The sequence below is a fragment of the Mesorhizobium sp. Arg314 genome (assembly GCF_053714275.1).
Genome location: NZ_JBSKBP010000002.1, coordinates 222766 through 334625, shown reverse-complemented (window position 1 = coordinate 334625; position 111860 = coordinate 222766). Strand labels below are relative to the sequence as shown.

The 111860-nt window shown below is 62.2% G+C and carries 112 protein-coding genes, 1 tRNA gene and 4 pseudogenes (1 of these 117 running past the window's edge); 41 read left to right on the top strand and 76 right to left on the bottom strand.

The genetic code is table 11. The annotated features are described in order from the left end of the window. Positions 1-162: 162 nt before the first annotated feature. From ACWGS9_RS03710 to ACWGS9_RS03685, 6 genes are all read left to right on the top strand, one after another. Positions 163-357, top strand: a complete 195-nt coding sequence (locus tag ACWGS9_RS03710; RefSeq protein WP_454503939.1) for a hypothetical protein — start codon at positions 163-165, stop codon at positions 355-357. Positions 358-836: 479 nt separating this feature from the next. Further along, a complete protein-coding gene (locus ACWGS9_RS03705) occupies positions 837-1280 on the top strand; it encodes a hypothetical protein (RefSeq protein WP_454503938.1) in 444 nt (147 codons plus the stop codon). Between the two features lie 35 nt (positions 1281-1315). Beyond that, positions 1316-1789 carry an HlyD family efflux transporter periplasmic adaptor subunit gene (locus ACWGS9_RS03700; RefSeq protein ID WP_454503937.1) on the top strand — a complete coding sequence of 158 codons (474 nt, stop codon included), beginning with the start codon at positions 1316-1318 and terminating at the stop codon, positions 1787-1789. A 477-nt stretch (positions 1790-2266) separates the two neighbouring features. After that, positions 2267-2584, top strand: coding sequence for a co-chaperone GroES (locus tag ACWGS9_RS03695; protein ID WP_454503936.1), 318 nt, complete (start codon positions 2267-2269; stop codon positions 2582-2584). Positions 2585-2639: 55 nt separating this feature from the next. Further along, positions 2640-4271 carry a chaperonin GroEL gene (gene groL, locus ACWGS9_RS03690; protein WP_454503935.1) on the top strand — a complete coding sequence of 544 codons (1632 nt, stop codon included), beginning with the start codon at positions 2640-2642 and terminating at the stop codon, positions 4269-4271. Beyond that, positions 4225-4431, top strand: coding sequence for a MucR family transcriptional regulator (locus ACWGS9_RS03685; RefSeq protein ID WP_454503934.1), 207 nt, complete (start codon positions 4225-4227; stop codon positions 4429-4431). Before groL ends, ACWGS9_RS03685 begins: the two co-directional genes overlap by 47 nt. A 570-nt stretch (positions 4432-5001) precedes the next feature. Here the strand turns inward: ACWGS9_RS03685 and ACWGS9_RS03680 are convergent. From ACWGS9_RS03680 to ACWGS9_RS03655, 6 genes are all read right to left on the bottom strand, one after another. Further along, complete coding sequence (locus ACWGS9_RS03680) at positions 5002-5904, bottom strand: GGDEF domain-containing protein (protein ID WP_454503933.1); 903 nt, start codon at positions 5902-5904, stop codon at positions 5002-5004. A 6-nt stretch (positions 5905-5910) separates the two neighbouring features. Next, a complete protein-coding gene (locus ACWGS9_RS03675) occupies positions 5911-6357 on the bottom strand; it encodes a response regulator (protein WP_454503932.1) in 447 nt (148 codons plus the stop codon). Then, positions 6354-8330: a sensor histidine kinase gene (locus ACWGS9_RS03670; RefSeq protein ID WP_454503931.1), complete on the bottom strand. Its 1977-nt coding sequence runs from the start codon at positions 8328-8330 to the stop codon at positions 6354-6356. Before ACWGS9_RS03670 ends, ACWGS9_RS03675 begins: the two co-directional genes overlap by 4 nt. Then, complete coding sequence (locus ACWGS9_RS03665) at positions 8327-9250, bottom strand: porin PorA family protein (RefSeq protein WP_454503930.1); 924 nt, start codon at positions 9248-9250, stop codon at positions 8327-8329. Before ACWGS9_RS03665 ends, ACWGS9_RS03670 begins: the two co-directional genes overlap by 4 nt. Positions 9251-9533: 283 nt before the next feature. After that, positions 9534-10163, bottom strand: a complete 630-nt coding sequence (locus ACWGS9_RS03660) for an ATP-dependent DNA ligase (protein ID WP_454503929.1) — start codon at positions 10161-10163, stop codon at positions 9534-9536. 235 nt (positions 10164-10398) lie between these two features. Continuing rightward, positions 10399-11541 (bottom strand): helix-turn-helix domain-containing protein, encoded by a 1143-nt coding sequence (locus ACWGS9_RS03655; protein WP_454503971.1) that lies wholly within the window; start codon positions 11539-11541, stop codon positions 10399-10401. 220 nt (positions 11542-11761) lie between these two features. Here ACWGS9_RS03655 and ACWGS9_RS03650 point away from each other — a divergent pair, with 220 nt between their 5' ends. Beyond that, the gene (locus ACWGS9_RS03650) at positions 11762-12064 is read left to right on the top strand and encodes a hypothetical protein (protein ID WP_454503928.1); all 303 of its coding nucleotides are present in this window, start codon (positions 11762-11764) and stop codon (positions 12062-12064) included. A 284-nt stretch (positions 12065-12348) separates the two neighbouring features. On the opposite strand, the gene ACWGS9_RS03645 is transcribed toward ACWGS9_RS03650, so the two are convergent. Next, positions 12349-12678 carry a hypothetical protein gene (locus tag ACWGS9_RS03645; protein ID WP_454503927.1) on the bottom strand — a complete coding sequence of 110 codons (330 nt, stop codon included), beginning with the start codon at positions 12676-12678 and terminating at the stop codon, positions 12349-12351. A 316-nt stretch (positions 12679-12994) separates the two neighbouring features. On the opposite strand from ACWGS9_RS03645, the gene ACWGS9_RS03640 reads away from it, so the two are divergent. The 5 genes from ACWGS9_RS03640 to ACWGS9_RS03620 are packed head-to-tail and all read left to right on the top strand — an operon-like array spanning position 12995 to position 20992. After that, entirely contained in the window at positions 12995-13990 is a 996-nt protein-coding gene (locus ACWGS9_RS03640; protein WP_454503926.1) for a glycosyltransferase family 2 protein, read from the top strand. Between the two features lie 8 nt (positions 13991-13998). Then, a complete protein-coding gene (locus ACWGS9_RS03635; RefSeq protein ID WP_454503925.1) occupies positions 13999-15165 on the top strand; it encodes a glycosyltransferase family 2 protein in 1167 nt (388 codons plus the stop codon). Between the two features lie 6 nt (positions 15166-15171). Continuing rightward, positions 15172-18189, top strand: coding sequence for a glycosyltransferase (locus ACWGS9_RS03630; protein ID WP_454503924.1), 3018 nt, complete (start codon positions 15172-15174; stop codon positions 18187-18189). Then, positions 18186-19175, top strand: a complete 990-nt coding sequence (locus ACWGS9_RS03625) for a glycosyltransferase family 2 protein (protein ID WP_454503923.1) — start codon at positions 18186-18188, stop codon at positions 19173-19175. Before ACWGS9_RS03630 ends, ACWGS9_RS03625 begins: the two co-directional genes overlap by 4 nt. Then, positions 19172-20992, top strand: a complete 1821-nt coding sequence (locus ACWGS9_RS03620) for an ABC transporter ATP-binding protein (protein ID WP_454503922.1) — start codon at positions 19172-19174, stop codon at positions 20990-20992. The genes ACWGS9_RS03625 and ACWGS9_RS03620 overlap by 4 nt, the downstream gene beginning before the upstream one ends. A 57-nt stretch (positions 20993-21049) precedes the next feature. Here ACWGS9_RS03620 and galE read toward each other — a convergent pair whose 3' ends face one another. From galE to ACWGS9_RS03605, 3 genes are all read right to left on the bottom strand, one after another. Next, the gene (galE, locus tag ACWGS9_RS03615) at positions 21050-22024 is read right to left on the bottom strand and encodes a UDP-glucose 4-epimerase GalE (RefSeq protein ID WP_454503921.1); all 975 of its coding nucleotides are present in this window, start codon (positions 22022-22024) and stop codon (positions 21050-21052) included. Continuing rightward, positions 22021-22995 carry a UDP-glucuronic acid decarboxylase family protein gene (locus ACWGS9_RS03610; RefSeq protein WP_454503920.1) on the bottom strand — a complete coding sequence of 325 codons (975 nt, stop codon included), beginning with the start codon at positions 22993-22995 and terminating at the stop codon, positions 22021-22023. Before ACWGS9_RS03610 ends, galE begins: the two co-directional genes overlap by 4 nt. Before the next feature lie 571 nt (positions 22996-23566). Then, entirely contained in the window at positions 23567-23869 is a 303-nt protein-coding gene (locus ACWGS9_RS03605; protein WP_320215901.1) for a DUF982 domain-containing protein, read from the bottom strand. A 307-nt stretch (positions 23870-24176) separates the two neighbouring features. On the opposite strand from ACWGS9_RS03605, the pseudogene ACWGS9_RS03600 reads away from it, so the two are divergent. Beyond that, a pseudogene (locus tag ACWGS9_RS03600) lies at positions 24177-25633 on the top strand (NCS1 family nucleobase:cation symporter-1). A 79-nt stretch (positions 25634-25712) separates the two neighbouring features. Here ACWGS9_RS03600 and ACWGS9_RS03595 read toward each other — a convergent pair. From ACWGS9_RS03595 to tpiA, 5 genes are all read right to left on the bottom strand, one after another. Beyond that, entirely contained in the window at positions 25713-26255 is a 543-nt protein-coding gene (locus tag ACWGS9_RS03595; protein ID WP_454503919.1) for a DUF1697 domain-containing protein, read from the bottom strand. Positions 26256-26277: 22 nt separating this feature from the next. Beyond that, the gene (locus ACWGS9_RS03590; protein WP_454503918.1) at positions 26278-27915 is read right to left on the bottom strand and encodes a CTP synthase; all 1638 of its coding nucleotides are present in this window, start codon (positions 27913-27915) and stop codon (positions 26278-26280) included. Positions 27916-28145: 230 nt separating this feature from the next. Beyond that, positions 28146-29270 (bottom strand): L,D-transpeptidase, encoded by a 1125-nt coding sequence (locus ACWGS9_RS03585; RefSeq protein ID WP_454503917.1) that lies wholly within the window; start codon positions 29268-29270, stop codon positions 28146-28148. A 214-nt stretch (positions 29271-29484) separates the two neighbouring features. Then, a complete protein-coding gene (gene secG / locus ACWGS9_RS03580; RefSeq protein ID WP_454503916.1) occupies positions 29485-29982 on the bottom strand; it encodes a preprotein translocase subunit SecG in 498 nt (165 codons plus the stop codon). Between the two features lie 458 nt (positions 29983-30440). Beyond that, positions 30441-31208: a triose-phosphate isomerase gene (gene tpiA, locus ACWGS9_RS03575; RefSeq protein ID WP_454503915.1), complete on the bottom strand. Its 768-nt coding sequence runs from the start codon at positions 31206-31208 to the stop codon at positions 30441-30443. 143 nt (positions 31209-31351) lie between these two features. Between tpiA and ACWGS9_RS03570 the strand changes: the two genes are divergently transcribed. Genes ACWGS9_RS03570 through ACWGS9_RS03550 form a run of 5 tightly spaced genes read left to right on the top strand, consistent with a single transcriptional unit; the run spans position 31352 to position 36758 of the window. Continuing rightward, complete coding sequence (locus ACWGS9_RS03570) at positions 31352-33247, top strand: peptidylprolyl isomerase (RefSeq protein ID WP_454503914.1); 1896 nt, start codon at positions 31352-31354, stop codon at positions 33245-33247. Further along, positions 33244-34254, top strand: a complete 1011-nt coding sequence (gene trpD, locus ACWGS9_RS03565) for an anthranilate phosphoribosyltransferase (RefSeq protein ID WP_454503913.1) — start codon at positions 33244-33246, stop codon at positions 34252-34254. Before ACWGS9_RS03570 ends, trpD begins: the two co-directional genes overlap by 4 nt. A 4-nt stretch (positions 34255-34258) precedes the next feature. Beyond that, entirely contained in the window at positions 34259-35071 is an 813-nt protein-coding gene (gene trpC / locus ACWGS9_RS03560) for an indole-3-glycerol phosphate synthase TrpC (protein WP_454503912.1), read from the top strand. Positions 35072-35073: 2 nt separating this feature from the next. Then, positions 35074-35553: a cyclic pyranopterin monophosphate synthase MoaC gene (gene moaC, locus ACWGS9_RS03555; protein ID WP_454503970.1), complete on the top strand. Its 480-nt coding sequence runs from the start codon at positions 35074-35076 to the stop codon at positions 35551-35553. Then, the gene (locus ACWGS9_RS03550; protein ID WP_454503911.1) at positions 35553-36758 is read left to right on the top strand and encodes a molybdopterin molybdotransferase MoeA; all 1206 of its coding nucleotides are present in this window, start codon (positions 35553-35555) and stop codon (positions 36756-36758) included. Before moaC ends, ACWGS9_RS03550 begins: the two co-directional genes overlap by 1 nt. 77 nt (positions 36759-36835) lie before the next feature. Here the strand turns inward: ACWGS9_RS03550 and ACWGS9_RS03545 are convergent, their stop codons facing one another. Continuing rightward, on the bottom strand, positions 36836-37666 hold the full coding sequence (locus ACWGS9_RS03545; protein WP_454503910.1) for an alpha/beta hydrolase: 831 nt from the start codon (positions 37664-37666) through the stop codon (positions 36836-36838). Between the two features lie 252 nt (positions 37667-37918). Here ACWGS9_RS03545 and ACWGS9_RS03540 point away from each other — a divergent pair, with 252 nt between their 5' ends. Continuing rightward, on the top strand, positions 37919-39544 hold the full coding sequence (locus ACWGS9_RS03540; RefSeq protein WP_454503909.1) for an AMP-binding protein: 1626 nt from the start codon (positions 37919-37921) through the stop codon (positions 39542-39544). 15 nt (positions 39545-39559) lie between these two features. Here the strand turns inward: ACWGS9_RS03540 and kynU are convergent, their stop codons facing one another. After that, positions 39560-40807, bottom strand: coding sequence for a kynureninase (gene kynU / locus ACWGS9_RS03535; RefSeq protein ID WP_454503908.1), 1248 nt, complete (start codon positions 40805-40807; stop codon positions 39560-39562). A 461-nt stretch (positions 40808-41268) separates the two neighbouring features. Between kynU and lexA the strand changes: the two genes are divergently transcribed. Further along, positions 41269-42003 carry a transcriptional repressor LexA gene (gene lexA / locus ACWGS9_RS03530; protein WP_454503907.1) on the top strand — a complete coding sequence of 245 codons (735 nt, stop codon included), beginning with the start codon at positions 41269-41271 and terminating at the stop codon, positions 42001-42003. 53 nt (positions 42004-42056) lie between these two features. Here the strand turns inward: lexA and ACWGS9_RS03525 are convergent, their stop codons facing one another. Next, a complete protein-coding gene (locus ACWGS9_RS03525) occupies positions 42057-44531 on the bottom strand; it encodes a ComEC/Rec2 family competence protein (RefSeq protein ID WP_454503906.1) in 2475 nt (824 codons plus the stop codon). Positions 44532-44634: 103 nt separating this feature from the next. Here ACWGS9_RS03525 and gltX point away from each other — a divergent pair, with 103 nt between their 5' ends. After that, a complete protein-coding gene (gene gltX, locus ACWGS9_RS03520; RefSeq protein WP_454503905.1) occupies positions 44635-46059 on the top strand; it encodes a glutamate--tRNA ligase in 1425 nt (474 codons plus the stop codon). 181 nt (positions 46060-46240) lie between these two features. Beyond that, positions 46241-47569, top strand: coding sequence for a citrate synthase (gltA, locus tag ACWGS9_RS03515; RefSeq protein WP_454503904.1), 1329 nt, complete (start codon positions 46241-46243; stop codon positions 47567-47569). Positions 47570-47645: 76 nt separating this feature from the next. Here gltA and lpxB read toward each other — a convergent pair whose 3' ends face one another. From lpxB to ACWGS9_RS03455, 12 genes are all read right to left on the bottom strand, one after another. Further along, positions 47646-48833: a lipid-A-disaccharide synthase gene (gene lpxB, locus ACWGS9_RS03510; RefSeq protein ID WP_454503903.1), complete on the bottom strand. Its 1188-nt coding sequence runs from the start codon at positions 48831-48833 to the stop codon at positions 47646-47648. Next, positions 48823-49740 carry an LpxI family protein gene (locus tag ACWGS9_RS03505; RefSeq protein ID WP_454503902.1) on the bottom strand — a complete coding sequence of 306 codons (918 nt, stop codon included), beginning with the start codon at positions 49738-49740 and terminating at the stop codon, positions 48823-48825. The genes lpxB and ACWGS9_RS03505 overlap by 11 nt, the downstream gene beginning before the upstream one ends. Continuing rightward, positions 49727-50563 carry an acyl-ACP--UDP-N-acetylglucosamine O-acyltransferase gene (gene lpxA, locus ACWGS9_RS03500; RefSeq protein WP_454503901.1) on the bottom strand — a complete coding sequence of 279 codons (837 nt, stop codon included), beginning with the start codon at positions 50561-50563 and terminating at the stop codon, positions 49727-49729. The genes ACWGS9_RS03505 and lpxA overlap by 14 nt, the downstream gene beginning before the upstream one ends. 15 nt (positions 50564-50578) lie before the next feature. Then, a complete protein-coding gene (gene fabZ / locus ACWGS9_RS03495) occupies positions 50579-51040 on the bottom strand; it encodes a 3-hydroxyacyl-ACP dehydratase FabZ (RefSeq protein WP_454503900.1) in 462 nt (153 codons plus the stop codon). After that, positions 51033-52088 (bottom strand): UDP-3-O-(3-hydroxymyristoyl)glucosamine N-acyltransferase, encoded by a 1056-nt coding sequence (lpxD, locus tag ACWGS9_RS03490; protein WP_454503899.1) that lies wholly within the window; start codon positions 52086-52088, stop codon positions 51033-51035. Before lpxD ends, fabZ begins: the two co-directional genes overlap by 8 nt. A 78-nt stretch (positions 52089-52166) precedes the next feature. Then, entirely contained in the window at positions 52167-54539 is a 2373-nt protein-coding gene (gene bamA, locus ACWGS9_RS03485) for an outer membrane protein assembly factor BamA (protein ID WP_454503898.1), read from the bottom strand. Positions 54540-54757: 218 nt separating this feature from the next. Then, positions 54758-55900: an RIP metalloprotease RseP gene (rseP, locus tag ACWGS9_RS03480; RefSeq protein ID WP_454503897.1), complete on the bottom strand. Its 1143-nt coding sequence runs from the start codon at positions 55898-55900 to the stop codon at positions 54758-54760. Between the two features lie 98 nt (positions 55901-55998). Beyond that, positions 55999-56814 carry a phosphatidate cytidylyltransferase gene (locus tag ACWGS9_RS03475; RefSeq protein WP_454503896.1) on the bottom strand — a complete coding sequence of 272 codons (816 nt, stop codon included), beginning with the start codon at positions 56812-56814 and terminating at the stop codon, positions 55999-56001. Positions 56815-56825: 11 nt separating this feature from the next. Beyond that, the gene (locus ACWGS9_RS03470; protein ID WP_454503895.1) at positions 56826-57545 is read right to left on the bottom strand and encodes an isoprenyl transferase; all 720 of its coding nucleotides are present in this window, start codon (positions 57543-57545) and stop codon (positions 56826-56828) included. A gap of 30 nt (positions 57546-57575) precedes the next feature. After that, positions 57576-58130, bottom strand: coding sequence for a ribosome recycling factor (frr, locus tag ACWGS9_RS03465; protein WP_454503894.1), 555 nt, complete (start codon positions 58128-58130; stop codon positions 57576-57578). 90 nt (positions 58131-58220) lie between these two features. Then, positions 58221-58943 carry a UMP kinase gene (gene pyrH / locus ACWGS9_RS03460; RefSeq protein ID WP_095765617.1) on the bottom strand — a complete coding sequence of 241 codons (723 nt, stop codon included), beginning with the start codon at positions 58941-58943 and terminating at the stop codon, positions 58221-58223. Next, on the bottom strand, positions 58940-59206 hold the full coding sequence (locus tag ACWGS9_RS03455; protein ID WP_454503893.1) for a hypothetical protein: 267 nt from the start codon (positions 59204-59206) through the stop codon (positions 58940-58942). Before ACWGS9_RS03455 ends, pyrH begins: the two co-directional genes overlap by 4 nt. 41 nt (positions 59207-59247) lie before the next feature. Between ACWGS9_RS03455 and ACWGS9_RS03450 the strand changes: the two are divergent. Continuing rightward, a pseudogene (locus tag ACWGS9_RS03450) lies at positions 59248-59343 on the top strand (LysR family transcriptional regulator); the annotation flags it as partial. A gap of 54 nt (positions 59344-59397) precedes the next feature. Here the strand turns inward: ACWGS9_RS03450 and tsf are convergent. The 4 genes from tsf to ACWGS9_RS03430 form a co-directional block, all read right to left on the bottom strand. Then, positions 59398-60318 (bottom strand): translation elongation factor Ts, encoded by a 921-nt coding sequence (gene tsf / locus ACWGS9_RS03445; protein ID WP_454503892.1) that lies wholly within the window; start codon positions 60316-60318, stop codon positions 59398-59400. Between the two features lie 120 nt (positions 60319-60438). Beyond that, positions 60439-61218, bottom strand: coding sequence for a 30S ribosomal protein S2 (gene rpsB, locus ACWGS9_RS03440; RefSeq protein WP_320311641.1), 780 nt, complete (start codon positions 61216-61218; stop codon positions 60439-60441). A 259-nt stretch (positions 61219-61477) separates the two neighbouring features. Continuing rightward, on the bottom strand, positions 61478-61756 hold the full coding sequence (locus ACWGS9_RS03435; protein WP_454503891.1) for a DUF4031 domain-containing protein: 279 nt from the start codon (positions 61754-61756) through the stop codon (positions 61478-61480). Between the two features lie 83 nt (positions 61757-61839). Next, a complete protein-coding gene (locus tag ACWGS9_RS03430; RefSeq protein ID WP_454503890.1) occupies positions 61840-62670 on the bottom strand; it encodes a cell envelope integrity EipB family protein in 831 nt (276 codons plus the stop codon). Positions 62671-62809: 139 nt separating this feature from the next. On the opposite strand from ACWGS9_RS03430, the gene ACWGS9_RS03425 reads away from it, so the two are divergent. From ACWGS9_RS03425 to ACWGS9_RS03410, 4 genes are all read left to right on the top strand, one after another. Beyond that, the gene (locus ACWGS9_RS03425; protein WP_454503889.1) at positions 62810-63274 is read left to right on the top strand and encodes a RidA family protein; all 465 of its coding nucleotides are present in this window, start codon (positions 62810-62812) and stop codon (positions 63272-63274) included. An 8-nt stretch (positions 63275-63282) separates the two neighbouring features. Beyond that, on the top strand, positions 63283-64011 hold the full coding sequence (locus ACWGS9_RS03420; protein WP_454503888.1) for a glycerophosphodiester phosphodiesterase: 729 nt from the start codon (positions 63283-63285) through the stop codon (positions 64009-64011). Positions 64012-64181: 170 nt separating this feature from the next. Further along, positions 64182-65396 (top strand): GNAT family N-acetyltransferase, encoded by a 1215-nt coding sequence (locus tag ACWGS9_RS03415; protein ID WP_454503887.1) that lies wholly within the window; start codon positions 64182-64184, stop codon positions 65394-65396. 123 nt (positions 65397-65519) lie between these two features. Next, positions 65520-65948 (top strand): HIT family protein, encoded by a 429-nt coding sequence (locus ACWGS9_RS03410; RefSeq protein ID WP_454503886.1) that lies wholly within the window; start codon positions 65520-65522, stop codon positions 65946-65948. Positions 65949-66041: 93 nt separating this feature from the next. Here the strand turns inward: ACWGS9_RS03410 and clpA are convergent, their stop codons facing one another. The 3 genes from clpA to ACWGS9_RS03395 all read right to left on the bottom strand — a co-directional run bounded on the left by clpA (position 66042) and on the right by ACWGS9_RS03395 (position 69458). Continuing rightward, complete coding sequence (gene clpA / locus ACWGS9_RS03405) at positions 66042-68519, bottom strand: ATP-dependent Clp protease ATP-binding subunit ClpA (RefSeq protein ID WP_454503885.1); 2478 nt, start codon at positions 68517-68519, stop codon at positions 66042-66044. A gap of 6 nt (positions 68520-68525) precedes the next feature. Continuing rightward, on the bottom strand, positions 68526-68852 hold the full coding sequence (gene clpS, locus ACWGS9_RS03400) for an ATP-dependent Clp protease adapter ClpS (protein ID WP_165350036.1): 327 nt from the start codon (positions 68850-68852) through the stop codon (positions 68526-68528). Between the two features lie 276 nt (positions 68853-69128). Next, positions 69129-69458: a phasin family protein gene (locus ACWGS9_RS03395; RefSeq protein ID WP_320311650.1), complete on the bottom strand. Its 330-nt coding sequence runs from the start codon at positions 69456-69458 to the stop codon at positions 69129-69131. Positions 69459-69746: 288 nt separating this feature from the next. On the opposite strand from ACWGS9_RS03395, the gene ACWGS9_RS03390 reads away from it, so the two are divergent. Then, a complete protein-coding gene (locus ACWGS9_RS03390) occupies positions 69747-71171 on the top strand; it encodes a D-alanyl-D-alanine carboxypeptidase (protein WP_454503884.1) in 1425 nt (474 codons plus the stop codon). A gap of 43 nt (positions 71172-71214) precedes the next feature. Here the strand turns inward: ACWGS9_RS03390 and ACWGS9_RS03385 are convergent, their stop codons facing one another. From ACWGS9_RS03385 to ACWGS9_RS03365, 5 genes are all read right to left on the bottom strand, one after another. Continuing rightward, positions 71215-71913 carry a J domain-containing protein gene (locus tag ACWGS9_RS03385; RefSeq protein ID WP_454503883.1) on the bottom strand — a complete coding sequence of 233 codons (699 nt, stop codon included), beginning with the start codon at positions 71911-71913 and terminating at the stop codon, positions 71215-71217. A 123-nt stretch (positions 71914-72036) separates the two neighbouring features. Then, positions 72037-72471, bottom strand: coding sequence for a DUF1489 family protein (locus ACWGS9_RS03380; RefSeq protein ID WP_454503882.1), 435 nt, complete (start codon positions 72469-72471; stop codon positions 72037-72039). Between the two features lie 73 nt (positions 72472-72544). After that, entirely contained in the window at positions 72545-72883 is a 339-nt protein-coding gene (locus tag ACWGS9_RS03375; RefSeq protein WP_454503881.1) for a type II toxin-antitoxin system HicB family antitoxin, read from the bottom strand. Beyond that, entirely contained in the window at positions 72880-73050 is a 171-nt protein-coding gene (locus ACWGS9_RS03370; protein ID WP_454503880.1) for a type II toxin-antitoxin system HicA family toxin, read from the bottom strand. The genes ACWGS9_RS03375 and ACWGS9_RS03370 overlap by 4 nt, the downstream gene beginning before the upstream one ends. Positions 73051-73068: 18 nt before the next feature. After that, on the bottom strand, positions 73069-74472 hold the full coding sequence (locus ACWGS9_RS03365; protein WP_454503879.1) for an L-serine ammonia-lyase: 1404 nt from the start codon (positions 74470-74472) through the stop codon (positions 73069-73071). 179 nt (positions 74473-74651) lie between these two features. Here ACWGS9_RS03365 and ACWGS9_RS03360 point away from each other — a divergent pair, with 179 nt between their 5' ends. Further along, a complete protein-coding gene (locus tag ACWGS9_RS03360; protein WP_454503878.1) occupies positions 74652-75371 on the top strand; it encodes a DUF599 domain-containing protein in 720 nt (239 codons plus the stop codon). Here the strand turns inward: ACWGS9_RS03360 and ACWGS9_RS03355 are convergent. The 6 genes from ACWGS9_RS03355 to ACWGS9_RS03330 all read right to left on the bottom strand — a co-directional run bounded on the left by ACWGS9_RS03355 (position 75344) and on the right by ACWGS9_RS03330 (position 79577). Continuing rightward, entirely contained in the window at positions 75344-76141 is a 798-nt protein-coding gene (locus tag ACWGS9_RS03355; protein WP_454503877.1) for a YdcF family protein, read from the bottom strand. The genes ACWGS9_RS03360 and ACWGS9_RS03355 overlap by 28 nt on opposite strands. Before the next feature lie 124 nt (positions 76142-76265). Then, positions 76266-77831, bottom strand: a complete 1566-nt coding sequence (locus ACWGS9_RS03350) for an amidase (RefSeq protein ID WP_454503876.1) — start codon at positions 77829-77831, stop codon at positions 76266-76268. Beyond that, complete coding sequence (locus ACWGS9_RS03345; protein ID WP_454503875.1) at positions 77831-78289, bottom strand: GNAT family N-acetyltransferase; 459 nt, start codon at positions 78287-78289, stop codon at positions 77831-77833. The genes ACWGS9_RS03350 and ACWGS9_RS03345 overlap by 1 nt, the downstream gene beginning before the upstream one ends. 3 nt (positions 78290-78292) lie before the next feature. Beyond that, on the bottom strand, positions 78293-78580 hold the full coding sequence (gene gatC, locus ACWGS9_RS03340; RefSeq protein WP_027166257.1) for an Asp-tRNA(Asn)/Glu-tRNA(Gln) amidotransferase subunit GatC: 288 nt from the start codon (positions 78578-78580) through the stop codon (positions 78293-78295). A gap of 124 nt (positions 78581-78704) precedes the next feature. Further along, positions 78705-78839, bottom strand: a complete 135-nt coding sequence (locus tag ACWGS9_RS03335) for a hypothetical protein (protein WP_454503874.1) — start codon at positions 78837-78839, stop codon at positions 78705-78707. Positions 78840-78869: 30 nt separating this feature from the next. Then, on the bottom strand, positions 78870-79577 hold the full coding sequence (locus ACWGS9_RS03330; protein WP_454503873.1) for a metal-dependent hydrolase: 708 nt from the start codon (positions 79575-79577) through the stop codon (positions 78870-78872). A gap of 118 nt (positions 79578-79695) precedes the next feature. On the opposite strand from ACWGS9_RS03330, the gene ruvX reads away from it, so the two are divergent. Then, positions 79696-80178: a Holliday junction resolvase RuvX gene (ruvX, locus tag ACWGS9_RS03325; protein WP_454503872.1), complete on the top strand. Its 483-nt coding sequence runs from the start codon at positions 79696-79698 to the stop codon at positions 80176-80178. Here the strand turns inward: ruvX and ACWGS9_RS03320 are convergent. From ACWGS9_RS03320 to ACWGS9_RS03310, 3 genes are all read right to left on the bottom strand, one after another. Then, on the bottom strand, positions 80120-80461 hold the full coding sequence (locus ACWGS9_RS03320; RefSeq protein ID WP_454503871.1) for a DUF6105 family protein: 342 nt from the start codon (positions 80459-80461) through the stop codon (positions 80120-80122). The two genes, ruvX and ACWGS9_RS03320, sit on opposite strands and share 59 nt — an antisense overlap. Continuing rightward, positions 80461-81018: a hypothetical protein gene (locus ACWGS9_RS03315; protein WP_454503870.1), complete on the bottom strand. Its 558-nt coding sequence runs from the start codon at positions 81016-81018 to the stop codon at positions 80461-80463. Before ACWGS9_RS03315 ends, ACWGS9_RS03320 begins: the two co-directional genes overlap by 1 nt. A gap of 212 nt (positions 81019-81230) precedes the next feature. Then, positions 81231-82859, bottom strand: coding sequence for a DNA alkylation response protein (locus ACWGS9_RS03310; RefSeq protein ID WP_454503869.1), 1629 nt, complete (start codon positions 82857-82859; stop codon positions 81231-81233). Positions 82860-83059: 200 nt separating this feature from the next. On the opposite strand from ACWGS9_RS03310, the gene ACWGS9_RS03305 reads away from it, so the two are divergent. The 4 genes from ACWGS9_RS03305 to dprA all read left to right on the top strand — a co-directional run bounded on the left by ACWGS9_RS03305 (position 83060) and on the right by dprA (position 87212). After that, the gene (locus ACWGS9_RS03305; protein ID WP_454503868.1) at positions 83060-84040 is read left to right on the top strand and encodes an aspartate carbamoyltransferase catalytic subunit; all 981 of its coding nucleotides are present in this window, start codon (positions 83060-83062) and stop codon (positions 84038-84040) included. Then, complete coding sequence (locus ACWGS9_RS03300; protein WP_454503867.1) at positions 84037-85323, top strand: dihydroorotase; 1287 nt, start codon at positions 84037-84039, stop codon at positions 85321-85323. Before ACWGS9_RS03305 ends, ACWGS9_RS03300 begins: the two co-directional genes overlap by 4 nt. Before the next feature lie 183 nt (positions 85324-85506). Further along, a complete protein-coding gene (gene plsY, locus ACWGS9_RS03295; protein WP_454503866.1) occupies positions 85507-86088 on the top strand; it encodes a glycerol-3-phosphate 1-O-acyltransferase PlsY in 582 nt (193 codons plus the stop codon). Further along, positions 86085-87212 carry a DNA-processing protein DprA gene (gene dprA / locus ACWGS9_RS03290; protein ID WP_454503865.1) on the top strand — a complete coding sequence of 376 codons (1128 nt, stop codon included), beginning with the start codon at positions 86085-86087 and terminating at the stop codon, positions 87210-87212. Before plsY ends, dprA begins: the two co-directional genes overlap by 4 nt. Positions 87213-87243: 31 nt before the next feature. On the opposite strand, the gene ACWGS9_RS03285 is transcribed toward dprA, so the two are convergent. Further along, positions 87244-88389 (bottom strand): hypothetical protein, encoded by a 1146-nt coding sequence (locus ACWGS9_RS03285; RefSeq protein ID WP_454503864.1) that lies wholly within the window; start codon positions 88387-88389, stop codon positions 87244-87246. 112 nt (positions 88390-88501) lie between these two features. Beyond that, complete coding sequence (locus tag ACWGS9_RS03280; RefSeq protein WP_454503863.1) at positions 88502-88708, bottom strand: hypothetical protein; 207 nt, start codon at positions 88706-88708, stop codon at positions 88502-88504. A 1166-nt stretch (positions 88709-89874) separates the two neighbouring features. On the opposite strand from ACWGS9_RS03280, the gene ACWGS9_RS03275 reads away from it, so the two are divergent. Next, a complete protein-coding gene (locus tag ACWGS9_RS03275; protein ID WP_454503862.1) occupies positions 89875-90525 on the top strand; it encodes a hypothetical protein in 651 nt (216 codons plus the stop codon). A 55-nt stretch (positions 90526-90580) separates the two neighbouring features. Continuing rightward, the gene (locus tag ACWGS9_RS03270) at positions 90581-90892 is read left to right on the top strand and encodes a hypothetical protein (RefSeq protein ID WP_454503861.1); all 312 of its coding nucleotides are present in this window, start codon (positions 90581-90583) and stop codon (positions 90890-90892) included. Positions 90893-91241: 349 nt separating this feature from the next. Here ACWGS9_RS03270 and ACWGS9_RS03265 read toward each other — a convergent pair whose 3' ends face one another. The 4 genes from ACWGS9_RS03265 to ACWGS9_RS03250 all read right to left on the bottom strand — a co-directional run bounded on the left by ACWGS9_RS03265 (position 91242) and on the right by ACWGS9_RS03250 (position 93506). Then, positions 91242-91481, bottom strand: coding sequence for a Flp family type IVb pilin (locus ACWGS9_RS03265; protein ID WP_454503860.1), 240 nt, complete (start codon positions 91479-91481; stop codon positions 91242-91244). A gap of 450 nt (positions 91482-91931) precedes the next feature. After that, positions 91932-92159 (bottom strand): hypothetical protein, encoded by a 228-nt coding sequence (locus tag ACWGS9_RS03260; RefSeq protein WP_454503859.1) that lies wholly within the window; start codon positions 92157-92159, stop codon positions 91932-91934. Continuing rightward, positions 92159-92281: a hypothetical protein gene (locus ACWGS9_RS03255; protein ID WP_454503858.1), complete on the bottom strand. Its 123-nt coding sequence runs from the start codon at positions 92279-92281 to the stop codon at positions 92159-92161. Before ACWGS9_RS03255 ends, ACWGS9_RS03260 begins: the two co-directional genes overlap by 1 nt. A 1018-nt stretch (positions 92282-93299) precedes the next feature. Further along, positions 93300-93506: a helix-turn-helix domain-containing protein gene (locus ACWGS9_RS03250; protein ID WP_454503857.1), complete on the bottom strand. Its 207-nt coding sequence runs from the start codon at positions 93504-93506 to the stop codon at positions 93300-93302. A gap of 175 nt (positions 93507-93681) precedes the next feature. On the opposite strand from ACWGS9_RS03250, the gene ACWGS9_RS03245 reads away from it, so the two are divergent. Genes ACWGS9_RS03245 through ACWGS9_RS03235 form a run of 3 tightly spaced genes read left to right on the top strand, consistent with a single transcriptional unit; the run spans position 93682 to position 94548 of the window. Continuing rightward, positions 93682-93939 (top strand): hypothetical protein, encoded by a 258-nt coding sequence (locus ACWGS9_RS03245; RefSeq protein WP_454503856.1) that lies wholly within the window; start codon positions 93682-93684, stop codon positions 93937-93939. Further along, on the top strand, positions 93936-94325 hold the full coding sequence (locus ACWGS9_RS03240; RefSeq protein ID WP_454503855.1) for a hypothetical protein: 390 nt from the start codon (positions 93936-93938) through the stop codon (positions 94323-94325). Before ACWGS9_RS03245 ends, ACWGS9_RS03240 begins: the two co-directional genes overlap by 4 nt. Further along, a complete protein-coding gene (locus tag ACWGS9_RS03235; RefSeq protein WP_454503854.1) occupies positions 94315-94548 on the top strand; it encodes a hypothetical protein in 234 nt (77 codons plus the stop codon). The genes ACWGS9_RS03240 and ACWGS9_RS03235 overlap by 11 nt, the downstream gene beginning before the upstream one ends. 116 nt (positions 94549-94664) lie before the next feature. Here the strand turns inward: ACWGS9_RS03235 and ACWGS9_RS03230 are convergent, their stop codons facing one another. The 3 genes from ACWGS9_RS03230 to ACWGS9_RS03220 form a co-directional block, all read right to left on the bottom strand. Further along, positions 94665-94928: a DUF6953 family protein gene (locus ACWGS9_RS03230; protein WP_454503853.1), complete on the bottom strand. Its 264-nt coding sequence runs from the start codon at positions 94926-94928 to the stop codon at positions 94665-94667. After that, positions 94925-95104 carry a YodC family protein gene (locus ACWGS9_RS03225; protein WP_454503852.1) on the bottom strand — a complete coding sequence of 60 codons (180 nt, stop codon included), beginning with the start codon at positions 95102-95104 and terminating at the stop codon, positions 94925-94927. Before ACWGS9_RS03225 ends, ACWGS9_RS03230 begins: the two co-directional genes overlap by 4 nt. A 191-nt stretch (positions 95105-95295) precedes the next feature. Beyond that, positions 95296-95371: transfer RNA gene (locus ACWGS9_RS03220), tRNA-Lys, on the bottom strand. Between the two features lie 292 nt (positions 95372-95663). Between ACWGS9_RS03220 and ACWGS9_RS03215 the strand changes: the two genes are divergently transcribed. Further along, positions 95664-96125: a BA14K family protein gene (locus ACWGS9_RS03215; protein WP_454503851.1), complete on the top strand. Its 462-nt coding sequence runs from the start codon at positions 95664-95666 to the stop codon at positions 96123-96125. Positions 96126-96200: 75 nt separating this feature from the next. On the opposite strand, the gene glpK is transcribed toward ACWGS9_RS03215, so the two are convergent. The 12 genes and pseudogenes from glpK to ACWGS9_RS03155 all read right to left on the bottom strand — a co-directional run bounded on the left by glpK (position 96201) and on the right by ACWGS9_RS03155 (position 107708). Then, positions 96201-97694, bottom strand: coding sequence for a glycerol kinase GlpK (gene glpK / locus ACWGS9_RS03210; protein ID WP_454503850.1), 1494 nt, complete (start codon positions 97692-97694; stop codon positions 96201-96203). A gap of 87 nt (positions 97695-97781) precedes the next feature. After that, positions 97782-98477 (bottom strand): annotated as a pseudogene (locus ACWGS9_RS03205) (carbohydrate ABC transporter substrate-binding protein); the annotation flags it as partial. Further along, a pseudogene (locus tag ACWGS9_RS03200) lies at positions 98465-98581 on the bottom strand (ABC transporter ATP-binding protein); the annotation flags it as partial. The pseudogenes ACWGS9_RS03205 and ACWGS9_RS03200, both read right to left, overlap by 13 nt. 39 nt (positions 98582-98620) lie before the next feature. Beyond that, on the bottom strand, positions 98621-100147 hold the full coding sequence (glpD, locus tag ACWGS9_RS03195; protein WP_454503849.1) for a glycerol-3-phosphate dehydrogenase: 1527 nt from the start codon (positions 100145-100147) through the stop codon (positions 98621-98623). Between the two features lie 128 nt (positions 100148-100275). Beyond that, complete coding sequence (locus tag ACWGS9_RS03190) at positions 100276-101043, bottom strand: DeoR/GlpR family DNA-binding transcription regulator (RefSeq protein ID WP_454503848.1); 768 nt, start codon at positions 101041-101043, stop codon at positions 100276-100278. 121 nt (positions 101044-101164) lie between these two features. Then, positions 101165-101566, bottom strand: coding sequence for a hypothetical protein (locus ACWGS9_RS03185; RefSeq protein ID WP_454503847.1), 402 nt, complete (start codon positions 101564-101566; stop codon positions 101165-101167). Positions 101567-101599: 33 nt separating this feature from the next. After that, on the bottom strand, positions 101600-103015 hold the full coding sequence (locus ACWGS9_RS03180) for a pyridoxal phosphate-dependent decarboxylase family protein (RefSeq protein WP_454503846.1): 1416 nt from the start codon (positions 103013-103015) through the stop codon (positions 101600-101602). A gap of 109 nt (positions 103016-103124) precedes the next feature. Beyond that, positions 103125-103856 (bottom strand): peptidase, encoded by a 732-nt coding sequence (locus ACWGS9_RS03175; RefSeq protein WP_320213461.1) that lies wholly within the window; start codon positions 103854-103856, stop codon positions 103125-103127. A 134-nt stretch (positions 103857-103990) separates the two neighbouring features. Continuing rightward, on the bottom strand, positions 103991-104785 hold the full coding sequence (locus tag ACWGS9_RS03170; RefSeq protein WP_454503845.1) for a transglutaminase family protein: 795 nt from the start codon (positions 104783-104785) through the stop codon (positions 103991-103993). Between the two features lie 27 nt (positions 104786-104812). Further along, positions 104813-105754: an alpha-E domain-containing protein gene (locus tag ACWGS9_RS03165; protein ID WP_320213463.1), complete on the bottom strand. Its 942-nt coding sequence runs from the start codon at positions 105752-105754 to the stop codon at positions 104813-104815. 137 nt (positions 105755-105891) lie between these two features. After that, the gene (locus ACWGS9_RS03160) at positions 105892-107304 is read right to left on the bottom strand and encodes a circularly permuted type 2 ATP-grasp protein (protein ID WP_454503844.1); all 1413 of its coding nucleotides are present in this window, start codon (positions 107302-107304) and stop codon (positions 105892-105894) included. A 167-nt stretch (positions 107305-107471) separates the two neighbouring features. Further along, complete coding sequence (locus tag ACWGS9_RS03155; RefSeq protein WP_454503843.1) at positions 107472-107708, bottom strand: Lrp/AsnC ligand binding domain-containing protein; 237 nt, start codon at positions 107706-107708, stop codon at positions 107472-107474. 212 nt (positions 107709-107920) lie between these two features. Here ACWGS9_RS03155 and ACWGS9_RS03150 point away from each other — a divergent pair, with 212 nt between their 5' ends. Then, positions 107921-108340, top strand: coding sequence for a DUF4864 domain-containing protein (locus tag ACWGS9_RS03150; protein ID WP_454503842.1), 420 nt, complete (start codon positions 107921-107923; stop codon positions 108338-108340). Positions 108341-108382: 42 nt separating this feature from the next. Here ACWGS9_RS03150 and ACWGS9_RS03145 read toward each other — a convergent pair whose 3' ends face one another. From ACWGS9_RS03145 to queA, 4 genes are all read right to left on the bottom strand, one after another. After that, on the bottom strand, positions 108383-109753 hold the full coding sequence (locus ACWGS9_RS03145; RefSeq protein WP_454503841.1) for a hypothetical protein: 1371 nt from the start codon (positions 109751-109753) through the stop codon (positions 108383-108385). Between the two features lie 199 nt (positions 109754-109952). After that, the gene (gene tgt / locus ACWGS9_RS03140) at positions 109953-111083 is read right to left on the bottom strand and encodes a tRNA guanosine(34) transglycosylase Tgt (RefSeq protein ID WP_454503840.1); all 1131 of its coding nucleotides are present in this window, start codon (positions 111081-111083) and stop codon (positions 109953-109955) included. Further along, a complete protein-coding gene (locus ACWGS9_RS03135) occupies positions 111076-111345 on the bottom strand; it encodes a hypothetical protein (RefSeq protein WP_454503839.1) in 270 nt (89 codons plus the stop codon). The genes tgt and ACWGS9_RS03135 overlap by 8 nt, the downstream gene beginning before the upstream one ends. Next, positions 111335-111860, bottom strand: the final stretch of a protein-coding gene (gene queA, locus ACWGS9_RS03130; RefSeq protein ID WP_454503838.1) for a tRNA preQ1(34) S-adenosylmethionine ribosyltransferase-isomerase QueA. Its footprint extends 563 nt past the window's final position; the window shows 526 of its 1089 coding nt (coding positions 564-1089); the start codon falls outside the window, past its right edge — the gene reads right to left on this strand; its stop codon occupies positions 111335-111337. The genes ACWGS9_RS03135 and queA overlap by 11 nt, the downstream gene beginning before the upstream one ends.

The following is a 111860-nucleotide window of genomic DNA, read 5'->3' as shown; positions in this document are numbered from 1 at the left end:
GAACCTGTCGCGCTTGGCTGTCTTCATCACAACGAAGGACGACAAGCATAAGCCCACATGATCTGGTGAGCACAAGACGCCAATATGGAGACCAGTTTTCCCAGGGCGATTTGCGAGGTCGGATACATGCGCGGGCAGAGACAGGAAAAATTTGGCCAATCCATGCTGGCGATCCTCGAAGCTGAATGCGCCGAGCGCGCCGCCAAGGCAGCCCGGTTGAAATCGCTTCGCATGCAATTCTTGATGGTGGAAGCGGGTCTGCAGGTCGCCTTTGTCGAGGAGATCGATTGCACCGTGCTGGCCGCAGCATTGAGAGAAAGTGAGCGCGTTTCCCGGCCTCTCCATTTCGACCGCTGACGTCCACTGAGGAGCAGTTCTGGCTTTCCGCAGTTCTGGCTTTTCCATTGAGAGCAACCGACGCCACATCGCGTCGGTCATGGGCGGATTCCATCGGCCATCCGCGGCGGCGTAGAGAGCAAGAAATTCACGTGGGGTGTCCGCGGCCTGAGACTTGCGTCATTCGAATAAGGGTGCGCCCTACACTGCTCCGATCTATTCCGAATATTGCGTCAATACGGAAGTACTGCACTGCAGGAACTGACGCTTCTCGCCTCGGTCAGGTCGCAACGCCCCGTGTTCGCGCATAAGGCAACTTGCCGATCTCGCAAGGATCGGATCGACGCCCAGGATCATCATTGGACGGTGATCCAGCCTCACGGATCGGGGGTTCCGAATGACCAGCTTGTCTCAAATCTACACTCAATTCTCCGGCATTTCGGACACTTCGAGCCAATCCCCTTGATGATTTCATCGCGCCGGCGGATGCGAGTCAGGTCTTGATCGACACGCAGCGCCACTTCCTCACGACGCAAACGGCCGAGCAAGACGCGAAAGTCGCCGAGATCACGCGCCAGCTGGCCGAGAAAGAGGCGGAAGGCGAGACAATCGCCGCCACCATCGACAAGCTGCAGGCTGTTCTTCCGCCGCTGCAAGAGCGAGTGACGATGGACAAGAGCCTCTACGACAAGGGTCTCGCCTCCAAGATCACCTATCTTACCGACTTGCAGGACCTGATCAGCCAGCAGCACGATCTCCCGGTCCTGGAGAGCCGCGAGAGCGAGGTCAAAGCGGCTGTCTCGGTCTTGAAGGAGACCCGCGCGAGAGCCGAAGCCGAATACCGTCGCTCGCTTTTCGACGATCTGGCGAAGGCGGAGCAAAAGGCGGCAGGCCTCGCCCAGGACATGATCAAGGCCGAGCACAGGGCGAAGATGCAAACCTGACTGCTCCGGTAGATGGCGTCGTCCAGCAGCTTTCCGTGCATACGATCGGAGGCGTCGTCACGCCGGCGCAGGCACTCGCGGTCGTGGTGCCGGCCGACGCGGCCCTCGAAATCGAAGCGATGGTGTCGAACAGCGATGTCGGCTTCGTATCTGCGGGGCAGGAAGCGGAGATCAAGGTGGATACCTTCAATTTCACACGCTACGGGCTCCTGCACGGCCGCGTGCTCGGTATCTCGCGCGATGCCGTAGCGAATGACAGGCGTGATGATGCCGTGCGGGATCAGTCCTCCACCGCAGAGAGTTCGACAACCGAGAAAAAGGACCAGGAGCCTGCTTATCTCGCGCGCGTCTCGCTGGACCGCACACAGATGCAGATCGAGGGCCGGTCCGCCGATCTCTCGCCCGGCATGTCGGTGACGGTCGAGATCAAGACAGGCTCGCGCCGCATCATCGGCTATCTGCTTTCGCCGCTGCTCCGCTACAGGCAGGAAATCTTCCGCGAGCGATGAGATGGTTTGCCTGTGTCGCGTCGGCTGGCCGGCAAGCACGAAGCGGCCCGGCTCGGTCTCTGCGGCGCTGCGAGTATATCCCTGGTCAGCGTCGGTTTCATTCCAACATTCGAACTGAAACGAAATGTGCAGAACCGGCGTATGCTCTCGTTTCCGAAAATTTGGCGGCGAATGGCGAGGCTCTGCCACAAAGCCAACTCGACCAAATAACGAGTTTTACCTATGCGCCTCAATTGAGTTCCAAACCAGGTCGCAGCGCTTTTTATTGGACCTTTGAAATAACAGATCCACGTCTCCGTAATTCAAGTCCGCAGAAAATTTTCCTCCAATGCCAATGATTTTCTTCGCAGCTTGAATTATTTCGTTTGCTTTCTTGGATATTCACGAGAAATAATTCTCGCACGCCTATCTATCTAGTGCCAATGGGGCTATACAGAAGCGGCGGCCGCCCATGCCGGCCCCAGAAAGAAGCTCCCCATGAAACTTCGGCTACTCCGCGACTGCGTCGTCATTCGCCGCGCCGAAGGCGACACCACCAAATCCAAGGGCGGCATCGTCGTTCCGGACACGTCACAAGAAAAGCCGCTGGAAGCCGAAGTGATCGCCGTCGGCTCGGGCGCGCGCGACGAAAGCGGCGCACTCATCGTGCCCGATGTCAAAGCCGGGGACTTTGTCCTGTTCGGCAAATGGTCCGGCACCGAGGTCAAGATCGACCGCGAAGACCTTCTGATCATGAAGGAAGCCGACATCACGGGAATCATCGGGAAGACAGTGGCTGCCAAGAACGCCGCTTGACCGGTCTGCCTTCACGGCAACCGCCCACTCCAATTTTCGAACGGGATGAACAATCATGTCTGCCAAGGAAATCAAGTTTTCCACCGATGCCCGCGACCGCATGCTGCGCGGCGTCGAACTCCTCAACAACGCCGTCAAGGTGACGCTCGGTCCCAAGGGTCGCAACGTCATCATCGACAAGGCCTATGGCGCGCCGCGCGTCACTAAGGATGGCGTGACGGTGGCCAAGGAGATCGAACTGACCGACAAGTTCGAGAACATGGGCGCGCAGATGGTGCGCGAAGTGGCCTCGAAGACCAACGACCTTGCCGGTGACGGCACCACCACCGCCACGGTGCTGGCCGCCTCGATCCTGCGCGAAGGCGCCAAGCTCGTCGCGGCCGGCATGAACCCGATGGACCTCAAGCGCGGCGTCGACCAGGCTATTGCCGCCGTGGTCAAGGAAGTCCAGAAACTGTCCAAGAAGGTCAAGTCGTCGGCCGAGATCGCGCAGGTCGGCACCGTCGCCGCCAATGGCGACGCCACCGTCGGCGCCATGATCGCCAAAGCAATGGACAAGGTCGGCAATGACGGCGTCATCACCGTCGAGGAAGCCAAGACCGCCGAGACCGAACTCGACGTCGTCGAGGGCATGCAGTTCGACCGCGGCTACCTCTCGCCCTATTTCGTCACCAATACCGACAAGATGCGCGCCGAACTGGAGGACCCATACGTCCTTATCCACGAAAAGAAACTCGGCAATCTGCAGGCGCTGCTGCCGATCCTCGAAGCCGTGGTGCAAAGCGGCAGGCCGCTGCTGATCATCTCGGAGGACGTCGAAGGCGAGGCGCTGGCGACGCTGGTCGTCAACAAGCTGCGCGGCGGCCTCAAGGTAACGGCCGTCAAGGCACCGGGCTTCGGCGACCGCCGCAAGGCCATGCTGGAAGACATCGCCGTGCTCACCTCGGGCCAGATGATTTCGGAGGATCTCGGCATCAAGCTCGAAAATGTCACCATCGAGATGCTCGGCCGTGCCAAGCGCGTGCTGATCGAGAAGGACACGACCACAATCGTCGACGACGCCGGCACCAAGGCCACCATTCAGGCCCGCATCGCCCAGATCAGGAGGCAGATCGAGGAGACAACTTCCGATTATGACAAGGAAAAGCTGCAGGAGCGGTTGGCGAAGCTCGCCGGCGGCGTTGCGGTCATCCGCGTCGGCGGCGCCACCGAATCGGAAGTCAAGGAAAAGAAGGACCGTATCGACGACGCGCTGAACGCCACGCGCGCCGCCGTCGAAGAAGGCATCGTTCCAGGCGGCGGCGTGGCGTTGCTGCGCGCCAGGTCGGCGCTCAGCGGCCTGACCGGCGCCAACGCCGACGTGACCGCCGGCATCGCGATCGTGCTCCGGGCACTCGAGGCGCCGCTCCGCCAGATCGCCGAGAATTCCGGCGTCGAAGGCTCGATCGTCGTCGGCAAGCTTACTGGCAGCAAAGACGCCAATCAGGGCTTTGATGCCCAGAACGAGACCTATGTCGACATGATCAAGGCCGGCATCGTCGACCCGGCCAAGGTGGTGCGCACGGCACTGCAGGATGCCGGTTCGATCGCCGCCCTGTTGATCACCGCCGAAGCCATGATTACCGACATTCCGGCCAAGGATGCCGCGCCTTCACCCGGTGGCGGCATGGGCGGAATGGGATACTGACACGTGGGCCGTCAGGGGAGGATTGGAAGCGGATTATCCAATGGTTGCGCCTAATTACGCGGCTCGAAGATCGATGCTCGCTCAAGCAGCGGGGCTGGGGCGCAAGTTGCAGCCGACTCCCACCAAAAGAGCTCCTGCCAAGCGCAAGCCCGGGGCTTAATGAACGTAGGCTTTCGGAGCGTCCAACCTCGGGCGCCTCGTCAGGCGCGGGTAGCCTACCTAGCCCACGCCCGCCTTCGGCGACGCTTTAGGCTGAGCGTCCCGATGGTGGGTCTGACGATGTAGCGGTTTCCCGCTCCCGCTCCAAACCAACTATCCGACAGTTTGGTGGCACTGAGACTCAAACCTGTTGGCCCCCTGCCCGACCATCTGCAGATCGGCTCGGTATCGCCGGCCCGATCATTCCACGTCCTGATCTGTGGCCCGATAGGTTCCATAGCCGACCTTGATGAGCAGGCCCTCGTTGGACATCCGGGCTGGGTAGGATCGGGGAAATACCGATGTTCGTAAGGTCGCGCGTTCGCACCGCTTCTCGTTCTTGGGCAAGCGCGACTGCCCGTTGCCTCAGCGATAGTCTTGGACCGCCTGCCATCCGGATCCGCTCCGCGCGCTGGCGATCCCGCTTGCGAAGCTTGGGGGAAGGCTCCGGCGCAGTGTTGAGGGGGATCGGCAACTCATAGTTCGCAGTTACGCGCGGCTTGGGGAGCCAAATATTTTCAAGGAGAGGTTATCAGCGGGCCGCCTTGGTCCGGCGGCTATCTTTATCCGCGTACATCGCCTCGTCCGCTTCTGCAATCAAAGCGTCGAGAGATTTCAACGTTTCCGTTGTTGGATTGTGGTGGGCGAAGCCCAGACTGAGGGCCAGTGCCGGCTCCCCCGCCGATTCGCGATTGTGATCCTCCACGGCGCTCGCGAGGCGGCGACGCAGAAGGTCGACGGCTGCCCCGTCGACGCCATCTGTCATCGCGATAAACTCGTCGCCGCCGATTCTGGCGACCACATCTGACACCCGGAAAACGGAACGCAGAACCCCTGCTGTCCTGATCAACGCCCGGTCACCGACTTCATGACCAAAACGATCATTGATGCGCTTCATGCCGTCCAGATCGACGAAAGTCACCACCAGCCCCGCTCCGGCCCTGACGGCGCGCTTCATCACCTCTCTGGCGAGCATTGCGAAGCCACGACGGTTGTGAAGGCCGGTTAGGTCGTCGACGAGCGACAGGTCCCTTATCTGCAGCACCATTCTATGGCGCTCCCGGGCATAGCGGATGGCGCGAACAATTTGCTGCCCGTCGATCTGCCCTTTGACGAGATAGTCCTGCGCACCGTCGCGAACCGCTTGAATCGCCGATCCTTCGTCGTTGAGACCTGTCAGCACGATGACCGGGACGTCCGGGGCGGTCGTCTGGAACCGGCGAAGCGTATCCAAACCCGTACTGTCGGGGAGAGACAAGTCGAGCAATACGAGATCGAAGCTCTGGTCGGCGAACTGCTCGAGGCCATGGGCCAACCGATTCACTTCAGAGATCACGAAGCTCGTGCCGCTTCCATCCGCGAGCAGTTCCCGGATCAGCCGAGCATCACCGGGATTGTCTTCAACGAGTAGGATGTTTAACGGGCTTTCGCTCAACTCGCGCTACTCCGGCGGTAGCTTCACAATCGAGAGCCAGAAGTTCTCGATCCCGCGCACTACGCGTACGAATTCATCCAGGTCGACGGGCTTGGTGATGTAACAGTTGGCATGCAGGTTGTAGCTGGTCAGGATGTCTTTCTCGGCCTGCGAGGTGGTCAGCACCGCAACCGGAATACGTCGTAAGTTTTCGTCCGCCTTGATTTCGGCCAGGACCTGGCGGCCGTCCATACGGGGCAGATTGAGGTCAAGCAGGATCAAGTCCGGACGTGGCGCATCGGCATAGCGCCCTTCTCGCCGCAACATTGCCATGGCCTCGACTCCGTCTTGCACGACGTTGAGTTCGTTGCGCACCTTTGCGTCTCGCAAGGCCTCGATCGTGAGCCGAGCATCGCCGGGATTGTCTTCGACGAGGAGAATGTTGATGGGGCGTTCAGTCGAACTGAGGTTCATACCGGGTCCATTTGAGGTGCCGAGGACGTTGGAGCCAACTTCCGTGCTTGACTGGTGTCTTCTATATCCCGGCAGGGGAGCGTAAAGAAGAATGTCGAGCCACGATTGACCTCGGACTCGATCCAAATTCGACCGCCGTGGCGTTCGACAACTTTTTTGCAAATGGCAAGACCGATGCCGGTCCCCGGATATTCGGCCCGTGTGTGCAAGCGCTTGAAAACGGCAAAAAGCTGCTCGATGTACTTGGCATCAATCCCTATGCCATTGTCCGCGATCGAGAATAGCCATTCCCCGCTGTCTCGCCGCGCCGCGATCTCAATTTCCGGGACGCGATCGCCACGGAACTTGATGGCGTTGCCGATCAGGTTTTGGAACAGTTGAACCAACTGGAATCGATCGGCATCGATTTTCGGCAGGTCCGACTTTCGGATGATTGCGCCGCTCTCGACTACTGCCGCTTTGAGGTTCGTCAAGGCGCGCTCGACCGCAAGATTGCAATCGATCGCCTCGTACGCACTGCCCTGCGTGCTGACACGTGAGTAGACCAGCAGGTCATTGATCAATGCCTGCATCCGCGCAGCGCCATCCACGGCAAAATGGATGAACTCGTCGGCATCGGCGTCCAACCGACCCTTGTAACGTCTGCCAAGCAGTTGGGTATAACTTGCCACCATTCGCAGCGGCTCCTGCAAGTCATGCGAGGCGACATAGGCGAAGCGCTCCAGCTCGATATTTGACCGGGCCAACTCACTTGCCCTCAGGTCAAGCTCGCGTGTCTTTTCCGCGACCCGTTGCTCCAGGGTGGCAGCATGCGCGCGCAGTTCGGATTCCCGATTTTCAAGCGCGGTCGTCATTCGATTGAAGGCGCGCGCAAGACGACCAAGCTCGTCGCTCGATGACTCAGCCAGCACTACATCCCGCTCGCCCGCCTCGACTCGTCTGGCACCGGCCTCGATGCGCCGAATGGGGTTGGTTATGGTACGCGCCATCAATCCCGACGCCCCGGAAGCGACGGCCAAAAGCAGGCCGCCAGCGATCGCGAGGCTCTGACCAAGTTGATAGACAGGGGCAAAGGCTTCAGCCTTGTCGAGCTTTGTGACGAGACACAAGCCATACCTCTGTATCCAGCGATAGACGCTGATCGCCGGAACGCCGCGGTAGTCATTCGAAAGATCCAGCCCATCATTGTGTTTGAGGCAGAGCTCTGCCGCGGCGCTTTTGTCCGAGGTGTATGTGCTCGGCTCCGCATCATTCAGCAGGCGTGGCTTGTTCACAAACCGCCCATGCGTGTCGATCAAGTACGCTTCGTCGGTCGCGCGGAGCCCCGCTCGCCGATCGACGGCGGCAGCCAGATTCTGTGCTCCGACTCGGGCGACCAGAACGCCGAGAAGCGTTCCGCTCCGGGCACGAAGCGGAGCGGACAAGAACGGCTGCAACAGGTTAACGTTCCTGGACCGGTCCGGCACCAGATAGAGGCCGGAGCGAACCTTGCCATTGGCGAAATAAGGCTCGCCAGCGCCCTGTCTGGCAAGATCGGCCGGGTCCGTCGCCGTCAGGACCCGGCCCGATTTCGGTTCCATCACAAAAAGGGCGACAAAATCCTGCCCCTCTCCCGTGCGCGCCGCAAGGTCGTCGCGGAACTCGGCCCAATCGTCGGGCGAAGCGTCCGCCGGAAGATCGGCCAGCTTGGTAACGTCCTCGACAATGTGGGGCGATTCGCTGAACCCGCGCAGCTCGCTCGACTGCTCATCAAGCCATGACTCGATCGCGGCCTGTTTTTCCAGCGCTCTCGATTGAAGTTCGGCAACGACGCTGCCCTCAAGCGCCGCCTTGCCCTGGTCAAATGCCAGCCATCCGGTCGCGCCGAGCAGGATTGCGGCGAAGAGCGCGAAAAGCAGGGTGAGCTTTTGTGAAATTCCAAGCCGCGGAGGCGGCAAGGAGTCTTGCGAATCCACATGCGGTCGCGTGCTCATCCTGCACTCGGTCGCGCACTGTTGCGGAGCCGCAGCAGACCGACTCCCAACCAACCGAGGGCCAGCGCGAGCAAGGCGACGGGCACCCAGATTTGCGCCGCCAGGATACGCTGTCGGGACGAAGCGGCGACACCGAACAGATCAGCCTTGGACTGCGCGGAATAGCTGGCATGCCAGATGCTGAAGTCTCCCACCGACTTCCCGGTGGCCGGATCGACGAAAAAGCTGTGGCCATTATCCGTCATGTCGACGAGGGTACCCGAGATGGGCTCTATCCACAGGGAGCCTTCGCCATCGGTATGGGCCTGGAATCGCGCCGGTACGTCGGGAAGAAAGCCGTAGGTCTTGGTCTCGTCGAGGCCCGCAATCGTAAAGCGGTAGACGGCAAGCACCAGACCGTCGACCACCTCATTGCGGTCGAAAACCAGGTGCCGCGGACCGCCATAATAGGGGTCCCATATCCGATCACCAAGACCTTTGAGCCGCGGTGGGAACATGAACTGCCCGCTGCGGCTAACGTCGCCGTAACCGGCCACATTCTGGCGGGTCCTGCGATCGACACCATAAAGGCCGGTCGTTTGGTAATTCACCTCACCGGTGTCTGTCGTCCAATCGACGTGGCTCTGAACAACGGCAACGTCGCCGTTGGTATTTAGAACCTGGTCGACACGACGGCCCTTCTGGTGGAAGGCCGTGAAGGTGGCGTCTGGCGTCTGGCGAAAGCGACTATCCGATTCGAGCGTGACGCTGGCGGTGTAGTCAGCCGGCAGCCTCTCCAAGGCTGGTCCAAGGCTCAATCGAATAATCGCTGCGGTAATGATCAAAAGCGCTGGTGGTGTAAGGATCCACAGGAAACGTATCGAGCGCCGCGCCTGCGGAGCATTCACCAATGCCGAAGCATGCTGGGCATCAGTTCCCATCGTCGCTCCCTCGGCTCGCCAACGGTAATCAACTTTCGGCAGGAATCGCTCCCATGCCGACCAATATTGCATGCGTTCGTTGTCCCGCAATTAAGAAATAGCATGACTGTCAAGCTTGGCAAAGTTCCAACTCGCATTCTTAACAATCCCCTTGCGCGGCGTAGTCGCGATGCATGATCCGCTATGGTCGCCGGCAGGTTATCCCCACGATGAACATTCACTGATCGTTAACAAATTGGAAATTTGCAGATAGCTGACGCAGCGCTGGTGTGATTTCGAAGTATTACGATCCACGGGGCGGAGCGGCCTTCGCCGCCCGGGCGGGATCACATTTGGCCTTCAGCCATGTTTTAGAAGGTCCGTGCCGGTAGCGGCTATTGGCGCGTTTCGAGATGACACCATTAGGCCCTGTTCTCTCGACGGCGCGAAAGATCGCCAGCGCGTCGCCCTCAAAATGCTCGCTGTATTGGATCTTGCCCACGCGAGGCTCGACCAGTTGCCGCAGCGCTTGCTTGCGCTTCAGCAAGGGCAAGGGGGCAAGATTGCGACCGTCGAGATGGAGAATGTCGAACGCGACGAACACCAGCCGGCTCGGCTCGTTCCAGATCGCGGCTTCCAGCGCAGGGAAATCGGGTGTACCCCGCTCGCCCGACACAATCACCTCGCCGTCGAGAATGGCGGCCCGGCATGGCAGTTCGACTGCCAGGGCGATGGGCCAATATTTTGTCGTCCAGTCATGGCCGTTGTTGCTGTAGAGACGCACGCTGCCCTTATCGATGATAATCTGCGTCCTGTAGCCATCGAGCTCGGCCTCATGGACCCACCCCTCTCCTTCGGGCGGCTGCTCGACAAGAGTTGGCATCTGCGGCGGAACGAACTCCAGTTGGCCGCCGAACTTGGCACACTTACCCAATTACGCCACCACCATTGACGGACAGCGTTGGCGCGATCGGCACAGGCGGACCGATGTTCCCCCCAACTTGGAAACCTGCCGCCTGTGCCGAGCCCCCGCTAAGCCATCACGAACATCTACGAATAAGGTCGCATTGTCGTTGTCGTCGCATCCAAATACTTGTCCTGGCGTACATATCTCGATATCGGCGCGGAATCACTTGTGCCGTCTCCGATGGCGGCCGGCGACGCCCTGCTCAGCTTCCAAGCGCCTTGAGCCAACCTTCAAAGGAAGAGGCCTTCTCGTGCTCGCCAAGCGAAACAGAGTGGGCGGGGCGCGGCAATACCATCGTCCTGCGGCCTTCGCGGGGGCTGTAACCGAATTCCTTGCTGAACGCTCGGCTGAAGTTGGCCGCTGAACTGAACCCGAAGGCTTCGCCAATTTCGACAATGCGCCGGTTGTCCGCTGGATCGCTAAGCGCAAGATGGGCTGCCAAAAGGCGGCGACTTTGAATGTAATGGAGAACACCACCGCTCGGTTCGAACAACTGATAGAGACGAGATCGCGAAACGCCAAGCGCCCGGCACATAGAATCCGGTGTCAGACGAGCCGCGTCCAGATTGTTTTGAACGTATCGACGCGCTCGCTCCATCAGCGCGATGCTCGCCAGTTGTTCGGCCGCCGCGGCATGTTCCGCTGGAGGCGCAAGGCAGGCAATGATCATGCTGCGAGCTGCGTGTACGATGCGGGGCAGATCTTCCGCCGTGAGATCGCGCAATCTAGTCACGATACTGTTGACGTAGTCGATCAGAAGATTGGCAAAGTTTCCGGACAGAATTGAATTGTTGTTTGCGTCGAGGGTCCCCGCCGCGTCGGCGAACAAATCACGCGGCAAATAGAGAAAGAGACTTTCGGATTCCGTTGTCCTGCCGCGGAACGGGTAGCCAAGAGATCTGAGCTCCAGTTTGCCCGGCTGGCCCTCAGCGACGCGGCGATCGACCTCCGTCCATGACCGGCCAGTATGTGGCAGGACGACATACCAGTGATCGATCGAACTGGACCGCAGCTTCGCGGCGGAACGCATATAACTGTGCGCCGGCGCGCGCTGTTCAACGATCAGCATGCCACCGAGATTCCAAGCCGTGTGGTCGGCGGAAAAGCCGTCGTCCGGCGATTTGTCATCCGGCAACTTGACCTCGACAAGCGGTGCCACATGCGCTTGCCAAGCGTTGAATTGATCCTCCGGTGCCAGTTTGAGCGTTGAAAAGGACAACGGTGCCAGCACCGACGCGAGTGGTGGAGCGGCCTCGTTGTGAGGTTGAACGTCGCGCGGCCAACGGCGTCGCTCACGCTCCGGCGCCTGCCCGGCATGCGCCTCGTTTTGCCTTCCAGCGTCCATCGCGCGTGGTGCCATATCCGATTCCGGTATGCCCATGCCCTCGCAATCATGTGGTGTATCCGGGGCATCTGGCAAGCCTGTCGACTGCATCGGCGATCACGCTGGATTACACCAAGAAATGCATCCCGAGATAAGTTTCTGGATGCGAAGATAACGACACTCTTCAAACTCGCACGTATAGATTCCGGCATCGTGAAAGCGATGTTGAGGAGACCACGAAATGAACGAAAAGCTCACGAGAGAAGCACGCCGCAAGATAATCCTTGATGGATACGTTAATAACGAACCATTGAAAGACATTGCGGCAAAGCTCGGATGCTCATTGGCGAGCTTGAAAGTGAGCGCCAGCAAGCTCGGCTGCACCAGAACACCAAAAGAGGCGGCGGACTTTCGCCGTGGCTTCCGCATACCGGAACACAAGCGGCAAGATTATTACCAGCTGATGACTTCCGGGCAATATAGATCCCGCGAGTGCGCGCAGATTTTGGGGATACTGACAACGCAATCCAGAGCCTCAGAGTAATATTGTCACAATACTATTGATGATAATATCGCTCAAGCCTCAGTGACAAAAGCCCGCCGCAAAGCAGGGAAGGCGGGCCTGAAAGGTTCGCTCAATGCTGCGTCGCCATCTTAACGGCACCTGTCTAAGCCCTCTCGATCTGGCTGTTTGCGAACGCGTGTTCAATCAGGTCTGCGCGGATGAACGGCTCGATCCTTTGGAGCCGGACGCTGAAATTTTGGCGGTGATGGTTGTGGCCGTTTATCGAAACGCTCACACCGGCGAGCGCGAACTGCTGGAGGCAGTCAGATCCCTCCGGCAAAAAAACGCGGGACCCGACCATTAATACAGGTCGCCCAAAATGCTCTGCGGCGCCTTGATTCAGATCCTGGACCCGCAACGCCTTTTGTCATAATACGGTCAAAGCTTTGATTTTGTTCGGGATTGGCGAATTCGAGGATACCGAACAACTCGCCGCGTAGCTCGGCATGCACCTCGCCACGCTTGTCACCGGACGCAAGGACGATCTCGCTGATCAACGAGCGCAATGCTTCGGCGGCCCGACGTCCGTCCTCGCCGTCGGCGAGCGTTTGCGCGGCATGGCTCATAATCTCGCACACGCCAAAAACGTCCACTCCTAAATTTCAAACTCATGCACTGCCACTTTGTCTCGTTGGTTGACTACGTTAATCAGACAAAGCTAATGTAAGGGGCGCGAGGTGATCTGCTATGGAGGGCGATACTTTCACCGCCCCCTTTTTGAAGCGCAACCAATGTCTCGCCTGTTTCTGGAATCCAATATCGTTTTGTTGTGGTCGGAATCTCCCAAACAGACTGACGGAACACCCGAGTCGACATTGCCTCGAATTCGCCCCGATCATTGTAGAGCAGTACTGACCACCATGCCAGCATAGCCGTCTTTACCAACTCTTGGAGACAACGAAGCCGCCGATGATCCAGGACAAAACCACGGTAGGCGTCGTGGTGCCGATGTTCAACGCCGAGCGAACCATTCGCTCTACCCTGACCAGCATCTGCCGGCAGAACTACCAGGCACTGGATATTATCGTGGTGGACGATGGGTCAACAGACGGGTCCGCATCCATCGTCGCCTCCTGTGCTATGCAGGACCGCCGTATACGCCTTGTAAGACAGTCGAATGCCGGTGTCGCGCTCGCGCGCAACCGCGGTGCCGCTTCAACCGACGCGGAGTTCCTGGCGTTCGTGGACGCGGATGATCTTTGGGCCCCGACCAAAATCGAACTGCAGTTGCGCGCATTGCAGGAAGGTGGCTCTTCGGCAGGCCTGGCCTATTCTTGGTTTGCACATATCGACGAGGAGGGTCGAGTATTTTCGCTGCACAACAAGCCTGACGCCGTCGGTCGCGTCCTGCAACGCATGTGCAGAAGGAACTTTGTCGGCAACGGAAGTTCGATGCTTGTACGTCGCTCCGCATTCGAGCGGGCGGGACAATTCGATCCGTCCTTGCGGGCCAGGAAAGCCCAAGGATGCGAGGACCTTCTGATCTGCCTCAGGATAGCGGAAAATTACGAGTTTCGTGTCGTGCCTCAGCACCTTGTGGGTTACCGGGTGACGAACGTCAACATGTCGAGCGATGTCATTCAGATGCTTCGTTCATGTGAAATCGTGCTTGCCGAATTCCGCGAAAAATACCCGCAATTCGGAAGAGATCTCGATGCCCATATGGTCGACATGATGCAGTGGCTTGCTGTCAGAGCTCTGATTGGCGGGCAGTTTTTCGCGGCCGGCAGGCTGCTGAACAGGCTGTTCGAGACGGAACCGGGCATTGCGATCTCCCGCCTGCCCAATATGCTGGAAGAGTATTGCAGGGCCCGATTGGTTCCTCGATGGCTCAAGGTGCGCATGAGACGAATGCGAAAGGACACGAGCGAATTTCGGCCCCTCTATAGCGAAATGATCTGGTGAAGATGTCAATGACGCCGAACCGGCGCGCAAATGTGCTGGCAGCAGAACTGCAGAAGATGTTCGGCATGGATGGCTGCCAAGGTGTCCGCCATGTGGATTTAGACGCCCAAGCCGCTCCGGAATACTGCGATTCTGGCATGATCGTGTTGTGGCGCGGCGGCTTTCCAGTGGGGCATTTGCTGAGAGGGAGCGACGGTGAGTGCCGCATTGCCCCAATTGCGGCCCCTCCGGACACAAAGTTCACTCCGCCGGTTCTGGACCTGCCGAGCGCCAGCGTTGTCATCTGCACGCGTGACAGGCCGAACGAGTTGCGGCGCTGCCTCTCCTCGCTTCCGCAGCAAACCGTTCCGCCGGCAGAGGTCATCGTGGTGGATAACGCGTCGAGAGGCAGCGAAACGCGCGAGGTAGCGCTCGCTGCCGGTGCAATCTATGTCCGTGAGGACCGACCTGGCTTGGATATTGCACGCAATCGGGGCGCCGAGCGTGCTTGCTCGGATATCGTTGCTTACACTGATGATGATGTTCTGCTTCATCCGCAATGGCTTGAGCGGCTGATCACGGCATTCGACAGACCTTCGATCGGCGCGGTGACGGGTCTTGTACTGCCCGCCGAAATTGCCACCGAAGCGCAGCGTTATTTCGAGACGTTCTGGAGCTTCGGGCAAGGCTATAAACCTCAAATTTTCCACGCGGCCGAGTTTGCCGCCAGCAAGCACGATGTGTTCCCTGCCTGGAAGGTCGGTGCCGGTGCCAGTATGGCATTCCGGCGCGACGTGTTTGACCGCGCGGGGATGTTTGACGAACGCCTCGACGTCGGCCAGGCTGGGTGTTCGGGCGACTCCGAGTATTGGTATCGGCTGCTCGCCAGTGGATATGACTGCCGTTACCAGCCAACTTCCGTCGCATTCCATTTCCACAGGCGGACGATGGAAGGCCTGGCCAAGCAAATCTATTTTTACATGCGCGGTCACTCGGCCGCATTGCTCGTCCAGCATGAACGGACTGGCATCAAGGCGAATTTGAAGCAGGCTCTCAAATGGAAGCCACTTTGGTACCTCGGCAGAGTTCGCAGAAGGCTACTTGGACGCAGGGTCGCTGAGGATCGTTTCCTTTGGCATGAAATCGCCGGCTATGCTTCAGGAATCCTGTTCTACCTCCGAACCAAGCGCAGGTAGGGCGACGTGGCCGATAATCCCTTGGTTTCAATCGTGGTGCCTGCGCGTAACGCAGAGCTGACCCTAGCACAAGCACTCGACTGCCTCCTCGGTCAGGACATTGCTGATTGGGAGGCGATCATCGTCGACGATGGCTCAAGTGACGGTACCGCCGCGATCATCGCCAGTTATGTTGGGCGTGATGCCCGATTTCGAACGGTTAGCTCTTCTGCTCATAGCGCAGCGGGCGCGCGCAACAAGGGGATTTCGACGGCGCGCGGCCGCTGGCTCATGTTCCTGGATGCGGATGATTGGGTGGACGTCAGCTTCCTGGCGAAAATGCTGACCGCAATGGAAGCCGCGCCCGATTCGGTAGCTGGCTATTGCGGTTCTCGGCGAGTGATGCCCGATGGAGCACTCACGCCGTCGAGCATCGCGCCGGAGGTTGCGATCCAACCGTTCGAGACATTTGCGCGACGATGTGCCATCCGCACTCACGCGCTGCTGATCGATCGGGCGACAATCGTCGAGTTGGGCGCCTTCGATGTGTCGCTGCGCACCTGTGAGGACTGGGATTTGTGGCAGCGCGTCGCACGTCTGGGCAAACGTTGGGTGATGGTCGACGAACCGCTCGCCTACTATCGGGCAAGCCCCAACTCACTCACCCGAAATTCGACGCAAATGCTGTCAGACGCGGAAATCGTGATAGCACGCGGCTTCTCTGCCGACCCAAGGGTCAAACACCCAGCGCCGGCGCACGCTAAGGGGGCGACTTCGGCGGACGGCAGCGCCGCCCGCGAAGCACTCGCGTGGTTCGCGTTATGGAACGCTGCATCGGATTGCGGCAGCGGCAGCGGCTTTATCAACCCGCAGACGTTGCGCGCTCTCCCGGCCAGATACGAATGGGCCTCTGAGATAGCCAAGGTGGTCTTCGACGGGCTGATGGTAGGAAGTCTATCGGCGCCGCAGCAATTGGCTGCCAGATGGGACAGGTTCGGCGGCCCCCTCGCCGATTTGATCGTTGAACTAAGCAATATCTGGAGCGATCCCGTTGCGGGTCGCCGCGTGCAGTATCATCTTGAGCAAATGCTTCTCGACTTCGACGACCTTGCCGCTCCGCGCAGGCTAGCGCGGACACTCGGGATTCGCGTCGATGCTCGAAATCCGGCCTCGACGGAACTGCCGGAAGGGATCGATCAAGTCTATGCCTACCTGATGTTGGATGGCAAAATCGAAGCCCTCGTGCAGTTCGGCGCGCTCGGGAGAGTGACAAGACGTCATTGGTTTGAATTGATTTTGAATTTCGTGCCTCCGCGGGAGATTATAAGCGGCCTTTCCGGCTATCAGCGCATGGCGTTTCGCTTCTGGAAGGCAGCCGCGCGGCTGGCGGGCCGATCGGCTGTGCCAGATCTGCATGAGAATACCGGAGCCGACAAGGCAAGTATGTTTGCCGCGGAGGCATTGCTGTCCGCGGCGGGACGGCGGACTGATCGGGGCAGCCACTACGCAAGACTCGCGCGATTGGCAGCGGATGCCCAAGGGCTGGTGCGTTCGAGTGCCGAGGCGACGGAACCTGTTGCCTCCCCGCGTCGTGCCCGGGCCGAAGGTGGGCGCGACGACGATCGCGCGTCGTTCTGGGACCGCTTTTTCGAGACCGCGGATCCCTGGAACTATGGTTCGCCCTATGAGCAAGAAAAATATGAGCGGCAGCTCGAAATCCTGCCTGCCGGTCCAATAGGACGGGCGCTCGAGCTGGCCTGTGCGGAGGGCCATTTCACGCGGCAACTGGCGCCGCGAGTGGGGCATTTGACGGCGACCGACATCTCCGCCGTAGCCATCGAGCGAGCGCGAGAGCGATGCAGGGACCAACTGAATATCGAATTCGGCGTACTGGATTTCCGCGCGGATGCCCTGCCGGGTGATATGGATCTCATCATCTGCTCGGAAGTGCTCTATTTTCTCGACGATCTCGACGAGTTGCGGCGCCTCGCAACAAAACTCGTCGAGGCGTTGGCGCCAGGCGGCAGTTTCATCAACGCGCACGCATTCGTCCTTCGTGACAATATGGAACGGACGGGCTTCGATTGGGACAACAAATTCGGCGCACAAGTAATCTCGGAGACGCTGGCAGCGACCGAAGGCCTCTTCCTTGAGAGATCGATCCAGACCGATCTCTATCGCATGGACCGCTTTCGCCGTCTGTCCCCGGGGGAACTGGCGGCGGAACCGACGGTCGATCATCTCCCGATCGGCGCGCCCATTGAAATGGAGGTCGCGCGAAGGATCGTCTGGGGCGGGGCGCGGGCGCTGCGCAGCCACGTGGCGCGCAACGAGCGGCGGCAGCGCATCCCCGTTCTCATGTATCACAGCGTCTCCGATGATGGCCCGGCCGCGCTCGCCCGCTATCGCTTCACCCCCGCCGTGTTCGACAGCCAGATGGCATGGCTGCGCGCCAATGGCTTCCACGCGATCATGTCCGAGCAGTTGGAATGGTTCATCGCCAACCGTCACCCTTTCGTGGGCCGCCCGGTGCTCATCACGTTCGATGACGGCTTCCAGAACTTCGCCGACCATGCCTGGCCAACTTTGCGCGCGAACGACCTCACCGCGGAAGTGTTCCTGGTGACGGACCTGGTGGGTGAAAGCGCGCGGTGGGATGCCGACCGCGGTCCGCCGACACCACTCATGGACGCTCTGACCGTGAGACGCCTTGCCGCCGAAGGTGCATTCTTCGCAAGCCATCTGGCGACGCATCGCGCGATCGATGGTCTCTCGAGCTCCGACCTGGCCGTTGAACTGCTGCGCTCACGTATGTTCATCGAGCGATGGACCGGGCGGCCCACGACGACGTTCGCGGCTCCTTTTTCTGTCACCGACCGACGGCTTGGCCGTCTTGCCAAGGAGTGCGGCTATCGAATCGGCTTCGGCCGCAGATCGGGGCCGGCGGACCTCGATTGCGATCCGATCGACCTCCCCCGCATCGAGATTCGCGGGGATCGTTCGCTCGATGACTTTGTTGCCCTTCTAGAGGCCGTGCTCGAATGAACGGCGAACTTGTCAGTGTCATTATCCCCGCTCACAACGCGCAAGATACAATCGACGAGACACTCCGCAGCGTTCGCTCGCAGTCCCACCGCGCGCTTGAGATTATTGTCGTCGATGATGGGTCGCGGGACCAGACTGTTACCATTGCTCGACGTCACATGGAGATCGACCCGCGTGTGCGGCTGATCGAGCAGGCAAACTCCGGCGTGGCAGCTGCCCGCAATACGGGTTGGCAAGCGGCGCGATCTGATCTGATTGCATTCGTCGATGCCGACGATCTCTGGGCGCCGACCAAGATCGAGCGGCAACTGGCAGCGTTCGATCGGGCGGACGAGAAAGTGGGGCTCGTCTACTGCTGGTATTTGGTGATCGATGCGCAGAGCGCGGTAACTGATGATCAGCATCGGCCAAACTGGCGGGGCGATGTGCTCGAACGCCTTTTCCACGGTAATTTCGTTGGCAACGGCAGCGCCGCCTTGGTACACCGGCAGGCACTGATCGACGCCGACGGTTTCGAGAGTGGGCTGCGCGAGGCGGGCGCGCAGGGTTGTGAAGATATCCTCTTCTATTGTCGCGTTGCCGAAACCTACCACTTCGAAGTCGTCGAAGAGCCGCTGGTCGGGTATCGCTATTTACCGGGAAATATGTCGAGCAACATGACTCGCATGCTGCGGTCTTGGATGCTTGTGGTGGACGAGATGCTCGGCCGCCACCCGGATGCGGCACCTACGCTGCGTGAGGGCCTGCATTTCTACTCGACGTGGCTCCTGGAGCGGACCTTGCGCCAAAGGCGCCCCCGCTATGTGCTTCCGATCCTGTCACTGCTGCTCCGCCGTCATCCCGCGATCGCAATGCGGATAATCGCCGTGGATTTGCCGCGGATCGGGGCGCATTTGGCCAAGCGCGTCGCAACAAGGTTGGTGCGCGGTCGCGTGCCGGTCCGCCCTCAAGTGACCGCACGCTTCCCGACTGGGGAACTGAAATGAGCGAAGCCAAAGGCGCCATTCAGCGCGGTGCGGTCCGCGCTTCGTTGCGCGATCTTTCGCACCTGCTTCGCATCGTTGGAAAGCCGCGCTGGGCGACGCCTGCGCTGCTCGCGCTTGGCTTTTTGTCGTCCTTGGCCGAGACGCTCGGCATCACTCTGATCCTGCTGTTCCTCTATTTGGTGTCCAACCGGATCACGGCGGCAGGAGATGGCCTTCAGGGTCGAGCGCTGGGCCTGGCAATCGCCTGGTTCGGTAGTCCTACCCGGCTCGCCTTCGCGATCCTCCTGCTTATCCTCGCGCGTGGAGCGCTAGCGCTGCTCTATTCGCTGATAAGTTCAAGCATCGGCGAGCGGATCAGCGAACGCGTGCGCAACCTCGTCCACGAACAGTATCTCAGAGTCGCCTTCGGATCCATCCAACAGCATGAGCAATCACAACTCATGGAGGTGCTCGGGACCGAATCGTGGTTGGTCGCGCAAGCCTATGGCGCGGTTACCAGACTAATCATAAACAGTTGCTCGATCTTCGTGTTCGCCGTCTTCCTGCTCACGATCTCCTGGAAGATCCTGCTGATCGCAGCCCTTGGCTCAGTCGTGATCTCGGCGATCTTGCGCATCTTTTCGCGACCCGCGCGGGATCTAGGGCATCAAGTGAAGAAGATCCATCAATCGCTCGGCGAGCACATGCTTATGACGCTTCAGGCGTTGCGCACCATCCGCGCCTATGGACAGGAGGCGCTTCATCAGAGCCGCTTCATGCAATCGTCGGCGGCCGCGCGCAACGCATCGTTGTCCATGATTCGCCTTTCGTCATGGATCGGTCCAACCACCGAAATCGGCTATCTGGGAATGTTGGGCTCTATCGTCCTGGTTTCCGGATGGTGGCATATCAGCTTCGAGGTGACGCTGGCCGCTGTCGCGCTGCTTTATCGTTTGCAGCCGCATACGCAGGAGTTCGAGAGCAACCTGCTGTTTCTGGCGCAGATACAGCCGCAACTGCGCTCAGTCTTGGAGATGGTCCAGTCCGAGGACAAGGAATATCCATCGCAGGGAACTGTCCCACTCGGAAACTTGAACGCGAATATCGTCTTCGAGCACGTAAGCTTTGGGTACGATCAGAACACGCCGGTGCTCACCGACCTGTCGTTCGAGATTCCAGCCGGAGTGACCACAGCGCTTATCGGCGCAAGCGGTGCCGGCAAGACGACGATCGTGAACCTCCTCCTGCGGCTATACGAACCGACGTCTGGCGACATCAAGATTGATGGCACCCGGCTGGTAGACATCAGGCGGGACGACTGGCTGTCCAAGATCGCTGTAACGGGTCAGGACGTCGACCTCGTCGAGGGAACGGTGACAGAAAACATCCGAATGGCCAAAGCCGACGCGACCGAAGAAGAGATCATTGTCGCTGCCCGCAGTGCCGGCGTTGCGGGATTCGTCGAGGACCTTCCCGATCGTTACAATACCTGGATCGGGCAGGAGGGGCTGCGATTTTCCGGCGGCCAGAGGCAGCGCATTGGCCTGGCGCGAGCTGTATTACGCAATCCGGACTTCCTGATCCTGGATGAAGCGATGAACGCACTCGATACCGCGCTCGAGGACCAGGTTCGGCGCGCGATTGATCGGCAGCTTGGCAATAGGACAATTTTGCTGATCACGCATCGCATAGAAACGGCGCGTGACGCAGCAAATGTCATTTGGATAGAGAACGGCAGAGTCAATAGCCAAGGACCCGCCTCCCTTGTCGTTCCTCAATATCAAAACCGCCAGCACGAAATCGTATGTGCCTCTGAGGCTGAGGGTAAAGAACGGTGACCCTCCTGTCGGCCTGCGCAGTCGTTGCTCTGTCGATGACGGGCGGTGGCGCACCGATCACAATCGGCTACGATGCCAAGCTAGTGCCGTCTCGACGATCCTGTCGATTCCGGATTGCTCCGGCACCCAGCCGAGTTCCTGGCGCACCTTGCCAGCCGAGGCTACGAGCGCCGGGGGGTCACCTGCCCTGCGCGGACCGTAAACCACAGGAAGGCGCGATCCCGAAGCCCGGCTCACCGCGTCGACCAGCTCTTTTACCGTCGTTCCAATTCCGGTCCCGAGATTGTAGACGTGGACACCCTTGTCGCGGAGAAGTTTCTCCCCTGCCAGGACGTGAGCACGCGCGAGATCGGTGACATGGACATAGTCCCGTACTGCGGTTCCATCGCGGGTGTCGAAGTCGGTTCCGTTGACGGTAAAAACCCGGCCCCGCCCGACCGCCGCCTCGATAGCGAGCGGTATGACGTGTGTTTCCGGTTCGTGCCGTTCACCGATCTCGCCGTCAGGATCGCACCCGGCCGCGTTGAAATACCGGAGAATGACCGCGTTGAGGCCATGGGCATACGAGAGATTATCCACCATTCGTTCGATGATGAGTTTCGACCATCCATACGGATTGATGGGCGACTGCGGATGCGTTTCGTCAATCGGAGAGCGAACGGGAACGCCATAAGATGCGCATGTGCTGGAAAAAATCAGCTTGCCGACGCCGGCCTTCAGCATTTCCTCGAGCAACACCAGCGACCCGAAACTGTTGTTTCGGTAGTAGAGTTCCGGGTGCTCGACAGATTCCCCAACGTAAGCATAAGCCGCGAAATGCGCCACGACATCTGGCCGATACTTTCGTAGCGCTGCCGATACGGCTGCGCTGTCGGAAATGTCGCCCTCGACAATCGGCCCCCATTTGACCGCGTCGCGCCAACCGCGCGAGAGATTGTCGTACGTAATGACCGACCAACCAGATTCGGCGAATGCCTTGCAACAGTGTGATCCGATATAGCCGGCCCCGCCGGTTACCATAACGGTCTTCATTCGGCAGCGGCCGGCCGTACATACCCCGACGAAACCAAGCCTTCAAAATAGGCAATGGTCTTGACAAGGCCGTCGCGCAACGCGGTTCTTGGCTTCCAATTGAGTTCGCGCAAGGCACTCCCAATGTCAGGCTGTCGCTGCCTCGGGTCGTCGACGGGCAAAGGCAAAAATTGGATCGTCGACCGGCTTCCAGTAAGTTCGATCACAAGATTGGCGAGTTCGAGCATCGTGAATTCGACTGGATTGCCGAGATTGATCGGACCGGTAACGTCGTCAGTGGTTTGCATCAGGCGAACCAGACCGTCGATAAGGTCGTCGACATAGCAAAATGAACGTGTCTGCTGGCCGGTGCCGTACACTGTTAGCGGCTCGTTCTGCAGTGCCTGCACGATGAAGTTGGAAATGACGCGACCGTCATCCGGACGCATCCTCGGACCGTATGTGTTGAAGATGCGCGCTACCTTGATCGAGAGTCTGTGTTGTCGCCGATAGTCGAAAAAGAGGGTTTCGGCACATCGCTTGCCTTCGTCGTAACACGAACGGGGTCCTATCGGGTTTACCCTGCCCCAATAGTCCTCGGTCTGAGGGTGAATTTCGGGGTCGCCGTAAACTTCGGACGTGGACGCCTGAAGGATCTTTGCGCGAACCCGCTTGGCTAGCCCCAGCATGTTGATTGCCCCGTGAACGCTTGTCTTCGTCGTCTGGACCGGATCGAACTGGTAGTGGACGGGGCTCGCAGGACACGCAAGATTGTAGATCTCGTCAACTTCTACGTAGAGTGGAAACGTCACGTCGTGGCGGATGATTTCGAAGGATCGGTTGTCGAGCAGATTGGAGACGTTTCTTCGGCTTCCGGTGAAGAAATTGTCGACACAGGCAACTTCGTGACCTTCACCAAGCAGTCGTTCGCACAAGAACGATCCCAGAAAGCCCGCGCCTCCAGTCACCAGGATTCGTTTTGCCTGCTGCATTTTCGAGGCCTCCACACTAGTTCAGTCAAGCCTAATATCTGAGCTGAGTAGCGCGATTGGCCAGCCGCCTGCCTTCAATTCTTGTTACCGACCAGACATCATCGTCGAATTGTGAGGTCCTTTCCTATCCGGTGGCGTAGCTCGGCGGATGCGGCGCGGCTCGCCAGTGCGCTTTTGGACAGAGCTGTAGCGAGCGAGTTTTCGGCGGGGCCGCCGATGACCGACGACATGTTGAACCTGCCCACGCTCGTGGAGAAGCTCATCGGGCCGTCGAAGCAGACAGCCATTGTAGCGAACCACGGCGCTTCCGTTCGTGCAGAAGAACCGCGAGCCGCACCTTTTTGTAATCGCTGCTCTTTCCATCACGCCCGGCAGATTCTCGGCCCCTCGATCGGCGAGGCATCGCGCTCACATAAGCGATTTCGCGGCGACTTCCTACCGGATGTCCCAGGAACTGCGCGGAACGGACAAAGCAGAGCGACAGCCCGGCCCTATTCGGGCCGATGCCGCGTAAAAGCCCGCCCGCCGCGCCAGTCGCGGCGTTCCCATCTTACGAAATACTGGCTCGCTCCTAACGCCTCAAGGCGTAGACGTTGTCCACAGACGCGCCACCCAGCGGCAGCGCCATATCGTCGTCGAGCAGGCGGGTGATGCGGGCAAAGCCGACAAAGGCCTTTCTCGCTTCCTCGGCCGACATCTTGCCCGACATAGCCGCCGCACAGCAGTTAAGGGCGCATTGATAAACCGGGCCGCGTCTTCCCGTTGGCCACTTCCGCAGGAACACCATCGCCTCGGAGACGCTATCGACTTCCTCCACAGGGTGTCCCTGCCCACGCGCAATTCGCACTGGGGTAAAGAAATGCAAGCGATCCATAGTTATCCTCCCGGTCGACCGCAGCGCAGTCGAACCTGAATAAACGCACGTCTCGCGAATCAGTTCCAAACAAATTTGGTTGCCGACGGAAAAGTTCGGAGCCGGCCGGTCAGCGCCCGACCTCGCGCGAGGCGCCGTCGCGACTCAGTTCCGATACAGGCGTAGAGGCTGCCATAACGGCGATTCTCATTGAATATCTTTAAGGCGAAAGCCGGCAAATGGGTTGCTTGCCGGCTCCCCTGCGGCAGGCTTAACCTCTGCGGTTAAACGCGTGAGGGCGCGTTTTGCAACAAGGGGAACACTTGCAATGACCATTCAAGGCGCATCGCCTGACCTCTATAATGAGGATCTGGCTCCGGCAACGGTCAGGAACTGGGGACCGTTCTCGATCTTCAACGTCTGGACCTCGGATGTCCACAGCCTCTGGGGCTACTATTTGGCAGCCAGCCTTTTCCTGTTCTGCGGCGGTTTCGTCAACTTCGTCATCGCCATCGGCATCGGCTCGCTGATCATCTACGCGCTGATGAACATGGTCGGCTATGCCGGTGTGAAGACCGGCGTGCCCTACCCCGTGCTTGCCCGCGCGTCGTTCGGTATCTGGGGCGCCAATGTCCCGGCGCTGGTGCGCGCGATCGTCGCCTGCTTCTGGTATGGCGCTCAGACGGCCGCGGCATCGGGCGCAATCGTTGCGCTGCTGACGCGCCTGCAATGGTTCGACGAGTTCAACAAGAGCTCGCATCTTCTGGGACATTCGACCCTGGAGGTGATCTGCTTCGTCGTCATCTGGGCGCTGCAGCTGCTGATCATCCAGAAAGGCATGGAGACCGTGCGCCGCTTCCAGGACTGGGCCGGCCCCGCCGTGTAGATCATGATGCTGATCCTGGCCATCTATCTTTGCGTGAAATCGGGCACTTTCGCTTTTACCAGCGACATTCCGATGGATGTGCTGCTGGAGAAGACTAAGGACGCCGGCGTTCCGGGTGAGCCCGGTTCATGGACCGCGCTGTTCGCGGTGGCGGCGATCTGGGTGACCTATTTCTCGGCGCTCTACCTCAACTTCTGCGATTTTGCCCGCTACGCGCCGGACAAAACGGCGCTGCGCAAGGGCAATATCTGGGGCCTGCCGGTCAACCTCATCCTGTTCTCGCTCGTCGCCGGCGTCACCACCATTGCCGCTTATGACGTCTACCACGAGGTGCTGCTCCATCCCGACCAGATCTCGGCCAAGTTCGACAGCTGGTTCCTGGCAGCTCTCGCCGCGCTGACCTTCGCCGTGGCCACGCTCGGCATCAACGTCGTAGCGAATTTCGTCTCGCCGGCCTTCGACTTCTCCAACGTCTTCCCGCGCCAGATCGACTTCAAGAAGGGCGCTACATCGCAGCACTTATCGCACTTGTGCTTTATCCCTTCGCGCCGTGGGAAGGCAGTGCCGCTTCCTTCGTCAACATCATCGGCGCGACGATGGGGCCGATCTTCGGAGTGATGATGGTCGACTATTACCTGATCCGCAAAAGCGAGGTCGATGTCGAAGCGCTCTACCGCGAGGACGGCGAATTCCGCTTCCAGAGCGGCTGGCACGTCAACGCCTTCATCGCCGCCGGCATCGGCGCGATCTTCTCCTCGATCCTGCCGAACTTCACCAACTGGCTGCCATCCTGGTGGGGCGTCTATGGCTGGTTCTTCGGCGTAGCGATCGCGGGCGCCGTCTACTACGTCCTGCGCACAATGGCGCTCGGTGCGGGTGCGAAGGTGGCGAAAGCCTGAAACAAGGCTGTAGGCAGTAGGGATTAGGCAACAGAAAATGCCACCTACTGCCTACTGCCTACTGCCTACTGCCTACTGCCTACTGCCTGCTGCCTACCATCTCCGCCAGCCGCCGCACCGTGTTCCAGTTGCGCGACGTACCGACGCCAAAGCGCTTGTGATTGGCGGCTGCGAGCAGCCGCGAGCTCGGCCGCTCGCGCGAGACAAGCCAGATATCGCCGTCGACCCAAAGTACTTTCTCATTGTCAGCTGCATAGGCCTGGAGCGCTTGGACGGCATCCGCGAGCAGCGGCTCTCGCATCACGCGCACCGCAACCTGATCGGCCGCGTCGACGGATTCGCCCGGAAACGGATTACCCGCAGCAAGCTTCATCCAGTCCTGGGCGGCGCGCACGATAATGTCGACATGGCGGCCGAAGGTCTTCTCAAAGGCCTTTTCCAGCCGCTGCTCGAGCTTTGAAACTTCACCAGCCCGTGCCTCGAACACCAGATTGCCTGTCGCCACCAGCGTGCGGACATTCTTCAGCCCGAGACCTTCCGCCATGGCCTTGAGATCGGCCATGACCACGCGCCGCCCTTCGCCCAAAATTATGCTGTAGAGCAGCGCGACGTAGGTTTGCATGACCCGGTCCGACCGCCGGGGCCTAGACCAGCCTGCTCTGATCGACCGCCGCCGAGATAAAGCTCGCGAACAGCGGATGCGGGTCGAGCGGGCGGCTCTTCAGTTCGGGATGATACTGCACGCCGATGAACCAGGGATGGTCGGGATATTCGACTGTCTCCGGCAGCACGCCGTCGGGCGACATGCCGGCAAAGACCAGGCCGCAATCCTCGAGCCGCTGCTTGTAGTCGATGTTGACTTCGTAGCGGTGCCGATGGCGCTCGGAAATCTGCGTGTCGCCATAGATATCCGCGATCTTCGAGCCTTTCGCGAGTTCGGCCTGGTAGGCGCCGAGCCGCATCGTGCCGCCGAGGTCACCGGCGGCCCTGCGCTTCTCCAGCATGTTGCCCTTCAGCCATTCGGTCATCAGGCCGACGACCGGCTCATCCGTCGGGCCGAACTCGGTCGACGACGCATGCTCGACACCGGCCAGCGAGCGCGCCGCCTCGATGCAGGCCATCTGCATGCCGAAGCAGATGCCGAAGTAAGGCACCTTGCGCTCGCGCGCGAACTTCGCCGCCAGGATCTTGCCTTCCGAGCCGCGCTCGCCAAAGCCGCCGGGAACGAGAATGCCGTGCACCTTCTCCAGCCAAGGGGCCGGATCCTCCTTCTCGAAGATCTCGCTTTCGATCCAGTCGAGCTTGACCTTGACGCGGTTGGCCAGCCCGCCATGCGACAGCGCCTCGATCAGCGATTTATAGGCGTCCTTGAGCCCGGTGTATTTGCCGACGATGGCGATCGTCACCTCGCCTTCCGGATTGTGGATGTGGTTGGACAGCGCCTGCCAGGGCTCCATGCGCGGCTTCGGCGCCGGATCGATGCCGAAGGCGGCCAGCACTTCCGAATCCAGCCCTTCCTTGTGATAGGCCATCGGCACGTCGTAGATGTGCGGCACGTCGAGCGCCTGGATGACGGCGCTTTCGCGCACGTTGCAGAACAGCGAAAGTTTCCTGCGCTCTTCCTTCGGGATCGGCCGGTCGGCGCGCACCAGCAGGATGTCGGGCGCAATACCGATGCCGCGCAATTCCTTGACCGAATGCTGCGTGGGCTTGGTCTTCAGTTCGCCGGCCGTCGGGATGTAGGGCATCAGCGTCAGATGCACGTAGACCGCGTTGTTGCGCGGCAGGTCGTTGCCGAGCTGGCGAATCGCTTCCAGGAACGGCATTGCCTCGATGTCGCCGACCGTGCCGCCGATCTCGCACAGCACGAAGTCGTAGTCTTCATTGCCGTCCAGCACGAAATGCTTGATCTCGTCGGTGACGTGCGGGATCACCTGCACGGTCGCGCCGAGATAGTCGCCGCGCCGCTCGCGCTCGATGATGTTCTTGTAAATGCGGCCGGTGGTGATGTTGTCCTGCTGGTTCGCCGAACGCCCGGTGAAGCGCTCGTAATGTCCGAGATCGAGATCGGTCTCAGCCCCGTCATCGGTCACGAACACTTCGCCATGCTGGTACGGCGACATCGTTCCGGGGTCGACATTCAGGTAAGGGTCGAGCTTTTTGATCCGCGCGCGATAGCCTCGCGCCTGCAGAAGAGCCCCAAGAGCTGCTGCGGCGATGCCTTTTCCCAGTGAGGAAACCACGCCGCCTGTGATGAATACATATCGCGCCATGGGAGTCATCGCTTAACGCGGCCCGATTGATTCCGCCAGAGAAAAAACCGCCGCGAAGGCTTTTTCCCAAAATGGCGCCGATGCTCGTGAGGAGCCTTTCCCGAAGCATGTCGCCCAATAGTGTGGAGCGGCTTTGGGAGAACGACATGCATCAAAGCAAAGACTCAAAAACAAAAGGGCCGGCGGTGCCGGCCCTTTCGGCAGTTTGATTGAAAGCGTCAGATGATAACAACCGGTCGTTATATAATAACGACCTTGGTGCCGATCCTGACGCGGCTGTAAAGGTCCATGACGTGCTCGTTGATCATGCGGAAGCAGCCATTGGAAGCGCTGGTTCCGATCGACTGCGGCGCAATCGTGCCGTGGATGCGCAGATGCGTGTCCTTCCTGCCGTCATAGAGGTAGATGGCTCGCGCGCCGAGCGGGTTCTCGCCGCCGCCGGCCATGCCGTCCTTGTACTGGCCGTAATGCTTCGGCTCGCGCTTCTGCATATCGAGTGTCGGGATCCAGCGCGGCCATTCCTGCTTGTCGCCAACCGCCACGGTGCCCTTGAACTGCAGGCCTTCGCGACCGACCGCGATGGCATAGCGGCGCGCCGTCGAAAAGCTCTCGACGAGATAAAGGCGACGAGCGCTGGTATCGATGACGATGGTGCCCGGCTCATAGCCCGAGAACGCGACGTCCTGCGGCACGTATTCCGGCTTCACCTTGAACGGCCGCTTTGCGTCCTTCCTGGCGAGCGCCGTATCGAGCGCGCGGGTCTCGGGCAGATAGCTGATCGAAGACACCGACTGACCACCGAACAGACCGGCAAACAGGCCGCTGCTGCTCGTCTGCTTTTGCCCGGGCTGCTCGCTGCGCAGCTCACCATTATTGCCGGTGGCCGCGATGTTCATCGCCTCAGCCGGGATCGGTTCATCGGTCTGGATCGGCGCGATCGAAGCCAAGGGCTCGAGCGGCGCGATGATCTTGGTGGTCTTCTTCACCGGCCTGGCATCGGCCACTTCGACTGACGCTGCCGAACCCTTCTTGGAGAGCCATTCCTGACGCGCTGCGTCGGCCTTGGCCTTGGCTGCCTCGCGCATCGCCATCTTGCGAGCCTCGAGCGCCTTGTCCTTGGCGGCTTCCTTGTCGGCCGCGATCTTGGCCTCGAGCTTGCTGATCTGCGCGAGATCGTCCGAGGTCGGATTTTTCTTCTTCTTGAGAAGCTTCAGCTGCGATGCGTCGCTCTTGGCTGTGACATGGATGGCGTCAGTCTTCTCGAATGACGGTGATGTGGCCAGATTTGCCGGTCCGGCAAGGGCCGCGGAACCCATGCCGAGGACGGCACAGACTCCCAAAATAATGAAGCTGCGAAGCTGCATGGCGAAGATCCGATCGTTCAGTGCGAGTTGCCCACGGCGTCGCCCGGCGCCCCCCAAGGACGCCGAAAAGTGCCGCGCGCAATCTATAATCGATTAGCCGTCATCGCCTCAAGCTGAGGCAGGCGCTACGCCCGGTTGAATCTTCGTGATCGGGCGCGCATTTGCCGCGACTGTGTTCAAAGAACAACAGATCGCGGCCTCGGTGCTTGTCCGGCTACTGGTTCGGAACCTGCGGGGTGACCGGCAAGGTGACGCCGTTGGCTGCCGGCGACGTGGTCGGATTCGCAGGAGCCGGCGCTGCCGGAGCCGTGGTGCCATTGGCAAGCGGCGTGGTGGTCGCCGTGCCGCCCGACGGGGCGGCGGGAGCAGTGCCGCCGGCCGGAGCCGCGGGCTTGGAGGTGCCCACCGGTCCATTGGAACCCGGCAGCTGGTTGAGCACGCCGCTGCCCGAGGTCGACGTCGCCGGACGGTCGAGAATGTCGATCGGCTTTTCGCCGTAACGGGCGATGATCGACAGCCCCAGCGACGTCACGAAGAAGGCCGCCGCCAGGATTGCGGTGGCGCGGGTCAGCGCGTTGGCGGCGCCGCGCGCCGTCATGAAACCGGAACCGCCGCCGATGCCCAGGCCGCCGCCTTCGGAGCGCTGCAGCAGCACCACGCCGACAAGGGCGAGCACGACCATAAGGTGGATGACGATCAGTACGGTTTCCATAATTTATCCTGGCGAGGCCTTGCGCGGCCGCGCATACGACCGGTGTTTTGGAGGCGGCTCCTTACAATGCTTTGGCGGCATTTCCAAGCCCGTGGCCGGGAATATGGGAAGCAATGCGGTCATTGCAACGATTTATGCCGCATGAGCCCAGAGACCGTTTCGAAATTCGCTCCGGCGAGTCATATGGTGGCGGTTTCGAGAACCGGCCTACGCCGGCCGTAGCCTTCATTGAGCGGAGACCCTTATGAGGGCTTCGGCCGGCGAAGGCCGGAGCGCAGCGGACATTCAGTCCGTGAGCCTGCGCATGACCCCGAAAATCGAAATGGATTTTCGGAAAGGATCATGCGCCAAGTAAAATTGTTGCAGCGTCCTTTGCGCGTCCAACAGGACGCGCGGCGCTGCAGTAGCGCAGAAAACGCCGCCAGATGACCGATGGAGTAGAATTTCCAAACGGGTCTCTAAGCGATGTTCATGTAAGCTTCGGCAATAGCCAGGAAGTCGGCCGCCTTCAGGCTGGCGCCGCCGACCAGGGCGCCGTCGACATTCTCGACGCCGAGCAGTTCCACCGCGTTGGAAGGCTTGACCGAGCCGCCATAAAGAATGCGCATCCTGGCCGCGGCATCGCCGAGCAATCCGGTCAGCTTGCGGCGGATATGCGCATGCGCCTCCGCGACGTCGGCTGCGGTCGGGGTCAGGCCGGTGCCGATGGCCCAGACCGGCTCATAGGCGACGATGGTGTTCGTTGCGGTAGCGCTCGTCGGAACGGAGCCTTCGAGCTGGCGCGCCAATATACCGAGCGTTGCGCCCGCCTCGCGTTCGGCACGCGTCTCGCCGATGCAGATGATGGCCACCAGCCCTGCCCGCCATGCGGCCGATGCCTTGGCAAGGACAATCGCATCGTCCTCACCGAACAGCTCGCGGCGTTCGGAGTGGCCGACGATGACGTGGCTCGCGCCGGCGTCCTTGAGCATCTCGGCCGAAATCTCGCCCGTAAAGGCGCCGCTCTCCTTGGCATGGCAATCCTCTCCGCCGGCCCGCACCGGCGTGCGCGACAGGATCTCGGCGGCGCGCTGGAGCAAAGTCGCAGGCACGCACACCACCGCTTCGGTCTCCGCATCGAGCCCGCTCATGAACCCGTTGCCGATCGACCGTAGTTCGTTGAGCGAGGCGCTGGTGCCGTTCATTTTCCAGTTGCCGGCGACAAGCGGGCGGATTCCAGGGGTCATGGGGCGCTTTCTCCGAGCGACATTAAGCAGCGCCCTCACTACCAAAATCCGGTCACAAAGCAATCGACAGTGGACCGGAAGGGCGCTATTGCGCTTGTTTCAAACTCGGCGCATGCGAAAATGCGCAAAACTCGGAAGTATGCATGCTTGGTATATTGAGAAGCGCGGCGGGCACCTGGGTCGCGAAGGCGTTGCTGTCCTTGCTGGTGGTCAGTTTCCTCGCCTGGGGCGCGACCACGCGCATGGTGGGTGGCGTGCTGGGCGGCCATCACGCGGTGATCACGGCCGGCGGCACGGAAGTCTCGATCAACGAGTACCGCCTCGCTTATGATCGCCAGGTCAGCCTGCTGTCGCAGCAATATGGCCAGCGCGTCACCCAGGAACAGGCCAAGCTGCTAGGCGTCGACAACCAGGTGCTGTCGCAGCTCGTTTCGGGCGCAGTGCTCGACGAACAGGCGCGCAAGCTCGGGCTTGGCCTTTCCAAGGATCGGCTGGCCGAACTGACGCGCGAGGATCCGGCCTTCAAGGGCCCCGGCGGCCAATTCGATCGCCGGACCTTCGAGTATCTCCTGCACCAGCTCGGCATGCGGCCGGAGGACTATCTCAAGAACCGCTCGCAGGTGGCTGTGCGCCAGCAGATCGTCGAGGCGATTTCCGACGGCCTGAAGGTTCCGCAGACCTTCCTGAAGGCGGTCTCTCTCTATCGCGGCGAGGACCGCACGATCGACTATCTCGCGCTGCCGAAGACGCTCGTGCAACCGATCGAGGCGCCGTCCGACAGCGCTCTCAACACCTATTTCGACGCCAACAAGAAGCACTATGCCGCGCCGGAATACCGCAAGTTCTCCTATGCCCGGCTGGAGCCGCAGGACATCATGGATCCGTCCGCGGTGACCGACAGCCAGGTCAGCGACGACTACAAAAAGAATGTCGCGCGCTACACGACGCCCGAGATGCGCACTATCGAACAGCTGGTGTTCAAGACGCCGGATGGGGCCAAGGCGGCCTACGATTCGCTGAAGGCAGGCGCCACTTTCGACAAGCTCGTCACCGCTGAAGGCAAGACGCAGGCCGACACGCTGCTCGGCACGCTGGCCAAGGACAAGATCGCCGACAAGGCGGTGGCCGATGCCGCCTTCTCGCTCAATGCCAACGAGGTGAGCCAGGTCGTCCAGGGCGCATTCGGTCCCGTGCTCTTGCGTGTCACCGAGATCAAGCCGCAGGTGGTGAAGCCGCTTTCGGAAGTGACCGGCCAGATCCGCAAGGACCTGGCGCTCGGCGAAGCAAGCCGCATCCTGCTCGACGTGCATGACAGCTACGAGGACACCCGCGCGTCGGGCGCCTCGCTTGCCCAGGCCGCGGACAAGCTGAAGCTCAAGGTCGTCACCATCGACGCCATCGACCGTACCGGCCAGCGGCCGGACGGAACGATCGTCAACGACCTGCCGGTATCAGCCGATCTCATCAAGTCGGTGTTCGCGGCCGAGCCCAATACCGAGAATGAAGGCCTGACGACCGCCGACAACGGTTTCGTCTTCTACGAGGTGCAGTCGGTCACGCCGGCGCGCGACCGCACGCTGGATGAGGTCCGCAAGAAGGTTGCGGCCGACTGGACGGAGGCCGAGACCGACAAGCGGCTCGACGCGAAGGCTCAGGAGCTTGAGAAGCGCCTCAAGGCCGGCACCACGCTCGACGTCATCGCCGGCGAGCTGAAGCTCGACAAACAGACCAAGCGCGGCCTGAAGCGCGAAGCCGACGATGCCGATTTCGGCAAGGAAGGTGCTGCGGCCATGTTCGGCGTCGGCGAAGGCGGCACCGGTCTGATTCCCTCGCCCACCGGCGACGGCCAGATCCTGTTCAAGGTCGCCGAGGTCTTCGAGCCGGCGGGCGCCGATGGCAGCGCGGTGCCGGACGACGCGCAGAAATCCTTCGGCACCGGCATGTCCGACGACCTGCTCGATCAGTTGGTGGCGCAGCTGCAGTCGCAATATAGCGTTCGCATCGATCCGAACGCCGTTTCGCAAGCCCAGACACGATGAGCGCGCTGAAGACACACATAGCCAAGGTCGCCACCGGCACCGCGCTGTCTTTCGAGGAAGCGCGCGAGGCGTTCGACATCATCATGTCGGGCGACGCGACGCCCGGCCAGATCGGCGGCTTCCTGATGGCGCTGCGCGTGCGCGGCGAGACGGTGGGCGAGATATCCGGCGCGGTAGCCACGATGCGCGCCAAGATGCTGCGCGTCGAGGCGCCGCACGGCGCCATCGACATCGTCGGCACCGGCGGCGACAATTCGCATTCGGTCAACATCTCGACCGCTTCGGCCTTCGTCATCGCCGCCGCCGGCGTGCCGGTCGCCAAACACGGCAATCGCGGCCTGTCCTCGCTGACCGGCTCTGCCGACGTGCTGACGGCGCTGGGCGTCAAGATCGACATCCCGCCGGAAATGATCGGCCGCTGCATCCAAGAAACCGGCGTCGGCTTCATGTTCGCGCCGGCGCATCATCCGGCGATGAAGCATGTCGGGCCGACCCGCGTCGAGCTCGGCACGCGCACCATCTTCAACCTGCTCGGGCCGCTGTCGAACCCCGCTGGCGTCAGCCGCCAGATGGTGGGCGTCTTCCTGCCGGAGTGGATCATGCCGGTGGCCGAGACGCTCAAGGCGCTGGGCGCCGATCATGCCTGGGTCGTCCATGGCGATGGCTATGACGAGATCACCACGACGGGCGAGACCCAGGTGGCGGAGCTTGCCGGCGGCGAGATCCGCAGCTTCACCCTGACGCCGGAGGCCGTTGATTTGAAGCGGCACAGCAAGGAAGAGCTGCGCGGCGGCGACGCGGCCTACAACGCCAAGGAACTGCGCGATATGCTGGGCGGAGCCGCCGGTGCTTATCGCGACACGGTGCTGATGAATGCCGGCGCCGGGCTGGTCGTGGCCGGCAGGGTGACGACGCTTGCCGACGGTATCGCCGCTGCGACGCAGGCGATCGACAGCGGCCGCGCGCTTGCGGTGCTGGACAACCTCGTCGAGATTTCGAACGGATAAGGCCTTGTCGGACATCCTGCGCAAGATCGAAGCCTATAAGCGCGATGAGATCGCCGCGGCCAAGCTCGCCGTGCCGTTCGCCGAGATCAAAGCGAAGGCCGGGGCCGCCGAGCCGCCGCGCGGTTTTTTGGCGGCGCTTGAGGCGAAGGGCAGATCGGGGAGCTTCGGCCTGATCGCCGAAATCAAGAAGGCGAGCCCTTCCAAGGGTTTGATCCGTGCCGATTTCGACCCGCCGTCATTGGCGCGAGCCTATGAGAAAGGTGGCGCCGCCTGCCTTTCGGTGCTTACAGACGCACCGTCTTTCCACGGCGCCCCGGAATTTCTCACCAATGCGCGCAAGGCGGTTTCCTTGCCCGCGTTGCGTAAGGATTTCCTGTTCGACCCATACCAGGTCTACGAAGCACGAGCCTGGGGCGCAGACGCCATTCTGATCATCATGGCAAGCGTGGATGATGCCCTGGCGAGCGAATTGGAAGCTATCGCCTTCGAACTCGGAATGGACGCGCTGATCGAAGTGCACGACGAGGCCGAGACGGAGCGCGCGCTAAAACTGTCGTCGCAGCTGATCGGCATCAACAACCGCAATCTGCGGACGTTCCAGACCAGTCTTGAGACTTCCGAGCGGTTGGCGCCGATAGTGCCGGGCGGCTACCTGCTGGTCAGCGAGAGCGGCATCTTCACCCACGAAGATTGCCTCAGGATGCAGAGGACCGGCATCAGCACCTTCCTCGTCGGCGAGAGCTTGATGCGACAGGCCGACGTGGCCGCAGCGACGAAGTTGCTGCTCACGGGCGAGGCAGCGGCCGAGGCCGTTTGACGATGCCCGCCCTCACCCATCTCGGCACCAAGGGCGAAGCCAACATGGTCGACGTCGGCGACAAGGCCGAGACGACCCGCACGGCGATCGCCGAAGGCTTTGTCTCGATGCGGCCCGAAACGCTGGCGATGATTCTCGCCGGCGACGCCAAGAAGGGCGACGTGTTGGGCACCGCCCGCATTGCCGGGATCATGGCCGCGAAGAAGACGCACGATCTGATCCCGCTTTGTCATCCGCTGCTTCTCACCAAGGTCGCCGTCGAGATCGAGCCGGACCGCACGCTGCCCGGCCTCAAGGTCACGGCGCTCGCCCGCGTCACCGGCAAGACAGGCGTGGAGATGGAGGCGCTGACCGCCGCCTCGGTCGCCTGCCTCACCATCTACGACATGGCCAAGGCAGTGGACCGCGGCATGGTGATTTCCGGCATCCGGCTGGTCGAGAAGACCGGCGGCAAGTCGGGCAACTACAAGGCGGCCCCCTGATGGCGCTGGTCCCGGTCGCCGAAGCGCTCGAACGCCTGCTCGACGGCGCGGCGCCATTGCCGGGCGAAAGCATTCCGCTGGCGGAAGCGGCCGGACGGGTCCTGGCGGAGCCGGTGGTGGCGCTGCGCACGCAGCCGCCTTTCAACGCCTCCGCGATGGATGGCTATGCCGCGCGTTCCACCGATGTTGCTTCGGTGCCGGCGCAGCTCGAGGTGATAGGCACGGCGCCTGCCGGGCGCGGCTTCCCCGGAACCGTCGGGAAAGGCCAGGCTGTTCGGATATTTACCGGCGCGCCGCTGCCTGAAGGCGCCGACACCATCGTCATCCAGGAAAACGTCCGTGACCTTGGCGACAGCAAGATCGAGGTGATGGCGCCGACCGCGCAAGGACGCAATATCCGCCGCCGCGGGCTCGACTTCGGCCAGGGCGATGTGCTGCTCGAAAAGGGTCGCGCGCTCGATGCGGCAGCGCTTTCGCTGGCGGCGTCGGCCAACCACCCGAGCCTGAGCGTCGTGCGTCGGCCGCTGGTCGCGATCATCGCGACAGGCGACGAATTGCTGCCGCCTGGCAGCACGCTCGGCCCCGACCAGATCATTTCGTCCAATGCCTATGGCGTTGCCGCCGCCGCACAGTCGGTCGGCGCGCGCGCCCTCGATCTCGGCATCGCCGCCGACCGCCAGGAGGCGATCGCCGCGCTGGTCAGGAAAGCGGTCGAGGCGAGCGCCGACGTCATCGTCACGCTCGGCGGCGCCTCGGTCGGCGATCACGACCTGATCCATGACGTGCTCACTAGCGAAGGCATGAAGCTCGACTTCTGGAAGATCGCCATGCGCCCCGGCAAACCGCTGATGTTCGGCCGGCTTGGCAATGTCCGCTGCGTCGGCCTGCCCGGCAATCCGGTGGCGAGCATCGTCTGCTCGCAATTGTTCCTGAAGCCGCTCCTTGCCCGGCTCGGCGGCCGTGATCACGGGCAGGACGTGCGAACCGCCAGGCTGGGCGCCGCGATGCAGGCCAACGATCTCAGGCAGGACTATGTTCGCGCCGTGGTGCGCAATGATGCCGGCACACTGGTCGCAACCCCGTTCGGCATCCAGGACTCCTCGATGCTGCGGATGCTCGCCGACGCCAACGGCCTGATCGTGCGCGAGCCCTTCGCGCCAGCTGCCGACGCCGGCGGCGAATGCAACGTGCTGATGCTGCGCTAAACAGACTTCGACGAAGCCGATCGTTAATGCGCCGACGAAGTCGATCGCTCATACGTCGACGAAGTCGATCGTAATCCCTATTCGTCGACCAGCCTGCGGGTCAGAGGATGATCCGGATCGGCGAGACCATCGACAACGTTGAAATGATGCCGATCCGGCTCGACCACTGAACCGGTCGCAGCGCCGAGACCGGTCCAGATATTGGCCAGCAACGCGCTCTGGCGCAGGAATTCCGAACGCTCGCCGCCGCCGGCCCAACAGTTGATGCGCGCTCCCTGCCGAGGCCGCAGCAGCGCCGGGCTTTCGCTCAACGCTTCCCGCTCATCGATGTGCAGGGTCTCGTTCAGCGCGGTGAACATCAGCGGTCGCAGGTCGTGCAGGCCTGAAATCGAAATGACCTGGCGTATGCGCCGCGCCACATCGGATGCCAGCGGTGACGTCGTGGTCGCCATGCGACTGGCCAGATGTCCACCGGCAGAGTGCCCGGTCAGCATCAGCGGGCCATCGACCATCGCCGCCGCCTTGCCGATCGCGACCGAGACTTCACTGACGATGCCGCTGATCCTGATCTGAGGGCAAAGCGTGTAGGAGGGCATGGCGACGGCAAATCCGCGCCCGACCGCGCCTCCAGCCAGATGCGACCACGAGCTCCCGTCCGACTCCATCCAGTAGCCGCCGTGGATGAACACCACGAGCCCCCTTGGCGCTGCCAATGGGAGAAAGAGATCGAACCGGTTGCGCGGCGCCTTGCCATAGACGATGTCGAGCCTCGCCCTGCCCTCTGCCAGCAGCTTTTCGCGAAAAGCTTGAGCCGGGCCATCCCAGGCCGCCGGCCAACGGTCGCCGCCGGCGATGTTCGCGCCGTTGGCGTAGGCGTTGTCCCAATCCGCGATGCGATGTTCGACCACAAGCCCCCTCCAAGACGCGCCGGTTTCATTCAGCAATGGCCGGCTGCGGACAAGACGTCAATGCACCGACGCAAAACATTTTAGGCTTGAAACAAATTTGGGCTGATGCGATCCTCGCTAACGAACAGCCGACAATGGGAGGTCTGCTGAACTGCCCAAACCTGCATCCGCTCGCCCTCAGGTGGCGTCGCGCGGCAGGCGTGGCTGGGTGGCGGCAAACCTCCTCCGGGAGGCAGGGAGGATAGCGGCACCATGCTTGGACCTTCAGCGCATACCGACACGTTCACGCGCGATAACCTGCCGCCGCCGGAGCAATGGCCGGACTTCCTTCTGGACGGCTTCGACTATCCCGAAAGCCTCAACGCCGGCGTCGAACTGACCGACAGGCTGGTCGACAAGGGTTTTGGCGATCGCACCGCGCTGATCGGCAACGGCCGTCGCCGCACTTACAAGGAATTGTCCGACTGGACGAACAGGCTGGCCCATGCCCTGGTCGAAAACTACGGAGTGAAGCCGGGCAACCGCGTGCTGATCCGCTCGGCGAACAACCCCGCCATGGTCGCCTGCTGGCTGGCCGCCACCAAGGTCGGCGCGGTTGTCGTCAACACCATGCCGATGCTGCGTGCCGGCGAGCTCGCCAAGATCGTCGACAAGGCGGAAATCGGCGTCGCGCTTTGCGACACAAGGCTGATGGACGAGATGACGGCCTGCGCCAAGGAGAGCGCGTTCCTCAAACAGGTCATCGGTTTCGACGGCACCGCCAACCATGATGCCGAGCTGGATCGCGCCGCTCTCGACAAGCCAGTCACCTTCAAGGCGGTCGACACCGGTCGTGACGATGTCGCGCTGCTCGGCTTCACGTCGGGCACGACCGGCGTGCCGAAAGCGACCATGCATTTCCATCGCGACCTATTGATCATCGCCGACGCCTACGCCCGCGAGATTCTCCAGGTGACGCCCGACGACATATTTGTCGGCTCGCCGCCACTGGCCTTCACCTTCGGCCTCGGCGGGCTCGCTATTTTTCCGCTGCGCTTCGGGGCTGCCGCGACGTTGCTGGAGCAGGCGACGCCGCCCAACATGATCGCCATCATCGAGACCTACAGGGCGACCATCTCCTTCACGGCGCCGACGGCCTACAGGGCCATGCTGAAGGCCATGGATGAAGGTGCCGACCTGTCGTCGCTGCGCGTTGCCGTTTCGGCCGGCGAGACATTGCCCGCCCCTGTCTTCGAAGAGTGGACCAGAAAGACCGGCAAGCCGATCCTGGACGGCATCGGGGCTACCGAGATGCTGCACATCTTCATCTCCAACCGCTTCGGCGACATGAAGCCGGCTTCGACCGGCAAGCCGGTGGGCGGCTACGAGGCGCGCATCGTCGACTACGAGATGCGCGAGTTGCCGCGCGGCGCGACAGGCAGGCTGGCGGTGCGCGGACCGACAGGCTGCCGCTACATGGCCGACGATCGCCAGAAGGACTATGTCCGTGGCGGCTGGAACCTGACGGGCGACACCTTCGTGCAGGACGAGGACGGCTTCTTCCATTTCGCCGCCCGCTCCGACGACATGATCGTCAGCGCCGGCTACAACATTGCCGGGCCGGAGGTGGAAGCCGCGTTGCTGTCGCATCCGGATGTCGCGGAATGCGCCGTCATCGGCGCCGAGGACGCCGAACGCGGCCAGATCGTGGAGGCGCATGTCGTGCTGGTGCCGGGCGCGGCGGCGGATGCGGCGACCGTCAAGCGCCTCCAGGACCACGTCAAGGCGACGATCGCACCTTACAAATACCCGCGGTCGGTCAAGTTCATCGCGGCCTTGCCCAAGACCCAGACCGGCAAGATCCAGCGCTTTCGCCTGCGCGCAGAAAAGACCCATTGAGCGGGCGATCCCGTTTCAGGTGACGGCCTCCTTGACGGCATAGCGTGCATCCTGCCAGGCGCCGGTGCGCAGGATGTCTTCCAGCACGTCGACGGCATCCCAGACATCCCGGTAGCCGACATAAAGCGGCGTGAACCCGAAACGAACGGTCGACGGCGCGCGGAAATCGCCGATCACGCCGCGCTCGATCAAGGCGCGCATCACCTGATAGCCATGCGGATGGGCGAACGAAACCTGGCTGCCGCGCTCGGCGCCGTTGCGCGGGCTTTCCAGCTCAAGACCGAAGGCGCCACATCTGACTTCGACAAGCCGGATGAACAGGTCCGTCAGCGCGATGCTTTTGCCGCGCACAGCCGTCATGTCGACTTCGTCCCAGAGATCCAGCGCTCCTTTCAGCGCCCGCATCGACAGCACCGGCTGCGTTCCGCACAGGAACCGCCGGATGCCCGTGCCGGCGGCATAGCCCTGCTCGAACGCGAACGGCCGGGCATGACCCCACCAGCCGCTGAGCGGCTGGCGAATGTCGCCATGGTGGCGGTTCGCGGCATAGATGAAGGCCGGCGCGCCCGGCCCGCCATTGAGATATTTGTAGGTGCAGCCGATGGCGAAATCGGCATTCGAGCCGTCGAGATCCACCGGCAGGGCGCCGGCCGTGTGGCACAGGTCCCAGACGATCAGCGCACCGGCGTCGTGGGCCTTGCGCGTCAGGGCCGCCATGTCGCGCAGTCGGCCGGACCTGTAGTTGACGTGGTTGACCAGGATGACCGCGACGCGATCGTCGACCAGCTCTTCGATCGCCGGGGCATCGACACCTTCGAGCCGCAGCACCGTGCCCGGCCGCGTCGAGGCCACCCCTTCCGCCATGTAGAGGTCGGTCGGAAAGCTGTCGCCTTCGGCAACGATCACCGAGCGCTCGGGCCGCGTTGCAAGTGCCGCGTGCAGGACCTTGTAGATGTTGATCGAGGTCGTGTCGCACACCACGCTCTGGCCCGGCGCGGCGCCGATCAGACGCCCGAGCCGGTCGCCCAGCCCGACAGGCATGTCGAACCAGCGGGCTGTGTTCCAGGCACGGATGAGATCCTGCGCCCATTCCTGCTTCGCGGCCGTCTCGACCTCGTTGAAGACGTTGACCGAAGCAGCGCCCAGCGAATTGCCGTCAAGGTATATGACGCCTTCCGGCAAGACGAAGCGACCGCGCATGGCGCGCAGCGGATCAGCGGCATCCATTGCCTCGATCTCGGCCAGATCAGGAATTCCCCTCATTGTGCTACCGCCTCCATTTCGACCCGGCGCCGCTCGCACTACATCGTCAGGCGGCCAAGCGGTTGTCTCACCACCGTCGGCGGCAGGGCAAGAACCTTTCGTCCTATGTTAGCTGGTCCATAGACGGCGAAAACTGTGAACCGGAAAACCGCCGAGGTTGGCATTTTGGGTTCGTTTCGTTCACGGTGCAGCACGCGCACCGAGGAGTCGGCGCGATCTCACCCGGCACTTTCGTGATGATGCCACCTCACGTTTCAGCTTAAGGACGAGCCGCAAAATCGAGCGGAATCAATGTCGCCGCCCGGCTAGCGGCGGCCAGGGCACCATCGGATGCAACATTGTTTCGGCGGCCTTAACAAATTCATTAAACTTTAAACGGTTGCGGAACACAACTGGAACAGATAGTGTTTGTTCTGGGTTTGTTTTTCTGATTCTGGTTTCAGAACCCGTGGGGGCCGCCAATGCTGACGCGCAAACAACATGAACTCCTGATGTTCATCCATGAACGCCTGAAGGAGAGCGGGATTCCTCCATCCTTCGACGAGATGAAGGAGGCGCTCGATCTTGCCTCGAAGTCCGGTATCCATCGGCTGATCACGGCGCTGGTAGAACGCGGCTTCATTCGCCGGCTGCCGAACCGGGCGCGCGCGCTGGAAGTCTTGCGGCTGCCCGACTCGATCGCGCCTGGCCTGAATGCCGCGAAGAAGTTTTCGCCAAGCGTCATCCAGGGCGGCCAGGGCAATCTCAGCCGCCAGGTCAAGCCGGCGACGTCCTCGCGAGCGCCGACGCCAAGCAATGATGACGACGCCGTTTCGGCGGTATCCATTCCGGTGATGGGCCGCATTGCCGCCGGTGTGCCGATCGACGCCATCCAGCACCAGACGCATTCGATCACGGTGCCGCCGGACATGATCACGGGCGGCGAGCACTATGCGCTGGAAGTCAAGGGCGACTCGATGATCGAGGCCGGCATCTTCGACGGCGACACCGTCATCATCCGCAATGCCAACACGGCAAGCCCGGGCGAGATCGTGGTGGCGCTGGTCGACGATGAGGAAGCGACGCTCAAGCGCTTCCGCCGCAAGGGCGCCTCGATCGCGCTCGAAGCCGCCAACCCGGCCTACGAGACCCGCATCTTTGGGCCGGACCGGGTCAAGGTCCAGGGCAAGCTGGTCGGCCTTATCCGCCGCTACTGAGCAATTTTCAGGAAAAGTGCGCAGCGGTTTTCCGTTCGGAATTGCGTTACGATCTACTGAGACGGTTGCGGGGGCTTGGCACCCATCCTCTCAGGCTTTTTATAAGGCGGCAGGCCCCTCGCCTCGCGAGCGTATTTCCGCTGCTCGTGCCAGGGCCGGTATGGCTTTTCGACCGCGTAGCGAATAGCGGGCCGCGCGGTGGCCGCTTGCCGATCGAAGAACACGGCGGCGCTGCCGTCGCGCGCCAGCTGGCGCTTGGTGACGACAAGCACGCGCGGATCGCGGCAGGGATTGTAGGCCGTGGCGTCGTTGATGACGATAAGGTCGGCAAAGCCGCAGGACGGCCGTGCGCTGTCGCGGTTTTCGGCGAGCGCGACGATCGCGCCGGAGGGATGCCGGCCGATGCAGAGGTCGCCGGTGCAGTAGAAGGGCGAGCCAGGCGGCAGGTCGACGGGATCGGCGATGTCGAGAGCGTCCTTGGCGAATGTCTCCGGCGGCACGATTTCCTCGGCTTTCAGCGCCCGTTTCCAATTGTCGGTGGTGAATTCGTTGGAACGGGCGCGGTTGATGGCAAGCTCGCCGCCGCCGATCGGCATTGCCACCAGATGCGCGTCTTCGGAGATGAGCACATCCGGCGTGCGGACATGCGGAATGGCCAGCAGGGCGGCGAGCGCGAAGGGGACGGCGACAAGCCTTAGCCAGGTGGTGGCCATGGTCGCTATGACCAGCGCGATCGTCGCCAGCAGCACCGACTGGATCGAGATCAACCCGACTGCGTCGACCGGCGAGCGCTCGGAAATCCATGCCGAAATGGCGATCATCGCCGTCAGGCCCTTGCCCATCACATAGAGAAAAGGACCGTCGAAGCCGAAGGGCATGGCCAGCGCGCTCAACACGGCGAACGGCATGACGATCAGCGAGACGATCGGCATGACGGCCAGATTGGCCAGCAGGCTGAGCGGCGACACCCGCTGGAAGTGCCAGATCGCGAACAGCAATGTTGCGCTGCCCGCGATGAGCGACGTCATCGCGGCGCCACCCACTCCAACCGCCAGTTTTCGCGATACGAAGCCGAGGAACGAGCGTTTTGCCGGCGGCGCGGTCGCTTTACCGGCGCGATAATCGGCAAAGCCGGCGTAAGCGCCGACCAGGGCGGCGGTGGCGGCAAAGGACATCTGGAAGCTTGGGCCCACCACTTCGTGCGGCGAGACCAGGATGACGGCGATGGCCGAGATCGCCAGGTTGCGCATCGTCAGCGCCGCGCGGTCGAAGAGCACGGCGACAAGCATGACGGCCAGCATGATGAAGCTTCGCTCGGCCGCCACCACGATGCCGGAGATCACGAGGTAGGCGGCGATCGAGACCAGCGCGATGCCCGCGGCATATTTCTTCACCGGTCGGCGCGACGAGAAGTCCGGAAACAGCGCGAAGGCGCTGCGCAGCAGGACCATGATCGTGCCGGCGACCAGCGCCATGTGCAGGCCGGAGATCGAGATGATGTGGTAGATGCCGGTCCGTCGCATCGACTCGTTGATTGGCTCCGGAATCCCGGCGCGCACGCCGACGATCAGGGCCGCTGCAATCTCGCCTTCGGGACCACCGATGCTGCTCCTGATGTGATCGGCAATCCCCTCCCGCGCGTTTTCTATGGCCGATGCAATGCGTGCGCCGAATGGTGCCCCCATTGGCGCAGTCGGAGCCGGCGCAATCGGCTTTGGGTCGCCCAGGAAAAAGCCGCTGCCGCCGATGCCGGCAAAATAGCTGTCGAAGGAAAAGTCGTAGCTGTCCGGCCGAACCGGGCCCGTCGGCGGTAGCAGCTTGGCATAGCCGGTCAGCATCGACCCGGCCGTCATGTCGGGCGGGATCCTGCGCGCCGAAAGCCTGACGCGGTCCGGTGCGTAACGCAGTGTCGGATGCTCCGTGGACATGAGATCGATGGTCAGCCGCACGCGGCCATTGGCCATTGCTTCGGCGGTGACGAGGCGGCCGGTCAGCCGCGTCTGGATTTCGGACCCCAGCATCGGCGTCGCCATCCGCCAGGTCTCGACCTTGGCCGCAAGAAAGCCGAGCGCGCAGAAAAGGCTCGCCATGAAGACAAGGTGCGTTCTCTGCCAGGAACGCGAGACCGCCGCGCAGACGGCCATCAGAGCCACCGCCGCAAGCGGCCTGTAGAGGTCGGGCTCGGTGCCTAGCGAGAAGTAATAGATGACGCCGGCCGCAAGGAAGACCGGCACCAGCAGGAAGCCGACGCCGCGATCGAGCTCGGTCGCGGCGGCGACGGAAATGCTCCGGCGCAGCGCAGGAAGCGAAACGCGGCCAAGCTGTTTGCGGATCCGGCTGACGGTGCCTGCCGGCGAGGCTGGCTGCAGCGCACCGTCACCGGGTGGCAAAAGCTCGGCTGGTGGACGGAATTCCGGAAGCGAAACCGGCGCTTCTTCAGCGGGCGTGGCATGGGTAAACATCAGGCGTTCGCTGACGCCAGCAGTCGTTCCCTCGCCCTCCTCCGCGCCCCGGCCATGTCCAGCCATCGGGTCTGCCCCTTGCGCCCCAGACCGCCTATGCTACATGAACGCCGGTCGTGTGGAAGTCCGCGCGAAACATGCATTTTTTCAGTGCTTCTTCGAGAGTTCCATGTCCGACAAGGTCGTCACCCGTTTTGCTCCCTCGCCCACCGGCTACCTGCATATAGGCGGGGCGCGCACGGCGCTGTTCAACTGGCTCTATGCCAGGCACACCGGCGGCACGATGCTGCTGCGCATCGAGGACACCGATCGCGAGCGTTCCACCGAGGCCGCCACGGCTGCCATTCTCGACGGACTGACCTGGCTAGGCCTCTCCTGGAACGGCGAAGCCGTTTCGCAGTTCGAGCGCGCCCCGCGCCATCGCGAGGTGGCGGAGCAGCTCGTGCGCATCGGCAAGGCCTATTACAGCTACGAGACCCCGGCCGAGCTCGAGGCGATGCGCGAGGCGGCCCGTGCCAAAGGCCTGCCGCCGCGCTACAACGGCCAGTGGCGCGACCGTGACCCCTCCGAGGCGCCGGCAGGCGTCAAGGGCGCGATCCGCATCAAGGCGCCGACCGAGGGCGAGACGGTCGTGCAGGACCGCGTGCAGGGCGAGGTGCGCTTCCCCAACAAGGATCTCGACGACTTCATCATCCTGCGTTCGGACGGCAACCCGACCTACATGCATGCCGTCGTCGTCGACGACCACGACATGGGCGTCACCCACATCATCCGTGGCGACGACCATCTGACCAACGCCGCGCGCCAGACGGTGATCTATAACGCCATGGGCTGGGACGTGCCGTCGATGTCGCACATCCCGCTGATCCATGGCGCCGACGGCGCCAAGCTGTCGAAGCGGCACGGCGCGCTCGGCGTCGAGGCCTATCGCGCCATGGGCTATCTGCCGGAGGCCCTGCTCAACTATCTGGCCAGGCTCGGCTGGAGCCATGGCGACGACGAGGTGATGTCGATCAAGGACATGATCGCCTGGTTCGACATCGGCGACGTCAACAAGGGCGCGGCCCGCTTCGACTTCGCCAAGCTGGAGGCGCTGAACGGCGTCCATATGCGCAAGATGGACGACAAGGCGCTGTTCGATATCTTCGTCGGTACTCTGCCCTATCTCGATGGCGGTCCGGCGCTCGCGGCAAAGCTCGAAGACAAGCGCAAGGCGCAACTGCTTGCCGCCATGCCGGGCCTCAAGGAGCGGGCCAAGACCCTTGTGGAATTGGTCGACGGCGCGGCGTTCCTGTTCGCCGAGCGGCCGTTGCCGCTGGACGAGAAGGCGTCGGGCCTGCTCACCGCGGATGCGCGCGCGATTTTGCGCGGTGCCCATGGCGCATTGTCTTCTGTCCAGGGCGAGTGGAGCGCCGCTTCGGCGGAGGCTTCGATCCGCGAGTTTGCGCAGGCCGCCGGCCATAAGCTCGGCGCCGTGGCCCAACCGCTCAGGGCCGCGCTGACCGGCCGCAGCACCTCGCCCGGCGTGTTCGACGTACTTGCCGTGCTGGGCCGTCAGGAAAGCCTGGCGCGCATTGGAGATCAAATCGATTAGGAGCGAACTGGCCCAAGAAGATTGGCATTGAAAGGTGTGTTTCGCAGTGCAACATTAGGCCTTGGCCCAATCTGGCACGCACCTCCTAAAATGCGGTGGCGAGTTCGCGCATTCCGGTGACTTCGACGTGTCGTTTGCAGGAATTGCCTTGCCGGCATGAGGCTACAAAAGGAGTTTGAGAATGAGCGAAGCTGCGACAAAACTGGAAACGGGCAGCAAAACGCGCGAGTCGACCGCCAGGCTCGAACTCGCCGGCAAGACGCACGAATTGAAGGTGCGAAGCGGGACGGTCGGGCCGGACGTCATCGACATCGGCTCGCTCTACAGCACCACCGGCGCCTTCACTTATGATCCGGGCTTCACCTCAACTGCAAGCTGCGAGTCGGGGATCACCTTCATCGACGGCGATGCCGGCATCCTGCTGCATCGTGGCTTCCCGATCGATCAGCTCGCCGAGCATGGCGACTTCCTCGAGGTCTGCTATCTCCTGCTCTACGGCGAGTTGCCGACCAAGGCCCAGAAGGACGACTTCGATTATCGCGTGACCCGTCATACGATGGTGCATGAGCAGATGTCGCGCTTCTTCACCGGCTTCCGCCGCGATGCGCACCCGATGGCCGTCATGTGCGGCGTGGTCGGCGCGCTGTCGGCCTTCTACCACGACTCGACCGACATCTCGGACCCCTACCAGCGCATGGTCGCGTCGATGCGCCTGATCGCCAAGATGCCGACGATCGCGGCGATGGCCTATAAGTACCATATCGGCCAGCCCTTCATTTACCCGAAGAACGATCTCGGCTTCGCGGCCAACTTCCTGCACATGTGCTTTGCCGTGCCGTGCGAGGAATACAAGATCAATCCGGTGCTGGCGCGCGCCATGGACCGCATCTTCATCCTGCATGCCGATCACGAGCAGAACGCCTCGACCTCGACCGTTCGCCTTGCCGGCTCTTCCGGCGCCAATCCATTTGCCTGCATCGCCGCCGGCATCGCCTGCCTGTGGGGCCCGGCGCATGGCGGCGCCAACGAAGCGGCCCTCAACATGCTGGGCGAGATCGGCCATGTCGATCACATTCCCGAGTTCATCGCCCGCGCCAAGGACAAGAACGATCCGTTCCGCCTGATGGGCTTCGGCCACCGCGTCTACAAGAACTACGATCCGCGCGCCAAGATCATGCAGAAGACCGCGCATGAGGTGCTGGGCGAGCTCGGCATCAAGGACGATCCGTTGCTCGACATCGCCATGGAGCTGGAGAAGATCGCGCTGACCGACGAGTATTTCATCGAAAAGAAGCTTTACCCGAACGTCGACTTCTATTCCGGCATCACGCTGAAGGCGCTGGGCTTTCCCACCACCATGTTCACCGTGCTCTTCGCGGTCGCGCGCACCGTCGGCTGGATCGCCCAGTGGAAGGAAATGATCGAGGATCCGCACCAGAAGATCGGCCGCCCGCGCCAGCTCTACACCGGCGCCACGGAACGCGACTACGTGCCGATTGCGAAAAGGTAAGTGAGTAGCGAATAGGGAGTAGTGAGTAGTAGCGGCGCTGAACAGTGAATGCAGCGCACTGACTACTGACTACTGACTACTGACTACCCACTACTCCCCTCCTGATGCATCCCATCACCACTTCCGCGGCGATCTCGCCCGAGGGCCGCTCGGTCGCCATGCGCCGGGCGATCTCGGCAAAGCCGGCCTTCTGCCAGGCGCGCATGCCGGTGTCGGCGAACAGGGCTTCCAGCTGCCGGGCAAGGTTTTCCGGCCGGACATACTGGTCGTAGAATTCCGGAACCAGCGCGCGGTCGGAAATCAGGTTGGGCAGGAGCGCCGACCATGTCGTCACCAGATGCTGCAGAAGCTGGCGCGCGATCGGGTCGAGCTTGTAACAGGAAACCATCGGAACGCCGGCGAGCGCCAGCTCGAGCGACACCGTTCCGGAAGCGATCAATGCCGCATCGGCCTTGCCGAAGGCCTGCCATTTGCGCTCCGGCTCGGTGATGATTTCCGGCTTGTCGTCCCAGCTCGCGACCGATGCCTTCACCAGCTCGGCGACATGCGGCACCGTCGGCAAGAGCAGGCGCAGGCGATGGCCGCGCTGGCGCAGGACCGACATCGCCTTGCCGAAGGGTTCTGTCAGCCGGCGGACTTCGCCGCGGCGCGAGCCGGGCAGCACCAGCACCGTCTTGACCCGGTCGTCGGTGAGGTCGCGTGGCTGGCCCTGCGCCTTGGCGGCGCCAAGCACGCCCGGATCCTGCGTCAAGCGGTGGCCGACATAAGTGCCGGGCGGTCCGCCAAGACGAGCGAGCGCCTTCACCTCGAACGGCAGGATGCAGAGAATGTGATCGACATAGGGCTTCATCGCGACCGCCCTGCCCGGCCGCCACGCCCATACGCTTGGGCAGACATAGTGGACGATCGGAATGGTCGGTGCCGCGGCGCGGACCTTCTTTGCGACGCGCAGCGAAAAGTCCGGACTGTCGATGGTGACCAGGCAATCGGGCCGCTCGGCTGCGATCGTCGCCGCCGTCTGGCTGATGCGGCGCATCAGCCGCGGCAGGTCGCGCAGCACCGCGCTGAAGCCCATCAGTGCGATCTCGCTGCCGTCGAAGAGCGGCGCCAGCCCCAACTGCTGCAGGTGCCTGCCGCCGATGCCGACGAGTTGAACCTTGCGGCCGGTCGTGCGCTCGATCGAACGCACGATATCGGCGCCGAGCAGATCGCCGGATTCCTCGCCGGCGACGACCGCGAGCTTGAGCGGCTTGTCAGCGACCATCAGCCGGCTCCCCATTGGCCAGCTCAGTTGCGGGCAGACCGACGATGAACAGGCCGAGCGCGTTCGCGCGGGCAAGCGTGGCCGGGCCTTCGAGAATGAGCGAACGGCCGGCCTCGACGGCTATGCCGGCAAGGCCGGCCGCATGCGCAGACTCGATCGTCTGCGGGCCGATGGTGGGCAAATCGGCGCGCAATTCCTGGCCCGGCTTGGCGCATTTGACCAGCACGCCGCGCGCCTTGCCGGCCAGCCTGCCATGGCCGCGCAATTCGCGCATTCTGTCGAGCAGGCCGGCGGTGCCTTCAATGCCTTCGAGGGCGACGGCTCGGCCTCCGATCGCAATCGCCGCCTGGCCGATATCGAGCGCGCCGATGGCCTTGGCCGCCTTACGCGCGGCTTCGATATCGCGCCAATCCGACTGACTTGGCTCTGCCGCCGTCAGCGGACCTTCGCCGGCCGCAAGTTCCGGAACGACTTCGTGCGCGCCAACGACCTTGATCCCGCGCGTTTCAAGCGCTCGGGTCAACATCTTCAGCAGACCGTCGTCGCCGCGCCGCAAGGCTCTGACCACTAAGGGAATTATCGCCAGCAGGCCAAGTGTCGGCTTTATCTTGCTCAGCCGCGGCCTGCGCTTGATCTCGCCGGCCAGGACCAGATGCGTGATGCCCTGGCGCTTCAGCAAGGGGAATAGCAACCCGATGTCTTCCAGCGCGAGTTTTTCCTGATCGTAGGCGGCAAAGTCCGCCTCGCGGTCGACCTCACCGGCGGCGATGACGATGAAAGGCACAAAACCATGCTTGACCAGGCCGTCGGCGACTTCGACGGGCAAGCTTCCGCCACCGGCAATAATGCCGACTTTTGCGCCCGGCGCGAGTGAAAACCTCGGCGTCGCGGGCTCAGCCCTGGTCATCGCCATTGTCATCGTCGCCGCCATCCTTGAGCGATGGGACGGCAAAGTGCCGCTTGCCGCGACTGGTGATGAAATCGATGATCTTCATGGCCGTTGGCGACCCGGAGAATTCGGCCTTGGCGAGTTCCACATTCTCGCCGACGGTGCGGGAACGATCGAAGATCGCCCTGTAGGCCTTGCGCAGCATGTGGATTTCGGATCGCGGCAGGCCGGAGCGCTTGAGCCCGATGATGTTCAAGCCGCGCAGGCCGGCCCGGTTGCCCACGGCAATGGCATAGGGAATGACATCACCGACAAAAGCCGAGCAGCCACCAAGAAAGGCGTTGTCGCCGACGCGCACGAACTGATGCACGGCGCTCAGGCCGCCGATATAGACGTTGTCGCCGATCTCGCAATGTCCGCCGAGCGTCGCGCCATTGGCGAAGGTCGCGTTCTTGCCGACGACGCAATCATGGGCGATGTGGGCATAGGCGAGAAAATTGCCGTTGTCGCCGATGGTGGTCTCGCCACGGCTGGAATCCGTGCCGACATGCATGGTGACGCCTTCGCGCAGGATGCAGTTCTCACCGATGACCAAGGTGGTGCGCCCGCCCTTGTGCTTGGTGTTCTGCGGCGGCGCGCCGAGCGTCGCCATCGGATAGACCTTTGTTCCGGCTCCGATGGTTGTCGCGCCCATCACCGATACATGGCTGACCAGCTCGACGCGGTCGCCGATGATTGAATCGGCGCTGATATGGCAGAAGGGTCCGATGCGGACGCCTTTGCCGAGCCGGGCTCCTTCTTCGACGACCGAGGAAGGATGGATGGATGTCTCGACTTTCATGAGCATTTCGAACCGTCAGCCGGTAACCATCATGGCCGAAACTTCGGCTTCGGCGGCTTTCACGCCGTCAACCATCGCCTCACAGGCGAATTTCAGCAGGTTGCCGCGTTTCTTGATCTTTTTGACATGGATTCTGAGCTGATCGCCCGGAACCACCGGTTTGCGGAATTTCGCATTGTCGATGGTCATGAAATAAACCAGCGAGGGCTTTTCCGTGTTGAGGCTGCGAATGCAGATCGCGCCGGCGGTCTGGGCCATGGCCTCGATGATGAGCACACCGGGCATCACCGGCTGCTGGGGAAAATGGCCCTGGAAATGCGGCTCGTTGATGGTCACGTTCTTGATCCCGACAGCGGATTCGTCGCCGTCGATGTCGACGATGCGGTCGATCATCAGGAACGGATAGCGGTGCGGCAGGAGCTTCATCAGCCCCATGATGTCGACCGCCTCGAGTGTCGTTGCCACCATGTCAGCCATTTCCGTCGCCTTGCTTGCGCGTCCTGGCCATCTTGCGCAGCATCGCTATCTCGCGCATGGCTTCCGCCATCGGCTGTGCCGGATAACCTCCCCAGATCTCGCCTGCCGGCACGTTGTTCATGAATCCACTTCTCGCAGCAAGCTTGGCCCCTGGCCCGATGGTCAGATGATCGGCGAGGCCGACACCGCCGCCCATGGTGACGTTGTCGCCGACGACGACGGAACCGGAAATACCCGAAAGGCCTGCTATAATGCAATTGCGGCCGATGCGAACATTGTGGGCGATCTGCACCAGATTGTCGATCTTGGTGCCCTGGCCGATGATGGTATCGGACATCGCGCCGCGATCGACTGTCGAATTGGAGCCTATCTCGACATCGTCCTGGATGATGACGCGGCCGATCTGCGGCACCCGTTCAGGTCCCTTGGCGCCGCCCACGAAGCCGAAACCGTCCTGGCCGATCCTGGCGCCGCCATGGATGATGACACGGTTACCGACAAGCGCATATTGGATGCTGGCGCCTGGACCGATGAAGCCGTCGCGACCGATCTGGCAGGAACGGCCAACAACGGCGTGAGGCGCAATGACGGTGCCGCTGCCGATCGACACACCGGGACCGATCACGGCCCCCGCCTCGACAATCGCCCCTTCCTCGACATGCGCGGACGGATCGACAAACGCATGCGCCGAGATGCCGGTTTCTCCGGTCATTGGTCCCGGAGTCGCGGCTGCCGGAAACAACAGGCGCCCGACCATCGCGAAAGCCTGTTGCGGACGCGGATGCATAAGCACCGCGATGCCTGGCGGCGCCTTGCTGGCAAAATCGACGGGGCACAGGACCGCGGCCGCCCTTAGCGACTGCATCAGCGCGAAATTGCGTTTGCCGTCGACAAAGACGAGCGCGCCGTCGCCACCCTCATTGGCTGGAGCCAGCGCCTCGATGGCAATTTCGGCCTGAGCGGAATCGAGCAGGCTGGCGCCGGTCAGATTCGCGACCTCGCCAGCCGTATACCGGCGTGAAGGCGCGAAGAACACCGGATCGGTCATTCCAGAAGCAATATCCAGCTGGGTCGGGTCAGTCCACTCCGGGCCGCTAGCCGGCCCGGAACCATCGCAACCACGAAATTAGAAGCGGGTCGCGATACCGAAGTTGAATTCCTGCGTTTTGTCGGTCGACTCTTTCTTGACCGGGATCGCATAGTCGATGCGGATCGGACCGAACGGCGAGGCCCACATCAGGCCGACACCGACCGAAGCACGGAGCTTCATGCCAACCGAATCCTGGTTCAAGTCAGCCGGATTGAGCTTGCTGCCATAGAGCGTGGCGGCATCCGCAAAGACAGCGCCACGCAGGCCGAAGCTTTCCGGAATGACCGGCAGAGGGAACTGGGCCTCCGCCGAAGCATTGAAATAGGTCGTCCCGCCGAGATGGTCGCCACTGCCATCATTTGCAACTGGGCCAATGCCGCCATACTCGAAACCGCGGATCATGCGGTCATTGCTCTGGAAGTGATCGAAGATGCGCAGATCACCATTGCCATAGCCCGCAATGTAGCCCGCGCCGCCCGAAACCAGGCCGACGAGATCAAGCTGCTCCGACAAAGTCTGGTAGACGCTTGCACGCCCGGTCACCTTGACCCACTTCGCATCGCCGCCCAAACCGGCGAACTCTGTCGTACCCGTGATATAAAGGCCCTCATGCGGATTTTTCATATTATCGATAGTGTTGTAAACCAGACCCAGGCTAACTGACGACTTGAGCCAAGGGCTTTCTGCAACGCCGTCCCGGATCGCCTGGGAGATGGTGCACTTGGTTGGGTCATAGATCCCACTTGCGTCCAAGCACCCATCTGCAATCGAGTACTTTTCCTGGGAAATGTTATAGGCAAGCTGCGTCGAAATGCTGTCGGTGATCGGCAAGCCAAACCGAACGCTCGCACCGGTGGTGTCCGTATCGTAGTGATCATAGTTGCGGGTCGACTTGTAGATATCAAAACCCGCCGCGATGCGCCGGCCAAGAAAGTAGGGCTCGGTAAAGGAAACGGCATAGTCACGCGAATGCTTGCCGCCGCCGGCCGACAGCTTGATGTACTGGCCACGGCCGAGGAAGTTGCGTTCGGTGATCGAGCCTTCGATCGATGGGCCGGGCGTGTCGCCGCCGGTCGAATAGCCGGCACCGACCGAAAACTCGCCGGTCGACTTCTCGACCACGGTGACCACGAGAACGACCTGATCGGGAGCCGAGCCCGGAACCGTCGAGATATCGACGGACTGGAAGTAATCAAGGTTTTCCAGCCGCTTCTTCGCGCGCTGGATGAGGACCTGGTTGAAGGCGTCGCCTTCGCTGACATCGAACTCACGCCGGATGACATAGTCGCGCGTGCGGTCGTTGCCGCGGATTTCGATGCGCTCGACATAGGCCTTGGTGCCCTGGTCGATGGTGTAGACGACCGAAATGGTGTGGTTCTCGAAATTACGGTCGCCGCGCGGCGTCACCTGGGCGAAGGCATAGCCCGACCCCGCGACCTTCTCGGTCAGGGCAACGATCGAATCCTCTACGTCCTTGGCGTTGTAGACGTCGCCCTTGTGGGTCTCGACCGTGGATTCCAGCGCCTTCGAGTCGACCTCGGGGATGGTGCTTTCCACGCTGACGTCGCCGAATGTATAGCGGTCGCCTTCCTGCACGGTGATGGTGACCGTGTATTTGTTGGTGGCGTCGTCAAGCTCGCCGACGGCCGAGACGACCTGGAAGTCGGCATAGCCATGATTGTAGTAGAAACGGCGCAGCAGCTCCTGGTCGGCGCGTAGCTTGTCCTCGTCGTAGACGTCGTCGCGCAGCACGAAGGACAGCCACGACGAGCGCTTGGTGTTGATGACATCCGACAGGCGGCGGCTGGAATAGGCGTGGTTGCCGACGAAATTGATCGCCGCGATCTGGGTGCGGCCGCCTTCGTTGATGTTGAAGACTACGTTCACGCGGTTGTCGCCGAGATCCATGATCTGCGTGGTCACGGCAGCGTCGTCACGGCCAATGCGCTTGTAGGCAGCCTTTACCGCCTCGACGTCGGCATCGAGCGCCTGCTGCGAGAAGGTCGCGCGCGGCTTCAGCTGGATAGCGGCCTGGAGCGCATTGTCCTTCAGCTTCTTGTTGCCCTGGAACAGGACCTGGTTGACGACCTTGTACTCGGAAACCTTGACCACCAGGCTCGAACCGACCTGGTTGATCTGAACGTCCGAGAACAGGCCGGTGCCGAACAGCGCCTTGACGGCGGCGTCGATATCGGAACTGGAAAAGGGCTTGCCCGGCTTGATCGAGATGTAATTGCGGATGGTTTCCGCATCGACCCGCTGGTTGCCGCTGACCTCGACACGCGAAATCACCGCGGCCTCGGCCACGGACGTGGCAGCGAACTGCACTGCGAGCGCGCCTGGCACGACCAGAGCGGCGGACAAAGCCGCCGCGGACGCGGCGCTCAGAAACTTGGATGCTGCCTTCATCGGGCTTTTGTACCTTTTTCTCGTAGTCCCCACGGCGAGAAAACCGGACGTGCGGTATTTTCCCTTACCGTATTAACCGGATTTTCCCTACACGCAAGGCTCCCGGTTAATTTGTATTTACTTAACCGTACCGCGTGGCTTTCGCGTCACGCATATCCCCACGCATGGTAAACGGCATCTCAATGCGACCGGGGCTGAAGCCAAATTTCTTCATGATTTCAGCACCCAAACAGATCATTCCAAAAAACGAAGCCCATGAAGCCGAGCACCAGGAACAGCCCGGTCCGATAGGCCATCTCCATCATTCGCTCCGAAACGGGCCGCCTAATGATGGCCTCCACGCCGTAGAACAACAGGTGGCCGCCGTCGAGAGGGGGAATCGGCAGAAGATTGAGAAATCCTATTCCGACTGACAGAAATGCAACAAGCTGGACCAGCCACTCGAAGCCGAGCTTGGCTGCCTGACCCGACATCTTCGCGATCTTGATCGGACCGCCCAATTGGCATTTGTCCTCGCGTCCAAGCGCAAAGCGCTGCAGGAACTGGCCGGTGCGCTCGATCACATGCCCGGTTTCCTCGACCGCCGCCACCACGGCGCCCGCCGGCGTATAGGAGATCAGGCGTGGCTGGCCGAGCTCGGCGTTGTTGACGACGCCGATAACCGCGACCTTGACCTTGTTGCCCAGCGCATCCTGCTGCTCCATGGGCTCCGGCGTCGCCGTGACGGCGATTTCCTTGCCGTCGCGCAGCATGGTGAAGGTGATGGCGTCGCCTGCCCGGCCCGAAACCAGCCGCTGCACGTCGGCGAAAGTCTCCACCTTGCTGCCGTCGACTTTGACGAATCGGTCGCCTGGCTGGATTCCGGCTTTTTCCGCAGGGCTGCCCGCGGTGACTTCGGCCACCATCGGCTCCAGGACCGGACGGCCATAGAGCGAAAACAGCACTGCAAACACGGCAATCGTCAAAAGGAAATTGAACAGCGGCCCCGCAACGACAGTAGCGGCGCGCTTCCAGATCGGCTGGGTATGGAAGGCGACCTGGCGCTCTGCCTCGGTCAGTGATTCGATCTCTTCGGCGCTCGGCTGGCTCGACGTCGCATTCATGTCACCGACGAACTTGACGTAGCCGCCAAGCGGAATGGCGCAAAGCTTCCAGCGCGTGCCGCGGCGATCGTTGAATCCGAAGAGCTCGGGGCCGAAGCCGATGGAAAAGGCCTTCACGCCGATGCCGCACCAGCGGCCGATGAGATAGTGGCCCATCTCATGGACGAACACGACCACCGTCAGCACGAACAGAAACGGCACGAGCGTGCCGAGGACGAAGCCTCGTGTGCTGAAGACCGCGTGAAAGATGTCGTTCAAGTCATGCCCTCAAATTCGCCCGCGCGCGACACTCCGCCGCGACTGTGGCATCAATCCGGGCGAATCCGTGGCGCGCGCCATTTTTCGCCTTACGTCGTTCAGTTCGGAAACAGCCCCAGTGCCGGATGCTCGGCGCCCGCCGTGATCCAACCAATGACGTACAGGGCGAACGCTGCCGCGACAAGCCCGTCGACCCTGTCCATGACGCCGCCATGGCCGGGAATGAGGTTGCTCGAATCCTTGGCACCGTGCCGGCGCTTGACCCAGGATTCGAACAGGTCGCCGATCTGCGAGACGACCGAGAGCAACAGCGCGACAAGACCCAGCAGAACGAGATTGCCGGCTCCGGCGAAGGCAGCCAGCAGCAATCCGGCGACCACGCCGCCGATGGCGCCGCCTGCCGCGCCGCTCTGCGTCTTGCCGGGCGAGATCGACGGAGCAAGTTTCGGGCCGCCGACCGCGCGGCCGACGAAATAGGCGGCTATGTCGGTCGCCCAGACCACCGCGAACAGGAAGAGGATGGCGATCAGGCCGGGATGGTCGCCGTCGCGCAACAAGGTGAGCGCGAAGCCGGACAAGGACGCGTAGAGGAACCCCGAAGCCTCCCATTGCGCCGCTCCTTTTAGGCGCGCGGCAATGGCAAAGATGGCGGTGATCAGGGTGATCAGCAGCAGCAGCCATAAGGCCGGCTGGCCGACAGCCAGCGCGACAATGAAGACACCCACGATAATTTCCGGCGCAAGGGGGATCGTCGTGCCGCTTGCCGGTCGCGACAGGCGCGTCCATTCGTAAAAGATCACCGCGGTGATCGCCCCGCAGAACAGGCGAAACGGCAGCCCGCCAAGCCAGGTCACGGCAAGCGTCACGGCCGCCATCACGATGGCCGAGATGACGCGCTGCTGGAGATTGCTCATTGGCGCCGGCGCTACAGCGCGACGTCGCGGGCGGCAAGCCCGCCGAATCGGCGTTCGCGGCCGGCAAAATCGCGAAGTGCGTCGGAGAGGTGCTCGCGGCTGAAATCCGGCCAGTAGCAAGGCAGGAAGACCAGCTCGCTATAGGCCGCCTGCCACAACAGGAAGTTCGACAGCCTGAGCTCGCCGCTGGTCCGGATCACCAGCTCGGGATCAGGGATGCCCTGGGTGTCGAGCGACGCGGCAAAGCTTTCCGCCGTGATCGCGTCGCTGGCCATGTCGCCGCGCACGACCGCATCCGCCAGCTTGCGGGCGGTGCGCACGATCTCGTCGCGGCCGCCATAGTTGAAGGCGATGACCAGCGTCAGCGCCTCATTGCCTGCGGTCAGCGATTCGGCCTCCTGCAGCAGGCCCCTGATGTCGGGCTGCAACCCATGCCTGTCGCCGATCACCCTCACCCGCACGCCGCTCTGATGCAGTTCGGCAAGATCGCGGCGGATGAACAGCTTCAACAGGCCCATAAGGTCGCTGACCTCGGTTTTCGGCCGCGACCAGTTCTCCGAGGAAAAGGCGTAGACGGTCAGATAGGAGATACCGAGCTCAGGCGCCGCGCGGACCGTCTTGCGCAGGGCCTCGACGCCCGCGCGGTGGCCGGCAAGGCGCGGCAGTCCTCGCGCCTTGGCCCAGCGTCCGTTTCCATCCATGATGATCGCGACATGCGCGGGCGTTGCCATAGTCTCGCTTTCGAGCCGGAAAACCCGACCCTAAACCTGCATGATTTCAGCTTCCTTATCGGAAAGCAGGTGATCGATCGTGCTGATCATCTCGTCGGTCAGCTTCTGAACCTGGTCGGACCGCTTGCGCTGATCGTCCTCGCTGATGGTGCCGTCCTTCTCCGCCTTCTTGAGGAAATCCATGCCGTCGCGGCGGACGTGGCGGACCGCGACGCGGGCGTTCTCGGCATAGCCATGCGAGATCTTGACCAGTTCCTTGCGGCGCTGCTCGTTGAGCTCAGGCAGCGGAATCCTCAGCGTGGTGCCGTCGACGATCGGGTTGAAGCCCAGATTGGCTTCGCGGATGGCGCGGTCGACCGCGCCGACCATGGACTTGTCCCAGACCGAAACCGAAATCATCCGCGGCTCCGGCACCGACACATTGGCGACCTGGTTGATCGGCATCGCCGTGCCGTAGGCCTGCACCTGGATGGCATCGAGCAGGTTGCTGGAGGCCCGGCCGGTGCGAAGCGAAGCCAGATCGTGCTTGAAGGCGGCGATCGCCCCGTCCATGCGTCGCTTGAGGTCTTCGTACTCGCCACTCATGATCATCTCCTCGACCCGTTCGCCGGGTTCACTGCTTGTGTGGTCGTCCTGTCCGCGGTTCCGCAGTCGTTTAACGGATCCCGGCCCCGATTACTTGTCCGCGACGACCGTGCAATGGCCGCCGCCCCTCAGTATATCGCCGAAACCACCTTTTTCGTGGATCGAATAGACGATTATCGGAATGTTGTTTTCGCGCGCAAGTGCAATCGCGGCCGTATCCATGATCGCAAGCCCGCGTTTGATGACTTCTGCGTGGCTGATGCGGTCGAAGCGGACCGCATTCGGGTCCTTCTTTGGATCGGCCGAATAGACCCCATCGACCTGTGTGCCCTTGAACAGCGCGTCGGCGCCGATCTCCGCGGCGCGAAGGGCCGCGGCCGAATCGGTGGTGAAGAATGGATTGCCGGTGCCGCCGGCGAAGATGACCACCTTGCCCTGGTTCATGTAGGCGGTCGCCTGGCGTTGGGAAAAGCTCTCGCAGAGCTCCGGCATGGCGATCGCCGAAAGCACGACGGCGTCGACCCCGATCTTGTTCAGCGACGTGCGCAGCGCCAGCGAGTTGATGACGGTGGCGAGCATGCCCATGTGATCGCCGGTGACGCGGTCGCCTCCCTTCGAGGCCACGGCGACGCCGCGAAAGATGTTGCCGCCGCCGATGACGACGCCGACTTCGACGCCCAGCGCGCGCGCCTCGGCAATGTCGGCTGCGATGCGGTCGACCACCGAGACGTCGATGCCGAAATGCTGCTCGCCCATCAACGCTTCGCCGGAAGCCTTCAGCACGACACGTCGATAGAGGGGCTTCACCGTCATCTGGGTCCTCGAATATCTCGGCGCGGCAATTTTGGAGGCAAAACCGCCCCCGTTTCATCCGGCGATGCTGTCATGACGGGTGACCCGATACACGAAGGGCGCGGCGATGTCACGCCGCGCCCTCGTGCAAAATTCCAGGCTTTTTCGGTCAGTTGCCGCCTTTTGATCAGTTGCCGTCTTTTGATCAGTTTACTCGAGATGCTGATCGCCTCGCCTTCGATCATGACCGCAGGCGAATAACCGGCCGGCTTGTCGCCGGTCACGGCGCCGCCGGTCACCCGGACCTGGATCTCGGAACCGAAATAGGAATGCGGGAACGGCGCCGAAGCTCAGGGCCTTTATCGACACCGCACAAGAAATCGGCCGGGCATCCATGCGGACACCCGGCCGAGTTGCCTGAGCTCGTAAGCTCTTCACCTTAAGGGAGACGCTGGGCGTTCCCCTTGGATCAGAGCTATTTCTTCACCGCGGCCGCGACTTCCGCCGCGAAGTCGGTCGTTTCCTTCTCGATACCTTCGCCGAGCGCGAAGCGCAGGTAAGCGGTGATCTTGGCCGGAGCGCCGATCTCCTTCTCCGCATCCTTCAGCGCCTTCTCGACGGTGATGTCGGGATTGAGCACGAAGGCCTGCTTCAAAAGGACGACCTCTTCATAGAACTTGCGCAGGCGGCCCTCGACCATCTTCTCGATGATCGCTTCCGGCTTGCCGGTCTGGCGCGCCTGGTCAGCGAAGATCGCCTTCTCGCGCTCGACCGCGGCCGGGTCGACTTCTTCGGCCGTCAACGCCATCGGGCTGGTGGCGGCGACATGCATGGCAACCTGACGTGCGAATGCGTTGGCCGCATGCTCATTGCCCGTGGTCTCGATCGCGACCAGCACGCCGAGCTTGCCGAGGCCATCGGCAACCGCGTTGTGGACATAGGTGGCCACCACGCCATGCGGCACGGTGAGCTTGGCCGAACGGCGGAAGCCCATGTTCTCGCCAATCGTGCCGACCGCATCCTTGATGGTGTCGGTGACCGACTTGTCGGAACCCGGGTACTTGGCGGCGGCCACCGCTTCGGTCGTGCCGTAGGCGAGCGCAACCTTGGCGACGTTGGCGACGATTTCCTGGAAGGCCGAGTTGCGGGCGACGAAGTCGGTCTCGGAATTGACCTCGACAATGGCGGCCTCACGCACGCCGGCGTCGACGCCGATGAGGCCTTCGGCCGCAGTGCGCCCGGCCTTCTTGTCGGCCTTCGAGATGCCCTTCTTGCGCAGCCAGTCGACGGCCGCTTCCATATCGCCGTTGGTTTCGTTCAACGCCGCCTTGCAGTCCATCATGCCCGCGCCGGTCAAGTCGCGGAGTTCTTTGACCTGTGCAGCCGAAATGCTCATTGTCGCCTCTTTGTTTCAAATGCGCCGACGCACCATCGGGACTCGATGATGCGCTCGGCAAAAGCGCTTTAGCGCGCCAATTTATTGGAAAGATGAAGGCCGGGATCCGGCCTTCTTTAATTAAGCTTCCGGAGCTTCGGCTGCCGGGGTGCCGAGCGCCGGCTCGACAGGAGCCTCGGCCGAAGCGCCGATGTCGACGCCGAGCGCGCCCTGCTGACGGGCGATGCCGTCGATGGCGGCCTTGGCGATCAGATCGCAATAGAGCTGGATGGCGCGAGCCGCGTCATCATTGCCGGGGATCGGGAAGTCGATCTTGTCCGGATCGCAGTTCGAATCGATGATGGCCACGACCGGAATGCCGAGGCGCTTGGCCTCGAGGATGGCGATCGCTTCCTTGTTGGTGTCGATGACGAACATCAGGTCCGGCGTCGAGCCCATGTCCTTGATGCCGCCCAGCGCCTTGTTGAGCTTCTCGCGTTCGCGGTCGAGATTCAGGCGCTCTTTCTTGGTGAGGCCCTGGGCCTCGCCGGCGAGCGTCTCGTCGAGCTTGCGCAGGCGCTGGATCGAATTCGAGATCGTCTTCCAGTTGGTGAGCATGCCGCCCAGCCAACGCGAGTTGACATAGTACTGAGCCGAACGCTGCGCGGCGTCGGCAACGATGTCGGACGCCTGGCGCTTGGTGCCGACGAACAGCACGCGGCCGCCCTTGGCAACGGTGTCGGACACCTGCTTCAGAGCCTGGTGCAACAGCGGCACCGTCTGCGACAGGTCGATGATGTGGATGTTGTTGCGGGCGCCGTAGATGTAAGGCGCCATCTTCGGGTTCCAGCGGTGGGTCTGGTGGCCGAAGTGAACACCAGCTTCCAAAAGCTGGCGCATGCTGTAATCTGGCAAAGCCATTCTTTAGTTCCTTTCCGGTTGGCCTCCACGGACACAGGCATTTCGGACGGGATGTCCTTGTGCCACCGGAGGTTTCAGCCGGATTTCTCCCGGGCAGACACCAAAGTCCGTGTGTGGAATGAGCGCGCATATAGAGGGGAAGTCTTATAAACGCAAGCCGGGTGCCGGAAAACGCCCTCACCTGCGGCGATCCGCGCAACTAATGCATGTCGCCCAGAAATGTGCCGCGGTTCTGACAACGACATGCATCAAAACTTGGTCAGCGTTTTGCCTTGCCGTTCGGCACCCTGACACGGCGGAAGACAGCGACGATTTCCTCGCGGCTGCATTCGATCGCGCCAAGCCTGACCGCGCGGTCGCGCTCGAAGCCGGTGATATCGTAGTGCGGCGCCGATGTCTTGGGCGGTCCTTGATAGGACGAGCGCTTAAGGCCTAGCTCGGCTGCAAAACGATGGAGTTCGTCGGTATTGTCGGCGAGCAGATGGCACCAGCGGTGGCCGGCCCATTTCCAGATCGCCGCATCGACATAGACCGCCATCAGGCTCGCCGCACTTGGTAAGCCTCACACATGGCGTCTGGAAGACAAGCCTGCAAGCCGGTCCGGTTGTCGTCGGAGCGTCGCTATTTCGAAGCCGGGCAAGGCTTGGTCTGGTCGAACAGCGACAGGTTCACCAGCTTGCCGGTCATCGAGAAGTCGCCATAGTCCATGACGAGGTCGCGGGTGATGCCGTTCTCGTGCAGCTTGAAGCTGATCCGGTATTCCGGCACCTCCTCGCCGCTTTTGCCGGTATCGTCGAAATAGGCGATGTCGACCGGCCAGTATTTGTCCGAGGCGAGCTTGGCCAGCGCCGGCGCTTCCGGATCCGTCTTTTGTGAATCCGCCTTCTTGCCGACGATGACAGTGGTGGTCATCACCTTGTTGGCGTCCTCGGAGCCGTCGAACAAATTGGTCTGGTAGAAATTCTCGCCCTTCTCGGCCTTGCCGATCAGCTCGACCAGATGCTGGGTCGGGAACTGCGTGGCCGCAAGCTCGAGGCTGCTCTTCTCGGGTTTGTCGATATCGACCTTGAGGCCCTTCGGTTCCCTGGTGGCCATGCCCCTCACCTCCTTGTCGAGGTTCTGGTCGACAAAGGATTTCGTCACGAAGGAAAAGGTCTTGCCTTCGGCGTCCTCGAAAGTCGTCGTCTGCTGGTCTGTCAGCCTGGTGTTGTCGTTGGTGACGATCTGGGTGACGAAGCGGAACTTGACCGTGTAACCTTCACAGGCCGAGCCATTGAACTCATAAACCATGCGGCCGGTGATGCCGGTAATGCCCGAACGGTCGGAGGCCTTGTTGAGCGTGAGATCGTAGACGGCGCGGTGTGCCTGCAGCGCGGGCACCGCAAAGGCCGGCGCCATAGGGAACGCCGCCGAAAGACAGGCGGCGGCGAGAAAAAGGCGCGTTGCGCGCATGCGTTGCTCCGATCGTCGCGGCCAGGGGGCAGACCGCAGGGAAAGATGGTCCAGCTTAAAAAAAGTCGTGGCGGAAGCGAGGCAAAAATAGCAATTTCGGCCCGGCCAACGCGGCGTCTTCCAGCAATAGGGAAAAGCAATGAGCGAAACAATCGAAAAGCGGCTAAGCGATCTTGGCGTCGCCATTCCGGCCGCCGCCGCGCCTGCCGCCAACTACGTGCCCTATTGCCGCACCGGCAACATGCTGCTCACCGCCGGCCAGTTGCCGCTGAAAGACGGCAAGCTGCAGGCAAGCGGGCTGCTCGGCCGCGACCTCGATACCGCTGCCGGCAAGGAAGGCGCTAAATTCTGCGCCATCAACATCCTGGCGCAGGCCAAGGCCGCACTGGGCGATCTCGAAAAGATCCGCCGCCTGGTCAAGATCACCGTCTTCGTCGCCTCCGCGCCTGACTTCGTCGAGCAGCATCTTGTCGCCAACGGCGCCTCCGACTTCCTGGTCGCGGCACTCGGCGAGCGCGGCAAGCACGCCCGCTCCGCCGTCGGCGCAGCCTCGCTGCCGCTCAATGCCGCGGTCGAGATCGAAGCGATCTTCGAAGTCGAGTGAGGCTTAAGATGACCGACCTGTCCTGGCTGATTGCCCAGCCTGTCGCGCATCGCGGCTTCCACGACATGAACAAGACGCGCTGGGAAAACACGCTGTCGGCTTTCGCCGCGGCGGCCGAGCGCGGCTACGCCATCGAATGCGACGTGCATATCTCGTCCGACGGCATCCCGGTCATCATCCATGATGGCGATCTGAAACGGCTGACCGGCCATGACGGGTTTGTCTGGCAACGCACCGCGGCCGAGCTGGCGACGCTCAAGATCGGCGGCACCAAAGACCATGTGCCGACGCTCAAGGAAGCGCTCGACCTGATCGACGGCCGCGTACCGCTGGTGGTCGAGCTCAAAGGCGTTCCCGGACATGATGCGGGCCTGGTGGCCAGCGTCGGCCGGCTGCTCAAGCACTATGAGGGCAAGGTGGCGATCATGTCGTTCGACCACTGGCTGATCCGCGATTTCGCCGAGGACGCGCCAGGCATCCCCGGCGGGTTGACCGCCTATGGCACCGAGAACCAGCTGATCGAGGCACACTTCGCCATGCTCGCGCATGACCTCGCCTTTACCTCCTACGCCGCCGGCGACCTGCCGAACCCGTTCGTCAGCTTCGTGCGCGAGAAGCTCAAAATGCCTGTCATCACCTGGACCGTGCATGACCAGCCCGCGGTCGACCTCACCTTCAAATATGCCGACCAGATGACCTTCGAGGGTTTCGAGCCCGATTTGGTCAAGGTCGCCTAGAGCCGGATGATTTCAGGTCGAGACGACCTGAAATCTGATCCGCCTCTAAATTAATCTACAGAGAGAGCATGATGTCGCCCGAAAACCGCTTCACACTTTTCGGCATCATGCTCTGAGACAGTGCCTCAAACGTGACTTGTAGCGGCTCGGACGAAGCTTAAATAAGCCCCATGGATCAGGGCGACGACGACGATGGACAGGCAGCGAACGCGGATTATTCGATCCGCATCGCGGCGGGTATCGGCGCATTCACCTGCGAGGAATGGAACGGCTTTGCCGGAACCACGTGCGGCGACAAAGAAAACGGCTACAACCCTCTGGTTTCATTCGCTTTTCTAAGCGCCATGGAAGAGTCGGGCTGCGCCGTCCGCCGCACCGGCTGGCAGGGCCATCATCTGAGACTTGAAACCGCGCAAGGCAGGCTTCTTGGCGCCGTCCCTTGTTACCTCAAATCGCACAGCCAGGGCGAATATGTCTTCGACCATGGCTGGTCCGACGCTTTCGAGCGCGCCGGCGGCCGCTATTACCCCAAGCTGCAATGCTCGGTGCCGTTCACACCGGTGACCGGCCCTCGCCTGCTGGTCGGCAAGGGCGAGGACGCGGGCGCAGTGAAGGCCGGTTTGGCGGAGGGGTTGAAACTCGTGACCGACAAGCTCGGTGTCTCCTCCGCGCATGTCACCTTCGCCAACGAGCCCGATGCTGCGACACTGGAGGCAGCAGGGTTCCTGCATCGCACCGACCAGCAGTTCCATTTCTTCAACGAAGGCTTTTCCAGCTACGATGATTTCCTCGCCACGCTTGCTTCGCGCAAGCGCAAGGCCATGAAGAAGGAGCGCCGCGAGGCGCTGGCCGACGGCATCAGCATCGACTGGCTGACCGGCAAGGACATCACCGAACGCGCTTGGGACGATTTCTTCGCCTTCTACATGGATACCGGCGGCCGCAAATGGGGCCGGCCCTATCTCAATCGGCAGTTCTTCTCGCTGATCGGCGAGCGCATGGCCGACGACATCCTGCTCGTCATGGCAAAGCGTAACGGGCGCTACATTGCCGGCGCCATCAACTTTATCGGCTCCGACGCGCTCTACGGGCGCAACTGGGGCTGTATCGAGGACCACCCCTTCCTGCATTTCGAGGTCTGCTACCACCAGGCCATCGACTTCGCCATCGAGCGCGGGCTGAAGGTGGTGGAGGCCGGCGCGCAGGGCGAGCACAAGCTGGCGCGCGGCTACCGGCCGGTGACCATGCATTCGGCGCACTACATTTCGCATCCCGGCTTGCGCAATGCCGTCGCCGACTATCTCAGGCGCGAGCGGCGCGAGGTCGAGCGCATGGGCGAATATCTCGAAGAGCACACGCCCTTCCGCAAGGATCTTCACGAATAAAATTCCGACAGCGAAAAGGCGGCTGACGCCAACGCGCCTCGCCGGCAGATCGTCCAGTCGCCTTGCCGCCCATCGGCTGCTTCGCTACACCGGACGGCGAATGCAATTGGGAGCGCCCCCGCCATGACCCAAGCCTATGATCCCGGCAACATCTTCGCGAAGATCCTGCGCGGCGAGATTCCATCGCACCGCGTCTATGAGGACGACGCGGTCGTCGCCTTCATGGATGTTATGCCACAAGGCATAGGCCACACGCTTGTGGTGCCCAAGGCGCCGTCGCGCAACATTCTCGACGCCGATCCGGCGACGTTCGGTCCGTTGTTTGCCGTGGTTCAGAAAGTGGCGGTGGCAGTGAAAAAGGCCTTCAATGCCGACGGCGTCACCTTGATGCAGTTTAACGAGCCGGCCTCCGGGCAGACCGTCTATCATCTCCACGTCCACGTCGTGCCGCGCTTCGAGGGCGTGCCGTTGAAGCCGCATTCCGGTCAGATGGAGAAGCCGGAAGTGCTGGCCGAAAACGCCGGCAAAATCCGGGCAGCGCTTGGTAGCTGACGCGGCCTTCGACCCGGTTCCTGCGCGCTGACCGCTCCAAAGAAAAGAGCCCCGTCGCCGGGGCTCTTTTTGCATTTCAATCGAGAGCGCCTGTCAGCTCTTGCGCGGCAGTTGCGGCACCAGGCTGCGCTTGTTGCCGTCCTTGCCCTTCGGATCCGGCTTCTGCGCCACGGCCTTCTTGGCCGCCGGCTTTTTGCCGACCGTCTTGGCGACCATCTTTTTCGGCTTCGGCGCGTCTTCCGGTTCTTCCTTCTTCGGCTGCACGGGCGACTCGTCGGCGAGCGACTCGAGCTTCAGGCCGGACTCGCCGGTTTCCTTCTTCTCGACGGTGACGCGAACGGTGCCGCCCTTCTTGAGCTTGCCGAACAGCACTTCGTCAGCCAGCGGCTTCTTGATGTGCTCCTGGATGATCCGGCCCAGCGGACGCGCGCCCATGCGCTCGTCATAGCCCTTGTCGGCCAGCCAGGCGATCGCGTCCGGCGACAGGTCGAAGGTGACGCCACGCTCGGAGAGCTGTGCTTCCAGCTGCATGACGAACTTCTGCACCACCTGGTGGATAACCGGCACCGGCAGCGAGCCGAACGGGATGATCGCGTCCAGACGATTGCGGAATTCCGGCGTGAACAGCCGGTTGATCGCCTCGACATCATCGCCTTCGCGCTTGGTCGAACCGAAGCCGATCGCCGCGCGCTGCGCGTCCGATGCGCCCGCATTGGTGGTCATGATCAGGATCACATTGCGGAAGTCGATCTGCTTGCCGTTGTGATCGGTCAGCTTGCCGTGGTCCATCACCTGCAACAGGATGTTGAACAGGTCCGGATGCGCCTTTTCGACTTCGTCCAGCAACAGCACGCAATGCGGATGCTGGTCTACGCCGTCGGTCAGGAGGCCGCCCTGGTCGAAGCCGACATAACCGGGAGGCGCGCCGATCAGCCGCGAGACGGTGTGGCGTTCCATGTATTCCGACATGTCGAAGCGGATCAGCTCGACGCCGAGCGAGGCGGCAAGCTGCTTGGCCACTTCCGTCTTGCCGACGCCGGTCGGGCCTGAGAACAGGTAGGAGCCGATCGGCTTTTCCGGTTCGCGCAGGCCGGCGCGCGCCAGCTTGATCGCCGAGGTCAGTGCGGTGATGGCCGTGTCCTGGCCGTAGACGACACGCTTCAACTCGATATCGAGCCCCTGCAGCACCTTCTCATCGTCGGCCGAGACCGTCTTCGGCGGGATGCGCGCCATGGTGGCGATCGTCGCCTCGATCTCCTTGATGCCGATCGTCTTCTTGCGCTTGGCTTCCGGCACCAGCATCTGCGAAGCGCCGGTCTCGTCGATCACGTCGATCGCCTTGTCCGGCAGCTTGCGGTCATTGATGTAGCGCGCCGACAGCTCGACCGAGGCCTTGATGGCCTCGCTCGTGTAGCGGACCTTGTGGAACTCCTCGAAATAGGGCTTCAGGCCCTTCATGATCTCGATGGCGTCCTCGATGGTCGGCTCGTTGACGTCGATCTTCTGGAAGCGCCGCACCAGAGCGCGGTCCTTCTCGAAGAACTGGCGGAATTCCTTGTAGGTGGTCGAGCCGATGCAGCGGATGGCGCCGGACGAAAGCGCCGGCTTCAGAAGGTTCGATGCATCCATCGCGCCGCCCGAGGTGGCGCCCGCCCCGATCACGGTGTGGATCTCGTCGATGAACAGCACCGCGCCCGGATAGTCCTCGAGCTCCTTGACGACCTGCTTCAGCCGCTCCTCGAAGTCACCGCGATAGCGGGTGCCGGCCAAAAGCGTGCCCATGTCGAGCGCGAAGATGGTGGCGTCCTGCAGCACTTCCGGCACATCGCCTTCGACGATGCGCTTGGCGAGACCTTCGGCGATCGCCGTCTTGCCGACGCCCGGGTCTCCGACATAGAGCGGATTGTTCTTGGAACGGCGGCACAGCACCTGGATGGTGCGGTTGATCTCGCTGTCGCGGCCGATCAGCGGATCGATCTTGCCGGCCCGCGCCTTGTTGTTGAGGTTGACGCAGTAGGCGGTCAGCGCGTCCTGCTGCTTCTTCTTGCCGTTTTCCTCCTGCGGCTCGGCGCCGTTCTGGCCGCCCTGCTCGTCCTCGGCGCCGCGCGGCGTGCGCGACTCCGAAGCGCCCGGGCGCTTGGCGATGCCATGCGAGATGTAGTTGACCGCGTCATAGCGGGTCATCTGCTGTTCCTGCAGGAAATAGGCGGCATGGCTCTCGCGCTCGGCGAAGATGGCGACGAGCACATTGGCGCCTGACACTTCCTCACGGCCGGACGACTGCACATGGATCACGGCGCGCTGGATCACGCGCTGGAAGCCTGCCGTCGGCTTCGAATCCTCGTCGTAACCGGTGACGAGATTGTCGAGTTCGGTGTCGATATAGGTGAGAACCGTGTGCTTGAGCTCGTCGAGATCGACGTTGCAGGCGCGCATGACGGCGGCAGCCTCGGTGTCGTCGATCAGGGCGAGCAGCAGGTGTTCGAGCGTCGCATACTCATGATGCCGCTCGTTGGCGAATGTCAGCGCCTGATGTAGCGCCTTTTCCAGGCCTTGGGAGAAAGCCGGCATGTTACCTCACTTCTTCTCCATCACGCATTGCAGCGGATGCTGATTCTGTCGGGCGAAATCCATGACCTGAGACACTTTGGTCTCGGCCACCTCGAATGTATAGACCCCGCACTCGCCCACTCCATGATTGTGAACATGCAGCATGATGCGTGTGGCGGCCTCGCGGTCCTTCTGGAAAAAGCGTTCCAGGACGTGAACCACGAACTCCATGGGAGTGTAGTCGTCGTTAAGGATGAGGACCCTGTAAAGGCTGGGCTTCTTGGTCTTGGTTTTGGTGCGCGTGATAACGGCAGTGCCGCGACCGGGATCGTTGCGATCGCCGTCATTTTGCATTCGCACCACGGGTGCCGTGGCAGTGGAGCCAATCGTCACTTAGTTCTGCCTCTTCGAATCCTCATGCGAGTTCCACATGTAGGTGCTCGATGAACGATTTTAAGCCCTTCTGTTTAGCTGACAATATGGCTAGGTGGGCAAACCTCAGCGAATTTCTCAATCGTGAATGCCGCAACGCGCATAGGGTTGCGGCCGGGCATGAAAAAACCCGGCCGCGCTCGCGCGACCGGGTCCTTTCGATTGGCCGGCTGGCCGTATCGGGTGTGATCGGCGAAATTACTTCGCCTTGGCGACCACCGATTCGAACGGCTTGTAGGCTTCCTTGGCGAGCTCGGCATAGAGATTGCCGATCTTGCTGGCCTCGGCCACGAAGCTCTCATAGCTCTGCTTGGCGTAATCGGTCTGGATCTCGATGGCCTTCTCGATCGACTTGGCCGCGAACAGCTTCTCGAAGGCGGCGTTGCCGGCCTCGAAGCTCTTCTTGCTGTACTCGCCGGCCTCGGTGGCGATCGCCTGCGCACCCTTGGTGAGCGAGGCAAAGCTCTTCAGCCCGGTATCCGCAAACTCCTTGCCGTATTTCGCGAAGTCCTCATAGGTCTGGGTCATTTCATACTTCCCTTTGGTTGAAACGCCCTTTTGGCCCCGGGCGCCCTTGTGCAATGCACCTCAATATATTGTGCGATGCACAAAAGTCAAGAATCCCTTGGCATACAGGGGCTCCAGCGCCGGCGGCCGGTAAAATTCGATTAAAGAAAAGCTCGATTTGCCGAAAAATGGTGAACGCGGCGGTTACCATAAACGGATTGGTAACGCTGGGCGCGATAGCTTGGCCGGAAGCGAGGAAGGCACTCCCATAGCCGCCTCCGGGGCAACGAAAATTCAGGGTAAGTAACGGTGCGTCAGGCGTTGTCGGGCTTCGTCTCCAAATCTTCATTCGCCTTCAAGGCAATCGCGATCGCCGCGCTTGCGGTGACGATTGTCGCCGCCGACGTCGCGTCGGCTCTTGCCGCAAAGTCCGCGGCGATAGTCGTCGATGCCAAGACCGGCAAGGTGCTCTATTCGGCCGACGCCAACGGCCGGCGCTATCCGGCTTCGTTGACCAAGATGATGACGCTCTACCTCACCTTCGAGGCGCTGGCGAAGGGCAGGATCGGCAAGAACACACCGGTACAGTACTCGGCACATGCTGCGGCCCAGCCGCCGACCAAGCTTGGCGTGCGCCCCGGTGGCTCGGTTCCGGTCGAGACCGCGATCCTGTCCATGGTGACGAAGTCGGCCAATGACTCGGCCACCGCGCTTGGCGAGCTGCTCGGCGGCAGCGAAGACAATTTCGCCCGCATGATGACGGCAAAGGCGCACCAGCTCGGCATGAACGGTACCGTCTTCCGCAATGCCAACGGCCTGCCCGACCCTGGCCAGTTCACCACGGCTCACGACATGGCGATGCTGGGCATCGCGCTCCGCGAGCATTACCCGCAATATTACGGCTATTTCTCGCAGCGCTCCTTCCTCTACGGGCGCCAGCGCATCAACGGCCACAACCGGCTGCTTGGCCGCATCAAAGGCGTCGACGGCATCAAGACCGGCTACACCCGTGCTTCGGGCTTCAACCTGGTTTCCTCCGTCGCCGATGGCGACCGCCGCCTGGTTGCGGTGGTGATGGGCGGTGCCTCCGGCCGCGGCCGCGACAACCAGATGGCCGCGCTGATCAACACCTATCTGCCGCGCGCCTCGACGCGTGGCGGCGGCGATCTCATTGCCAAGGGCGGCGACAATCCGATCAAGACGTTGGCCAAGGTCTTTTTACCCAAGCATGACGCGCCGACACCGGATGCCAAGCCGGCAACTGATGACACTGCCGTTGCCTCAGCCGATGACACGCAGGACGACACCCGGCAGGTCGCCGAAGCGACCCAGCCTGTGATCCAGGTCAGGAAGGTGAAGACGGTTGCCGTGGCCGCCATGGCGGCAGCTCCCAAATCCGAGGAGACCTCGCCTCAGGTCGTCACCGCCTATGCCGAACCCGCGCCCGCCGCCCCGGCGATCGATCCGGTCAAGACGTCATCGGTGCCGTCCGGCTGGGTGGTTCAGGTTGCCTCTTCGCCGACGAAAACGGGAGCCCAGGCGCTGCTCGACAAGGCGAGCAAGCAGGCGCCGAGGGTTCTGGCGGAGGCATCGGGCTTCACCGTCGCCTTCGACAAGGACGGCACCACCTACTACCGCGCCCGCTTCGGCGGCTTCGGCTCGAAGGACGCCGCCTGGAAGGCGTGCGATGCCCTGAAGCGCAAGAAAATCTCGTGTTACGCCGTCGAGCAATAGGCGGTTCTTGAAATCTCCCGGAAGGTACCTGCGTCGAAGGAGACTAATCGTGATTGGAGAGCAAGACGTCCTTGGCTTCATTGATCCGCGCCGCCAGGACAGACGTGCCGCCGACATCGGCGTTCAGGCGCTGCATCAGGCGGCGGTGCGCCTCGCGGATATCCGCCGCGGCAGCCCCCGCTTCAAGACCAAGGACCTTGTAGGCCTCCTCCTTAGTCATGGCGCCCGTACCTGGCGCAACACTCAGCCCTTCGCCACCGTGCGGCTGCGCGTCCTTGCGCCAGACGGGAAAACGGCCGTCAAGATACGTCTCTAAAAGCTGGCGGCTCTCCGGATCGGGACTGAGCTCGCCATGAAGCCGGCGCAGGTCCGTCAGCCCCATGGCACCCAGCATCTTGCCCTCATAACGTCCGGCCAGGACAAGACCCTCGAGCCTGCCGCTATCGTGATCGAGGTCCATTTCGAGCGCGGCGGTGCGCACCGTCGAGTGCTTGGATGCGGCCGCGCGCGCCGGAGGCCGCCTCGTGCGTATCCAGCCGACCCAGGCCAGTGCCGCGAGCAAAAGCAGTCCGCCGATAAGGCTGCGGCCGAAGATCAGCATCGGCGCGCCAACCAGGCCCAGCAAGGTCGGTCCAAACGACCTGAGGCTATCCGCCATCCTTGCCGGATCCGCGCGCACAAAAAGCATCGCGGCGCCCAAAAGCACCACAAGCACCGCTGCCAAAGCGAGGATCACGCCCATCGGTTTGCGCCGCCATACGGATGACTAAGCATAAGAAATAGGATGGGACCAAGGTCCGGCGCTTGCAAGTCCCACATCGGGCGATCCGAAGGGCCAGCGCCGCGGCCGAGACGCGAAGCCGCGCTACAAGAGGCCGAGTTCGGCGAGTTCCAGCCTGAGTTTCGGCGGCATTTCGGCCAGTGCTGCCTTGCCCTTGCCGAGATCGGCCGGCGCATCGGCAGGCTTCAGATAGCGCCAGCCCTGGAAGGCGCGGCGCGGCTGCCAGTCGGTGCGCACCACATTCGGATCGAGCATAAGATGACAGCGGCCGATGCCCTCGCCGTCGGTGAAGGGCCGTATCTCGGTGATCAGCTGCCGGCACTGGACGCTGCCCTTGATCACCCAATAGAGCGAGCCGCCATCGGTGATCTCGCCGCCGCGCGTCGGCACCATGCGGGTGGTATGCCAGTGCTCGGCCGGTTCACCGGCGCGACGCCGCTCGTCGAGGCGGAACTCGATCCACTCTTCGAGATCCTCGACGCTGTCGCAGCCGACGCACAGTTTTAGGAGATTGAGCATGGCCGCAATCTAGCGACGGCATGACGAGGGTTCAACGCCCTGGGGAGTTTTGCACAGGCAAGAGACTGACGGTTCAGGAGGTCTGCGCTGCCGTCTCAATCGCTTGAGCCACCCATTCGTTGAGGCTCTTGTCCTCGGCTGCCGCGGCCGTCACGGCGGCTTCATGCAAACTTGGATCAAGCCGGACATTGAACCGTCCGGAGAATTCTCGGAACGGCTCATTGCCCTTCTCTGCGCACATAGCGAGGAAAATCTTCAGAGACTTCGCTCCTTCGAGATAGAGTTGCTCGACGTTCTGTGCATAGAAATCGGCGCCGCCGGTAAGTCCAAGAAACTCTCCTCTCAGCATTCCGATTTCTGGATCGAAGGCGACGGTGGCCTTATGACCATCGATCTCAATGATGTTCTTCATGGTCTAACTCCATGGCTTTCCGCCCATTTTGTGATGCTGGCAACCGCGCCTTTGTCTGTATCCGGCGTTGGATGGGGCCGATGAAAAACGCGAATCTCGCCGAACAGGAAAACACCGACACGCGATCCTTCGCGTTCGCTCACCTCGGCTCCCAGGGCCAGGAACAAGGCCAGAGCAGCGTTCTATCAGCACTCGACGACGTTGACCGCCAGTCCGCCGAGGCTGGTTTCCTTGTACTTCTCGTTCATGTCGAGGCCGGTCTGGCGCATGGTCTCGATCGCGGCATCGAGCGGCACGAAATGCGTGCCGTCACCCTTGATCGCGAGCGAGGCGGCCGTCACCGCCTTCACCGCGCCCAGCGCATTGCGCTCGATGCAGGGCACCTGCACCAGGCCGCCGACAGGATCGCAGGTCATGCCAAGGTGATGCTCGAGCGCGATCTCGGCGGCGTTCTCCACCTGCTCGGGCGTGCCGCCCATGACCGCGCACAGGCCGGCGGCGGCCATGGCCGAAGCGGAACCCACCTCGCCCTGGCAGCCGACCTCGGCGCCCGAGATCGAGGCGTTCGATTTGATGATGCCGCCAACAGCGGCGGCCGTCAGCAGGAAGTCACGGATGCTTGGCTGGTCTGCCTCGGGATGGAAATGCAGCCAGTAGCGCAGCACGGCCGGCAAGGTACCGGCAGCCCCATTGGTTGGCGCCGTCACGACGCGACCGCCGGCGGCGTTCTCCTCGTTGACCGCCATGGCGTAGATCGACAGCCAGTCATTGGCGAGCAAGGGATTGGGCCGGTTCTGCTGCCACTGTTCCTGCAGCTTGTCGTGGAGTTGTCGCGCGCGGCGGCGCACCTTCAGCCCGCCTGGCATGATGCCGTCCTGCGACAGCCCGCGGTCGATACAGCCTTTCATCGCGCTCCAGATCGCGTCCAAGCCCGCATCGAGCTCCTCGCGCGACAGGTGCGTCTCCTCGTTGGCGCGCTTCATCTCGGCGATCGAAAGCCCGCTCTTTGCCGCCATCGCCAGCATCTCGACGGCATTCTTGAACGGATACGGAACCTTCTTGCCTTCGGTCGTCACCGACTCCTTCGCCTTCATGCGCTGCAGCTCTTCCTCGGAAACCACGAAGCCGCCACCGATCGAATAATAGATGCGCTTGAGCAGCAGCCGGTCGGATGCGTCATAGGCATAGAAGGCCATGCCGTTGGCGTGGCCGGTCAGGGGCGTCTTGCGGTCGAGCACAAGGTCCTTGGCCGGGTCGAAGCGATAGGCAGGATGCCCGGGTGGCGAAATGCGCTTCTCCGCGCCGATGCGGGCGACGATGCTATCCGCCTCGTCCGGATCCACCGTCTGCGGCGTCTGGCCGGCCAGGCCGAGGATGACGGCGCGGTCCGAGCCGTGGCCGATGCCGGTGTAGGCGAGCGAGCCATGCAGGCTGGCGCCGATGCGATCGACCTTCACGCCTGCGGGACGAGGCCAGTCGCCGGCCAGGATCTCGTCTAGGAACCGGCGCGCGGCCGTCATCGGCCCCATCGTGTGCGAGCTCGATGGGCCGATGCCGATCTTGAACAGGTCGAAAACCGAAAGGAACACGGGGCCGCTGTCTCCTGAGGGTCGCTCAAACTTACATATAGGAATTCCCGCGATGTTTCCGCTGTTTTGCATGTCGCGGCTCGGCGGCTGCCGACCTTGTTTGCTCCGTCAGCGACATCGCCCGGTCGACAGCTTTGGCGCCCGTCGAAGCACCGGCTCGGCCTGTGTTACAAGAACGCATGGGCGACTCACTCCACCTTTCAGCGGCAGATCTGGCGGCTTTGACCTTCTTCCTGGTCGTCTGGGTGCTGCATACGCTCGCCTCCGACGGCAAGCTGGTCAGCCGCGTCTCCCTGACGACCGCAATGAACGCCCAGCGCGAGGCCTGGATGCGCAACATGGCTGAACGCGAAATCCGCATCGTCGACACCGCCATCATGGGCGGCCTGCAGCAAGGCACCGCCTTCTTTGCTTCCTCTTCCCTGATCGCGCTCGGCGGCTGCTTTGCCCTGCTCGGCGCTTCCGACCGCGTGCTTCAGGTTCTGGCCGACTTGCCGTTCGGCACGGCTTCGTCGCGCGAAGCCTTCCAGACCAAGGTGTTCGGCCTGGTGCTGATCCTGGCCTTCGCCTTCTTCAAATTCGGTTGGGCCTACCGGCTGTTCAATTACTGCTCGATCCTGATCGGCGCGGTGCCAACCCCGCATGGCCCGGCTTCCCGCAACCCGGTCAGCGAAACGGCGGTCTGGCGGGCGACGCGGATGAACGTGCTCGCCGGCAAGCACTTTAACTCCGGCCTGCGCGCCGTCTTTTTCTCGATCGGCTATCTCGGCTGGTTCGTCGATCCGATGGTATTCGTGGTGTCGACGCTGGTGCTTCTGGCGGTGCTGGTGCGCCGCCAGTTCTTCTCCGCGGCCCGGCAAGCCGTCATCGGTCAGCCGCCCGGTCCGGGGAAGAACTGATCGATCTTGCCGGAGAGCCGGTACGCAAAAAGCCCGATCCATTCGCGGACCGCAATTGTGGTCGCCTGCACCGAATCGACGGGGTTGTCGCGGTAGAAGCCGATGCCTTCCTTGCCCGAGGTGCGATAGTCGACCGGCCAAGGAACGGTCGGAAAACCCGCCTTGTCGAACAGTGCCTTGGCGCGCGGCATATGGAAAGCCGAAGTGACCAGCAGCCAGGTCTCCCCCGGTTTCGGCTCGACAAGCTTTCGCGAGAACACCGCGTTCTCGTAAGTGTTGCGCGATTTGTCCTCGAGGATCAGGCGATCGGCCGAAACGCCGAGCGCTCCGAGCAGCCGGGGTGCGGTGTCGGCGTCGCCCTCGCCGTCGAGGAAAAGCGAACCGTTGCCGCCGGACACGACTATTTTTGCCTGCGGGAAGCGTCTCGCCAGAATCGCCGTCTCGACCATGCGGTCGCCGCCGCTGTTCAACTCATAGCCGCCACGCGCGAGATTGATGGCGCCCTCGAAGCCGCCGCCAAGCACGACGATGCCGTCCACCTTTTCGGGCAATGGCGGCTTGGGAAATCGTTCCTCGAGCGGGTTCAGCATCATCGCGCCAAGCGACGTCCAGGCCGAAAGAACCAGGATTGCTAAGCCGAGCACGCTGCCGGTCGCCGCCAGCCGCCGGCGCGCGAACAGCGCCGCCAGCAGGCCGGCGAGCAGCAGGAAGATGGCCAGGTTGATCGGCTGGCCGAAGAACCAGAAGATTTTCGCAATATGGTAGAACATCCCTCACCTCGTTACAGCGCCGCGCATCCTTTTGGACGAGCAAAGGACGCTGCAACGCTCAATTTTGGCTCATGACCCCGAAAATCGGAGCCTTTCGGGGTCATGAGCCAAAATGAGGACGACGCTACCACCACTTTTCCGGCTGGAATTTGCCTGCGGCCTTTTCGATGACATGCGCGGTCTGGAACAGCGTTTCCTCGTCGAACGGGCGGCCGATCAGCTGCAGGCCGAGCGGCAGGCCCTTGCCGTCGAGGCCAGCCGGCACGGAAATGCCGGGAAGACCGGCCATGTTCACCGTCACGGTGAAGATGTCGTTGAGGTACATCTTGACCGGATCGGAGGCCATGTCCTCGTCGGCGATGCCGAAGGCGGCCGACGGGGTTGCAGGCGTCAGGATGACGTCGACGCCGGCGGCAAAGACGTTCTCGAAGTCGCGCTTGATCAGCGTGCGCACCTTCTGCGCCTGCAGATAGTAGGCGTCGTAATAGCCGGCCGACAGCACATAGGTGCCGATCATGATGCGGCGCTTGACCTCGCGGCCGAAACCGGCGGCGCGCGTCTTCTCATACATGTCGATGATGTCTTTGCCGGGCACGCGCAGGCCGTAGCGAACGCCGTCATAGCGGGCGAGGTTCGACGAGGCCTCGGCAGGCGCCACGATATAGTAGGCCGGCAAAGCATATTTGGTGTGCGGCAGGGAGATGTCGACGATCTCGGCGCCGGCGTCCTTCAGCCAGGCAATACCCTGCTGCCAGAGCGCCTCGATGTCTTCCGGCATGCCGTCGACGCGATACTCCTTCGGGATGCCGACCTTCATGCCCTTGATCGGCTTGCCGATCGCCGCCTCATAGTCGGGCACCGGGCGGTCGACCGAAGTCGTGTCCCTCGGGTCGGCGGAGGCCATCGACTTCAACAGGATCGCGGCGTCGCGCACGTCGCGCGCGATCGGCCCAGCCTGGTCGAGCGAGGAAGCGAAGGCGACGATTCCCCAGCGCGAGCAGCGCCCGTAAGTCGGCTTGATGCCGACCGTGCCGGTCAGGGCGGCGGGCTGGCGGATCGAGCCGCCGGTGTCGGTGGCGGTTGCGCCGGCGCACAGGAAGGCGGCCACGGACGAAGCCGACCCGCCGGACGAGCCACCCGGCACCAGCTGGGCGTTGTCCAAAGTCCGCGCCGTCCTCGTGCCACCGGCGGAGACAAAGCCGCCATCGCCCTGGTGCGTCGTAGGCATCACCACCGTGTCGAGGCGCGAACGCCGCCACGGATTGATGACCGGGCCGTAATAGGAGGTTTCGTTGGATGAGCCCATGGCGAACTCGTCCATGTTGAGCTTGCCGAGCATGACGGCGCCGTCGGCCCACAGATTGGTGGTCACGGTCGATTCGTAGCGCGGCTTGAAGCCGTCCAGCACATGGCTGCAGGCCTGGGTGTGGATGCCTTCGGTGGCGAACAGGTCCTTGATGCCGAGCGGAATGCCCTCGAGCGCGCCGCCCTCGCCGTTGGCGAGCCTTGCATCGGACGCCTTGGCCATGTCGCGCGCCTTGTCGGCGGTGACAGTCACATAGGCGTTGAGCACGGGATTCGCGCTCTCGATCGCCGCAAGGTAGGCCTCGGTAATCTCGGCCGCGGAGATCTCCTTGCCGCGCAGCTTGGCGCGCGCCTCGGAAATGGTGAGATGTGTGAGATCGCTCATCAGGCAAGGCTCTTTTCGTAAAACACCGACCACTCGGAGTCGGGATAATCCAGCACCGGTCCGCAACGCGAAAATCCGGCGCGCTCATAGACGGTCCAGGCGGCGGGGTGCCGATCGCCAGTTTCGAGAACCAGACGCGTCAACCCTTCCTGGCGGGCAAGCGCTTCGACCCGTCCGACGATCTCGGCGCCGATCATGCGGCCGCGGTGCGAAGGCCGCGTATACATGCGCTTGACCTCGCCGACAGCATCGTCATGGCGCTTGAGCGCGCCGCAGCCGACGACCAGGCCATTGTCACGGGCGATGAACACGGTGGTATCCTTGCCGGCCATCTGCTCGACGGTCAGGTGGTAACAATGCTCGGGCGGCGTCAGTTCGAGCAGCGCGGCGTTGAGTTCGGCGACCAGCGCGCGCACGTCGTCCTGCAAAGGCGTCTCGACGGCGATCTTGACAGCCACGGGCTACTCCACCACCTTCGGAACCAAGAAGAAATTCTCTTCCGTTGCCGGCGCGTTGGCGACGATGTCGGCGGCCTTGTTGCCGTCGGTGACGGCATCCTGGCGCTTCTTCATCTCCATCGGCGTGACCGAGGTCATCGGCTCCACGCCCGAGACATCGACCTCGTTCAATTGCTCGACGAAGCCAAGGATGGCGTTCAATTCGCCGGTCATGCGCTCGGCATCCTCCTCGCTCACCGCGATACGGGCAAGGCGCGCGACGCGCTTCACGGTCTGAAGATCAACGGACATGTTCTTTTCGCCTCGGGAAAACCAGTGCGGGCTATAACGGCGCGGCGCTTGCCGCGCAACATGGATGATGCCGGAGTGGCCGCTTGCGGTGCCCCCAGCGTTTACTGAGGCAACACCCCGCCGTCTAGTAACTGCCGCTGTTGCCGGCCTGCTCGCTTTCGTCGTCGACCGGGCGGACCGAGACGGGATCAATTTCGGTCGCCGGCCCAGGTGTCGCGGCCACCACCATCGAAGCGCAAAGAGTCCGTCTCAAGGCCATGGTTTTGTTCCAGATTCCTGATGGAGAAACCTAGATCGTGATCGCCTTGCCGATCTCCGGCAGTGCCACCTTGACGCCCGAGCCTTCCATGCCGGCGACGAACTTGTCGGCGGTTTGGTCGATCATCGGGAAGGTGCCGAAATGGCAGGGAACGACGGTATCGAAGCCGAAAAAGCGGCGGCACGCAAGGGCCGCCACCGCACCGCCCATGGTGAAGCGGTCGCCGATCGGTACGATGCCGATCTTCGGCTCGTGCAGCTCGTTGATCAGCCCCATGTCGGAGAAGATGTCGGTGTCGCCCATGTGGTAGAGGGTCTTGTCCTCCGGGAAGTGCAGGACCAGCCCGCCCGGATTGCCGAGATAGGTGTTGGTACCGCCTTCGCCCCCGAAAGAGGACGAATGCAGCGCCTGGACGAAGGTCGTGGTGAACGGCCCGCAATCGACGGTGCCACCGATATTGCCCGGATTGATCTTGTCGCCGCCGACACCCTGGCCGACGAGATACATGCAGATCTCGAAATTGGCGACCAGCATGGCGCCGCTTTTCTTCTGCACTTCGACCGCGCCGCTGACATGGTCGTTGTGGCCATGGGTCAGAAGAACATGCGTGACGCCTTCCGCCGGCCCTTCCCAGCCGCCCGTCCAAGACGGATTGCCGACCAGATAGGGGTCGATGAGGATGGTGGCGTCCTTGGTCTCGATGCGGAATGCCGAATGTCCGTACCAGGTCAGTTTCATAAATGCTTTCCTCGATTTTTCGGTTGCCGAAAGATAGAACGCTGGCGACAAATTGAAAGTGGCGCAACGCTCCCCAACGTCAAAAGGACGTGTGACGCCCGGATGTCAGAGGAAGCCGTTGGGCATTATTTCAATCGAGGAACTGCCGGAGCGGCTTGCCGGCGGCCGCACGCTCGCCGGGCTCGACCTCGGCGACAAGACGATCGGCGTGGCCGTTTCAGATCGCGGACTTTCTTTCGCCCATCCGCGCCCGGTCATCTTGCGCAAGAAGTTTTCGCTCGATGCCGCCCAGCTGCTCGCCCAGCTCGATAAGGACAATGTCGGCGCGATCGTGCTCGGCCTCCCCGTCAACATGGACGGTTCGGAAGGGCCTCGTGCGCAAAAATCCCGCGCCTTCGCACGCAACATGGCGACGCTTTCCGACTTGCCCTTCGTGCTGTGGGACGAGCGGTTGTCGACGGTGGCAGTGGAACGCACCCTGATCGAGATGGATTTCTCGCGCAAGAAACGCGCCGGCAAGATCGATTCGGCGGCTGCCGCCTTTATTCTGCAGGGAGCGTTGGACCGGCTTCAGTCGCTCGGCCGAGGCGATCTTCGCTGATCGTGCCTTGGCGGCGCTGCCTGATCCATTCGGCGATGTTGCGACGGCGGCGGAAGGCCCAAAGTCCCATCAGCAGGAAAAAGTCAAAAATGCAGGTCCGCGCCACCATGCCCGGGATGATAGCAGGATCGATGCCGAGTATGTGGCCATAAAGCTGGAAAGCGAAATCGTGCACCTGGCGGCTTAGCATCACGTAGCCGAAATTCATGTCGTTTAGCGACAAGTAGAACCATCCCCAGAAGATGGCCATCGGAGCGGCCCAGAGTGCGAACAGCGTGCGCATCAGCGGCTGCCTCCAGGCTTGTTTTCCGGACGGCCGGATATGCGGGAAAGAAGCGAGCTGTGCGCGGCGCCCATCGCCATGCGCGAGGCGGCGCGAACGTCGCCCTCGGGCAAGTTCATTGCAGCAAAGGTGGAGCGGCGTTCGGCCAGCACCGCGACATAGGAGGCAAGCAGCGCCGTCATCTGGATGGCGACGATCATGAACAGGCCGTCGATGCCTTGCGCCACGCCGCCGATGAGGATCAGCGAAAGCAGGAAAGATGCGCAGATGAAGGCAATCCGCGCCACGCTCTCGCCCGCGTCCGGCCTTGCCGCCGCGTTCAGCAGCGTTTCGACGAAGGCCCAGCAGAACAGCACCGCGACGGTCAGGAGCGCGATCGAGAGCGGCGCCACCACGGCAACATTTTCAAACTCGGGAAACCGGCTGCCCTGGATTGAGAGACCAAGCACGCCAAGCGCGGTCGCTATGCCGCGGCTGCCGTCCATGCAGAAATAGGCAAGCAGGGCGAAAACCACCGCCCAATGCAAGGCCAGAACTGAGCTCAACACGTGCCGCATGCGCTTCCCGCTTCGCGGAGACCGGGAGGTTATGGTTAACCTTTCCCTACTCCAGCAAGCAGAGATTGGGCTTTGCAAAGGCCCGCCGCAATGGAAACTATTCGTTAAGGTTAACGGCCATCCACAGGCCGGCAATCCGACCCTTGGAGCATGATGCCGAAAAGTGTGAAGCGGTTTTCGGATGACATCATGCTCTATGATTTTGAGCCGGATCAGGTCACCGGCGGATAAAGCGTGTCGATGATCATGCGTGCATCGTGGCGCGAATCGAGCATGCCGTAGGTCGTGCGCCACTGGCCGCCGAGCCGGGTCTCGACAAAGGCATCGGCGATCCGCCCTGCCCCCAGCCTGCGAAGCTCCGCCGCGGCAGCCGACAGCGCCAGTTGTTCGGTGAGCAGCCGCGCCGAACCCTGGTCGGTCGCCGCCACCTGCATTGCCGCGTTGAGCACGCCGATGGTGCCGCGCCCGCCGGTGCCGAGGTCGCGGTCGATGCCGGCCAGCACCTCCTCGAACAGGCCGGGCGCGCGGCCTAGCACGCGCAGCACATCGAGCGCCATGACATTGCCCGAGCCTTCCCAGATCGCGTTGACCGGCGCCTCGCGGTAGTAGCGGGCAAGCGGCGCTTCCTCGACATAGCCGTTGCCGCCAAGGCATTCCATCGCCTCGTAAAGCAGCTGCGGCGCAATCTTGCAGACCCAGTATTTGACGACCGGCGTCATGGCGCGGGCAAAAGCCGCCTCGCCGCGATCGCTTGCCGCCTCGTCGAAAGAGCGCGCCAGCCGGAACGACAGCGCCGTGGCCGCGGCGACGTCGAGCGCCATGTCCGCCAGAACCCGCTGCATCAGCGGCTGGTCGATCAGGTTTGAACCGAACACCTGGCGATGGCGAATGTGATGAATGGCCTCGGCGAGCCCCGCCCGCATCAGCGCCGATGAAGCGACCGCGCAATCGAGCCTGGTCAGCGTCACCATGTCCATGATCGTCTTGACGCCGGCGCCGGGGTCACCGACCATCTCGCCGATCGCGTTGACGAACTCTACCTCCGACGAGGCGTTCGAGCGGTTGCCGAGCTTGTCTTTCAGCCGCTGGAAGCGGAAGCCGTTGCCGGAACCGTCGCCCAGGATGCGCGGGACCAGGAAACAGGACAGCCCCTCCGGTGCCTGACCGAGCACCAGGAAGGCATCCGACATCGGCGCCGACATGAACCATTTGTGGCCGGTCAACCGGTAAAAGCCACTGCCGGTACGCTCGGCGCGGGTGGTGTTGGCGCGTACATCGGTGCCGCCCTGCTTTTCCGTCATGCCCATGCCGAGCGTCAGACCGGTCTTCTGCACCGGCGGCTTCTGCGTCTGGTCGTATTTGCGCGTCGTCACGCGCGGCGCCCATTCGCGGAAAAGTTTCGGGCTTGCCATCAAGGCCGCCAGAGAGGCGCTGGTCATGGTGATAGGACAAAGGTGCCCGGTCTCGAGTTCTGCCGTCAGGTAAAAGCGCGCCGCCCTCACCTGATGGCGACGGCCGATCTCGGCATCGCCGTTTTCCCACACCGAGGAATGCAGGCCGCCAGCGACCGAGCGGCGCATCAGGGCGTGATAGGCCGGATGGTACTCGACCAGGTCGAGGCGGCGGCCCTGGCGGTCATGCGTCCTCAGTTTCGGCGTGTCGGTGTTGGCAAGGCGGGCGAGTTCCTGCGCCTCCTGCGTCATCACGAACCGGCCAAGCCCGTCGAGATCCTTTCGCACGGGGTCGGAAAAACGCTCGGCAAGCTGGATGAGCAACGGATCGCCCCGCCATGCATTGCCGCCGGTCAACGGCGGCGGCTGGTTGATCACCTCGTCGGTCACGCCCAATCCTTCAGTTGCCCAGTCCTTCAGTTGGCCGAGAGGTCCTTACCATTTACAAGGCCGCGGTCACGAATCCGAAGCCACTGGGCCTTATAGCCCAAGCCATACAAGGCGCGCGACGAAAATACCGGGGAGAACGCACGCAATCCGAAGCTGGCGCTTGCGGCTGGTCGGGCCGCACCCTATAGCAGCGCCTTGAGATGACCGACGCTTCGTCCCTGCCGCTCTTTCCCCACCGCCATCTTCTGGGCATCCGCGATCTTTCTCCCGCCGATATCGAGCTGTTGCTCGATCGCGCCGACCGGGCCGTGGCGATCTCGCGCCGGCCGGAAAAGAAAACCTCCACGCTGCGCGGCCGCACCCAGATCAACCTCTTCTACGAGGCTTCGACGCGCACGCAGTCGTCCTTCGAGCTGGCCGGGAAAAGGCTTGGCGCCGACGTCATGAACATGTCGGTGGCAAGCTCCTCGGTGAAGAAGGGCGAGACGCTGATCGATACGGCGATGACCCTCAACGCCATGCGGCCGGATATCCTGATCATCCGCCACCAGTCGGCCGGGGCGGCAGCCCTTTTGGCCCAGAAGGTCGGCTGCTCGGTGGTCAATGCCGGCGACGGCGCGCATGAACATCCGACGCAGGCGCTGCTCGACGCACTGACCATCCGCCGCGCCAAGGGGCCGCTGTCGAAGCTGATCGTGGCGATCTGCGGCGACATCCTGCATTCGCGCGTCGCCCGCTCCAACATCATGCTCTTGAACGCGCTTGGCGCGCAGGTGCGTGTCGTCGCGCCCTCGACGCTGCTGCCGTCCGGGATCGACAGGATGGGCGTGATCGTCGCGCGCTCGATGGCCGAGGGGCTGAAGGATGCCGATGTCGTCATGATGCTGCGCCTGCAACGCGAGCGCATGGAGGGCGCCTTCGTGCCGTCGATCCGAGAATATTTCCACTATTTCGGCCTGGATGCCGAAAAGCTGAAGGCCGCCAAGGACGATGCGCTGGTCATGCATCCCGGCCCGATGAACCGTGGCGTCGAGATCGCCTCCGAAATCGCCGACGGACCGCAAAGCGTCATCCAGGAACAGGTGGAGATGGGTGTCGCCGTGCGCATGGCGGTCATGGAAGCGCTGCTCGACCCTCGTCGCAACTTTGAGAGCCGCAACCTTGAGGGGCGCGGCGCATGAGCGTGACCGTCTTCAGCAAGGCGCACATTGTCGACCCGTCGCGGGGCGTCGACGAGATCGGCAGCGTCATTGTCGACGGTCGCAGGATCGTTGCGGCCGGAAAGGCCGCATTGAACCAGGGCGCACCGGAAGGCGCCACGGTCGTCGACTGCGCCGGCAAGACGATCGTTCCGGGCCTTGTCGACGCGCGCGTCTTCATCGGCGAGCCCGGCGGCGAGCATCGCGAAACCATCGCTTCGGCAAGCGTCGCGGCGGCGGCGGGCGGCGTAACTTCCATCGTCATGATGCCCGACACCGACCCGGTGATCGACAATGTGGCCCTGGTCGAATTCGTGCTGCGCACGGCAAAAGACACGGCAAGCGTCAACATCTTCCCCGCCGCCGCGATCACCAAGGGCCTCGAAGGCCGCGAGATGACCGAATTCGGCCTGCTGCGCGAGGCAGGCGCCGTCGCCTACACCGACGGCCGCCATACGATCGGCAATGCGCTGGTGATGCGTCGCGCGCTCACCTATGCGCGCGATTTCGGCGGCGTCATCGCGCACGAAACCCAGGACGCCGACCTCGCCTCGTCCGGCGTGATGAACGAAGGCCTTTACGCAAGCTGGCTCGGCCTGTCGGGCATTCCGCGCGAGGCGGAGCTCATCCCGCTTGAACGCGACCTGGCGTTGGCACGGCTGACCGGCGGTGCCTATCACGCGGCCAAGATCTCGTCTGCCATGGCGGCCGGCGCAGTGAACCGGGCAAAAACGGATGGGGCCAATGTCACGGCCGGCGTCGCCATCCACAATTTGTCGCTCAACGAGAACGATGTCGGCGAATACCGCACCTTCTTCCGGCTGACCCCGCCTCTGCGCGCCGAGGACGACCGGCTGGCGATGATCGAAGCAATCAAGGACGGCACTGTAGACATCATCGTCTCCTCGCACGACCCGCAGGACGTCGATACCAAGCGCCTGCCCTTCGCCGACGCCGCCGCCGGCGCCATCGGGTTGGAGACGCTGCTTGGCGCGGCGCTCCGGCTCTACCACAATGGCGACGTGCCGCTGCTGAGGCTGATCGAGACGCTGTCCACCGCGCCGGCAAGACTGTTCGGCCTGCCGGGCGGCACGCTGAAGCCGGGGGCTGCGGCCGATCTCGCGCTGGTCGATCTCGACGAGCCGTGGATCGTCAGCGAAAGCGGCCTGCGCTCGCGCTCGAAGAACACCTGCTTCGAAGGTGCGCGCCTGCAGGGCAAGGTCTTGCAAACGATGGTGGCGGGCCGCACAGTGTTTTCTGCATAGACTACCCATCGCTTTGAGCCCTGCCGAACCTGCCCGGCAGAGTTGCTTGGCGAACCCTCCCGACTCTACCATTATGACCAACTGATGCCCGAGCAGGGCCAGCTCTTGCAAACCATGGTTGCATCGCGCACTGTATCTCAATCCTAGGGAGCAGACGGAGCGAGAGGAAATATGGGGGAAACAATGGGTTACGCGATCGCGCTCGTCTTCGGCTATCTGCTCGGCTCGATCCCGTTTGGACTCTTGATCACTCGCGCGGCCGGGCTCGGCGACGTCCGCAAGATCGGCTCCGGCAATATCGGCGCGACCAATGTTCTGCGCACCGGAAACAAGGGCCTTGCCGCCGCCACCCTGCTGCTCGACGCGCTGAAAGGCACGGCCGCCGCCTTGATCGCCGGGTATTTTTCGCCCGACTACGGGCTTCTGGCAGGCTTCGCCGCCTTCCTCGGCCATCTCTTCCCGGTGTGGCTCGGTTTCAAGGGCGGCAAGGGCGTCGCAACCTATCTCGGCGTGCTGCTCGGGCTTGCCTGGCAAGGCGCGCTGGTCTTCGCCGTCGTCTGGCTCGCGATGGCCTTCCTGTTCCGCTACTCCTCGCTGGCAGCGCTGGCTGCGGCGGTGGTCGTGCCGATCGCGCTCTATTTCATGAGCCAACCGCAGATCGCCGGATTGTTCGCGGTGATGAGCCTGGTCGTCATCGTCAAGCATCGCGCCAACATCTCTCGGCTGCTCGCCGGCACCGAAGGCAAGATCGGGGCGAAGGGATGAGTGCGCCGACCGCCGGCCCGCGGCTCAGCGACCGGCAGCGGCTTGCCTGGCTTCGCCTGATCCGCACGCTCAATGTCGGCCCGGCCTCATTTCGCGAGTTGATCAACCGGTTCGGCTCGGCCGAAGCCGCGCTCGAAATGCTGCCCGAACTGATGATATCGGGTGGCGCCAATCGTATCGTCCGAATTCCCTCGATCGCCGAAGCCGAAGCGGAACTGGAGGCCGCCCGACGTGCCGGCGCCCGCTTCGTCGGTATCGGGGAAGCCGAGTATCCGCCATTGCTGAAGACCCTCGACAACCCGCCGCCGCTGCTGGCGGTGAAAGGCGAAGGCGCGGTCTTCCGTTTGCCGGCGGTGGCGATTGTCGGCGCCCGCAACGCCTCGCTTGCCGGCATCAAGATGGCGCGCATGCTGGCGGCCGATCTTGGCCGCGACGGCTACGCCATCGTCTCCGGCCTGGCGCGCGGGATCGACACGGCCGCGCACAAGGGCAGCGTTTCGACCGGCACGGTCGGCGTGCTGGCCGGCGGGCTGGATGTCCCCTACCCTCCCGAAAATGCCGGCCTGTGCGACGAGATCGCCGATCGTGGCGGCGCCATCGTTTCGGAGATGCCGTTCGGCTGGCAGCCTCGCGCCCAGGATTTTCCACGCCGCAACCGCCTGGTCGCCGGCATGGCGCTGGGGTTGGTGGTAGTCGAGGCGGCACAGCGCTCCGGGTCGCTGATCAGCGCCCGCCTCGCCAACGAAATGGGCCGGCTGGTCTTCGCCGTGCCGGGCTCGCCGCTCGATCCGCGCGCCGCCGGCTGCAACGCGCTGCTCAAGGACGGAGTCACGCTCGTCACCGAAGCCGCCGATGTGCTCGGCGCGCTGGCGCCGCTTGCCAGCACCCGTCGCCCGAGAACCGCGCCGCTTGCCGAGGCGCCCGACATGTCGGCCATGCCGCCACCCGCCGAAAGCGAGCGCGCCGATGTGCTGGAAGCGCTTGGGCCCACGCCGATCGCGGTGGACGATATCATCCGCCACACGGGATTAAGCGCTGCGCAGATTGCGATGGTGCTTTTGGAACTCGACCTCGCCGGAAGGTTGGAGCGCCACGCTGGGGGCAATGTGTCGCTGATCGCGTGACCTGCGGCGTCGCGCGCAGGTTCAGACTTCATTACCGGAACAGATATTTGGACACTTCCGGATTGCCGCGGCGCCACATGACATTGTCGAGGAAGTAGTGGTGCACGTTGATGAAGATCAGCACGATGAAGAAGAACAGCGAGGAACCGAGGACCTGCTTGTCATACGGAATCATAGCGGTCAGCACGAACGGGATCAGCGAGAAGCCGAGATAGCCAAGGGCTGCGCCCCCGATGATGAATCCGAGAACCCGCAGCCTGTAGCGAGGCCCAAGCGCGGATAGTATTTTCGGCTCTAGATCCCGCGCGGCGTCCGAGACGTCACGCTCGACATTGGTCTGATAGCGCCAGACCACGGCAAGGTATTGGAGCGAGTGGAGCGCCGGCACCACGAGCAGCCAGAGCGGGTTTATCCTGGCAATCAGGATCCATAGATAGAGCGAGGCGACATAGGCCACGATGCCATTGTAAGGCAGGCCGCCACCGTTCCTTCGCCAGCGGCTGACCAACATCAGAAGCGTGGCCGCCGTCGATCCGACCGCCGCCACGACGGCAATGTCGGTGATCAAGGGTGGCGCTGCGAAGGTGTAGTACTGAAGGCCGTAATACTGCCCCTGGGTTACCGCCGTATTCGTCTGCAGCCAGGCCAGGATCCACACCGCGTAGCTGTTGACCAGCAGCATTTTCTTATCCCGGCCATCGAAGAATTTGCGCTTGAGCACGGCGTCGACCATCAGCATGCCGTAGCCTTGCTTGACGTAGTGCCAGCCGACGAAGAAGAACATGGCGTTGGCCGCAAATCCGAGCAGCCGCGTGTTAGACGTTGCCGCGCCATAAACAAAGAACAGGGCCATAATCACCGGAACGATGACGCCGGCGAAAAAGTAGCGAAGCTGCAGGCTCCTGTCATAGCCGTCGCCACGTACCTTCCGACCGAAATTGCGGTAGAAAATCTGGTAGGAATGGGCGAAGTGCGGATAGTTCACCAGATAGGCAACGACGACCATCGTCGCGGCCAAGGGACCTTCATAGTCGCGCGGCACGAGAAACAAGATCGGCAGGATCACAAACGCGCTACCGCCGAGCATGAGGAAGTCGGCGACCGGACCGAAGAGATATCTGCCAGGCGGCGTCGCGGCCTTGGGGGCCTGAGCATCTATCGAAAGGTCTAGTGCCATCCTGGAGCCTCCCTCGGAGGCCCGAGTTTAACCACGACCCGGTCGAGGGACAAGGTTGCCGCTGGCAGGTTGCCGCTGGCAGCGTCTCGCCAGTCTTGGGAAGACCCCCCGGTCAAGCCGAGGCGGTGGCAGCGATCTTCATCAGCCGCTTTCTGGCCTCTACCACTCGCTTCTGTTCCGACCTTATGCGGCCGCACAGCGCGAGATTGATGCCGACGCCACATTCTCCATCCAGCATTTCTTTTGCGTGATTGAGCGAAATCTCTGCGCGCTTGACGCGCAGTCTGGCCCTGGCCAGTTCAAAGTTCAGTACGTCCACTGTCCGCATCCCGAATTGCGGTCCCTTCGATGGGGAAACAGCCGCGGATAGCTTTGGTTCCGGTTGCCGCAGTCGGCTCGGCCCAATGTCGAAGCCTCGGCAGTCCGGTTCGCAATCTGCAGTTCACAATTCAGGCTGTGACGCCAGACAAGCGGAGCCGCCGTTAGCCCTAGCCTCCAGTGCTGGCCGCTCGGGCAGGAACATTAGCGCATCCTAACGGTTCTCTCTGGGAAATCCTTGACGACCTTAAGGAAGGTGAAGCATGGCCGGGTTGGCATTCGCTTTCGTATATTATTCAGGACTGACCGGCCAGGAAATGCCAGGCGCCGTCGCGTCGTTGATGGCGGGCCTGCTCCTCTACCATGTTATGCGCGAGGACCGGCCAAACCGATAGCTCCTGGCCACCACGACCGCAACGGAACGAGCGGCCCGGCAGGCTGACCGGGGAGGCCAGCAAACGCCGGGCCTAACCGGCGGGGCTCGGGGGCGAGACACGGCACCGGCTGACGATAAACATACGCGCTTGCTGGAATGATCGGCACCATCCATAAGGACGAAGCCGGGAGTAAATGTTCCGCTGCAGAGCGGCAGCGTAGAGACCGTCATTTGCAAGTCGATCCCACACGGAGAAACAGGCCGAGTGCGCGGCCAGAGCCAGAATTGTGCGCATTGGAACTCCCCACAGGCGCCCGAAAACGCACAATGGTAGGGTTGTCTGCAAATGCGAACTATTGCTCCGAAGGACGTAGCCGCGCTTCACCCGCAACGATGGAATACTCGCTTGGCTGGACGGAGCACATCGACCAGCGCAAGGCCGGCATCGTCGACACGAGGGCTTGGAACGATCCCGAGGGCGGGCCCGATTTAGACTGGACTGGCCACGGCACCCGGTTGGCAGCTTGGCGAGTTGATGGATGACCGCGAGGGCGACGACGGGCGCGAGTGCGAAAGCTCAGCGGCCTCTGACATTCCCTCGATTGCGCGAATGTGGCCCGCATGCTCAGGTGGCCGGGTCTTCGCATTGTGGAACAACAGCGTCGGGATTCCAGTTAACCCGGTATGCCGACTAAGGTCAAAGAACCACAACCGAAGCCCGACCAGAGGAAGCCGCCTGTGCGTCCCGACAAGGCTGGATCGCCAGAGCCAGGCCACGCCGATCCGCCCCCATGTTCGCGCAGGCACTTGCCAGCGCTCAATCGGGTTTCACAGGCACCCAGCCCACGGCGAATGACAATCGCGCCTGGACAGTGTGGATGAACATCGAGGCCAACACGCGCAAAACCGCGCAGTTGCTCGATGAGATCAAGACGGCCACGGCCTCAAGCTCATCCGCGCTCGGCGGCGGCTCCTCATCGTCGGGTGGATCGTCCGGGACAACCGACAATTCGGCATGGATGGCCGCCTTCAACCAGGCCTTCACGTCCGCGCAGTCGAATTATCAGGCCGCGCGCATGGCTGGCGGCGGCGATGGCATCGTGCCGTTTGCGCAGGGGCTGGTAGCGACACCGCTGCAGATCGCGACCAACGCCGCCAATCTCGCAACTGGCCTGGGCGGCACGAAGCCCGTAGGCCTCAGTGGCAAGATTGGGACCGGCTTCGACTCGGGCGGCATGATCGCGCCAGGCGATACGCAGGAGGTGCGGTTTTTCAAATCGCCGGCCGAGACCGTTGGCATCTTGACACCCGGCCAGATGTCGGCGCTGCGCGGCGAAAACCAGAACCAGCCGGCGGCGTCGAACTCCAGTGAGCGGCCCATCGTCGTCAATCTCACCCAGAACCATAATTGGAATGGAGTGCAGCCGTCCAAAGACAGCTAGGCCGAACTCCGCCGCCAGACAGCGCTCGGCGTCGGTGATGCTCTGAGGTCGATCAATGGTCGATAGGACACTCCCGAGGCCGCCGCCAGAGTTAGCTGACCTGGTTGAGGCCAGCCGCAAGGGATTCCGGGCGCAGTTCGGAAGCTTTCAAGACGCGCAGGTCTCTGCCTACGCCCTCGGAGCGTCGGAGGATGGCGCCTGGCTGGCCTTCCGGTTCATCATGCCCGACGGTTCCGACCACCGGTTCACGTTACGCGCAGAGTGGGTCCCGCAGTTTGTTGTCGAGCTTGCCGGCGCGACCGACGACATGAACGAGCGGCGAGTCGCTACGGCCATGAAGGCGATGCCAAGGAAGGGGCAGGCCTGATGCCGTTCCTCGCCCTCATCGCCTCGCGTCGGGCGTCCCAAGCCTATGCGGGCTGAAGGTTTCCAGTCGAATGCTCACGCATCCTCAGCACCAGCAGTCGCGTCGCTGCAAACGGTGCCATGACGATAAACGTCATAGCGATGCTACCGGCGACTGACGCAAGACAAATCCCGGCAGGGACGTAGCAAACGGCTTCCATGACCTAACCACCTTTCCCTTCAATCCACAGAGGGAAGGCCAGCAGAGATATTGTGCCGGCCCTCCCGCTCACGTCATCTTCGGGTTCTATCGACGGAGGACGTGACTGGCTAAGCTCGGGCCTTTCGACCCGAGCAAGCGTCAGGAAATATCAGCTACCGGCGCCGGTGCCCTTGACGCAGGTGCCGTTCGTGCCCGCGACAGCGGTCGAGCCCTTGCCGTTCAGAATGTCGCAGAGGCCGCCAAAGCGTCCGCTGACCCAGAGGCCGATTGCGACAATCGCAAGGATAGCCGCGCCGGCGATGATGCCGACCAGGATCGAATATTCGACCATTGCCGCGCCACTTTCGTCAGTGCGGAACTGCGAAACAATGTCCATAAGCTTCGTCATGTGAACTCCCCTATTAACCCGTACAAACCCGGACGGAGGTGCCCCTGAAGATGCTCATCCCTCGGTCCCTGCAACCAATCCTTTGCTTGTAGGGTCTTGGAGTCAAAGGAAAATTAGCAATTCATTAACTGTGACCCGCCTGGAACCATCACGCCGCTTTACCCGTAAGGTGCTGAAAGACAATGCAAATTTGTCCCAATTAACTTTGAGCCGAATAGGCGCACGTTAGGCGATTGATGACAGGCTGAAGGTCCGATCGAGAATATATCCGGTTATTCGCGCCGCTCAGGCAGTGCGCTTACCTGATCAGGTTGGCGCAAGTGGCTGCCGGGGAAGGATTCGACACGCGTAGCTCCCGCACGCACGATTGATACGGGCCGAAGTAGATGACCAGGGCGGTGGCGACCACGATTGCCGCTGCGATTATCAATGCGCCTTTGATTATCGGGCTCACCCGGCAATAGCCATGCCGATGCCTATGCCGAGCCCGATTGCAACGCCAAGGAGAAGCATGCCGGCAAAGCCTAGAGCGAAGACGCGGGCTTTGCCCCAAACGTCTGTGCGGGGCTCTCTGAGGGCGCTGGAAATGTCATCGAAAACCGTTTCCATGTCGCAACCATAAATCGAAACCTGGAATCTGTGAATCCCCCCTCGATATGGCGTCATCGCACCAGCCATTAGCGATGGCTCATGTCGCCTTGTCCATCAGCGGCCTTTTCCTCGTCGGGCGGCTTATAGGCGGTCACCAGCCTGAGCGTATCCATGTTCACCGTCACTGGCACGCCGAGATTCACCGTCACCCCACTCGCCATCGATATGGGTGACGTCGCCGATGAGTTCCATTGGCTGGCCCTTTTTCACCTTAGACGTGCGGTCTATGATCGAATGCGGGAAGCCATAGGACGGGATCGAAACGCTTACGCGGTCATCGGTGACCCGGCGGCGCACCGTAGCCGTGATCGCAACCTCGTCACCGATGTTTATTGCGCCCTTCGCCATGCTATGAGTCTGGCGCGGCGGGCGGCTTCGCCAAGCGACTGCTAATATTCGCGGCAGCTCTTTCACCCTTCGTTCACCATATGAGCGCAACCTAACGTTAGGTCATGCCCGGTACAGCGTACATGCCCAAAGAGCCCTAGCGCCGATCCCCCCTCAGCGCTGGGGCTTTACTTCCGCACAATCCAATCCAGCAAAATCGACCGCGGATGAGCGGGACTGAAGTCGCATCGCGCAGCGCATAGGTCCCGAGCATGAAACATTATAGCTCGGCATTGCATTGTGTTTCCGGACTGGTGCTGTTGAGTCCCTTTCGCGCCAGTCTAGTTGCCAAAACTAAACACCCGCTGCGCCATGCCACATGCAGCGGGTGTTTTTTGATGGGGTCTGTCTTACGGAACAGGGCGGTTTGGCCTCCTCGGCTCCGGCAAACTGACACACGGATTTGCGGCCAATGCGGCTAAGCGCCAGTCTCTTAGGCACATCTCCCTTGCCAGTATCTCACTGCAATCATCATCAGCGGTCCGTCGACTTTTCTTCGCGGCAAGCAGATAGTCGGCTCTGTTCGTTCGATAGTCTTCTTTTTTCGCAGACATCGTTTCCTCCCGGATTCCGCAGGCATTGCCCTCCTTCTGGCCTGACGGGAGACGCACTAGCTGCCGATATATCGCGCGAGTCCACCAATTGGGGATTGTGTAGAACGATATATCCCCGGTGGCACCTAGCCACAGGAAAACCTTAAGACGCGCGGGCGCTTGGGTGGTGTAGGGACAGCAGCTCCGACAAGGGCGACGATGATGGTTGAAATCCCAGACTACCTGTTCATGACTTCCGCAGCCTTACCCCGGCGCCGCCGCCATTCTCGGGAATGAACTCAACGCCGGCCGCTTCGAGGGCGCGCTTCACCTTGTCTCTGGTGTCAGCATGCATGCCTCCGCGCTCGTTCTCGTAGCGCGTCAGGGTGGCAGTCGTGACGCTCGCCATTTCCGCCAAGTCGCGCACGCCGATCTTTAGCGCGGCCCGCGCCATTCGCATTTGAGAAGGCGTCAAATTATCACCCTGTGCTGACTAGTTATCACTGTGTGTTGACATTAACACCAGACACAAAGTAATCTATCACAGTGTAACAACTTTTCCAAGGAAACACACCATGCCGAACACCCATGTTCCGGCTGCCGGCGAAGCTATGCCCGGCGTCGAGGGAATGCAGATCATCACCGGGAGATTTTCCCGCCGCGCTATGCTTGTTGGCGCAATAGCGTCCGTGCCTGGCATAGCGGGCGCTACGGCGCTTCCCGTGGCTACGGCAGCGCTGACACTTCAAGAGAAGGCCGACAATGTTTGGAGAGCCGCAGAGGCGCTTCTCCAGGCGATGACCGACCTTCATGGCGTTCCCTGCAAGATCGGAATCGGCAGCGATACCGATTGTATCCTGGTCATGACAAAAGTGCTGCGCTCATGAACGCCGTTGTTAGAAGCCTAAAGCCCTTCGGCATACCGGACGGCGTTGATCCCCGCACATGGCGGCAGGCCATCGAAAAGGAACTCAACGCGCTCTTCGACAAGGCTACGGCCTTAATCACTGCGCTCGACCTCATGGAGATCGATTGCGACCTTGAAGACGGGGCCGATGCCGAACCGTGGCTTGGCTGGGGAGAGCGTGGCCCCAAGACCCTCAGCAGTGTGTTCCTTGACGGTCGCGGCAGCGCCTATGACGACCGGGAGCTAGAGGACGAGCACGGCGGCGATATCAACGACGAGCCGCATGACAGCGACGAGCTTGAGGAAGACCACGCCGAGCGCGATTTCCCCGGCTTTATCGAGGGAGGCAACGAAGATGGCCGTTGAACGCCTCATTCTCGACAAGCAGTACACTGGCAATGAGGCCGTTGACGTGATGGATCGTGCGCTCGATCTGCTCCGCGTTGTCCGGCTCGCTATCAACGCATTCGAGGCCGACCCGTCGAACGTCTCGAAAGACGAAATGGCCTCGATCGCCTATGTGCTGATCTATGCACAGGACGTTCTCAAACCGTTGAGAGACCACCTTAACAAAAAGGACGCGGCATAAATTCCGCATGGTGCTTCCGTGCATTGCCAAGCACATGCTAAAGCTAAGCCGTCCTCGTTGAGAGTGACATCCCTACTTCGGCCCGGCGGCCTTTTCGGCTACCGGGCCTTTTTCTTTCACCAAGGCTGCTGGCGACCTGCCTCATCGCCTTCTTGGCGAGGTCGCCACAATCGAGATCCGCGCAGCCACACCGCATCGGGCGTCAGCTTTTTGAATGCCGCCAGCACTTCAGCCTTGATCGCAATGTTGCCGTTGGCATTGAAGTATATGCAGTCCTCGTCCGCTTCCTCGTAAAGCCGGTTGGCCGCATCGTCCTGGGAGAGCCAGCCATGCTCGTTGAACATTGCGAGCATCAGCTCGGCACCTTCCGCCGGCGTCATTTCTTTTCGGCCGACACCGGTTCGATCGCATCGATTGGAAACAAACCACCCTCTCGTTTCGCACCTGCGAACGACATTGTGCCAACGCGATCGCCACCACCAGGCGCAGGGTCTGTTATCGTCATCTTCGGCCCGCCAGACTTAAGCATAACAACATCGCCGACTTTGAAAGCCATTGGTATTACCCTCCGTAAGAATGAAAACGACGAAGCTCTACTAGCCCGGTGAACTTCATATCGCAATTGGCACTGCGACCGTTTAGTGGCTTCGGGTCCCGGACTTTTCCGGACATAGTGCGGACACGGATTTTTGACGGACACAGAAACACGGGCTCACCTCTAGCAACTATCTGATTTTGCTTGGTTTTTGGTGAGCGCGTCGGGGTTCGAACCCGAGACCTACTGATTAAAAGTCAGTTGCTCTACCGGCTGAGCTACGCGCTCCCGCGGGCTCGGAAATGCCGCCCTCGAAATTGCGCGGAACATAGGGAGAGTGGTGCGGCCGGTCAACCGGAAAAAGATGCCGTCCGAGGCCGATCTTGCCGGGGTTTCCGCGAGGTCGCTCGGAGGTTTCCGGGAATGACGGGGCACACGCCAGACCGCCTGCTTTGAAAGCCTCGGATATTTCAGAAACCTCTACAATAACAATGGTTTGAGATCCATTCGGGAACCGTTGCAACCTCCAGCCCGTTTCTCCGGCACAAGGGACGTCAACCATCCGTTCGAGGAGAAGAGCATGAAAAAGATCGTGTCGGGCTTGCTTGCCGCCACACTGTCGGTTTCGTTCGCCGCCGCCGCGGCAGTGCCTGCCAATGCCGCGCAGGTGTTCATCCCACAGGCTTCGCCGGCTTCGTCCGACATCCAGACGGTCGCGGAGCGCGATTTCCGCTGGAGACATAACCACTGGCGTGGTGAACCGCGTTTCTCGCGCAATGACGGCATGTATTGGAACGGCCATCGCGGCTATCGCGAATATCGCCACGGCTATCGCCGTCATGGCGACTATTGGTTCCCGCTTGCTGCTTTCGCCACCGGCGCGCTGATCACCGGCGCTATCGTCAACAGCGAGAACAACCGTGTCTATCGCGGCAACTCGCATGTCCAATGGTGCTATGACCGCTACCGCTCATACCGCGCCTCGGACAACACCTTCCAGCCTTACAACGGCCCGCGTCAGCAGTGCGTTTCGCCCTACTGACGGCCTCCGGTCAGTACCCAAGGCCGTTGACTGAGCCCGTGCCTCACGTGTCACGGGCTCTCTCTATTTCCTATCTCAGTTCGCACTCAAAGTCCTGCGCACGGCGTCGCGCCAGCCGGCCAGCTTCGCCGAGCGCGTCGCTGTATCCATCTCAGGCTTGAAGCGCCGTTCGAGCGCCCAGCTCTTGGCGAATTCCTTTGCCTTCGGCCACACGCCGGCCTTCGATCCCGCCAGCCATGCCGCGCCCAAGGCGGTCGTCTCCAGGATCGTAGGACGGTCGACCGGCGCATCGAGAATGTCGGCTAGCCGCTGCATGGTCCAGTCGGAGGCCACCATGCCGCCGTCGACGCGAAGCACCGTCTTGGCGGAGGCGCCTTTCCAATCCTTGCGCATGGCGTCGAGCAGGTCGCGCGTCTGGAAGGCCACGGATTCGAGAGCCGCGCGCGCGAACTCGGCCGGGCCTGAATTGCGCGTCAGGCCGAAGATGGCGCCGCGGGCGTCCGCGTCCCAATGCGGCGCGCCAAGCCCGACGAAGGCCGGCACCAGATAGACCTGCTGCGCCGGGTCGGCGGTCGCCGCCAGCGCGCCGCTCTGGTCGGCCTTGCCGATCACCTTGATGCCGTCACGCAGCCACTGCACGGCGGCCCCCGCGATGAAGATCGAACCTTCCAGCGCATAGGTGGTCCTGCCGTTCAACCGGTAGGCGATGGTGGTGAGCAGCCGGTTCTTCGAGCGCACCAGGTCGGCGCCGGTGTTGAGCAGCGCGAAACAGCCGGTGCCGTAAGTGGATTTCATCATGCCGGGTGCGAAGCAGGCCTGGCCGATCGTCGCCGCATGCTGGTCGCCGGCAACGCCTAGGATCCGCATCTCGGCCCCGAACAAGCTCTTTGCGGTGACGCCGAAATCATCGGCGCAGTCTTTCACCTGCGGCAGGATCGCAGCCGGTATGTTCAGGATCGAAAGCAGCTCGTCGTCCCAGACATTCTTCTCGATGTTGTAGACCAGTGTGCGCGAGGCGTTGGTGGCATCGGTGGCGTGCACTTGGCCAGCGGTCAGCCGCCAGATCAGGAAGCTGTCGATGGTGCCGGCGAGCAGTTCGCCTTTCTCGGCACGCTTGCGCGCGCCCTTCACCTTGTCCAGCATCCAGGCGATCTTGGTGCCGGAGAAATATGGATCGAGCAGCAGGCCGGTCTTCTTTGTGAATTTTTTCTCCAGCCCCCGCTTCTTCAGCTTCTGGCAGAGCTGTGCCGTGCGCCTGTCCTGCCAGACGATCGCATTATGGATCGGCTTGCCGGTCGCCCTGTCCCAGATGACGACGGTCTCGCGCTGGTTGGTAATGCCGATCGCAGCCACGTCCGATGCCGTGCGGCCGGCAGCCTTCAGCGCCGCCTTCACCGTGGCGAGAACGCTTGCCCAGATGTCCTCCGGATCATGTTCGACCCAGCCGGAGGCCGGATAGTGCTGCGCAAATTCCTGCTGGCCGGTGCCGGCGACTTTCATCTTGTCGTCGAACAGGATAGCCCGGGTCGATGTCGTTCCCTGGTCGATGGCCAGCACAAAACCGCCCATTCCGCTTCCTCCACCTTATGCAACAGGGGAGACGGCCAAACCGCCTCCCCTGCATTCCTTTGCGAACTTTGCGGCTCGCGTCGGTTGTTACTTCTGCCAGCTCTTGACCAGCTCGTCATAATTGACGGTGATCGGCTTGTCCTTCTCGTTCTCGACCTTGAGCTGTGGTGCAAGGTTGCCCTTCGAGACGGCCTCCTTGTTCCAGTAGTCGAGATCGTGCTCCTCGGCCATCTTCGGTCCGATATCGCCCTGCACGCCCGACTTCTCCAGGCGTTCCAGCACCTTCTCCTGGTCGGCGCAGAGCGAATCCATCGCTTCCTGCGGGCTCTTCGCACCGGACGACGCGTCGCCGATGTTTTGCCACCAGAGCTGCGCCAGCTTCGGATAGTCCGGAACGTTGGTGCCGGTCGGGGTCCACTGCACGCGCGCCGGCGAGCGGTAGAACTCGATCAGGCCGCCGAGCTTCGGTGCCCGGTCGGTGAAGCTCTTGTCATGGATGGTGGAGTCGCGGATGAACGTCAGACCCACCTGGCTCTTCTTCACGTCGACCGTCTTCGACACCACGAACTGCGCGTAAAGCCAGGCGGCCTTCGCGCGGTCGGTCGGGGTCGACTTCAAAAGCGTCCACGAACCGGCGTCCTGGTAGCCGAGCTTCATGCCGTCCTTCCAGTAGACGCCATGCGGCGACGGAGCGACGCGCCATTTCGGCGTGCCGTCATCGTTCACGACCGGCAGGCCGGGCTTGACCATGTCGGCGGTGAAGGCCGTGTACCAGAAGATTTGTGCCCGAGGAGAACGTTCAGAGTGCCGTGCTGAAGCGTCAGCGACACGTCGCGGATGTGCTCCTGCGCGCCGACCGTCTTGGTCACGTTCCTCAGTTCCAGCATCACGCCTCCTCCCAGGCCTTGCGCAACAGCGGTCGATCCTTATTCCGCCGCAGCGACATGGCGGCTGCTCAGTCCGCGCATGAATTCTTCCAGTGCCGCCGTCTGTTCACGGCTGAAATGCAGGCCGCGCTTGGTGCGGCGCCACAGCACGTCCTCGGCGGTGACCGCCCATTCGTTTTCAGCCAGATAGCGAACTTCCGCTTCAAAAACGTCGGCTCCGAAATTGCGGCCGAGATCGGCATTCGACTTGGCGAGCCCGAGCAGCTTTTCCGCGCGCGTGCCGTAAAGCCGGGTGAACCGGCGCGCCAGCCGCTGGTCGAGGAACGGATAGGTGCTCTTCAGCCTGGCGACCTGGGCATCGAAACCGGTCGCCGGAAAATCACCGCCCGGCAGCGGCGCGTCATGCGTCCAAGGCTTGCCGCGCTTGCCGAGAAAACCCTCGATCTTCTCCAGCATCGATTCCGCCAGCCGGCGGAAGGTCGTGATCTTGCCGCCGAAGGCGTTGACCAAGGGGGCCGCGCCCTCCCCGCCATCGGCCTTCAGCACATAGTCGCGCGTCGCCTCCTGCGCCTTGGAGGCGCCGTCGTCATAGAGCGGGCGCACCGCCGAATAGGTCCAGACGATGTCGGAGCGCGTCACGGGTTGCGCGAAATATTCGCTTGCCGCGGCGCACAAATAGTCGATTTCGGCATCGGAGATCTTCACCTCATGCGGATCGCCAGGATAGTCGCGGTCGGTGGTGCCGATCAGCGTGAATTCTTCCTCGTAAGGAATAGCGAAGATGATGCGGCCATCCTTGTTCTGGAAGAAATAGGCGCGCGGATCGTCGAACTTCTTGCTGACGACGATATGGCTGCCCTGCACGAGGCGGACATTGTGGACTTCGTTCTGGCCGACGGCGGTCTGCAGCACGTGATCGACCCACGGGCCGGCGGCGTTGACGAGAAGCCGCGCGCGAACCTCTTCAGTTTCACCGGTAAGCACATTCTGTACTTTCACGGTCCAAAGCGCGCCGTCGCGCCGCGCGCTGACGACCTTGGTGCGGGTGCGGACAATGGCGCCCCGGTCGGCGGCGTCACGGGCGTTCAGCGCCACCAGGCGCGCGTCATTGACCCAACCGTCAGAATATTCGAAAGCCTTGCGGAACAATGGCTTGAGCGGCTTGGCTGCCGGATCGCTGGCCATGTCCAGCGTCTTCGTCGCCGGCAGCAGCTTGCGCCCGCCGATATGATCGTAGAGGAAAAGTCCGAGCCGGATCAGCCAGGCAGGCCGGAGGCCCTTGGCGTAAGGCAGCACGAAGCGCATCGGCCAGATGATATGTGGCGCGTTCTTCCACAGAACCTCGCGCTCCATCAGCGCTTCGCGCACGAGCCGGAACTCGTAGAATTCGAGATAGCGAAGGCCGCCATGGATGAGCTTGGTCGAGCCTGACGAGGTTCCGCTGGCGAGATCGTTCATCTCGGCGAGATATACCGAAAATCCGCGACCAACGGCGTCGCGGGCTATGCCGCAGCCATTGATGCCGCCGCCTATGACGAAAATGTCATGGATCGGAGATGCGTCCAAGGAATCCTCCAACGATTTCGCATTGCACCATTTTTGTGTTTTACGAAACCGTGGCGGGATTATTTCGAACTCAATCCGAATGTCAAACGAAATATCACAGATGCGTGAGACAACTCTGAATACGAGCCCTATTCGAGCGCTGTCTCGATCAGCCGGACCTCGGTCTCCTCGCAGATCTTGCGGATCGAGGGTATCTCGCAACGATCGGTGATGAAGGTATTCACCTGCGAAAGATGACCGATCCGAACCGGCGCCATGCGCTCGAATTTGGTCCGGTCGGAGACCAGAATGACATGGCGGGCATTGGCGATGATGGCCTGCGCCACCTTCACCTCGCGGAAATCGAAATCGAGCAGCGCGCCGTCATGGTCGATCGCCGAGGCGCCGATGACGGCGTAATCGACCTTGAACTGGCGGATGAAATCGACGGCCGCCTCGCCGACAATGCCGCCGTCGGAGCCGCGCACCACACCGCCGGCGATCACCACCTCGATCGTAGGATAGATACGCATCCTATTGGCAACATTGATGTTATTGGTGATGATCATAAGCCCGTTATGGTCGAGCAACGCCTTGCTGACGGCCTCCGTCGTGGTGCCGATATTGATGAACAGCGAGGCGTTGTCCGGGATCAGCCTCGCCGCCGCGCCGCCGATCGCTTCCTTCTCGTCGGCGGCAATCTTGCGCCGCGCCTCATACTCCATGTTCTCGATGCCGGACGGGAACAGCGCGCCGCCATGGATGCGGGTCAGCAGGCGCTGATCGCACAGGTCGTTGAGGTCCTTGCGGATGGTCTGCGGCGTTACGTTGAAATGCGTCGCTAGGTCATCGACCAGCACCCGGCCATGGTCTTTCGCCATCTGGATGATTTCGGCGTGGCGTGGCGAAAGAAACATCGCGCATCCTCTCGTTTTCGTTTTTCCCCTCTATACGAGAAAACGAAAGCGGTGAAAAGGCAACCGGTCGGCTAATGAAAATTTCGGGCGGCCGCAATCAACACGCCGCCCACACCAGGTATCAGACGCGCTCCGCCACCTTGCGCTCGGCGGAAGCGGCCTTGCCCGGTGAGCGGATCATCAGAAACCTGCCCGACCAGTTCCCGCGGATACGCCAGGTCCCTTCGATCTCGGTGGCATCGCCGTTCAGGCGTCCGCTGTAGTCGATCGGCTGCACATGCGATCCGGCATTGGCGTAGGTTTTCACGAAAACAACCGCCCTGCCGTCGCGCCGCCCCTCCAACGCCGCATAACGCAAGGCGCTGCCGGCCGGACCGGCGGGTTCGTGGGTCGTTCCCGTCAGACGGGATGCCGTCTCGAAAAGCGTCGCAACGAAGGAGCCCGGCGCCAGCTCGCGCGGATAGAAATAGCGGCTATTCCAGACGCCTGTCAGATTTTGCGCCGCAGCTTCGCCGACGGTCACGATCTTCTCCCCGGCCGCGGTTCGACAGCTATCTCAGGATGCGAGCGATCTTGCACATTCGCAGATGACACTGAAGGCCGCATCGACATCCGCTGCAGTCGAATCGAACTGGCCGGCCTGGAAGCGGATGGCGACCCGCCCATCGACCCGCGTCTGCGTGAGATAGATCCGGCCATCGGCATTGATGGCGTCGACCAGGCGCAGATTGTGCTCGTCCAAATCCGCGCCGGGCGTCGCGCGATGCCGGAACGAAAACAGCGACAGCATGGGTTCGGTGACAAGCTCGAAATCCGCTTCCTTGGCCAGGCGCGCGGCAAGCCCTTCGCTCCAGGCGACATGGTTGCGGATCATGTTGCGCAAACCTTCAAGGCCATGGGCACGCAGCAGAAACCAGAGTTTCAGCGCGCGGAAGCGGCGCCCGAGCGGCACCGACCATTCCGAATAGTTGATGATGCCGTCATGGCCGCGCGTCTTCAGATAATCCGGCTTGATCGCCAGCGTGCGCACGAGGTCTCCCGGCTGGCGCACGAATTGGATCGAGCAATCGAACTGCGCGCCCAGCCATTTGTGCGGGTTGAAAACAATGGAATCCGCGTCTTCGACGCCGGTCCAGAAATGCCGGTATTCCGGGCAGATCATCGCCGACCCAGCCCAGGCGGCGTCGACATGCAGGTAAAGCCCGTGCCGCTTCGCAATCGCGGCCACCGCCGCAATGTCGTCTGTGCCGCCGGTGCTGGTGCCGCCGACACAGGCGATGATGCCCGCTGGCAGAAGCGCCATTTCGCGGTCGGCGACGATGGCGGCCTCCAGCGCCGCCGTGTCCATCGCGCAGAAGCGTCCGCTAACCGGGACGCGGACGAGGTTTTCCTCACCGATGCCGGAGACCCAGATGGCGCGGTCGATCGAGGTGTGGACCTGGTTGGAGGAATAGACGCGGAGCCTGCCCTGCCCGGCCAGCCCCTTCTTGTTACCCTGCCAGTCGAGCGTCCGCTCGCGCATGGTGAGCACCGCAGCAAGCGTCGCCGACGAGGCCGAATCCTGGATGACGCCGGAAAAGCCTTCCGGCAGGCCAAGCGCCTGGCGCATCCAGTCGACGATGCGCATCTCGAGCTCGGTCGCCGCCGGCGAGGTCTGCCACAGCATGCACTGCGCGGCCATCGCCGAGACAAGATATTCCGCCACGACCGAAACCGGCGCTGCATTGGCCGGGAAATAAGCGAAGAAGCGCGGATGCTGCCAATGCGTCATGCCCGGCACGATCTTCGCTTCGAAATCGGCGAAGATCTTTTCCATCGGCTCAGGCATTTCGGGCGGCGAGGTCTCTATGCTCCTGAAAATCTCGCCCGGCGCGATGGCCGGCCGCACGGGTCGGTCGCGCAGACCGGCACGATAATCGACGCCCCAATCGGCCGCCCGCCTCGACCAGTCGCGGAATTCGTCATTGTCCATGCTTCCTCCAAACGGCTTGCCGGACGCGCTGACCAGTCGGATCGCCTCAGATTTTGATTAACATGTTAAATACGTCGAGGCAATGGCCGGCAATTTCGCCCGGCCTGCGCTACCCTGGAAAATCCGGCAGGCTGGCAAAAGCCGTCTTGAGCGCGTTCGACCAGCCCTCGGAAATGGCGAGATAGTACTGATCGTCCCGACCGATACGTTTCTTCAGGCCGACCTTCAACGTGTCCTGTTCCAGGAACAAAAGGTCGAGCGGAAGGCCGACCGACAGGTTCGACTTCAGCGTCGAGTCAAACGAGACCAGCAGCAGTTTCACGGTCTCGGCCAGGCTCATCGCGCGATCATAGGCTCGGATGATGATCGGCTTGCCGTATTTAGTCTCGCCGATCTGGAAGAACGGCGTGTCGTCGGTCGATTCGATGAAATTGCCCTCGGGGTAGATCATGAACAGCCTGGGCGGGCTCCCCTTGATCTGGCCGCCGAGAATGAAGGAGGCATTGAAATAGGAATCCGCCTTCTCGCCATCCGGCGACGCATGCGCGATAACTTCCTTGACCGTATCCCCGACCAGCCGCACCGTCTGGTACATGGAGGGCGTCTCGAGCAATTTCTCATGCCGCTCGCCGATCGCCTTGTTGCGCTCGTCGAGCAGGCTGACGACCGCCTGCGTCGTGGCAAGGTTGCCGGCCGACATCAGCACAATCACCCGCTCGCCCGGTTGCTCCCAGACATGCATCTTCTTGAAGGTCGAGATCGAATCCATGCCGGCATTGGTACGCGTATCCGACATGAACACGAGCCCGCGATCGATCTTGAGGCCGACGCAATAGGTCATGGTCTCTCTTCTGCTAAAGCAATTCCAGGAAAAGTGTGTAGCGGTTTTCCGTCCGGAATTGCGTAGAAACAATGAGATAGAACGGTTCGGCGATTCTATCAAACGCTGAACCGCTCTATCGATTCCTGCGGAGATTACTGCTCCACCGTGACGGTGACGGCAAGCTTCTCTTCCGCCTGGCCCAGCACTATCCCCGACACCGGCGAAGCGTCGCGATAGTCGCGTCCCGTCGCCACCCGCACATAGCGCTCGTCAGGCGAGATGCCGTTGGCCGGGTCGAAGGCAACCCAGCCGAGCCCGGAAACATGGACCTCCGCCCAGGCATGGCTCGCCGCCTGTTCGACAGCGGCGTCCATCATCAGATAGCCGCTGACGTAACGTGCGGGAAAACCCATCACGCGCGCGGCGGCCACGAAGATGTGGCTGTGGTCCTGGCAGACGCCGGATTTCAGCGCCAGGGCCTCCTCCGCCGGCGTCACGACGCTGGTCGTGCCCGGTCTGTAGGCGACGCGCTCGCCGATAGCGCCCATCAGCGCGTGCAGCCGCTCGATCTCGGTGCCCTGCCCGATCGTACCGGCCAATTCACGTATGCCCTCGCCGGCGGTGGTGAGCGGCGTCTGCTGCCCGAACAGCCAGAGCGGCGCAAAGCCCTGATGCGGACCCGTCACGCCTGCCGTGTCATGCGTGGTCACGTCTCCCATAGCCTCGACAGTGATTGCGCTGTGGCCGCTCTCGGCGCTCATCAGCCGCGTCTCGTTGCCGAAATGGTCGATAAAGCGCGCCTCCTCGCGCGCGCCTTCGACCTTGATCGCCCACGAGCCGATGGTCTGCGTGCGCCCGCTGGAAGGCAGCAGGCGCAGCCGCTGCAGCAGATACTGCACCGGCGCATCGTAATGGTACTCGGTGCGATGGGTTATCTTGAGCCGCATGGTGCCCGCCTCGGTGTCAGCGCACGGTCAGAAGAAACGATAATCCTGGGCGATCTCGTCGCCCAGCCTGGTGTTGTCGCGAATGAACTCGGCCAGGAACTCGTGCAGGCCGTGATCGAATATGTCCTTGATCGAACCCTTCTTGAGTAGCGCCTGGATTTTTTCGGCCGTGCCGTGGCAGGCATGGCGTTCGCCATAATCATCGGCGAGGAATTTCAGGTGCTCGCCGAGAAAGCGGTAGCAGAAGGTCAGCGAGCGCGGCATGCGAACATTGAGGATCAGATAGTCGGCAATATTCGTCGGCTTATAGTCGGCTTCATAAACCCAGCGATAGGAGCGGTGCGCCGACACCGAGCGCAGGATCGACTCCCACTGGTAGTTGTCCAGCGTCGAGCCGACCCAGGACAGCGAAGGCAAGAGCACATAATATTTCACGTCAAGGATGCGCGCCGTGTTGTCGGCGCGCTCGACATAGGTGCCGAGCTGCGAGAAATCGAAAATCTCGTTGCGCAGCATCGTGCCGTAGAACGAACCGCGGATCAGCGCTGTCTCGCGCTTGATGGCATCGAGCACCGTCGGCAGGTCGCGTTCGTCGATCGGCCTCGCAAGCATACGCTTCAGCGACATCCAGGCTTCGTTGATGCTTTCCCAGGTCTCGCGCGTCAGCGCCGTGCGCACCATGCGGGCATTGTTGCGCGCCGTCTCGATCGACGACATCGTGCTCGACGGGTTCGAGGTGTCGCGCAGCAGGAAGTCGGAGACGTTGGCTGCGGTGTAGTCCTGATACTTCTGGCTGAAGGCGATGTCCGAGCCGGCACTGAGCAGCACCGAGTTCCATTCCTCCGACGCGCTCTGAGTGCGCGTCAGCGCCATGCGCAGACCGGCATCGACGAGGCGCGCCATGTTTTCGGCCCGCTCGATATAGCGGTTCATCCAGTAGAGACCGTTGGCGGTGCGGCCGAGAAGCATGTGAACGCCCTTCGGGCTAGTGAGTAGGGAATAGTGAGTAGTGACTAGTGACTAGTCGGATTTCAATGGAATATGGCATGCGCTTCCCCTCTTTCACTACTGACTACTGACTACTGACTATTCCCTGCTCACTCGCATCAATCATCCAACACCCAGGTATCCTTCGTCCCGCCGCCCTGCGAGGAATTGACCACCAGAGATCCCTCCTTGAGAGCGACGCGGGTCAGGCCGCCCGGCACGATCTGAATGCGGTCGGAAACCAGCACATAGGGCCGAAGGTCGACATGGCGCGGCGCCAGGCCCTTTTCGGTCAGGATCGGGCAGGTCGACAGCGCCAGCGTCGGCTGGGCGATGTAGTTCGAAGGCTTTGCATGCAGCTTCTTGGCGAACTCCTGGCATTCCTTCTTGGTCGCCGCCGGGCCGACCAGCATGCCGTAGCCGCCGGAGCCATGCACTTCCTTGATGACGAGTTCGTGGATGTGCTCGAGCACATATTTGAGGCTGTCCGCTTCCGAGCAGCGCCAGGTCGGGATGTTGCCGAGGATCGCCTTGCGGCCGGTGTAGAACTCGACGATCTCCGGCATGTAGGAATAGATCGCCTTGTCGTCGGCAATGCCGGTGCCAGGCGCGTTGGCGATGGTGATGTTGCCGGCGCGGTAGACATCCATGATGCCCGGCACGCCAAGTGCCGAGTCCGGCCGGAAGGTCAGCGGATCGAGGAAGGAATCATCGACGCGCCGGTAGAGCACGTCGATCTGTTTGTAGCCTTCGGTCGTGCGCATCGCGACATGGCCGTCGACGACACGCAGATCCTGCCCTTCGACGAGTTGCACACCCATCTGGTCGGCGAGGAAGGCATGTTCGAAATAGGCCGAGTTGTAGGAACCAGGCGTCAGCACGGCGATGGTCGGCGTGCCCTTGGTGCTTTGCGGGCGCACCGCGGCGAGCGACTGGCGCAGGAGCTGCGGATAGTTCTCGACCGGCCGCACCTTGATCTTCTGGAACAGCTCCGGAAAGAGCTGCATCATCGTCTCGCGGTTCTCCAGCATGTAGGAGACGCCCGATGGCGTGCGGGCATTGTCCTCCAGCACGTAGAACTCGTTCTCCGAGATGCGCACGATGTCGACGCCGATGATGTGGGTGTAAACGCCTGCCGGCGGTCTGACGCCGATCATCTCGGGCAGAAACGCCTCGTTCTTGGCGACGAGGTCCCTCGGCACCCGTCCGGCGCGCAGGATCTCCTGGCGGTGGTAGATGTCGTCGAGAAAGGCGTTCAGCGCCTGCACGCGCTGCTCGATGCCCTGCGTCAGCCGGCGCCATTCCTGGCCGGAGAGGATGCGCGGCACAATGTCGAAAGGAATCAGCCGCTCGGAAGCTTCCTGCTCGCCATAGACGGCAAAGGTAATGCCAGTCTTTCGGAAGACGCGCTCGGCGTCCTGCATTTTCTCGGTGAGCCTGGCTGGGTCCTGCTCCTTCAGCCAGCGATCGTAAGCCTCATAAGGTCTTCTCAATCCGGAGACTTCCGGAAGCATTTCGTCGAACGCTGCCAATCGCGTACTCCCCTCTGAGACCATTTCACTGGCCTCGCCGGAGAAAATCAAGAGCAATCGGTGATTTAGGAAGCCGCGGCGGCCACTCTACGCAAATTGCCTAAATTTAAGGCATGAGCGGCATGGCCCGGTCAGCTCCTGCTTCCCGGCGGGGCATCGCCATGCGGTCAGAACGCCCGGAAGGTGACGATGGTGAAAGTGTCTTTGATTCCGGGCAGAACCTGCACCCGTTCGTTGACGAAGTGGCCGACGTCCTCCTCGTCATCGATATAGAATTTGGCGAGCAGGTCGAAATTGCCGGCGGTCGAGTAGATCTCGGAGGCGATCTCGGCATCGGCGAGCGCGCTGGCGACCTCATAGGATTTGCCCAGATCGCATTTAATCTGCACGAAAAATGCCTTCATTGCCCGGTCCTGCCAGCCTGCTTCATAAATGAGCGGCCCTTGTGGCAGACTGCCGCCCGGCTTTCAAGCACCACGCGCGGCGCGCCTCAAAGAGTGCCTGATCCCGCCCCGTGGCGCCGAAATGGCGAAATCTTCGCAGGTCGGTGAAACCATGCCATGTCGAGAAGCGTATGTTAGATTGCGTTCGCCAAGCGAATTCCGGGAGGCAACCCATGCGCCGCGCTTTGTTCGCACTAGCCCTTGTTCCAATGTTGATAGCCTCGCTTGCCTTCGCCGGCGATGCCGAGATCAAGGCCGCCCAGACCGTCATAGACAGCCAGTTGAAGGCCTTCGTCGCCAATGACGGCGCCACCGCCTATAGTTTCGCCGCGCCGAACGTGAAGCAGATCTTTCCGACCGTCGACACCTTCATGAACATGGTGACCAACGGCTACGCGCCGGTGCGCAAGCCCCAATCCTACTCATTCGGCAAGGTCGAGCAGACCGGGCCCGGTTCGATCATCCAGCAGGTGCTGATCGTCGGACCCGACGGCAAGGACTATGAAGCGGTCTATACGCTGCAGCAGCAGCCTGACGGCAGTTTCAAGATCACCGGCTGCAGCCTGCGGGCCTCGACTTCGGTCAGCACTTGAGCAATCACGGAAAAGCGTGTGACGTCCGGACTGGGTCCGCACTCAATCCCGGCGCTGATACAGCGTCCAGCCCAGGCCTGAAAGACCCCAGCTCGTCGAGGCGTCGACACGCTCATAGGCCGGCCTGCAGTCCGGCACGGCATCGACATGTTGCGGCTGCCGGTCGATGGCGCCTTCGAGGATCAGCCAGGACGGACGGACGTCACATATCTTGTCCTTCGCGACAAACGATGCCTGGCGTCCCAGGCGTTTGGCAAAATAGTCGACGATCATGACGGTCCGGAATTCCTGGTTGGTAGCATAGTCCGCCGTGCCGTCGCGCGTCATTTTGTCGACCATCGTGGCGTAGGATCCCCGTCCATATTCATAGAATGGCAGCAGAAGCGTCGTCGTGCCGGCAAGGATTGCCACCATCGCAGCCGCCGCCAACACCCGGTACTTGCCCCCGGCGGCGAAACCACGCCCAAGCAACTCGCCCGCCCACAGCAACATCAATGTCGCGGGAACGAGGAAGTAACGCTGGAATTCGGCATTGGGCAGTCGCGCCATTGCCATGACGATGGGCAATCCGACGATCCCGATGAGGTAGAGGCTGGCCCGCCGGTCGCGCCATATTGCGGCGCAGACGCAGACAAGGGCGCATGCGGCGACAATACAGGCCCAGTCGCCGATCCAATCCGGCACGCCGAACAGATAGCGGATCATTCCGCCATAGCCCTGCGCGAAGGCCTGAAGCGAGAATGGCAAGGCGCCACCGATCCTGAAGCCAAACAGCAGCCTGCCAACGAGCATGCAGGCGGCGAGCGGCAGCACAGCCAGGAAGGCCGGCGCGAAAATCTGACCGAGCTCGACATTGACACGCTCGAAGCTGCCGGTGCGCCGCCAGATGAGCCAGGCGGTCCAGGCTACCAGGACGGCCACGGTTTCCACCATGATGAGATGAGACAGAAATCCGAGGAGGACGATCGCCCCGAACGCGGTGCCCGAACCCCGTTTGTCGAGCCAGCGCTCCAGCAACACGACGGCAAGAAGCGTGAACAACGCCAGGCCGGCATAGCCTCTCGCTTCCGAGCCGTAGTGAACCATCGGATAGCTGATGGCGAACAGCAGGCTTGTGGCGACAGCGGCCCACCGGCCGCGAGCAGCCGCCCCCGCGGCAACGACAGCGCCGACACCGAGCGCTATCGACAGCCCGCGCTGAAGCAATGGCGAGGCATCGGGTCCGATCAAATAGAGGTAGATCGAATTGAGGAAATGATTGTTGTCGTGATTTACGCGCCAGAATATCTGGTCGATCGAGGTGAGCGGCTCAAGCAGCACCAGGCTCCAGATCTCATCCAACCAGAGATCACCACGCGCGCCGAGCAGCCGCAGGACGAGGCCCACCACCCCGACGGCCGCGACAGCCAGCAATACCGCTCCTGACCATTGTTGGGCGGCAGCAACGGGCTCAGAAGAGCCGCTTGCGCGGTTGGTTTTTGCCTCGCCTGACGCTGCGGCTTGTCCCGAGATGAGCAAGGTCTCCGCCTTTGCCTGATATCATCCCGGCAATCTGTATAGTCGCAGTCGTTTCAAAATAGTTCGCACATGCGCAGCCGAGGCCTGCAGCCGCTCAGCGGGCGGGGATATCGCCCCGCGTCCAGCCTTCCGTGATCTTGGCGGCGCGCGCTTCAAAAGCCTGCGCCTCGATGGCTGCCCGGATGTTCTGCATCAACTTCTGATAGTAGGACAGGTTGTTCCAGGTCAGCAGCATGGCGCCGAGCCCCTCCTGCGAGCGCACCAGGTGATGCAGATAGGCTCGCGAGTAATCACGCGCGGCCGGGCAATCGCTTTCCTCGTCGAGCGGCCGCGGATCGTCGGCATGGCGGGCGTTCCTGAGATTGACCTTGCCGCGGCGCGTGTAGGCCAGGCCATGGCGGCCGGCGCGGGTCGGCATCACGCAGTCGAACATGTCGATGCCGCGTGCCACCGATTTCAGGATATCGTCCGGCGTGCCGACGCCCATCAGGTAGCGCGGCTTGTCGGCCGGCAGTTCCGGGCAGGTGATGTCGAGCATCTCCAGCATCACCGATTGCGGCTCGCCGACCGCGAGCCCGCCGACGGCATAGCCTTTCAGGTCCATCGCCTTCAGCGCCTGCGCCGAACGCACGCGCAAGGCCGCGCTGTCGCCGCCCTGGACAATGCCGAACATCGCCTTGCCCGGCTGGTCGCCGAACGCCGTCTTGCAGCGCTCGGCCCAGCGAAGCGACAATTCCATGGCGCGCTCGATCTCGTTGGCCTTGGCCGGGAGCGCTGTGCATTCGTCGAGCTGCATCTGGATGTCGGAATCAAGCAACCCCTGGATCTCGATCGACCGCTCCGGCGACATTTCGTAGGGCGCGCCGTCGATATGCGAGCGGAAGGTGACGCCGTGTTCGGTCAGTTTCCTGAGCTTCGACAGCGACATGACCTGGAAGCCGCCGCTGTCGGTCAGGATCGGATAGGGCCAGCGCGCGAATTCATGCAGGCCGCCAAGCCTGGCCACGCGCTCGGCGCCGGGCCGCAGCATCAGGTGGTAGGTGTTGCCGAGGATGATGTCGGCGCCGACCCCGCGCACCTGGTCCATATACATGGCCTTGACGGTGCCGCCGGTGCCCACCGGCATGAAGGCCGGCGTGCGGATCTCGCCGCGCGGCATCGACACCAGGCCGCGCCGCGCCCTGCCGTCGGTGGCGGTGAGCTTGAAGGAGAAATTCTCAGCCATTGAATTCCTTGTCGTGCACCGGCGCACCGGGCGCCTGCTCGTCGAGCGACTGCCGGTAGCGGATGCAGCCGCGCATGAATTTCGGCCATGGCGGCACCGCGATCGCCGGCTCGGTCTTTTCCGGCAGCAGGCCCCAGAGGTCGGGGTGATGCCAACAGAGATCATGTCCGGTCGTGTCGCGATGCACGCGGATGCCGGCGCGCAGCTTCTTCACCTCAGCAATCAGGCTGTTGCGGTCCATGCTGTCGAGATCATCGTCCATCGCTCGTCTCCGCTCGGTAAAGCAGGCTGGCGTCGCCATAGGAATAGAACCTGTAGCGGCTCTCGATGGCATGCGCATAGGCAGAACGCATCGTCTCCAGCCCGCTGAAGGCCGAGACCAGCATGAACAGCGTCGAGCGCGGCAGGTGGAAATTGGTCATCAGCATATCGGCCGTGCGGAAGCGATAGCCCGGCGTGATGAAGATGTCGGTCGGTCCGGACCAGGGCTCGATCCTGCCGTCTTCGCGCGCCGCGCTCTCCAGCAGGCGCAGCGATGTCGTGCCGACAGCGATGACGCGGCCTCCCCGTGCCTTGGCCGCGTTGAGCGCCTCCGCAGTCTCGGGACTCACCAAGCCGGTCTCGGCATGCATCTTGTGATCGGCCGTGTCGTCGGCCTTCACCGGCAGGAAGGTGCCGGCGCCGACATGCAGCGTGACGAAACGGCGCTCGACACCCTTGGCGTCGAGCCCGGCAAACAGCTCCGGCGTGAAATGTAGGCCGGCGGTCGGGGCCGCG

Excerpts from the sequence above, each read along its gene's own strand:
- ACWGS9_RS03710 (WP_454503939.1), top strand. The coding sequence starts at position 163 with ATGCTGGCGATCCTCGAAGCTGAATGCGCCGAGCGCGCCGCCAAGGCA.
- ACWGS9_RS03695 (WP_454503936.1), top strand. The coding sequence starts at position 2,267 with ATGAAACTTCGGCTACTCCGCGACTGCGTCGTCATTCGCCGCGCCGAA.
- groL (WP_454503935.1), top strand. The coding sequence starts at position 2,640 with ATGTCTGCCAAGGAAATCAAGTTTTCCACCGATGCCCGCGACCGCATG.
- ACWGS9_RS03685 (WP_454503934.1), top strand. The coding sequence starts at position 4,225 with ATGCCGCGCCTTCACCCGGTGGCGGCATGGGCGGAATGGGATACTGAC.
- ACWGS9_RS03675 (WP_454503932.1), bottom strand. The coding sequence starts at position 6,357 with ATGAACCTCAGTTCGACTGAACGCCCCATCAACATTCTCCTCGTCGAA.
- ACWGS9_RS03670 (WP_454503931.1), bottom strand. The coding sequence starts at position 8,330 with ATGAGCACGCGACCGCATGTGGATTCGCAAGACTCCTTGCCGCCTCCG.
- ACWGS9_RS03665 (WP_454503930.1), bottom strand. The coding sequence starts at position 9,250 with ATGGGAACTGATGCCCAGCATGCTTCGGCATTGGTGAATGCTCCGCAG.
- ACWGS9_RS03655 (WP_454503971.1), bottom strand. The coding sequence starts at position 11,541 with ATGGACGCTGGAAGGCAAAACGAGGCGCATGCCGGGCAGGCGCCGGAG.
- ACWGS9_RS03650 (WP_454503928.1), top strand. The coding sequence starts at position 11,762 with ATGAACGAAAAGCTCACGAGAGAAGCACGCCGCAAGATAATCCTTGAT.
- ACWGS9_RS03640 (WP_454503926.1), top strand. The coding sequence starts at position 12,995 with ATGATCCAGGACAAAACCACGGTAGGCGTCGTGGTGCCGATGTTCAAC.
- ACWGS9_RS03635 (WP_454503925.1), top strand. The coding sequence starts at position 13,999 with ATGACGCCGAACCGGCGCGCAAATGTGCTGGCAGCAGAACTGCAGAAG.
- ACWGS9_RS03625 (WP_454503923.1), top strand. The coding sequence starts at position 18,186 with ATGAACGGCGAACTTGTCAGTGTCATTATCCCCGCTCACAACGCGCAA.
- ACWGS9_RS03620 (WP_454503922.1), top strand. The coding sequence starts at position 19,172 with ATGAGCGAAGCCAAAGGCGCCATTCAGCGCGGTGCGGTCCGCGCTTCG.
- galE (WP_454503921.1), bottom strand. The coding sequence starts at position 22,024 with ATGAAGACCGTTATGGTAACCGGCGGGGCCGGCTATATCGGATCACAC.
- ACWGS9_RS03610 (WP_454503920.1), bottom strand. The coding sequence starts at position 22,995 with ATGCAGCAGGCAAAACGAATCCTGGTGACTGGAGGCGCGGGCTTTCTG.
- ACWGS9_RS03605 (WP_320215901.1), bottom strand. The coding sequence starts at position 23,869 with ATGGATCGCTTGCATTTCTTTACCCCAGTGCGAATTGCGCGTGGGCAG.
- ACWGS9_RS03595 (WP_454503919.1), bottom strand. The coding sequence starts at position 26,255 with ATGCAAACCTACGTCGCGCTGCTCTACAGCATAATTTTGGGCGAAGGG.
- ACWGS9_RS03590 (WP_454503918.1), bottom strand. The coding sequence starts at position 27,915 with ATGACTCCCATGGCGCGATATGTATTCATCACAGGCGGCGTGGTTTCC.
- ACWGS9_RS03585 (WP_454503917.1), bottom strand. The coding sequence starts at position 29,270 with ATGCAGCTTCGCAGCTTCATTATTTTGGGAGTCTGTGCCGTCCTCGGC.
- secG (WP_454503916.1), bottom strand. The coding sequence starts at position 29,982 with ATGGAAACCGTACTGATCGTCATCCACCTTATGGTCGTGCTCGCCCTT.
- tpiA (WP_454503915.1), bottom strand. The coding sequence starts at position 31,208 with ATGACCCCTGGAATCCGCCCGCTTGTCGCCGGCAACTGGAAAATGAAC.
- ACWGS9_RS03570 (WP_454503914.1), top strand. The coding sequence starts at position 31,352 with ATGCTTGGTATATTGAGAAGCGCGGCGGGCACCTGGGTCGCGAAGGCG.
- trpD (WP_454503913.1), top strand. The coding sequence starts at position 33,244 with ATGAGCGCGCTGAAGACACACATAGCCAAGGTCGCCACCGGCACCGCG.
- moaC (WP_454503970.1), top strand. The coding sequence starts at position 35,074 with ATGCCCGCCCTCACCCATCTCGGCACCAAGGGCGAAGCCAACATGGTC.
- ACWGS9_RS03550 (WP_454503911.1), top strand. The coding sequence starts at position 35,553 with ATGGCGCTGGTCCCGGTCGCCGAAGCGCTCGAACGCCTGCTCGACGGC.
- ACWGS9_RS03540 (WP_454503909.1), top strand. The coding sequence starts at position 37,919 with ATGCTTGGACCTTCAGCGCATACCGACACGTTCACGCGCGATAACCTG.
- kynU (WP_454503908.1), bottom strand. The coding sequence starts at position 40,807 with ATGAGGGGAATTCCTGATCTGGCCGAGATCGAGGCAATGGATGCCGCT.
- lexA (WP_454503907.1), top strand. The coding sequence starts at position 41,269 with ATGCTGACGCGCAAACAACATGAACTCCTGATGTTCATCCATGAACGC.
- ACWGS9_RS03525 (WP_454503906.1), bottom strand. The coding sequence starts at position 44,531 with ATGGCTGGACATGGCCGGGGCGCGGAGGAGGGCGAGGGAACGACTGCT.
- gltX (WP_454503905.1), top strand. The coding sequence starts at position 44,635 with ATGTCCGACAAGGTCGTCACCCGTTTTGCTCCCTCGCCCACCGGCTAC.
- gltA (WP_454503904.1), top strand. The coding sequence starts at position 46,241 with ATGAGCGAAGCTGCGACAAAACTGGAAACGGGCAGCAAAACGCGCGAG.
- lpxB (WP_454503903.1), bottom strand. The coding sequence starts at position 48,833 with ATGGTCGCTGACAAGCCGCTCAAGCTCGCGGTCGTCGCCGGCGAGGAA.
- ACWGS9_RS03505 (WP_454503902.1), bottom strand. The coding sequence starts at position 49,740 with ATGACCAGGGCTGAGCCCGCGACGCCGAGGTTTTCACTCGCGCCGGGC.
- lpxA (WP_454503901.1), bottom strand. The coding sequence starts at position 50,563 with ATGAAAGTCGAGACATCCATCCATCCTTCCTCGGTCGTCGAAGAAGGA.
- fabZ (WP_454503900.1), bottom strand. The coding sequence starts at position 51,040 with ATGGCTGACATGGTGGCAACGACACTCGAGGCGGTCGACATCATGGGG.
- lpxD (WP_454503899.1), bottom strand. The coding sequence starts at position 52,088 with ATGACCGATCCGGTGTTCTTCGCGCCTTCACGCCGGTATACGGCTGGC.
- bamA (WP_454503898.1), bottom strand. The coding sequence starts at position 54,539 with ATGAAGGCAGCATCCAAGTTTCTGAGCGCCGCGTCCGCGGCGGCTTTG.
- ACWGS9_RS03475 (WP_454503896.1), bottom strand. The coding sequence starts at position 56,814 with ATGAGCAATCTCCAGCAGCGCGTCATCTCGGCCATCGTGATGGCGGCC.
- ACWGS9_RS03470 (WP_454503895.1), bottom strand. The coding sequence starts at position 57,545 with ATGGCAACGCCCGCGCATGTCGCGATCATCATGGATGGAAACGGACGC.
- frr (WP_454503894.1), bottom strand. The coding sequence starts at position 58,130 with ATGAGTGGCGAGTACGAAGACCTCAAGCGACGCATGGACGGGGCGATC.
- pyrH (WP_095765617.1), bottom strand. The coding sequence starts at position 58,943 with ATGACGGTGAAGCCCCTCTATCGACGTGTCGTGCTGAAGGCTTCCGGC.
- tsf (WP_454503892.1), bottom strand. The coding sequence starts at position 60,318 with ATGAGCATTTCGGCTGCACAGGTCAAAGAACTCCGCGACTTGACCGGC.
- rpsB (WP_320311641.1), bottom strand. The coding sequence starts at position 61,218 with ATGGCTTTGCCAGATTACAGCATGCGCCAGCTTTTGGAAGCTGGTGTT.
- ACWGS9_RS03435 (WP_454503891.1), bottom strand. The coding sequence starts at position 61,756 with ATGGCGGTCTATGTCGATGCGGCGATCTGGAAATGGGCCGGCCACCGC.
- ACWGS9_RS03430 (WP_454503890.1), bottom strand. The coding sequence starts at position 62,670 with ATGCGCGCAACGCGCCTTTTTCTCGCCGCCGCCTGTCTTTCGGCGGCG.
- ACWGS9_RS03425 (WP_454503889.1), top strand. The coding sequence starts at position 62,810 with ATGAGCGAAACAATCGAAAAGCGGCTAAGCGATCTTGGCGTCGCCATT.
- ACWGS9_RS03420 (WP_454503888.1), top strand. The coding sequence starts at position 63,283 with ATGACCGACCTGTCCTGGCTGATTGCCCAGCCTGTCGCGCATCGCGGC.
- ACWGS9_RS03415 (WP_454503887.1), top strand. The coding sequence starts at position 64,182 with ATGGATCAGGGCGACGACGACGATGGACAGGCAGCGAACGCGGATTAT.
- ACWGS9_RS03410 (WP_454503886.1), top strand. The coding sequence starts at position 65,520 with ATGACCCAAGCCTATGATCCCGGCAACATCTTCGCGAAGATCCTGCGC.
- clpA (WP_454503885.1), bottom strand. The coding sequence starts at position 68,519 with ATGCCGGCTTTCTCCCAAGGCCTGGAAAAGGCGCTACATCAGGCGCTG.
- clpS (WP_165350036.1), bottom strand. The coding sequence starts at position 68,852 with ATGCAAAATGACGGCGATCGCAACGATCCCGGTCGCGGCACTGCCGTT.
- ACWGS9_RS03395 (WP_320311650.1), bottom strand. The coding sequence starts at position 69,458 with ATGACCCAGACCTATGAGGACTTCGCGAAATACGGCAAGGAGTTTGCG.
- ACWGS9_RS03385 (WP_454503883.1), bottom strand. The coding sequence starts at position 71,913 with ATGGGCGTGATCCTCGCTTTGGCAGCGGTGCTTGTGGTGCTTTTGGGC.
- ACWGS9_RS03380 (WP_454503882.1), bottom strand. The coding sequence starts at position 72,471 with ATGCTCAATCTCCTAAAACTGTGCGTCGGCTGCGACAGCGTCGAGGAT.
- ACWGS9_RS03375 (WP_454503881.1), bottom strand. The coding sequence starts at position 72,883 with ATGAAGAACATCATTGAGATCGATGGTCATAAGGCCACCGTCGCCTTC.
- ACWGS9_RS03360 (WP_454503878.1), top strand. The coding sequence starts at position 74,652 with ATGGGCGACTCACTCCACCTTTCAGCGGCAGATCTGGCGGCTTTGACC.
- ACWGS9_RS03355 (WP_454503877.1), bottom strand. The coding sequence starts at position 76,141 with ATGTTCTACCATATTGCGAAAATCTTCTGGTTCTTCGGCCAGCCGATC.
- ACWGS9_RS03350 (WP_454503876.1), bottom strand. The coding sequence starts at position 77,831 with ATGAGCGATCTCACACATCTCACCATTTCCGAGGCGCGCGCCAAGCTG.
- gatC (WP_027166257.1), bottom strand. The coding sequence starts at position 78,580 with ATGTCCGTTGATCTTCAGACCGTGAAGCGCGTCGCGCGCCTTGCCCGT.
- ACWGS9_RS03335 (WP_454503874.1), bottom strand. The coding sequence starts at position 78,839 with ATGGCCTTGAGACGGACTCTTTGCGCTTCGATGGTGGTGGCCGCGACA.
- ACWGS9_RS03330 (WP_454503873.1), bottom strand. The coding sequence starts at position 79,577 with ATGAAACTGACCTGGTACGGACATTCGGCATTCCGCATCGAGACCAAG.
- ACWGS9_RS03320 (WP_454503871.1), bottom strand. The coding sequence starts at position 80,461 with ATGCGCACGCTGTTCGCACTCTGGGCCGCTCCGATGGCCATCTTCTGG.
- ACWGS9_RS03315 (WP_454503870.1), bottom strand. The coding sequence starts at position 81,018 with ATGCGGCACGTGTTGAGCTCAGTTCTGGCCTTGCATTGGGCGGTGGTT.
- ACWGS9_RS03305 (WP_454503868.1), top strand. The coding sequence starts at position 83,060 with ATGACCGACGCTTCGTCCCTGCCGCTCTTTCCCCACCGCCATCTTCTG.
- ACWGS9_RS03300 (WP_454503867.1), top strand. The coding sequence starts at position 84,037 with ATGAGCGTGACCGTCTTCAGCAAGGCGCACATTGTCGACCCGTCGCGG.
- plsY (WP_454503866.1), top strand. The coding sequence starts at position 85,507 with ATGGGTTACGCGATCGCGCTCGTCTTCGGCTATCTGCTCGGCTCGATC.
- dprA (WP_454503865.1), top strand. The coding sequence starts at position 86,085 with ATGAGTGCGCCGACCGCCGGCCCGCGGCTCAGCGACCGGCAGCGGCTT.
- ACWGS9_RS03285 (WP_454503864.1), bottom strand. The coding sequence starts at position 88,389 with ATGGCACTAGACCTTTCGATAGATGCTCAGGCCCCCAAGGCCGCGACG.
- ACWGS9_RS03275 (WP_454503862.1), top strand. The coding sequence starts at position 89,875 with ATGTTCGCGCAGGCACTTGCCAGCGCTCAATCGGGTTTCACAGGCACC.
- ACWGS9_RS03270 (WP_454503861.1), top strand. The coding sequence starts at position 90,581 with ATGGTCGATAGGACACTCCCGAGGCCGCCGCCAGAGTTAGCTGACCTG.
- ACWGS9_RS03265 (WP_454503860.1), bottom strand. The coding sequence starts at position 91,481 with ATGACGAAGCTTATGGACATTGTTTCGCAGTTCCGCACTGACGAAAGT.
- ACWGS9_RS03260 (WP_454503859.1), bottom strand. The coding sequence starts at position 92,159 with ATGGCTGGTGCGATGACGCCATATCGAGGGGGGATTCACAGATTCCAG.
- ACWGS9_RS03250 (WP_454503857.1), bottom strand. The coding sequence starts at position 93,506 with ATGGCGCGGGCCGCGCTAAAGATCGGCGTGCGCGACTTGGCGGAAATG.
- ACWGS9_RS03245 (WP_454503856.1), top strand. The coding sequence starts at position 93,682 with ATGCAGATCATCACCGGGAGATTTTCCCGCCGCGCTATGCTTGTTGGC.
- ACWGS9_RS03240 (WP_454503855.1), top strand. The coding sequence starts at position 93,936 with ATGAACGCCGTTGTTAGAAGCCTAAAGCCCTTCGGCATACCGGACGGC.
- ACWGS9_RS03235 (WP_454503854.1), top strand. The coding sequence starts at position 94,315 with ATGGCCGTTGAACGCCTCATTCTCGACAAGCAGTACACTGGCAATGAG.
- ACWGS9_RS03230 (WP_454503853.1), bottom strand. The coding sequence starts at position 94,928 with ATGACGCCGGCGGAAGGTGCCGAGCTGATGCTCGCAATGTTCAACGAG.
- ACWGS9_RS03225 (WP_454503852.1), bottom strand. The coding sequence starts at position 95,104 with ATGGCTTTCAAAGTCGGCGATGTTGTTATGCTTAAGTCTGGCGGGCCG.
- ACWGS9_RS03215 (WP_454503851.1), top strand. The coding sequence starts at position 95,664 with ATGAAAAAGATCGTGTCGGGCTTGCTTGCCGCCACACTGTCGGTTTCG.
- glpK (WP_454503850.1), bottom strand. The coding sequence starts at position 97,694 with ATGGGCGGTTTTGTGCTGGCCATCGACCAGGGAACGACATCGACCCGG.
- ACWGS9_RS03190 (WP_454503848.1), bottom strand. The coding sequence starts at position 101,043 with ATGTTTCTTTCGCCACGCCACGCCGAAATCATCCAGATGGCGAAAGAC.
- ACWGS9_RS03180 (WP_454503846.1), bottom strand. The coding sequence starts at position 103,015 with ATGGACAATGACGAATTCCGCGACTGGTCGAGGCGGGCGGCCGATTGG.
- ACWGS9_RS03175 (WP_320213461.1), bottom strand. The coding sequence starts at position 103,856 with ATGACCTATTGCGTCGGCCTCAAGATCGATCGCGGGCTCGTGTTCATG.
- ACWGS9_RS03170 (WP_454503845.1), bottom strand. The coding sequence starts at position 104,785 with ATGCGGCTCAAGATAACCCATCGCACCGAGTACCATTACGATGCGCCG.
- ACWGS9_RS03165 (WP_320213463.1), bottom strand. The coding sequence starts at position 105,754 with ATGCTTCTCGGCCGCACCGCCAACGGTCTCTACTGGATGAACCGCTAT.
- ACWGS9_RS03155 (WP_454503843.1), bottom strand. The coding sequence starts at position 107,708 with ATGAAGGCATTTTTCGTGCAGATTAAATGCGATCTGGGCAAATCCTAT.
- ACWGS9_RS03150 (WP_454503842.1), top strand. The coding sequence starts at position 107,921 with ATGCGCCGCGCTTTGTTCGCACTAGCCCTTGTTCCAATGTTGATAGCC.
- tgt (WP_454503840.1), bottom strand. The coding sequence starts at position 111,083 with ATGGCTGAGAATTTCTCCTTCAAGCTCACCGCCACCGACGGCAGGGCG.
- ACWGS9_RS03135 (WP_454503839.1), bottom strand. The coding sequence starts at position 111,345 with ATGGACGATGATCTCGACAGCATGGACCGCAACAGCCTGATTGCTGAG.